The following is a 111,896-nucleotide window of genomic DNA, read 5'->3' on the forward strand; positions in this document are numbered from 1 at the left end:
CGCGTAGTACCGCAGCATCGTGAGGTCGACGTCCACGAGCGGCGCCAGGATCTCGGCGGCGCGCGGCCCCTGGACGGCGATCAGGGCTCGGTGCGGCGTGCGATCGACGACCGCGCACGGCTGCCCCTGGCTGCGCAGGGCGAGCTGGTCGAGGACGCTCACCCGGTTCGCGGCGTTGGCGATCACGAGGTAGTCCTCGGCGCTGAGCCGGTAGACGATCAGGTCGTCGATGATCCCGCCGTCCTCGGCGACGATCACGGTGTAGCGGGCACGGCCGTCGGCGAGCTGGGACGGCACGCTCACCAGTGCGCCGTCGAGCGCTGCTCCGGCACCGGGGCCGCTCACCTCGATCTGCGCCATGTGGGACAGGTCGAAGAGGCCCGCAGCGGTGCGGACCGCGTGGTGCTCGGCGAGATCGCCGGCATACCGCAGCGGCATCTGCCAGCCCGCGAAGCTCGTCAGGGTGGCACCGGCAGCCACGTGCTCGGCGTGCAGCGGGGTGGTCAGCTCCTCGGTCATGCCGTGCGTGCCGGCTTCACAGCCAGGACGGGGCATGTCGCGTCCAGCAGGATGCGCTGGGCGTTGGAGCCCAGGATCAGCTTGCCCACGGGCGAACGCCGTCGGAGCCCGATCACGATCAGCTCGGCGCCGAGGTCCTCGGCGATCTCGACGAGGTCGTCGGCGACGTCCTTGCCGCGCTCGACGTGACGGACCTCGTGGACGACGTCGGTGCTCTCGAGCGTCGACCTCGCCTCTTCGACGGCGGCCTCGATGGCGCCTGCCTCGGACCCTCGGGCGGCGTGCACGACGACGACGAGACGCGTACCCCGTCGGGTGGCCTCCTCGATCGCCGAGTCGAGAGCCGCCCTGCCCTCGGGTGTGGGGACGAACCCAGCAACGACCGGCACCACGCACCTCCATCCACGCTCGATGGGCGTTGCGCCGAGAGTAGCGCGTCAGAACCCTCCCGGCGTGACGCACGAGTGCGGCCGTGCCCAGGCGGGCCGGACCCCACCGGCGAGCGCGTCCTCGAGAAGCTGACCCAGCGTGCAGCCCGGGTGGTCCTCGAGGCACTGGCGCACCAGCACCTCGGCTCGTGCACCCTCGCCGCACCACCAGGCGAGCCAGCCGCGGATCGCGAGAGCGTAGCCCGCACGTCCCGGCGCCGCGTGCCGGACGATCTCGCCGAGCACCACGCGGCACGCCTGCACGTGGGCGGGCCCCGGCGGTTCGAGATCGCCGGTGACCATGTCCTCGAAGGTCCTCATCACCTCCGGTGAGCCGGGCCGCCCGCGTTCGCCGGTGACGGTCCAGGCGAGGATCGCGTCGCGCAGGTGGGGATCGGCCAGCGCGACGCCGAGGCGACCCGGGACGGTGGCATCCGGCCACCAGGGACCGCGGAGCGTGCCCGCCTCGGCGAGCGCCACCCCGTAGAGGTCAAGCATCCTGCGGCGCCATCGGCTCTGGCGCTCCGGTGGCCTGTTGCGCATGGCACGCCGCTCGCGGTCCGCCGCGTGGGTGGCGACGGCCAGCCGGTGCGCATCGACCTCGCGCGAGCAGCCGAGCGCCTCACGGCTGGGCGCCAGGGCCTCCCCTGCCAGCACCATCCGTGCGGCGATCGCGGTCTCGCTCAGCCTGGTGATCGGATGGCCCGCCTCGGGGCAGCACGGTTCGCTCGCGCACTCCAGGCACGCGAAGGCGCCGGTGGACACCACGAACGACTCCGTGCGGTGCGTCAGGGGCATCACCTCCAACCACTCCTGCAGCACCCTCCCGGCGGTGCCGCGGCCGGCGCGCACGTCCTGGAGCGGCTCGTCGGTGTAGAGGACGGTCAGCGCGGCCACCGTGGGGTCCTGCGCCATCTGGGCCGCGATGCCCGACGCCGCGCCGGGAAGGGCACCAGGGGTCGCGAGGTCGGCGATGTCGAGCCGTGCGGCGAGCCCGGGCGCCACGGCTCCCGGTACCGGCTGGAGCACCGTGAGCATAGCGAGCGACTCGGTCGGGACGTACCCGAACCGGTAGGGCAGATAGGCGAGGAGGTCCTCGGGACGGTTGAGCTTGAGGGTGATCGGTTCGATGTCCATCGACAGAGTTCAGCCCCTCTCGGCACCTGCCTGCTGGGCGGTCCTGGGGGTGCTGTGGACAGAGCGGCATCGGGCCGGACCTGTGGACAACCCTCGGGTGGATCGCCGGTACTGTGGCGATGTGCAGGAGGCCGCCGCAGTGCTGCGCCCGGCGGTCACCGCCGAGGTGCTGGGATCCTGGCGTCGGCTCGCCGGGTCGTTCGCCTCGGTCGGCCCCGAGGTGGCTGTCTTCTTCGACGTCGGCGCCGACCTGCTCGCGCACGGCAAGCGGCTGCGGGCATCCTTCGCCTCCGCGGGCTGGCGCAGCCTGGGCGGCGAGGCCCTGGCGGCGGCCGAGGTGCGTCTGGGCAGCGGGCTCGAGCTGTTCCAGGTGGCCGCGCTCGTGCACGACGACCTCATGGACGGGTCGCTGACGCGCCGCGGCCGCCCGTCGGCGCACCGTCAGTTCGCGGCGCACCACGACGAGGTCGGCCTCGTCGGCGGCGCGACCCGGTTCGGTGAGGCCGGTGCGATCCTCCTCGGCGACCTGCTGCTGGTCGCCGCGCAGTCCGAGCTCGACGACGCCCTCGGCCTGGTCGACGCGAACGCCGGCGCACGCGGCCGGCGCCTGGTCGAGGAGATGATGGGCGAGGTCACCGTCGGCCAGTTCCTCGACAGCTATGCCCAGTCCGCCCCGTGGTCGACCAACCCGGCGACCGACCTGGACCGGGCGCGTCGCGTGATCCGGTCCAAGTCCGCCCGCTACTCGGTGGAGCACCCGCTCGTGATCGGTGCGGCGCTCGCCGGGGCCGACGACGCGATGCTCGCCCACCTGCGTGCCGTGGGGCTGCCGATCGGCGAGGCGTTCCAGCTGCGCGACGACGTGCTCGGCGTCTTCGGTGACCCGGCGACCACGGGCAAGCCCGCGGGCGACGACCTGCGCGAGGGCAAGCGCACCGTGCTCGTCACGCTCGCCATGACGCTCGCGAGCGAGCGGGACGTCGCGACGCTGCGCACCCTGGTCGGTCGTTCCGACCTCGGCCCCGACGACATCGCGCGCGTGCGTGCGATCCTCACCGACTCGGGTGCGCTGGCCGCCGTCGAGGAGCTCATCGAGGAGCGCTACCAGGCGGGTCTTGCGGCGCTGGCCGCGACCGGTCTCGGCGAGGAGCAGCGCGACTACATCGCTGCGCTGGCCGGCGCGGCCATCAAGCGCGACGCCTGATCCGCTCCCGGGTCAGAAGGCCAGCACCTGCGCGGCGCGACGGACCGCGTGCGTGCGGAGGCCGACCAGCGCCTCGATGGGCGTGCTGCCGAGCTCCTCGTTGTCCCGGAACAGCCACGCGACGATCTCCTCGTCCGCGTAGCCGGCGTCGCTGAGCTGGATGATGCTGCCGCGCAGACCGCTGACGATGCCCTTGCCCCCGGTCTCCGGGTCGTCGACGACGAAGGCGCTGGGGATCGTGGGCGCGCGTCCGCCACGGCGGACCGCCACCACGGACTTGTCCGAGATCATGCCGCGCACCTCGCGGTCACGGACGCCGAGCGCCTGCGCCACCTCCGGGATGCTCAAGAGCTCGATGTTCTCGAGCGGGTCCTGCTCCTCGGTGCTCGGAACTGCGTCAGTCATGGGGAAAGCGTAGGGCCTGAGCAGCACGCCGCTGTGACCACTCTGTTATGGTCAGATACTGCACATCTATCCCTTTTGTCGCATCAGACACTGGTGTCACACCCCTCCATCGACCCCGGGAGCTGAGATGGCCCTCCGCCGCACCCGTACGCCCACCCAGGTCGCCACCGGCCTCTCCGCGATCGGTGTCGTCACCGCCGTCGGCCTGGCCGGCGCCGTCGCTCCCGCCGCTGCGGAGGCCCCCGCCGCCGCCGGCCACCGCCCCAGCGAGCGCAGCGGGCCGGTGCCGATGCAGCCCGGTGACCAGACCACCTACACCGTGCGCCCCGGCGACACCGTCTCCGCGATCGCCGCACGCTTCGACACCACGATCCCGGCGATCGTCCGGGCGAACAGCCTCAACGGTCGCGCGATGATCTACGCCGGGCAGGTCCTCACCATCCCGGCGGCGGCAGCGACCAGCGCCGCGGGGCCGGCCGCGCCCAGCACGTCGAGCTCGACGCCGGCCGGCGCCACCTCCTACACGGTCGCCTCGGGTGACACCCTCTCGGGCATCGCGGCCGCGCACGGCACCACCGTCGCGCAGGTCAGCTCGCTCAACTCGCTCACCTCGACCGTGATCCACCCCGGCCAGGTGCTGCGTCTGCCCGGCGGCGCAGCGGCGACCACCACCACCACCACGACCGGTGCTGCGACGACGGCTGCGCCCGCGACGGGCGCCCAGTACACGGTGCGTTCCGGCGACACCGTCTCCGGGATCGCCGCGCGGCACGACACCACGGTCGCCGCGATCGTGGCCGCCAACGGTCTCAACGCGCGTGCTCTGATCCGCATCGGCCAGGTGCTGACGATCCCTGGCGCCGCGGCGGCGAGCACGTCCTCGAGCACGTCCAGCTCCGGCACGGCACCCAGCTCGTCCGCCTCCTCGAGCGCGACCAGCTACACGGTGCAGTCCGGTGACACCCTGTCCGGGATCGCGGGCAAGCACGGCACGACGGTCGCGGCGATCACCGCGCTGAACTCGCTGAGCTCGAGCGTGATCTACCCGGGTCAGGTGCTGAAGGTCCAGGGCCAGCTGGTGCCGAGCACGTTCCTGCACTACACCTACCCCGACGCCACCGTGTCGGCCGCCAACCAGAACAAGCACGAGCTGCTGGCGAGCGACCTGCCGAGCAGGTCCCAGATGCAGGACCTCATCCGCACCACGGCGCAGCAGATGGGCGTCGACCCGGCGCTGGCCCTCGCCGTCGCCCAGCAGGAGTCCGGCTTCGACCCCGCGGCGGTCTCCCCCGCCAACGCGATCGGCGCGATGCAGGTCATCCCCACCTCGGGCGAGTGGGCCTCCGACCTCGTCGGGCGCGACCTCGATCTGCTGGACCCGCACGACAACGCGGTCGCCGGTGTGGCGATCCTGCGCTACCTGACCCGCACCGCACCGGACCTGCCTACCGCGATCGCCGGGTACTACCAGGGCCTGCGCTCGGTCACCAACAACGGCATGTACGCGGACACCCGCCGCTACGTCGCCAATGTGCAGACCCTGATGACACGCTATGCCTGAACAGGCCTAGTCCAGCTCCTCGCTCCTACACTGCGAACGTGGCCGCCACCGTGACCGATCCCGTGCTGGGCACGATCGTCGACGGCCGCTACGAGGTCATCTCCCGGATCGCGCGGGGCGGCATGGCGACCGTGTACCTGGCCCAGGACCGGCGTCTGGACCGCAAGGTCGCGCTCAAGATGATGCACCCGCACCTGGCGGACGGCAGCGACGTCGTCGCGCGGTTCCGCCGGGAGGCCAGGGCCGCGGCACGACTCTCGCACCCGGGCGTCGTCGGCGTCTTCGACCAGGGCACCGAGGGTGAGACCTCCTACCTGACGATGGAGTACGTCGACGGCGTCACGCTGCGCCGGCGGCTGGCCTCGCGCGGCGCGCTGTCGCTGGGTGAGGCGCTCTCCGTCATGGAGTCGATGCTGGACGCGCTCGCCGCGGCGCACCGGGCCGGCCTCGTCCACCGCGACGTCAAGCCCGAGAACGTGCTGATCGCGCGCGACGGCACCATCAAGGTCGCCGACTTCGGGTTGGCACGCGCCGTCACCGAGGCGACCATGTCCTCGACCGGCGCGCTGCTCGGGACGGTCGCCTACCTCTCCCCCGAGATCGTCACCTCCGGCGCCGCCGACGCCCGGGCCGACGTCTACGCCGCCGGCGTGATGCTCTACGAGATGCTGACGGGGCACCAGCCTTTCGAGGGCGAGACCCCGATCCAGGTCGCGTACAAGCATGTGCACGAGACGGTCCCGCCGCCGTCGGAGGATGTCGCCTGGCTCCCGTTCGAGGTCGACGAGTACGTGGCCTCGCTGACCGCGCACGACCCGGACGACCGGCCCCGCTCCGCCGACGCCGCGCTCGCCGCGCTGCGCACCATGCGCGCCGGGTTCGACGACCAGGTGCTCGCGGTCCGCGCCGACGTCGACCCCAGCCTCGCCGAGGTGGCCGAGATCGCGAACGAGGCGACCGACGACGTCGATCGCGAGGGCCACACCGCCGCCGTGCCGACGACGCCACCGGGCGGCACCGTCGTGCTGCCGATCGGTGCGGTGCGCGACCGCGACGCACAGGCGGAGCAGCAGTCGTCGGCCGGCAACCGCCGCCGTCGCACGCGCCGCCGCCGCGCGGTCGCGCTGATCCTGGTCGTGCTCTTCCTGCTCGCCAGCGCGGGCGGTGGCGCCTGGTGGTACCTCACGATCGGGCCGGGCGCCTACACGACGATGCCGGACGTCGTCGGGCGGGCCGAATCGACGGCGATGGCGACCCTCGACGAGGCCGGCCTGGACCCGACGACCGCCACGGACTACTCCGACTCGGTCCCGCTGGGGCACGTCATCAGCACCGACCCCGCACCCGGCGACCGGGTGGAGAAGGGTGGTGCCGTGGAGATCCTGGTCTCGCAGGGCGTGCTCCGCGTCAGCATCCCCGACGTGGCGGGAGCCACGGAGGCCGACGCGCAGCAGGAGCTGCAGGAGGCGGGCCTGGACGGCACCATCGGCGTGGAACGCGACTGGCACCCGGAGGTCGAGGCGGGCCTCGTCGTCGGCACCGAGCCCGCGGCCGGGAGCACGGTCGATCACGGCGTCGAGGTGACGCTGCTGGTCTCCCAGGGCCGGGAGCCGATCACGGTTCCCGACGTCGTCGGCAGCCCCGTGGACGAGGCCGTGGAGGTCCTCGAGGACGCCGGTGCGGTGCCCCAGCTCGGCGACGAGCAGTTCTCCGACGAGATCCCCGAGGGCAGCGTCATCACCCAGGACGTGGTCGGCGAGGCGCTCCGGGGCGATCTCGTCACGCTCGTCACCTCCAAGGGGCCGGAGCTGTTCGAGGTGCCGAACGTCGTGGGCCAGCAGTACGAGCAGGCCGAGGCCACGCTGACCGAGCTCGGCTTCGACGTCGATCGCGACAACATCCTCGGTGGCTACTTCGGGACCGTGCGGAGCCAGTCGCTCGAGGCCGGCTCCTGGCACCCACGGGGCACCGTGATCGTGCTGACGGTGGTCTAGACCCGGTCACCGCCGCTTGGCGTAGCGCTCCTCGCTCCAGGCGTCACCGCGGGCGTGATAGCCGCGTTCCTCCCAGAAGCCGCGGTCGGGGTTCTCCGGGAGCAGGTAGTTCCACCCGCGCAGCCACTTGGGGCCCTTCCAGGTGTACAGGTGCGGGATCACGAGCCGCAACGGCGCGCCCCGCTCGGGCGTGAGCGGCTCGCCGTCGCGATGGGTGACCAGCAGCGCGTTGCTCGAGAGCAGGTCAGCCAGCGGCACGTTGGCCGCGTACCCGAACTCGGCGAACACGAGCGCATCGGTGACGTCCTCGGCGGGCGGTGCCAGCTCCACCAGGTCGCGTGCGCGCACGCCTCCCCAGTCGATCCCCTGCGCCGTCCAGCGGGTGGCGCAGTGCATGTCGCAGATCTCCCGCACCGCAGGCAGCGCGGTCACCTCGTCGAGGCTGAAGACGTACTCGTCGCCACTGGCGGTCGCACCACCGACCGTCACGGTCCAGGTGTCGCGCTTGCGCTCAGGGATCCGCCCGTAGTGCATCACCGGCGGCTCCGCCACGTGGTGCTGACCCGGAGGCAGTGCGTGCGCGGGGCGCTCGCCGCTGGGCGGTGGCGAAGACGGGGTGGTCACGGTCAAGCGTCCCGCAACATCTCCGCGACCAGGAACGCCATCTCCAGCGACTGCTGGTGGTTCAGGCGCGGGTCGACCAGCGTGGTGTAGCGCCGGGTGAGCCCGACGTCGTCGATCTCCTCGCTGCCTCCGAGAACCTCGGTGACGTCGTCACCGGTCAGCTCCACGTGCAGCCCGCCCGGTACGGTCCCCAGGCTGCGGTGCACCTCGAAGAAGCCGCGGACCTCGTCGATGACGTCGGTGAAGCGGCGCGTCTTGTAGCCGTTGGCTGAGGTGAACCCGTTGCCGTGCATCGGGTCGCAGACCCAGGTGACCGGGCGGCCGTCGGCGCTGACGCCCTCGACCAGCGCGGGCAGCAGGTCGCGGACCTTGCCGGCACCCATGCGGGTGATGAACGTGAGGCGACCGGGCTCGCCGTCGGGGTTGAGCCTGTCGATGAGCGCGACCGCGTCCTCGACGGTGCTCGTGGGACCGAGCTTGACCCCGAGGGGGTTGCGCACCCGTGAGAAGAAGTCCACGTGGGCGCCGTCGAGCTGGCGGGTTCGCTCCCCGATCCAGAGGAAGTGCGCCGAGCAGTCATACGGGAGCCCGGTGCGGGAGTCGATCCGGGTCAGCGGGCGCTCGTAGTCGAGCAGCAGACCCTCGTGCGAGGAGTAGAAGTCGACGGTCCGCAGCGCGTCGAAGTCGGCGCCGGCCGCGTGCATGAACCGGATGGCGCGGTCGATCTCACCGGCGAACGCGTCGTAGGCGGCGTACGCCGGGTTGTCGAGGAAGCCGCGGTTCCACTCGTGCACCCGCCGCAGGTCGGCGAAACCGCCCTGGGTGAACGCCCGGATCAGGTTGAGCGAGGTCGCCGAGCTCCGGTAGGCCGCCAGCAGCCGCTGCGGGTCCGGGATCCGGGACTCGGGCGAGAACTCGTGTGAGTTGATGATGTCGCCCCGGTACGCGGGGAGCGTGACGCCGTCCCGGGTCTCGACGTCGGAGCTCCGCGGCTTCGCGAACTGCCCCGCCATCCTGCCCATCTTGATGATCGGCATCGACGCGCCGTAGGTCAGCACGACCGCCATCTGCAGGATCGTCTTGATCTTGTCGCGGATGTTGTCGGCCGTGATCTCGGCGAAGGTCTCGGCGCAGTCGCCACCCTGCAGCAGAAACGCCTCGCCACGGGACGCGGCCGCGAGCCGTTCCCGGAGGTTGTCCGCCTCCCCCGCGAACACCAGCGGTGGCTGCGTCGCGAGCTCGCTGGTGACCGCCGTCAACGCCTCGTCGTCGGGCCAGCGCGGCTGCTGCAGAGCAGTGAGCTCACGCCACCGATCGAGCCCGGCGTCGGCCGCGGGATCGGAGATCTGGTCGCTCTGCACGCTCACCCGGCCAGGATAGGGCGACCCGCCGGGCGTGCCTGACCACGCCCGGGGTCCGGACACCTGGCTCAGTGCGCGGCGGGCGGTGCCGCGACCAGCGGCTGTCCGATGCCGTCGAGGAGCTCGCCGAACCAGGGCACCGAGACGTCGAACGCCTTGCCGCCCGCGATCCGCGGGAACTCGATGGCGCGCAGCTGGTCGCCCTGCTCCTCGTCGTGCCCGATGACGCCCGAGACACCGGCCAGCGCCGTCTCGACGGCGAGATCGACCATCTGACCGATCAGCTCCAGGTCCGCCTCGTTCGCACGCGCCGAGCGCGAGAAGTAGCCGCTCTTCTGCACCATCGTCTTCTCGGCACCGATCAGCGCGGCGAACTGCTTGGCGAACCATGCGCCCGGGTTGATCGTGTCCAGCTTGACGTGGCCGAAGGGGTCGCGCTGGACCTCCTCGCCGGAGGCCTCGAGCTCGGCGATGATCTCCGGCACCCCGGCGCCCTCGGACAGGAAGATGTTGACGTTGCCGATCTCGTCCATGATGCCCCGCAGCCGCGTGGCCTCGGCCTGCATGTCGAGCTTGAGCTCGGGCAGGAACACGGCGTGCACGTCCCAGCGCTCGCGCTGCAGCCCGAGGCTGGGGTTCCACTCCTGCTGGTCCAGCCAGCCCCGATAGTCGCGGGCAGCCGCGGCGGTCAGCCAGCCGCAGTGCCGGCCCATCACCTCGTGCACGATCAGCATGCGCGGGTTGGAGCGGTGCTCGCCGATGATGTTCTGGGCGAAGATCGACGCCTGCTCGGCGGCGGTCATCGCACCGAGGGACTGCCGGATCGGGATGATGTCGTTGTCGATCGTCTTCGGCAGGCCGACCACCTCCAGGTGGTAGCCGTTCGACTCCAGGTAGGCGGCGAGATCGGCCGCCGTGGTGTTGGTGTCGTCGCCACCGATCGTGTGCAGCACGTCGACGCCGTCCGCACGGAGCTGCTCCGCAGCCACCTGCAGCGGGTCCTGGCCCTCGGCGACCAGGCCGCGCTCGACGAGGTTCTTCGCGTTGGTGAGCTTGACCCGGCTGTTGCCGATCGGGCTGCCGCCGAAGCGGTCGAGGACCGCTGCGTTCGCCCGCGCCTCGTCGTCGATCGTGATCGAGGTGCCGGTCAGCAGGCCGTGATAGCCATACTGGTAGGCGATGATCTCGGCCTCGGGAAGCACCTCCGAGTAGCGCGTGACCAGCTTGCCGACGGCGGCCGACAAGCACGGCGCGAAACCGCCGGCGGTGAGAAGTGCGACCTTGCGGACCTGTCGTGCCTCGGACATCGGCGACTGCTTCCTCTCGTGGTGCGAACGACGTTCAGCCACCAGCAGAAGGCGGCTCTGGGTCCCACCCTAGGGCCGCGACTAAAGTGGGTCACATGCCGCCGTCAACGGACCTCCCGCACGGTGGCGCGGGTGACGGTCGCGACGGCCCCACGCAGGCCGAGGTCGACCGCCGGTTCGCCGAGCTGATCGGCGGCCTGGGAGCCCCGCCCGCCGCTCCCCCGGCGGCGGAACCCCCACCTGCCGAGGCGCCGCCGTCGAGCCCCGCCCAGGAGGTCGAGCCCCGCCCCACCTTGGGCGGGCCACGTGACTACGCACCGCCGGACGAGCTGGACGAGGCGTTCCAGCCGCCGGAGCCTGCGCCGCTCGGCACCGCCGACCCCATCAGGCTGCTGGCGTGGACGCTCGCGATCGCCGGCCCGATCCTGCTGCTGCTCGTGGTGCTGGCCTGGCCGAGCGCGCCGGCGATCGTGTGGCTGACCCTGCTCGCGGTCACCGTGGTGGGCTGGGGCGTGGCCTTCGCGCGACTGCCCCGTTCGCGCGACGACGGCGACGACGGCGCGGTCGTGTGAGCGCCCCTCGCCGCCGACCGCTAGCCTGACGCCACCCTCATCCTTCCCGTTCTGCCACCGGAGCCAGCAATGGACACGTATGCCGCACCCCCGCTAGTCACCACCCCCGACGAGATGTCCATCGGCGATCTTCTTGCCGACCACGCGAACCGCACGCCCGACAAGGTGCTGGTCGAGCGGCTGGTCGACGGCACCTGGCGCCCCGTGACCGCGGCCGAGATGCACGCGACCGCCACCGCGATCGCCAAGGGCCTGATCGCCTCCGGCATCGAGGCCGGAGACCGGGTCGCGATCATGTCGCGCACCCGCCCCGAGTGGACGTTCCTCGACTTCGGCATCTGGTACGCCGGCGCCGTCCCCGTACCCGTCTACGAGACCTCCTCCTCCTCCCAGACCGCGTGGATCCTCTCCGACTCCGGCGCCGTCGCCGTGGTCGCGGAGAACGCCGGTCACGAGGACGTCATCGCGAAGGCCCGCAAGAAGGCGCCCGAGGTCAAGCACGTGTGGCAGATCGACGGCGGCGCGCTCGAGCAGCTCGCCGCGGCGGGCGTCGACGTCAGCGACGACGCCGTCCGGGAGCGCCGTGACGCCGTCCGGCTCGGCGACCTCGCCACCGTGATCTACACCTCCGGCACCACGGGCAAGCCCAAGGGCGCCGAGCTCACCCACGGCAACTTCGTGGAGCTGACGCGCAACGCGGTCGAGGCGCTGGGCAGCCAGATCCTGCACGCGCAGTCGCGCACGCTGCTGTTCATGCCGCTGGCGCACGTCTTCGCACGCTTCGTCGAGGTGCTCTGCATCACCGCCGGTGTGCCGCAGGGTCACACGCCGGACACCAAGACGCTGATGGCGGACATCGCCACCTTCCGTCCGACCTTCATCCTGTCGGTGCCGCGCGTCTTCGAGAAGGTCTACAACTCCTCGGAGGCCAAGGCCGCGGCCGGCGGCAAGATCAAGATCTTCCACTGGGCGGCGAAGGTCTCGCAGGACTACTCGCGCTCGCTCGACTCCGGTGGTCCCGGCATCGGGCTGCGGCTGCAGCACAAGCTGGCCGACAAGCTCGTGCTCCACAAGATCCGCGACGCGCTCGGCGGCCAGGCCGCGTTCGCGATCTCGGGTGGGGCACCGCTCGGCGAGCGTCTGGGCCACTTCTTCCGCGGTGTCGGCCTCACCGTGCTCGAGGGCTACGGCCTGACCGAGACCACGGCGCCGCTGAGCGTGAGCCTGCCCACGCGGGCGAAGATCGGCACCGTCGGGCCGCCGCTGCCCGGCACCACGATCAAGATCGCCGACGACGGCGAGATCCTCGCCAAGGGTGTCGGCGTGTTCGCCGCCTACCGCGGCAACGAGCAGGCCACGTCGGAGGCGATCGAGGACGGGTGGTTCCACACCGGTGACATCGGGGAGCTCGACAGCGACGGCTACCTCAAGATCACCGGGCGCAAGAAGGAGCTGATCGTCACCGCCGCCGGCAAGAACGTGGTGCCCTCCCAGCTCGAGGACAGGCTGCGCTCGCACCCGCTGATCAGCCAGTGCCTCGTGGTCGGGGACCAGCGCCCGTTCGTCGCCGCGCTGATCACGCTCGACGGCGAGATGCTCCCCTCGTGGTTGTCGAACCACTCGCTGCCGGAGATGAGCGTCGAGGAGGCCGCCAAGAACCCCGACGTCCTCGCCGCCCTGGGCCGCGCGGTCGATCGCACCAACAGCAAGGTCTCCCGGGCCGAGTCGATCCGCAAGTTCGAGGTGCTCACCGACGACTTCACGATCGACAACGACTACCTGACGCCTTCGCTCAAGGTGAAGCGCGCCAAGGTGCTCGCCGACTACGCCAACCTCGTCGACGACCTCTACGCGCGGGCCGCGGCAGATCGCAACGCCGAGAGCGCCTCCTCCTGAACCACCCCGCGACGTGAGTCGCTCCCCATCGATGTCGGACGTGTGTTCTAACGTCCGACATCGATGGGACTCGACCTCGGGCACGTCCGCCCACCAGCTGCTCGGATCCGGCTCGGCGACGAGCCCGGGGCCGGGCCACGCCCTGTTCAGCTCGCTCTCGACGAGATCGGGGTGCCGCTGCACGAGGTGACGTTCGTGGTCGTCGACCTCGAGACCACGGGCGGTTCGCCGTCGAGCAGCGAGATCACCGAGATCGGTGCGGTCAAGGTCCGCGGCGGTGAGGTGCTGGGCGAGTTCGCCACCCTGGTCAACCCGGGCGTCGCGATCCCGCCGACGATCACGGTGCTGACGGGCATCACCACCGCGATGGTGATCTCGGCGCCGCGGATCCAGGAGGTGCTGCCCTCGTTCCTGGAGTTCGCGCACGGTGCCGTGCTGGTGGCGCACAACGCGGCGTTCGACGTCGGCTTCCTCAAGGCGAACGCCGCTCGGATGGACCTCGCGTGGCCCCGGCCCGCGGTCGTGGACACCGTGCGGCTGGCGCGCCGGGTCGTCACCCGCGACGAGGCGCCGAACCACAAGCTCCACACCCTCGCGCGGCTGTTCGCGTCGGCGACCACCCCGAACCACCGGGCGCTGCAGGATGCCCGCGCCACCGTCGACGTGCTGCACGGGCTGCTCAGCCGGATGGCCTCGCTCGGGGTCTCGCACCTGGAGGACCTCGCCACCGCCTCGGACCCGGTCCCGCCTGCGCGCCGCCGCCGGTCCACGCTGGCCGACCACCTCCCCCGCTCCCCCGGCGTGTACCAGTTCATCGGGCCGGGTGCTGAGGTGCTGTACGTGGGCACGGCCACCGATCTGCGGCGCCGGGTGCGGCAGTACTTCACCGCCTCGGAGAAGCGGCAGCGCATCGGGGAGATGGTCGACCTCGCCACCGAGGTGCGCGGCATCCCCTGCGCGACGCGGCTGGAGGCGCAGGTGCGTGAGCTCCGCCTGATCGCCGAGCACGACCCGCCGTACAACCGCCGGTCCCGGCGCCCGGACCGGCTGCCCTGGGTCAGACTCACCGACGAGCCGCACCCGCGGCTGTCGATCGTGCGGGAGGTGCCCGCAGGTGCCGTGGCCGTCGGCCCCTTCGCCAGCCGTGCGGCCGCGCAGCTGGCGGTCGAGGCGGTGCAGCAGGCGATCCCGCTGCGCCAGTGCACGCGCCGGCTGCCGCTCGTCCCCCGCTCCGGCGGCGCCGACTGCATGCTCGCCGGCATCGGGCGGTGCAGCGCGCCGTGCGTAGACCCCGGCGCCGCCGCGGGCTACTCCGAGATCGCCGCGCGCGCAGAAGCAGCGCTGACCGGCCACACCGACGTGGTGGTGGGGACCGCCGTCGAGCACATCGATCGGCTGGTCTCCGAGCAGCGGTACGAGGAGGCGGCAGCCTGCCGCGACCGCGCCGAGGCGTTCTCGCGCACCGTGGGCAGGGGGCTGCGGCTCGCCGAGGTGCAGGGCGCGCGCCAGATCATGGCGGCGCAGGCAACCGACGGTGGCTGGGAGCTCGTGCTGGTACGGCACGGCCGCTTCGCGGGCACCGCGATCAGCCCGCGCGGGACCGACCCGATGGTCGTGGTGTCGCAGCTGTACGCCACCGGCGAGGTGGTCCCCGAGCCCGAGCGCCCCGGTGGGGCGGCCAGCACCGAGGAGACCGAGCTGCTGGCTGGCTGGCTCGGCCGCGCCGGTACCCGGCTCATCGCGTTCGACCACCCGGACACGGCCGGGTGGTCGGTGCCCGTGGCGGCCGCACCGGCCGCCCTGGCAGACCGGGTCCGGGCACGACACACGCCCGTCGTCGGTCAGCTGTCTGCGACCGCGTAGCCGCCGTTGCCGCGCAGCAGGTCCTCGACGTGGGCTGCGATGTCGTCGCGGACGAGGCGCATGCGCTCGATCCCGTCGATGCCGCGGGTCGAGGGTTCGTCGGTCTCCCATCGGATCACGGGCGTCGTGGATGCGGTCTCGAGCTGGGCTTCGGAACCGAGGATGACGATGAGGTCGACGCTCGCAGCCAGGGCGTCGGTCACGGGCAGAGGCTGGTGGCCGCTGATGTCGAGCCCGACCTCGCGCATCACCTCTGCCGAGAGTGCGTTGACAGTGCTACCGGGGTCGGTGCCGGCCGAGCGCACACCGAGCCCGGGCGCCTGGCGGGCCGCCAGCGCGGCGGCCATCACGGACTTGCCGCCGTTGCGTGCGCAGACGAACAGCACCGAGCCGATCGGGGCTTCGCTCACGCGATCGCCCCCTCGTGTGCGGCGGTGACCTGGTCGACGGCCCCTGCCAGCGCTGCTCTGGCGTCGGGTGCCAGCGCGTAGTAGGCCCACTTGCCGCGCTGCTCGCGGGTGACCAGCCCGGCGCGGGCGAGCACGCTCATGTGGTGGGACACCGTGGGCTGGCTCAGGCCGACCGGCTCGGTCATGTCGCAGATGCACGCCTCACCATCGGTGGCAGCGGCGATCATCGACAGCAGCTTGACCCGGGTCGGGTCGCTCAAGGCCTTGAACACCTGCGCCAGCACGTGGGCCCTCTCGTCGGTCAGGTGGCCGTCGGTGGGCGTCGAGCAGCAGGAGACGAGCTGGTCAGGCTCGATCCTGGGTGAAGCAGAAGCAGGCATGAACGCCATGCTGCCAGACGTATTGACATCTGTCGATGCGTGAGGCACTGTGGCGATGTATCGACATTCATGGATGTGAGGTGTGACTGATGGATAAGCTGCCCGTCGTCGTGATCGGAGCCGGACCGCAGGGGCTGGCGAGCGCTGCGCACCTGCGTGAGCGGGGTCTGCGGCCGTTGGTCCTGGAGCGCGGCGCCGGTGCCGGCGCCGCCGTGGCCGAGTGGGGCCACGTGCGGTTGTTCTCGGCGTGGCCCGAGCTGGTCGACCCAGCCTCGGTGCGGCTGCTGGAGAGCACGGGCTGGGAGGCACCGACCACGGGGTACCCGACCGGGCAGCAGTGGGTGGAGCGTTATCTGGCACCGCTCGCACAGGCGCTGGGGCAGCACGTGCGGTTCGGTGTGGAGGTCGTGGGGGTCTCCCGCGCCGGCCGTGACCGGCTGGTGAGCTCCGGCCGAGCCGACCAGCCGTTCACGGTGCACCTGCGAGACGGTGCGGGCGTGGAGAGCCGTATCGCTGCACGTGCTGTCATCGACGCGTCCGGGACATGGGGTCGTCCTGGTCCGGCAGGCGCCGACGGGCTGCCGGCCATCGGTGAGCGCAGCGCACGGCAGATCAGCTACCGCATCCCTGACCACCGCGAGCCCGGTGTGCACGCCGGCAAGCACACCGTGGTGCTCGGTTCGGGCGCCTCCGCCTTCAACGCCCTGCACGAGCTGACCCGTATCGCCGCCCACTCCCCCGGGACGCGCATCACCTGGGCCATCCGCCGGGCTGTCCGGGACGACACCTTCGGCGGCGGGGGTGCCGACGAGCTCCCCGAGCGTGGAGCCCTGGGTCTGCGCGCTCGCGCGGCGGTCGAGTCCGGGGCGGTCGGGCTGGTGACCGGGTTCCGCACGGCCCGGGTGCGCACCATGGGCGATCAGGTGGTTCTGGTGGGCGAGGACGGCGCGGAGCTCGGGCCGGCCGACGCCGTGGTGGCGTTGACCGGGTTCCGGCCCGACCTGTCGTTCCTGGCCGAGGTGCGCCTGGACCTGGACCCGACCCTGGAGGCGCCGCGATCGATCGCCGCCGACATCGACCCCAACCTGCACTCCTGCGGCTCGGTCCGCGCCACGGGAGCCGCCGACCTCGCTCAGCCGGAGCCCGACCTGTACCTGGTGGGCATGAAGTCCTACGGCCGCGCCCCGACGTTCCTGGCGCTGACCGGTTACGAGCAGGTCCGCAGCGTCGCTGCCGCGCTGGCCGGCGACCACGAGGCCGCCGCGCGGGTCGAGCTCGTCCTCCCCGACACCGGTGTCTGCGGTGGAGCCGGCACCTTCGACGAGCCGGAAGCCGCAGATGGAGGATGCTGCGCTCCCGCTACTCCCATCAGCATCAGCCGGCGCACGGTCAACCTGCTCTGAGGAGGCATCCCGGTCGGCTGTGCCTGGGCGCCACTCGTTGCTGCGACGATGACGGGATGGACGTCGGCTTCACCCCGCTGGCACTCGTCGTGCTGGTCGGCCCGCAAGCCTCGGGCAAGAGCGCGCTGGCGTCGAGCCTTGCCGCGCACCTGCGAGGGCAAGGTGAGCGCGTCGCTGTCGTCGAGCTCGATCAGGTCGCGGCCATGGCGCTCCCCACCCTGCCCAGCTGGGAGACGGCGCACCGGATCTTCGAGACGGTGACCGGCATGTGGGCACGAGCCGACCTGACGTGCGTGATCGCTGAGGGGTCGGGTGAGCCCGACGAGGTATCGGGCCTGCTCAGGCAGACCCCTCCGGATGCGGTCGCTATCACGGTAGCCACGACGGCTCCGTTCGAGGTCGCGTTGGCGCGAGCGCAGGCCGACCCCACACGAGGGCGCTCGAAGGACAGAGACTTCCTCAGCAGGATCTACGACGCCTGGCCCGACAAGATGGCCGCGATCGATCCCAGCCTCGTGATCGACACCAGCGCTCACACGCTGGCTGAGTGCGTCGAGCGCGTCCGGTCAGCGGTCGATCGCGCTCGGATGGCGTAGATCGGGCCGGCGCCGGCGTCCGGTCACCCGCAGCCCAGGGTGGAAGTCGAGAGCATCTGCCGGTCAACCGGCATCACCGATGATCTGGCGCCCGTACACCAGCTGTTCCTGGTGCTGCTGATGTTCGTCGGCCGACTGGGGCCAGTGAGCCTGGGCGCCGCCCTCGCCGTGCGCGAACGCCAACGCCTCTTTCGGAGGCCCGAAGGCGCACCCATCGTCGGCTGAAGCACGATCGCACCAGCGCCTCGGAACTCTGGGTGACTCGGTAGCGGAGTCCATCGGCACCAGTTTCTGGCACGCGCTTCGGGTAGCCAGGCAATGGATGAACGACGCGCGATCCTCGTCGACCCGGCATCGCGCCCGTCCCTCGCAGTAGCGGCAGCGACGCACGCCCCCCGATAGCAACCTCTCCACGACTCAGGTGCGGACGGTCCACACGTCGCCGAGGCTCGACGCGTCGCCAAGCTTGTCCTGCGTGATCACGCTGATGCGTCCGTTGCTCTCCAGAACGACCGCGGCAACGGACGAGAGGTCGCCCTCGCCACTTTGTCGCACAGCCTGCTTCACATCGGCGACCGCCACTCGGTGGCGATGCAACGCAGCGTCGATGATCACACCGTCGCGCAACAACAGGGCGGGTGGCGCGGTGACCAGGCGGCGGGCCCTCTGCGAGCGAGAGATCGTGAACGCAACTGCGGCCTGCAAGACGAGCAGCGCGACCAGTGCGAGCACGCCTTCGACATAGGCCACGTCTCCGCTGAGCAGGATCGTGGCCAGGGTGGATCCCAGGGCAACCGTGACGACGAAGTCGAACGCGCTGAGCTGCGCGAGCGTCCGCTTTCCTGAAACCCGAATGAGGAGGATGAGCGCGCCGTACGACGCGATCCCCACGACGAGCACGCGCGTGATGTCACTCCAGCTGTCGAACCACATGCACCCGACGGTACGGCGCTGCTACCGCGCGAACGAGCAACGCGCGACAGCTCGACCCGCCTCAACCTCGAACACGTCACCGATGGGCCGTGTGCTGAGCTGCTGGCTGACGGCAGCGTGCGCCGATGGCGTCAGCCGGTCGGGTAGATGTCGTCGCCCTCGGGGAACAGCGTGAAGCCCCAGCCCGGGGCCATCGCGAGGTACGGCTGGATCTTGGGGTGCCGCTGCTGCGCCGCCTGCAAGGTCAGCACGTCGAAGCCGACGGTCTCGGAGACCTGCTGCAGGTCAGGCGGGCCGGTGAAGAAGACCCATCCGCAGTCACGGCGCGCCGGCTGCGGCTCGAACCTGGCCCCGTACAGCGGCACGGAATCGGGCGTCACGTTCCTCGAGACCAGCACGTTGCTGAACGGCACGGGCGGGTGCGCGGGCACCCCGATGCGGTTGACGACCTCCTGCTGGTCGCGCCGCAGCCGGGGCGGCGACAGCGGGTCCACGGGCGTCGTCGGGTCGATCCTCGGGTTCGCAGGATCGCTCTCCCACGCGGCCAGGAACGCCGTGAGACGTGGGAGGTCGGGCACCGGCTCACCGGTGGCGATCACGAAGGTCGACGGGATCCGCACGCGATCGTGGGGAAGCAACCGCGTGTGCGTGGCGAAGGGGTGGTTGTCGAGCGCCACCTCGAGGGTCTCGGTGTCACGCCCGATCACGATCCCCCACATCCGCTCCACGATCTCCACCAGCACCGGCCGGCCGTGCACGTCGTAGGGGCCGACGCCGTCCCGCGAGGCGTCGGCGATCGTCGCCGTCCGGAACATGGCACGCACCAGGCTGCCCGGCTGCAGCGCCGCCAGCGCGGCCGCGGTCGGCAACTCGAAGGTGCCCCGGTGCTCGGCGGCCAGCGGACGCGGGTCCATCAGCTGCCAGCCGCCATGGCTCAGCAGCGCCTCGATCTCGGTCACGTCTCCCCCATCTCGACCAACCGTGCGGTGTTCATCCTGCCGTTCCCGATCGGCGCTCGTCCACCGCGCCGCCCTCGTGCATGATGAGGGTGAGCAAACGAGGAGGACCGGATGATCACCGCGATCGTGCTGATCGACGTCGAGGCGTCACGCATCCCCGAGGTGGCCCAGGAGGCCGCCGAGATCGACGGCGTCAGCGAGGTGTACTCGGTGACCGGCGACGTCGACCTCATCGCACTGGTGCGCGTGCCCGAGCACCAGGAGCTCGCGGGCGTCATCGCCGACCGCCTGAGCAAGGTCGAGGGCGTGGTCCGTACGCAGACCTACCTCGCGTTCCAGTCCTACTCCCGCCACGACCTCGAGGCAGCGTTCGCCCTCGGGCTGGGCGACTGAGGATGGCCGGTCCGATCTCCTGGATCGAGCTCGACGGCGTCGTCAACCTGCGCGACGTGGGCGGCCTCCCGACCACCGACGGCGGCACCATCCGGCCCGGCCGGCTGCTGCGCTCGGACAACCTGCAGGACCTGACCGCCGACGACATCGACGAGCTCCGCCGTCGGGGCCTGACCGACGTCGTCGACCTGCGCAGCGACGCCGAGGTGAGCTCCACCGGACCGGGTCCGCTGACCCGGGAGGAGTGGGTCCGCATCCACCACCACTCCTTCTTCGACGAGCGCGATCTCGACGGCGACGACATCCCCGAGACCTCCGCTCCCGGTCCCGGACCGGAGCCGGTCGAGACCGAGCAGTCGGACGCGGCCAAGGCGCTGCCCTGGGTGGGGAAGGAGCCGACGACGGCTCACGAGAACCCCGCGACCGCCCACTACCTGTCCTACCTCAGCGACCGGCCGGACTCGATCGTGGCGGGCCTGCGCGTGATCGCCGAGGCCGAGGGCGCCGTCCTGGTGCACTGCGCCGCGGGCAAGGACCGCACCGGGACGCTCGTGGCGATCGCGCTGCTGCTCGCGGGCGCCGACCCGGAGGCCGTGGTCGCCGACTACGCGGCGAGCAGCGAACGGGTCGAGCGCATCCTCCAGCGGCTGGTGGCCACCGAGACCTACGGCCCGGTGCTGGGCGGGCAACCCGCCGAGTGGCACATGACCCGCCCCGAGACGATGGCCGAGCTCATCGAGCACGTGCAGCCCGGTGGCGACCAGACACAGCTGCGCGCGGTGCTGGCGCGCTGCGGCTGGACCGACGAGGACACCGCCAGGCTGCGGGCCGCCCTGCGCGACTGACGCCGGGTCAGGCGGTGGAGGCCGCCACCCAGCGCTGCAGCGTCTCCGCCGCCGCACCGGAGTCCACGGCCGCGGCCGCGATCCTCAGCCCCGCCTGCAGCCTCTCGGTCAGCGTGCCGCTGCCCAGGCCGGGCGCGCTCCCGTCGGCCACGATCGCCGCGGCCGCGTTCAGCAGCACGGTGTCGCGCACCGGCCCCGTCGTACCGTCGAGGACGTCACGCAGAGCCCGGGCGTTCACCACGGCGTCGCCGCCGCGCAGGTCGTCGAGCGTGGCAGGGGACATACCCAGGTCCTCGACGAAGTCGAGGTGGTGCTCGACGACCTCGCCCCCGGTCGCCGCGGTGACCTCCCAGATCCGGCCCGTCGACGTCGGCGCGAGCTCGTCGAGCCCGTCGTCGTTGCGGAACACCAGCACGCTGCGGCCGCGCTCGGCGAACACGCCGGCGACCAGCGGCGCCATGCGCGGGTTCCCGACGCCGACCGCGCCGGCTCGCGGCTGCGCCGGGTTCGTCAGCGGCCCGAGGACGTTGAACGCCGTCGGCACCTTGAGCTCGGCCCGGACCGGGCCGGCGTGACGCATCGCCGGGTGGTAGCTCGCGGCGAACAGGAACGTGATGCCGACCTCCTGCGCGAGCTCGGCCGCGCGGGCGGGCGGAAGGTCGAGCCGGACGCCGAGCGCCTCGAGCACATCGGCGGCGCCGCTGGCCGAGGACGCGGCCCGGTTGCCGTGCTTGACGACCCGCAGACCGGCGCCGGCGACGACGATCGAGGCCGTCGTCGAGATGTTGACCGAGCGGTGCCGGTCACCCCCGGTGCCGACTACGTCGACGGCGTCTCCCGGGATCTCGATCGGCACCGCGTGCGCGAGCATCGCGTCCGCGAGACCTCGGAGCTCGGCCACGGTCTCGCCCTTGGTGCCGAGCGCCAACAGGAACCCGGCGAGGATCGTGGGGCTGGTGGCACCCGACATCACCTGGTTCATCGCCCAGGCGGTCTCGTCGTGCGTGAGGTCGTGGCGGGTGAGCAGCCGGGACAGCAGGTCAGGCCAGCTGCGGTCGGACTGCGCCCACGCCGCTGTCACTGCTCAGGCCTCGCCGCGCAGCTGGGTCGCGACCGTCTCCTGCAGCTCGACGGGGTCCAACGGCGCGGCGACCACGGCGTCCGCCTCCGACCAGGAGGCCAGCCAGGCGTCCTGCTGGCGGGCGATGAGCAGCAGCACCGGCGGGCACTCGTAGACCGAGGTCTTGAGGGTGCGGCACATCCCTATGCCGCCGACCTTCGGCGTCTCGCCGTCGAGGACCAGCAGATCGAACTTCACGCGCTTGACGGTGTCGATCACCGCCTGGGGCGAGGCGACCTCGACCCAGTCGATCAACGGGGTGTCGATCGACGCACGACGCCCGACCAGCGTGCGGATCTCGGCGCGAGTGGCGCGATCGTCGCTGTAGAGCAGCACGGTCGCCCGCTGCTCCGGCGCCTTCGCTGCGCCTACCTCGACGACGTCATGTCCTACGGCCATTCTCGGTCCCTCATCACGTGCTGGTTACGTTCTCCGTGCGCGCGCTCGTCGCGCCTCGCACGCCCTGACCACAGCCTAGTGGTGGCGCCGGACCGGCGGATCCGCCGCGCTTCGGGCGCTGCGCGCCCCCGACAGCGACCCATCGACGTGACGCCTGCGCGGTTCGCGTCACCTCGTCAGCACGAATCTCCGACGCGCCCTCATCGAGGTCCTCCAGGTGACCCGAGGAGTCCTCCGGACCGGCCATAATGGGCTCGTGTCGTCGACCTCTCCTGCGCTGCGTCCGCATGTGACGGTGCACCGCCCTGACCTGACCAAGGTGGGCGTCATCGTCTGGCTCTCGAGCGAGCTGATGTTCTTCGCCGGCCTCTTCGCCATCTACTTCACGCACCGGTCCGTGGCCGGGCCTGAGGTGTGGACGGAGAGCTCCGGGCTGCTGAACATCCCCTTCTCGCTGGGCAACACCGTCATCCTGGTCTCGTCATCGGTGACGTGCCAGCTAGGGGTGAGAGCCGCCGAGCGGTTCCAGTCGGTGCGCACCGGATCGCTGCTCAACCTCGCGGGCTGGGGCATGCGGGAGTGGTTCGCTCTCACCTACCTGCTGGGCTCGATCTTCATCGCCGGCCAGGTGTTCGAGTACGCGGAGCTGGCCCACGAGGGCCTCACGTTCACCAACTCCACCTACGGATCCGTGTTCTACCTCGCGACCGGGTTCCACGGTCTGCACGTGCTGGGCGGCCTGATCGCGTTCCTGTTCGTGCTCGTGCGGTCGTTCACCGCCTACAGGTTCGGGCATCGAGAGGCGACCCAGGCCGTCGTCGTCTCCTACTACTGGCACTTCGTCGACGCCGTCTGGATCTTGTTGTTCGGCGTCATCTACTTCCTGAGGTGATGGCGTGAGCGAGATCAGAGGCAGTCGACGCCCCGCCGGACCACAGGCGACAACGAGAGGAAACCCCCGCGTGAGCTCACAGGCTCGTGGCCGCCGTCACCGGTTCGCGCCGATGCTGCTGCTGGCGTTCGCGCTGGTGCTGGTCGGCGGCGTGTACACCGCGGTGACACCCACCACGGCTCAGGCGGACTCGCTGGCGAGCGCCGACCCGGCCAAGGGCGCCGACCTCTTCCGCACGAACTGCTCCACCTGCCACGGCACGGGCGCCGTCGGGTCGGACCTGGCCCCCTCGCTGATCGGCGTCGGCGCGGCGTCGGTGCACTTCCAGGTCACCACCGGCCGCATGCCGATGCAGGCCAACGCCCCTCAGGCCGAGGAGAAGCCGCCGCAGTTCTCCGAGGCGGAGGCGCTCGACATGGCCGCCTACATCGCCTCGCTGGGCCCCGGCCCCGAGATCCCCACCGCGGAGCAGGTCGACCCCGCGCTCGGTAGCCCCGCCAACGGGATGCTGCTCTTCCGCACCAACTGCGCGATGTGCCACAACGCCGTCGGAGCCGGTGGCGCCCTGAGCGAGGGCAAGTACGCGCCCTCGTTGATGGACTCCACGCCCACCGTGATCTACGAGGCGATGCTCACCGGTCCGCAGTCGATGCCCGGGTTCAACGACGCCATCCTGTCCCCCGAGGAGAAGCGCGACGTGATCGCTTTCCTCATCGAGCAGCGCGAACCGCAGCCCGGCGGGCTCTCGCTCGGCTCGCTCGGCCCCGTCTCCGAGGGCCTGTGGGTGTTCGTCGTCGGGCTCGGAGTGCTGATCGGCTTCTCCGTCTGGATCGGATCGAGGTCCTCATGAGCGACCAGCACCACAGCTCCGAGGTCGGCCGCCCCGATGACGACGGTGGCGCCATGAACCTGCCCGAGCGGTTCGAGAACCCGGGTCTGGAGCCGCACCGTCACCGCCTCGGCGACTCCGACCCGAAGATCGCCAAGCGCTCCGAGCGCCAGATCGTCTTCATCTTCCTGATCTCGGTGCTGGCCAGCATCGGCGGCCTCGTCGGGTACTTCCTGATCCCGGTCGACGAGCCCAACGTGCTCAACGTCCGCCTCTCGACCCTGGTCCTGGGCCTCGGGCTCGGCCTGGGGATGCTCGGCATCGGCGTCGCGGCCGTCCAGTGGGCCCGCGCGCTCATGGACGACACCGAGAAGATCGAGGACCGGCACCCGATGTCGGCCGGATCCGCGGTGCAGCAGCAGGCGTTCGAGATGCTGCGCGACGGCGCGAAGGAGGCGAACGTGGCGCGCCGGCCGGTGCTCAAGGGCGCCGTCGGTGGCGCGCTCGCGCTGGCTCCGCTGGTCTACCTCGTGCCCCTGATCGGCAACCTCGGCGCCGACTGGGACATCAGCAAGTTCGCGCACACCGCGTGGCGGCCCGTCCGTGGTGGTGACCCGGAGATGTACTACCAGGGTCAGTTCCGCTACCTCGCCCTGGACCCCCAGGACACCCGGATCCGCGCGGCCGACGTCACGAACAACAACATCGTGCACGTCATCCCCCGCGGGCTCCCCGAGCAGGAGCACTACCTCGAGGAGAAGGCCAAGGCTGTCGTGCTGCTGGTCCGTGTCGACCCGGCCCTCCTCAAGGAGTCGCCGGAGCGCGCGAGCTGGTCCTACGACGGCATCGTGGCCTACTCCAAGATCTGCACCCACGTCGGGTGCCCCGTGGCCCTGTACGAGCAGCAGACGCACCATCTGCTCTGCCCGTGCCACCAGTCCACCTTCGACATCACGGACGCCGCCAAAGTGGTGTTCGGGCCGGCCAAGCGGGCGCTCCCCCAGCTCCCGATCGCGGTCGACGAGGAGGGTTACCTATACGCGACCGCCGACTTCGACGAGCCGGTCGGTCCGAGCTATTGGCAGCGTGAGCGATGACTGAAACCAGCGCCTCCGGGCGTTCAGCGGCTACGGCCGACCCGATCGTGCCGAAGCCCGTCTCCGGCACGGTCGACTACCTCGACCAGCGTGTCGGCGCGGCCTCGATGATCAAGGGTCTGGCACGCAAGATCTTCCCCGACCACTGGTCCTTCCTGCTCGGCGAGATCGCGCTCTACAGCTTCATCGTGCTGCTGCTCTCGGGCATCTTCCTCACGATGTTCTTCGTGCCCTCCATGGCCGAGGTCCACTACCCCGAGGACGCGCTGCCGGTCACGATGCAGGGCATCGAGATGTCGGAGGCGTTCGCCTCGACCGTCTACATGTCGTTCCACGTGCGCGGCGGTCTGCTGATGCGGCAGATCCACCACTGGGCGGCGCTGCTGTTCGTGGCCTCGATGGTCATCCACATGCTGCGCGTCTTCTTCACCGGGGCGTTCCGCAAGCCGCGCGAGCTCAACTACCTCGTGGGCTTCTCGATGCTCATCCTGAGCCTGCTGGCCGGCCTGACCGGCTACTCGCTGCCGGACGACGTGCTCTCCGGCAACGGGCTGCGTATCACCGACGGCGTGGTCAAGTCGATCCCGATCATCGGCTCGTACATGTCCTACATGGTGTTCGGCGGCGAGTTCCCCGGCACCGACGTGATCCCCCGGATGTTCACGCTGCACATCCTGCTGATCCCGGGCCTGATCCTCGCCCTGGTGGCGCTGCACCTGTTCCTGGTCTTCTGGCAGAAGCACACCCAGTACCCCGGACCGGGGCGCACCGACAAGAACGTCGTCGGCTACCCGCTGTTCCCGGTGTACATGGCCAAGGCCGGTGGCTTCTTCTTCATCGTCTTCGGTGTGCTGGCTCTCATGGGCGGCATCATGAGCATCAACGCGGTCTGGAACTACGGCCCGTTCGACCCGGCCCTGGTCTCGGCCGGTGCGCAACCTGACTGGTACATGCTGTTCCTCGAGGGATCGCTGCGACTGATGCCAGGTCAGCCGGAGTTCGTGATCCTCGGCTGGACGCTGTCGCTGAACGTGCTGATCCCGGCGGTCGTGCTCCCCGGCCTGCTGTTCACCTTCCTCGGCGCCTACCCGTTCATCGAGCGGGCCGTCACCAAGGACATGGGTGAGCACCACGTGCTCGACCGACCCCGCAACACCGCCACCCGGACGTCGCTCGGAGCCGCGTTCCTCAGCGTGTTCATCGTGCTGCTGATCGCCGGCTCCAACGACCTGGTCGCCACGCACTTCGGGCTCTCGCTCAACGCGATCACCTGGGCGCTGCGGGTCCTGATCTTCGTGCTGCCGGTGGTGGTCTTCATCATCACCAAGCGGATCTGCCTCGCGCTGCAGCGCAAGGACCGCGAGGTCGTGCTCCACGGTCACGAGACCGGGCAGGTGCGCCGCACCGCGGACGGCAAGTTCTACGAGGTGCACCAGCCGCTTGACGAGTACGAGCGCTGGATCAAGGTCGGGCACCACGTGTACCGGCCGCTCCAGCTCGCCGCACGGGAGGACGCGAACGGCGTCCGACGCCCCGGCGGCCACCTGGACAACCTGCGCACCTCCTTCTCGCGCTTCTTCTACGAGGACCGCGTGGAGCCTGTGACGCCCACCGAGATCGCAGCCGCGCACGGCAACGGCCACGCGGAGATCACCGAGGGCGAGCCGACCCACGCCGGTGAGCTCACCAGCACCGGCGGAACATCTCGCTGACCCACCTGGTTAGGGTGGAGTGAGAGGCGCGTCGGAGAGCCCGGCACGCCACAGTAGTTTGACGTGGAGGAACATATGCCGCAGTACACCCTGCCCGACCTGCCGTATGACTACGCAGCGCTGGAGCCGCACATCAGCGGCAAGATCATGCAGCTGCACCACGACAAGCACCACCAGACCTACGTCGACGGCGCGAACACCGCCCTCGAGAAGCTGGCCGCCGCACGGGAGTCCGGCGACAACGCCGCGATCAACCTGTTCGAGAAGAACCTCGCGTTCAACCTCGGTGGCCACATCAACCACACCGTGTTCTGGAACAACCTCTCCCCCGACGGCGGCGGAGAGCCCGAGGGCGAGCTGGCCGCGGCGATCACCGAGTTCTTCGGCGACTTCGCGAAGTTCCAGGCCCAGTTCACCGCCAACGCCACGAGCATCCAGGGTTCCGGCTGGTCCGTGCTCGGTTGGGACAGCATCGGCCAGCGCCTCTCGCTGTTCCAGCTCTTCGACCAGCAGGGCAACGTCCCGCTGGCCATCACCCCGGTGCTGATGCTGGACATGTGGGAGCACGCCTTCTACCTCGACTACCTCAACGTCAAGGCGGACTACGTCAAGGCGTTCTGGAACATCGCCAACTGGCAGGACGTCGCGGCTCGCTTCGAGCGCGCCCGCACCCAGACCCAGGGACTCGTCTGATCGTCTCAGACACCCGCGTACGACGGCGGCCCCTCACCCACCAGGGTGAGGGGCCGCCCTCGTCGGTAGGGAGGGGGTGCTGGCGCTGCTGGCGCTCCTGGCGCGGCTGCTGGCCCGGCTGCCGGCGCTGCCGGCGCTGCTGGCGCCGCTGCTCGCGCTGCCCCGCGCCCCTGCTCGCACGCGTGACGGGCGGTGCTGATGCGGTTGGCTCCGATACTGATGCCGGTCGAGAACATCGCATCGCTGGTTGACGTGCAGGGCTGCGTGGCCCGAAGCACCGCTTCCTGGCGGGTGTCGGTGACTTAGCGCCCATCTGCCTGCGACAGCGGTGGGACAGCGCCCACGCGGTCGCCTCCTGTGGGCCCTAACTCACCGCCGCCTCCGAGGCGTGGGCGCTAACTCACCGCCCCAAGCAGGACGTGGGCACTACCTCACGGCCCCTTCCGAGGCCTGGGTGCTCGCCCACCGCCACCTGCGCCCGTGAGCGCTCGCTCACACCCGCGTCGTGCCGAGAGAGGCCTGCGGCGGCGGTCCTGGCTGACGTCAGTGCGCGTGGGGCCCGCGGTTGTACTCGAGGACGTGCCCGGCCACGCCGATGACACCCACGACGACGCCGATACCGGCGATCCACCACTGCATCAGCGCGGGCCCGAGGAAGATCAACGCGACGGCGACGCCGCAGATCAGGGGCCACCAGCTCCACGGCGAGAAATGACCGTACTCACCAGCAGCGACGTGCTGCTCGGCGTGCGGGTCGTCCTCGGGCCGGACCTCGATCTCTCGGCTCAGCTTGAACAGATATCCGCCCGAGAGGACGCAGAGACCGACCAGCAGCGTCAGGGCTGTGGTCCCGATCGGCTCGACGGAGCCGAAGTACAACCAGGACCAGTACGCGTAGAGACCGGTCATGAGCGCGAAGAAGGCCGCGAGCAGGATGAAGAACTTCCACTCTGGGGCGAGGGGCTGGACCTCGACCTGCTTCTTGTTCTTGGCGGACATCCTCAGTCCTCGCTCGTCTTGTTGTCCCGGGACCCGACAGCGACCCCGATCGTGGTGTTCTCCGGCTCGTCCGCGTCGAGCGCAGCCACCTCAGGGTGGTGCAGGTCGAACGCGGGTCGCTCCGAGCGGATGCGCGGGAGCCGGTCGAAGTTGTGGCGCGGCGGCGGGCTGGACGTGGCCCACTCGAGCGAGTTGGCGTAGCCCCACGGGTCGTCGAGCTTGACCAGCGGCCCGGTGCGCCAGGTGCGGTACACGTTCCACAGGAACGGCAGCGTCGAGGACGCGAGCACGAACGCCGAGACCGTCGAGATCTGGTTGAGGATCACGAAGTCGGGCTCGGGCAGGTACACCGGGATGCGGCGCTGCATGCCCAGGACGCCCAGCCAGTGCTGCACCAGGAACGTGCCGTGGAAGCCGAAGAACAGCAGCCAGAAGTGAACCTTGCCCAGACGCTCGTCGAGCATCCGCCCGGTGAACTTCGGCCACCAGAAGTAGAAGCCGGCGAACATCGCGAACACCACGGTGCCGAACACCACGTAGTGGAAGTGCGCCACCACGAAGTAGCTGTCGTGGACGTGGAAGTCGAGCGCCGGGCTCGCCAGGATCACGCCGGTGAGCCCACCGAACAGGAACGTCACCAGGAACCCGACCGACCACAGCATCGGGGTCTCGAAGGTGATCTTCCCCCGCCACATCGTGCCGATCCAGTTGAAGAACTTCACACCGGTGGGCACCGCGATCAGCATCGTCATGACCGCGAAGAACGGCAGCAGCACCGCGCCGGTCGCGTACATGTGGTGCGCCCACACCGTCACCGACAGGCCTGCGATCGCGATCGTCGCGAACACCAGACCCTTGTAGCCGAAGATCGGCTTGCGGGAGAACACCGGGAGGATCTCGCTGACGATGCCGAAGAACGGCAGCGCGATGATGTACACCTCGGGATGCCCGAAGAACCAGAACAGGTGTTGCCAGAGCATGGCGCCGCCGTTCTCTGGCGCCAATATCTGGGTGCCGAGGATCCGGTCGGAGCCCAGGGCGAACAGCGCGGCCGCGAGCACCGGGAACGCGATGAGCGCCAGCACCGAGGTGATCATGACGTTCCAGGTGAAGATCGGCATCCGGAACATCGTCATGCCGGGCGCGCGCATCGTCACGATCGTGGTGATGAAGTTGACCGAGCCGAAGATGGTGCCGAACCCGGTCATCGCCAGGCCCATGACCCAGAGGTTCCCGCCCAGCCCCGGCGAGTACGTGAAGCTCGAGAGCGGCATGTAGGCCGTCCACCCGAAGCTCGCCGCGCCCCTGGGGGTCAGGAAGCCTGCGCAGGCGATGATCCCGCCGAACAGGAACAGCCAGTACGAGAACATGTTCAGCCGCGGGAACGCCACATCGGGCGCCCCGATCTGCAGGGGCACGATGATGTTGCCGAAACCGACGAACAGCGGTGTCGCGAACAGCAGCAGCATGATCGTGCCGTGCATCGTGAAGAACTGGTTGAACTGCTCGGCGCTACGGACGATCTGGATCGCCGGGTCGAACAGCTCCGCGCGGATGGCCAGCGCGAGCAGGCCGCCGATGCAGAAGAACACGAACGACGTGATCAGGTACAGGTAGCCGATCGTCTTGTGGTCGGTCGAGGTGATCCACTTGACGACGGTTCGTCCGAGAGTCTCCCGCTTCCCGACCAGACCCGGGATGCTCTCGTCGCTCGGCAGGGCCGAGTACTCGGCGGTTCCGCTAGCCATTCTGGTCCTCTTCCTCGCCGAACTGCGGGTTCTCAGGCGCGACGTCACGGTTGTAGTCCTCGCCGAGCTCACCGGTCTGGCCTGCCGCCGCGAGGTCGGCCATGTGCTGCTCGAACTCCGCCTGGCTCACCACCTCGACGTTGAACAGCATGTAGGCGTGGTACTCGCCGCACAGCTCGGCGCACCGGCCGTAGTAGGTGCCCTCGACCTGCGGCGTCACCTGGAACGCGTTGGTGCGGCCAGGGATGGTGTCGAGCTTGTACAGGAAGGCCGGGATCCAGAACGAGTGCATCACGTCGCGGGAGTTCAGCGTGAACTCGACGGTCTGCCCGACCGGGAGCACGAGGGTGGGCACCTGGTCCTGGGACCAGTAGTCCGCGAGGCCCTCGTCGGGGTCGGAGGAGATGTCGTTGAGGTCAGCCGGCTGGCCGGTGTCCCAGACCTGGTAGTCGAGGTAGTTGAAGTCCCAGCTCCACTGCCGGCCGTACACCTGGATGTTGAGGTCGGTCTCGTCCCTGTCGATCTCGGTGATCGAGTCCTGTGTACGCACCGTGTAGAAGAACAGCACGCCGACCATGATGATCGGGATGAAGGTGTAGAGCAGCTCCAGCGGCAGGTGGTACCGCAGCTGCACCGGCAGCTGGTGGTCGTCCTTGCGCTTGCGGTAGACGATCACGCACCAGATGATCAGGCCCCACACCAGGACGCCGATGATCAGCGCGGCGAGCCACGAGCCGGTCCAGAGACGGACGATGGCGTCGGTCTCGTCGGTGGTGTTCTCACCGGTGGGCATCCAGCCGCGCCCCACCGCTTCCGGGGAGCAGGAGCTGATCAGCGCGATGGCCGCAGCCGCCACGACGGCAGCCGCTCCGGTACGCAGCCGCCGGGCTGCTGAACGCGTGGGCGATGACACTGTGCGCTGGCCTTCCGACGGCATTTCCTGACGACTTCCGATGACCTGTCTGCACCTTCTGCGGGCAGCCGGCCGTCGGCCTCAACACTAGCGCGAGAGCGCGCCTTCTCGGGACATCGACGCCCCCGGAAGTGGCGCTCTCAGGCGGCGCCGAGCACGTCTGCCACGACCGCGATCGCGGGCCCTGACTCGGAGCTGGGCGCGACCAGCACCACGCGCGAGCCGACCGGGACGCCGTCGAGCAGATCGAAGATCGTGCCCTGGCCCAGCACGGCGACGAGCGGGCCCGACGTCGGGGACACGACCCCCTCGGAGTCGGCCGACTCACCATAGGCGGGCGACCACGAGGTCTCCAGGCTGCTGCCGTCCCAGTAGACGACCGAGAAGGCGACGGCGACGCTCTGGCCCATGGCCACCGGGTCGCCGGAGCCGTCGGCGAGCCGGTAGACGGCAGGCTCGGCCGGTTCCTCGGCGTCGGCGGCCACGGAGACCGTTGCCGCGGACCCGAGCTCGCCCTCGACGACGACAGGCAGGTCGGGGACCTCGAGCGGCGTCGCGTCGGCCTGGCCGGCATCGCTGGCGTTGAAGGTGTCGACGACGTCGACGACGAAGACGATGGTGTCGGTGCCGCCGATGCCGGCGCCGGCGTTGCCCTGCTCGCCGTACCCGAGCTCAGGAGGGATCGAGATCAGCAGCCGCGAGCCCACGGTGGCCTCGGGGATGCCCGTGGCCCAGCCATCGACGACGGAGTTCAGCGAGAACAGCGAGGGCGCGCCCCGCTCGTAGGAGCTGTCGAACTGGGTGTCGCTGCCCCAGACGTGGCCCGCGTAGTTGGCCAGCACGGCGGCGCCGGGGCCGACCTCGACGCCGTCGCCCTCGCTCAGCACCTCGACCTGCAGCCCCTCGGGGGCGCAGCCGTCCGGCCAGGTGAAGCTCGGTGCCTCGCCGAACGCCCCGCCGGCCTCGGGCAGCTCCTCGCCTGCGGGAGTGCAGGCCTCGGCCGCGTCGGTGGGGGCCTCGGAGGACGCGCTCGGGTTCAGGCTCGAGGTGCCGGTGGGGTCACCGCCGCCCGCACCCTCGGAGCCGCATGCGGCGAGGCCGAGGAGGGCGGCCAGAAGCGCCGCCGTGGCGAGTCCGCCACGGCGCGCACGGGCGCCGCTCAGTGGAACGAGTCGCCGCAGGCGCAGGATCCGCCGGCGTTCGGGTTGTCGATCGTGAAGCCCTGCTGGGAGATCGTGTCGGCGTAGTCGATGGTGGCGCCGGCGAGGTACGGGACGCTCATCTTGTCGACCACGAGCTGGACACCTTCGAACTCGCGGACCGCGTCACCATCGAGGTCGCGGTCGTCGAAGACGAGCTGGTAGATCAGGCCTGAACAACCGCCGGGCTGCACACCGAGGCGCAGCCGAAGGTCGTCACGGCCCTCCTGGTCGAGCAGCGCCTTGACCTTGGCGGCGGCGACATCGGTCAGCGCGACGTCGTGAGTCGGGGCGGGAGCCTGGGTCTCCGTCATGGTGCTGTTCCTCCTGTGCGCGTCCGGTGCGGGTGGACCGGCTGTCCGTCCCAACACACGACGTTGCGCCTGTGTTCCTGAGTCCAGCGTACGTCAGCGAGACCAGGTTCTCGCGACCCTGCTCGCGCGCCGGGACAGCGCGGTGGCCAGATCGACCGGCGGCGCGGCTCGCCCGGGTGCGGGCGGGTCGGTCAGCGGGTAGATCGCCTCCAGGCCCGTGCCCGACAGCTCCCGCCGGCTCAGTCGCACGGTGGGCGCCAGCGCGACCGCGGGCACGAGGGCTGCCAGCGCGACGCGCCCGACGGCGCCAGGTACGCCGTCGAGAGCGCCGCCGTCGAGCACTCCCCCGGCGGTCAGCACGAGGTCCGCACGGCCGACGGCGGCAGCGAGATCGGTCTCGACGGCGACGACGTCGGCCCCCGGCAGCACCCGCGCACCCGCGCAGGCGAGCGCGAACGCGACGCCACCGCCGGCGCCCGTGTGCGGGCGCCGGGACGCACGGACCTCCTTGGCGCCCTCGCCCAGCAGCAGCGAGGGTCGGGCCCGGTACGCCGACTCGATCGTGGCGACGAGGCCGGCCAGCTCGAGCTCACGGGCCTGCGCCGCGGCAGCATCGATCCCGGGGCGCCCGGCCAGGGCGGCTCCGGCACCACTCAGACCTACGAGGGGTTCGAGCGTTGCTGCCGCCACGACCACCTCCACGTCCCGGAGCACCTCGGACGCCGTGCGCAGCACCGCCTCGGCGGGCACCTCGGGCGCAGCACCAGCGAGCGCACGCAGCGCACCGAGGCCGGCGTCGTGGGTCCCGCCCGCCCCGACGCCCAGCACGACGCGCCGCACACCCGCACGGATCGCCGCCAGCAGGACGTCCCCGACGCCGGCGCTGCTCCCCTCGGTGGCGAGCCGGGCGGCATCGGGCGCCTGCGGGTCACCCAACCGGGTGGCCGCCTCGACGTACGCGCTGTGCCCCACACGCAACCAGGTGGTGGGCGCCTCGACGCCCCACGGGTCCCGCGCCAGCACGGCTTCGTGCTCACCGCCCAGCGTCGCGGCGAGCGCCTCGAGGAACCCGGCCGCGCCGTCGGTCATCGGGTGCGCGGTGATCTCGTCGTCGGGCCGGGCATGGGTCCAGCCGTGCGCCAGGTGTGCGGCGACGTCGACTGCGCTCGCCATCGCGGCGGTGTCGTCGGGGCCGGCCCCGATGCGGTCGGGGGCCATCAGCAGTCGCACGCGGCGAGTGTGCCAGGTCAGCGCAGATAGGCTCGGTGTCGTGTTCGGACGCAAGAAGAACGACGAAGAGGCACCGGTTGCCTTCAAACCCATGCCCGTCGCCGAGGAGACGCCTGTCGTCGGCAAGGGACGACCCACGCCGAAGCGTCGAGAGGCTGAGGCCGCCAACAAGCGTCCGCTGATCTCGGGTGACCCGAAGGCCGACAAGGCGAAGGCCCGCGCGGCCCAGGCCAAGCAGCGTGCGCTGATGGACCAGGCGATGCAGACCGGCGACGACCGGTACCTGCCGGCCCAGCACAAGGGCCCGGTGCGCCGGTTCGCCCGTGACTGGATCGACTCGCGGTGGACGCTGGGTGAGTTCTTCCTGCCGGTAGCGCTGCTGGTCATCGTCGTGATGTTCGGCGGCAGCATGGTCGGACTGCCCCCGCAGATCATCGTGTACGCGATCCTCGGCCTGTACGCGATCGTGCTGGTCGCGCTGATCGAGGCGATCACGTTGTCCGTCGTGGTGCACCGCCGGGCGGTCGCCACGTTCGGCAAGCCCAGCACGCGCGGCATCCGCCTCTACACCGCCATGCGTTCCATGCAGATGCGCCGCATGCGCCTGCCCAAGCCCCAGGTCAAGCGCGGCGACCGCCCGAGCTGATCGACGTAGCACCACCTCTCTGGGAGACACCGATGCGTTATCGCCACCTCGGCCGTTCCGGCCTCAAGGTCACCGAGATCACCTACGGCAACTGGTTGACCCACGGCTCGCAGGTCGAGGCCGACGTCGCCGCTGCGTGCGTGCGCGCCGCGCTCGACGGCGGGATCACCAGCTTCGACACCGCTGACACCTACGCCAACACCAAGGCCGAGGAGGTGCTGGGCGTGGCGCTGGCCGGCGAGCGCCGCGAGTCGCTGGAGATCTTCACGAAGGTCTACTTCCCGACCGGCCCTCAGGGTGCCAACGACACCGGGCTGTCCCGCAAGCACATCATGGAGTCGATCAACGGCTCGTTGCGTCGCCTCCAGACCGACTACGTCGACCTCTACCAGGCCCACCGCTACGACTACGCGACCCCGCTCGAGGAGACGATGCAGGCGTTCGCCGATGTGGTCCGGACCGGCAAGGCCCTGTACATCGGCGTCAGCGAGTGGACCGCACCGCAGCTGCGTGAGGGTGCCGCACTGGCCAAGGAGCTCGGTTTCCAGCTGATCTCCTCGCAGCCGCAGTACTCGATGCTGTGGCGGGTCATCGAGGAGGAGGTCGTCCCGACCTCCCGCGAGCTGGGCATCTCCCAGATCGTCTGGTCACCGATCGCCCAGGGCGTGCTGACCGGCAAGTACCAGCCCGGCCAGGCGCCGCCGGAGGGGTCGCGCGCCACCGACACCTCGGGTGGGCAGCAGATGATCCGGTCCTGGATGCGCGACGAGGTCCTCGAGCGTGTCCAGCAGCTGCGCCCGATCGCCGACGAGCTCGGCCTGAGCATGGCTCAGCTCGCCGTGGCCTGGGTGCTGCAGAACGACAACGTCGCCGCCGCGCTCGTGGGAGCCTCGCGCCCCGAGCAGGTCGCGGACAACATCAAGGCCTCCGGCGTGGACCTCGAGCCCGAGGTGCTCGCCCGCATCGACGCCGCCCTCGGCGACGTCGTCGAGCGCGACCCGTCCAAGACCTACGACGTGTCCCCCAAGGAGCGCCTCAGCTGAGGTCCCTTCCTCGCACGCGCCCGAGTTTCCACACGGTTCTCGACAACCGACTGGTTCCAGCACGATTCCGTGCGCCGCGAGGTGTACGGAATTGAAAGCTGGGGTCAGCGGAGGGCGCGGTTGATCGTGCCCGCCCAGGACGGTCCGGCGTAGACGAAGGCTGTGTAGGCCTGGACCACGGTGGCGCCGGCGTCGAGCATCGCCTGCGCGTCGCGCGCCTCGGAGATGCCGCCGACGCCGATGACCACGGCGTCCGGGCCGACCACGGCGCGCACCCGTCGCACCACCTCGAGCGCCCGCGGCAGCAGCGGTGCTCCGCTGAGCCCACCGGGACCGTGGTCGTGCGCGATCGTCGTGTTGGTCGCCACCACGCCCGCGAGACCGAGCTCGACGGCGAGGCGAGCCACCGCGTCGACGTCCTCGTTCGCGAGGTCGGGCGCGATCTTGACCAGCACGGGCACGTCCCGGCCGGCCGCGTAGGCGGCCTGCTCCTGCACGGCTGCGAGGATCGGCCGCAGCGACTCCGTGGCCTGCAGGTCGCGCAGCCCGGGCGTGTTGGGCGAGGACACGTTGACGACGAGGTAGTCCACGTGCGGCGCCACCGCGCGGGCGCTGGTGACGTAGTCGGCCACCGCCTGCTCGGGTGGGGTGATCTTGGACTTGCCGATGTTCGCGCCCAGCACCAGCCGCTTGCCGGCCGCGGTGCGGCGCAGCCGGGCGAGCCGGCGGCCAGCGGCGGCCGCGCCCTGGTTGTTGAAACCCATCCGGTTGACGAACGCGCGCTGCTCGAGCAGGCGCATCAGCCGCGGTCGGGCGTTGCCGGGCTGCGCGTGCGCGGTGACGGTGCCGACCTCGATGAAGGCGAACCCCAGCGCGCGCAGCCCGAGGGCCATCGTCGCGTCCTTGTCGAACCCGGCCGCCAGACCCAGCCGACCCGGGAGGTCGCGGCCGAAGACCCAGTGAGCGCCGCCGTCGGGCAGTCGCCCGAACAGGGCGGTGACGATCGCTCGGAGCGGCGGGACCTCGCCGGCGAGTCGGATCAGGCGGCCGGCAAGGTGATGGGCGGTCTCCGGATCCAGGCGCGAGAGCACGCGGCTGAACAGCAGGCGGTAGAGCACGGACCTCAGCTCCGGACCTGGGAGAGCCGGCGGGGGCTCGACCACCACAGCCAGGCGAGCCCGAGGAACGGCAGCACGAGCGGGATGTATCCGTACCCCTGGCCGAAACCGGACCAGACCGAGTCGGCGGCGAACATCTCGGGGTGGGTGAGCGAGAGGACGCCGACGGTGAGGACGCCGACGAGCTCGAACAGCACCGTGACCCAGCCGACCACGCGCAATCGGCGGCCGTTGTGCGCGAGCGCCACCGTGGCGACCACGTAGACGACGGCGGAGAACGCGGACAGCCCGTACGCCAGCGGGGCCTCACCGCCCTTGGCGATCAGCTGGTAGCCCGCGCGCGCCGTGGCGGCGATCGCGAAGACGCCGTAGACCACGATCAGCACCCGACCGGCGCCGAAGGCGGGCCGGCGGGTGTCGGCGGGGCCCTGAGGCTCGTCGGTCATGCTGCTCCCTGTCCCATCGACCAGAGCTGAAGGATGCGGAGCTCCATCACCAGCACGGCGAGGGCGATCACCACGAGCGTCACCGAGCTCCACCGGGTGCGCTCCGCGATCGCGACCACCGCGGCGGCCGGGAGCAGCAGCACGGCCACGATCACATAGCCCCAGAACACCGGGGGCTCCGCCAGCTCCCGGCCACCGGCGAGCTCGATGATCGCCCCGACCGCCTGCACCAGCAGCAGGACGAGCACCACGCCGCCAGCGATCAGCTGCTTGAGGATGACGGCACGGTCGCGCAGCGCCCAGATCCCCGCCCAGAGGGCGAGCAGTCCGCACGCGGCCATCGCGGCGTAACCGCCGCCCGTGACGAGGTCCACCTACGGCACCCGGATCTGGTTCGTCACGGCGACCAAGGCTAGGCCATGCCGCACCCGGTCCGGGTCGCCGGGCCGTTCGCGCGGGCGAGCGGGCGGCCGATCCTCAGTAGGGTGGTTCGGGTGACCACCGTCGAGCTCAACAGCACCCCTCTCGCCAAGATCCGCAGCGACGCCCTCGTGCTCGCGACCAGCGCCGGTGACCAACCGGGCGTGCTCGCCGTCGCAGGGCTGCCCAAGCAGCTGCGCGCCGCCGTCGAGAGCGCCGCGAAGGTCGTGGGTGTGACCGGCGCGCTGGACGAGGTTCTCAAGGTTCCCGCGCCGGCGGGGTTCGCCGCTCCGCTGCTGGTGCTGAGCGGTACCGGTATGGCCTCCGACGCTCCGCTCACGGCCGAGGCGCTGCGACGCGCCGCAGGGTCGGCCGGTCGGCAGCTCGCCGGCACCGGCACCGCGACGTTCGCGTTCCCGGTCCAGACCTCGGGCGACGCCGCTGCGGTCGCGGAGGGCGCGCTGCTCGGTGCCTACTCCTTCACCGGGTACAGCGGTTCGCCCACACCGCTCACCGCCGTCGAGGTGGTCGTGCCGGACGCCAAGGACAAGGTGACGCGCACCGCCGTCGAGCGCGCCGCCGTCCTCGCCGAGGCCGTCCACGGCGTCCGTGACCTGGTCAACACCGCCCCCAACGACCTCTACCCCGCCTCGTTCGCCGACAGGGCGAAGGATCTCGCCAAGGGCAGCAAGGTCAGCGTCACCGTGCTCGACGAGGCGGCGCTGCGCGCGGGCGGTTACGGCGGACTGGTCGGGGTCGGGCAGGGTTCGACGCGCGGTCCGCGCCTGGTCAAGCTCGAGTGGAAGCCCCGCAAGGCGGCTGCGCACTACGCGCTCGTCGGCAAGGGCATCACGTTCGACTCCGGTGGCCTCTCGCTCAAGCCGGCCAAGTCGATGGAGACGATGAAGTGCGACATGGCCGGTGCGGCCGCCGTGCTGCACACGGTTCTCGCCGCCGCGCGGCTGGGGGTCGGCGTCCGAGTCACCGGGTGGCTCGCGCTCGCCGAGAACATGCCCTCGGCGACCGCTCAGCGACCCTCCGACGTCATCACGATCCGCGGCGGTCGCACGGTCGAGGTCCTCAACACCGACGCCGAGGGCCGGCTGGTGCTGGCTGACGCGCTCGTCGCGGCCGGCGAGGAGAGCCCCGATGCGCTCATCGACATCGCCACCCTCACCGGTGCTCAGATGGTCGCCCTCGGCAACCAGGTCAGCGCGGTGATGGGCACCGAGGACACCCGCGCCGAGGTGCTCGCTGCCGCGGAGGCCGCCGGTGAGCAGTTCTGGCCGATGCCGCTGCCCGAGGAGCTGCGTGCGTCGATGAAGAGCCCGGTCGCCGACATCGCCAACATCGGCGACAGGTTCGGCGGCATGCTCGTCGCGGGTCTGTTCCTGCGCGAGTTCACCGACGGCAAGCCGTGGGCGCACCTGGACATCGCAGGCCCGGCCTTCAACGAGGGGTCGGCGCGCCACTACGTGCCCAAGGGCGGCACCGGCGTCGGGGTGCGGACGCTGCTGCAGCTGGTCGAGGCCGCGGCCGGCGGCGGCCGATGAGTGCACCAGCGAGTGAGGACCGGAACGGAGTGAGGACCGGAGCGAGCGTCGGTGCGCGACCACGGGCCATGAGGGTGAGCCGCGCCACATCCCGCCGTCGAGGTCGGGTTCCGTTGCCGCGGGAGGGCCGGTCGGTGCCAAGATGGTACGGACCCGATCCGGAGGTGCGCAGGTGACCGAGCAGGACCACGACGTCGTCGTCCTGGGAGCCGGCAGCGGCGGTTACGCCGCGGCGCTGCGGGCGGCCGAGCTCGGCCTGTCCGTCGCCATGGTCGAGGTCGACAAGGTCGGCGGTACATGCCTGCACCGCGGCTGCATCCCCACCAAGGCGCTGCTGCACGCGGCGGAGGTGGCTGACGCGGTGCGCGAGGCGGGGGCGTTCGGCGTCAGCGCGAGCCTCGACGGCATCGACGTGCCGAAGATCAACGCGTACAAGGACGGCGTCGTCTCGCGCCTGTACCGCGGGCTCGCCGGGCTGGTCAGCTCCCGGAAGATCGAGGTGATCCCCGGCTGGGGCCGGCTCGTCGCCCCCGACACGGTCGAGGTGGAGGGCCGCCGGATCACGGGCAAGAACATCGTGCTCGCCACCGGGTCCTACGCCCGCACCCTCCCCGGTCTGGAGATCGGTGGCCGGGTGATCACCTCCGACCAGGCGCTGGCGATGGATTGGGTCCCGGCCAGCGCCGTGGTGCTCGGCGGCGGCGTGATCGGCGTGGAGTTCGCCAGCGCCTGGCGCAGCCTTGGAGCCGACGTCACCGTGGTCGAGGCGCTCGATCACCTGGTCCCCAACGAGGACGAGGCGCTCAGCAAGGGTCTGGAGCGGGCGTTCCGCAAGCGCGGCATCGGCTACCAGCTCGGCACCAGGTTCGAGAGCGTGACCCAGGACGAGACCGGCGTCGTCGTCACCCTCGAGGGTGGCAAGCAGATCGAGGCCGAGGTCTTGCTGGTCGCCGTCGGTCGCGGCCCGGCGACGGCGGAGCTCGGCTATGCCGAGCAGGGCCTGACCCTGGACCGTGGTTTCGTCGTGGTCGACGAGCGGCTGCGCACCGGCGTCGGACAGATCTACGCGGTCGGTGACATCACCCCCGGGCTGCAGCTCGCGCACCGCGGCTTCGCCCACGGCATCTTCGTGGCCGAGCAGATCGCGGGTCTGGAGCCGGCTCCCGTGGTGGACTCGACGATCCCCCGCGTCACCTACTGCGAGCCTCAGGTCGCCTCGGTCGGGCTGACCGAGGCCGAGGCTCGCGAGCAGCACGGCGAGGTGGAGACGCTCGAGTACAACCTCGGCGGCAACGGCAAGAGCCAGATCCTCGGCACCACCGGGTTCGTCAAGCTGGTCCGCGCCAAGGACGGTCCGATCGTGGGCGTCCACATGCTCGGCGCTCGGATGGGTGAGCAGATCAGCGAGGGCCAGCTCATCGTCAGCTGGGAGGCCTTCCCCGAAGATGTCGCCACCTTGATCCACGCCCACCCCACCCAGAACGAGTCGCTCGGCGAGGCCGCCCTGGCCCTCGCCGGCAAGCCCCTGCACTCTCACGCCTGACCGGCACCACGAAGGAGAACCTCCATGTCACAGAACGTCCAGATGCCTGCGCTCGGCGAGAGCGTGACCGAGGGCACCGTGACCCGGTGGCTCAAGGCCGTGGGCGAGGAAGTGGCGGTCGACGAGCCGCTGCTCGAGGTCTCGACCGACAAGGTCGACACGGAGATCCCCTCTCCGATCGCGGGTGTGCTCGAGAAGATCCTCGTCGAGGAGGACGAGACCGTCGAGATCGGCACCGACCTCGCCGTCATCGGTGACGGCAGCGGGTCCGAGTCCTCCGACGACGGCGACCAGGGCGCGTCCGAGGAGTCGAACGAGGCGGCCGATCAGGCCGGCGAGTCGGAGCAGTCCGGCGAGTCCGAGGAGTCCGGCGAGGAGGCCGCCCCCGCGGTCCCCGAGACGGGCGTCGCCGACACCCCGGCCGAGCAGGCGCAGGAGCTGGCCGCCGAGGACGAGCCTTCGCAGGACCAGCCCGCAGAGGAGCAGCCCGAGCAGGAGGCCGCACCGGCTTCCGGAGGCGGCGGAGGCGGCGGTGGCGACCGGACCGCGGTGACGCTGCCCGCTCTGGGCGAGAGCGTGACCGAGGGCACCGTGACCCGGTGGCTCAAGTCGGTCGGTGACGACGTGACGGTCGACGAGCCGCTGCTCGAGATCTCCACCGACAAGGTGGACACCGAGATCCCCTCCCCCGTGGCCGGCACGCTCCTGGAGATCGTGGCGCAGGAGGACGAGACCGTCGAGGTCGGCGCGAACCTCGCGTTCGTCGGTTCCGACTCCGGTGCCGCACCCGCGCAGGAGAAGGCTCCCGCCCCCGCTCCCGTGGAGGAGCAGAAGCCGGAGCCCGAGCCTGAGCCCGAGAAGGCACCGGAGCCCGAGCCCGAGCCGGCAGCTGAGCCCGAGCCCGAGAAGGCACCCGAGCCGGCTCCCGCGCCGAAGGCCGAGGAGCCTGCTGCGGAGGCGTCGGACCAGCAGGGCGAGACCGTCGACGCGAGCGGCTCGTACGTGACGCCGCTGGTGCGCAAGCTCGCCGCCGACAAGGGCGTGGACCTGGCCGAGCTCAAGGGTTCCGGTGTCGGCGGCCGCATCCGCAAGCAGGATGTTCTCGATGCCGCCGAGGCTGCCGAGAAGGCCAAGGCCGAGGCGGAGGCCGCCAAGCAGGCTGCCGCCCAGCCCGCGGCAGCACCCGCCGCCGCGGCCTCGAAGGCCGAGCTGCCGGTCTCGCCGCTGCGTGGGACCCGCGAGAAGATGTCGCGCCTGCGCAAGATCGTGGCGTCGCGGATGGTCGAGTCGCTGCAGGTCTCTGCCCAGCTGACCACGGTGCTCGAGGTCGACATGACCAGGGTCGCCCGGCTGCGTGGCCGCGCGAAGGAGGAGTTCGCCAAGCGCGAGGGTGCCAAGCTCACGTTCCTGCCGTTCATCACGCTGGCGGCGGCGGAGGCTCTCAAGGCCTACCCGAAGATCAACGCGAGCATCGACGGCGAGGAGATCGTCTACCACGGCTCCGAGAACATCGGGATCGCGGTCGACACCGAGCGCGGCCTGGTGGTGCCGGTGATCAAGGAGGCCGGTGACCTCAACATCGGCGGCATCGCCCGCAAGATCGCCGACCTCGCCTCGCGCACCCGCGCCAACAAGGCGACGCCGGATGAGCTGAGCGGCGGTACCTTCACGATCACCAACACCGGCTCCGGCGGCGCCCTGTTCGACACGCCGATCCTGCTGCAGCCGCAGGTCGCGATGCTCGGGACCGGGACGATCGTGAAGCGCCCGGTGGTCGTGACCGACGCCGACGGCGCCGAGGTCATCGCGGTGCGGTCGATGATGTATCTGGCCCTGTCTTACGACCACCGCCTGATCGACGGCGCCGACGCCGCGCGGTTCCTCACCGCCGTGAAGAACCGCCTCGAGGCGGGCGAGTTCGAGGCGTCGCTGGGGCTGTAGCCGCTAGTCGCAGGAGCTGACGCGCTCGACGGCCCAGTGCGGGCCGTCGAGCCGCAGCGCCAGCACGACACACCTCGGCGGCTGCGCGGGCACCTGCTCGATCGATCCCGCCGTGGTGCGCTCGTGGGCGCCCTGCGTCAGCACCGCCTGCACGAGTGCGGTCCGCTCGGTGGCTTCGAGCACCTCGGCATCGCCGACCGTGGTGCGCAGCCCGCTCAGCCGGGTCTCGCCGAGCGACTCCAGCAGCGCGAGGTCGTCGCTGCGAGCCGGGGAACCGGCGGCCGTGACCGCCGCCAGCGCGGACGCATCGGCCGCCACGAGCGCGTCGTCGCGGGCGCGAACCAGGTCGGTCACCACCTCCGTCAGCGACGTCGAGGACCCGACGACGGCCGAGCCCTCCTGTGCGCTCGTCCGGCCCTGGTCCTCGGGCCAGAGCAGCCATGTCGGTACGGCCACCGCGACGGCCACGAGCATCGCCACCACCGCGCGGCGGACCGAGGTCACGCGGCGGTGGCGAGCACGTCGTCGTCGGGTGGGCCGCAGGACCGTGGGCGCGGCCTGAGCCTTGGCGCGCAGCGCCGCACCGGCGAGCACCGAGGGTGGCGGCACCTGCACCGGTTCCCGGTGCAGGTCGGCGAGCTGGGCCGTGAGAGAGCCGGCCGAGGGCCGCGCGTGCGGATCCTCCGCCGTGGCAGCGGCCAGGGCTCGTGCGACGCGGTCGCGGTCCCCCACGTGCGTGCACCACACGCACACGGTGGCGAGCGCCCACACGTCGGCGGCGGGACCTGCGACCTGCCCGGCCCGCACCTCGGGCGCCACGAACCCGGTGGTGCCGGCCTCGCCGGCCAGATCGGCGAGGAGGTCGACGAGCACGGGCTGAGCTCCGCCGTCGGCCTCTCGGTGGGCGAGCACCACGTTGGTGGGCGCGACGTCGCCGTGCACGAGGCCGTGGCGGTGGAGCTCGGCCAGCGCGCCGGCGAGGTGATGCGCGACGCTGAGGCTCTCGGCGGCGGGCAGACCCATGCGGCTGGTACGGACGGTCGCGAGCGTCGGCCCGGGGACGAGATCGGTGACGACCAGGCGGTCGTCGACGTGCTCGGGCATCGTGCGCACACGGGCCAGGCCGGGGTGGTCGAGCGTGCGCAGCAGCGCGAGCCGCCGCTCCCGCGCCGCCTGTGTGGCGGGGTCGACATCCGGCAGCACGCGGACGGCGACCTGCTCGCCGCTCTCGGTGCTCGCCGCCCATGCCACGCCGCCGGAGCCCGAGCCCAAGGGCGCGCCGAGCCGGAGCCCGGTCAGCGGGACCCCGCGCAACGTCGCCGGTGTGGTCATGCCGCAAGCCAACACCGGATCGTCGCCGGTCTGCAGAAGTTATCCACAGCACCGGCCCCCGGTAGGCTGTGGGTATCATGGCAAGGAAGAACGCGGAAGCCGCCGAGGGCGGCGCCAAGGCGGACAAGCAGCAGAAGCCGCCCAAGGAGAAGAAGCGCCGCTGGTATCACCAGGTGTGGGAGATCTACACCATGGTGCGAGAGCAGCAGCCCTCGATCACGTGGCTGCTGCTCCTCATCGTGCTGGGCGCCGCCGCTCTGGGCGCGCTGGTCGGCATCCTCATCAACTACCCGTGGGGCATCACGGCGTTCATGGGTCTGGCGTTCGGCCTCATGGGCGGCATGCTGCTGCTCGGGCGCCGCGCCGAGTACTTCGCCTACAAGCGCATCGAGGGCCAGCCCGGCGCGGTCTCCGCGGCGCTGGGGACGATCCGGCGCGGCTGGAACATCGAGGACGAGCCGGTCGCCGTCGACCCCCGCCACCAGGACATGATCTTCCGCGCGGTCGGCCGTCCGGGTGTCGTGCTCGTCAGCGAGGGGCCGGCGCACCGCGTCGGCAAGATGCTCGAGGCCGAGAAGAAGCGGGTCAACCGCGTGGTCCCCAACATCCCCGTGATCTTCATCCAGGAGGGCCGTGGCGAGGGCCAGGTGCCGCTGCCGCAGCTCGCGAAGACCGTGCAGAAGCAGAAGAAGCGACTGCCCGCCGCCACGGTTCCCGAGGTGTCGAAGCGGCTGCGCGCGCTGCACCACATGAACCGGCTGCCGGTCCCCAAGGGCATCGACCCGCTGCGCGCCCGGCCGGACCGCAAGGCTTCGCGCGGGCGCTGAGGCTCAGGCCCGCTCGCCCAGCCGCACCAGCTCGGTGCCGGCCCAGATGTCGTGCATGCCGCGGCCGTCCTGCCGCGAGCTGATCCCCACGGGGACGATCAGGCACAGTGCGAGCGTGCGCACGAGCGCCTGGAGAAGGCTCGCCGGCCGACCGTCGACGCGCCGCACACCCATGCCTGCGAGGCGCTGCCCGAAGGACGAGCCGAGGGTCGCCGTCAAGAGCGTGCGCTGCCCGATGAAGATCAGCAGGGTCGCGATCGGGTCGAGCTGGAAGAACCCCGCGCTGATGGCCAGCGCCACACCCCAGTCGAGTGCGAGCCCCAGCGCGCGGCGACCCCATAGGCTGCTCGGGTGCCCAGCAGGTGGGACAGGCGTCTCATCGGTCACGTGGATCACCCTACGGTGATCGATATCGCGGCCGTGTAACACGCACGACACATCAGCGAGACGCACGGGAAACGGCCCGGCCCTAGCGTGGGGACGTCCCGAGCGGGAGCCCGAACGAGTACAGGAGACTGGATGTTCAGCAATGCCGAGGAGGCCATCGCCTTCACCAGGAACGAAGGCGTCGAGTTCGTCGATGTGCGGTTCATCGACCTGCCCGGTGTGCAGCAGCACTTCAACATCCCGGCTGCGGCTTTCAACGACGACGCGTTCTCCGAGGGGCTGATGTTCGACGGTTCGTCGATCCGCGGCTTCCAGGCGATCCACGAGTCCGACATGAAGCTGATCCCGGATGTCACGACGGCGTTCGTCGACCCGTTCCGGACGGCCAAGACGCTGGTCGTGTACTTCTCGATCGTCGACCCCTTCACCGATGAGCCGTACTCGCGCGACCCGCGCACGATCGCCGCCAAGGCCGAGGCGTACCTGACCTCGACCGGCATCGCGGACACCGTGTACTTCGGCGCCGAGGCCGAGTTCTACCTCTTCGACGACGTGCGGTTCCAGACCAACGCCCAGTCCTCCTACTACTACATCGACTCGGTCGAGGCGGCCTGGAACACCGGCCGCGAGGAAGAGGGCGGCAACCTCGGGTACAAGACCCGGTTCAAGGGCGGCTACTTCCCGCTGTCCCCGAGCGACCGGTTCGCGGACCTGCGCGACGAGATGGTCAAGCAGCTGGGTGCGATCGGCCTCGAGGTCGAGCGCGCGCACCACGAGGTGGGCACCGCGGGCCAGCAGGAGATCAACTACCGGTTCAACAGCCTGCGCGCCTCGGCCGACGACCTGATGAAGTTCAAGTACGTCATCAAGAACGTCGCGTTCAACGCCGGCAAGGCCGCCACCTTCATGCCGAAGCCGATCTTCGGCGACAACGGCTCGGGCATGCACTCCCACCAGTCGTTGTGGAAGAACGGCGAGCCGCTGTTCTACGACGAGAAGGGCTACGGCGGCCTGTCCGACATGGCCCGCTGGTACATCGGTGGCCTGCTCAAGCACGCGCCCTCGCTGCTGGCGTTCACGAACCCCTCGGCGAACTCCTACCACCGCCTGGTGCCCGGCTTCGAGGCTCCGGTGAACCTGGTCTACTCGGCTCGTAACCGTTCCGCCTGCATCCGTATCCCGATCACGGGCAACTCCCCCAAGGCCAAGCGCATCGAGTTCCGCGTGCCGGACCCGAGCTCGAACCCCTATCTGGCGTTCTCGGCCATGCTGATGGCGGGCCTGGACGGCATCAAGAACCGCATCGAGCCGCCGGAGCCGGTCGACAAGGACCTGTACGAGCTGCCCCCCGAGGAGCACGCGCAGATCGCTCAGGTGCCGGACAGCCTCACCGGCGTGCTGGACGCCCTCGAGGCCGACCACGACTACCTCACCGAGGGCGACGTGTTCACGCCCGACCTCATCGAGACCTGGGTCGACTACAAGCGCACCACCGAGGTCGACGCGCTGCGGCTGCGCCCGCACCCGCACGAGTTCGAGCTGTACTTCGACGTCTGAGGAGTGAGCGGTCGCCGGACGCGCCAGCGGACGGCGACCGCGAGCCCCGCAAAGACGTCGACACGAGCACGACGTCTGAGGAGTGAGCGGTCGCCGGACGCGCCAGCGTTCGTGCACGCAGAGCTCGAGCGCGACGTTCGGGACGATGAGGGCTCCGGCTTCGCCGGGGCCCTCATCGCATTCACAGCGACCCAACGAGCCGGGTGTGCCGCAGACGTCACTCCCCTGAGCGGACTCACCGTGTGCGCGGCTCGAGCGGATTGGCACACTGGGCACCATGACGTCCGATGACGTCGGGACCGGAGGAGCCATCACCCACGTGCGTCGCCGCCGGTCGCCTCGGCCGGACGGCGAGCAGGACGGCGTCGCGCCGAGGCGTTCCCGGTCGACGACAGCCACTGAGGCGAGGTCGGGAGAGTGCGCGGGTCACGCGACTCAGGCGGGTTGCGGTGTGCGGAAGGCCGTTCGGTAGTCGCGTGGGCTCGCGCCGGCGTGCGCGATGAAGTGCCGTCGCATCGCCTGGGTCGAGCCGAACCCGGCGGTGTAGGCGACGTCGGTGATCGTCAGCTCCGTCTCCTCGAGCAAGGCACGTGCTCGCTCGACGCGCTGGCGCGAGACCCACGCCTGCAGGCTCTCGCCGACCTCGCTGTGGAACCGCCGCTCCAAGGTGCGGGAGCTCATGTGCGCGCGTCGCGCCACGATGTCGACCGTCAGCGGCTCGGCGAGGTTCGCGAGCATCCACTCCATCACCGGTGCGAGCGGACCGGACACCGGTCGGGACCGTGCGGTCGCGTACTGCGCCTGGCCACCGATCCGGTGCGGCGGGCTGATCAGGATGCGGGACACATCGTTGGCGTAGGCCTGTCCGTGGTCGAGGCGGAGGATGTGGAGGCAGAGGTCGGCCGACGCGAGCATGCCGCCGGAGGACAACACCTGGCCGTCGTCGACGTACATCGCGTGCTCGACGAGCTCCGCCGCCGGGAACGCCGCGCGGAACTCCTCGGCGAGCGCCCAGTGCGTGGTCACCCGTCGTCCGTCGAGGATCCCCGCGTGCCCGAGCACGAAGGCACCAGCGCAGAGCGACACCATCCTCGCGCCCCGGGCCGCTGCCGCCGAGAGGGCATCCAGCAGGACCGGGTCCTGGGGCTCCCACGGCGCCTCGAGTCCGGGTACCACGACGGTGTCTGCGTCCGCCACCTCCGTCAGCGAGCCGAGCTCGCTCATCGAGAAGCCGAGCGACGTGCCGAGCCCGACGGCGCCGCAGACACGCACGTCGTACGGAGGTTCGGTCTCGGTCCGGATCTTGGCGAAGACCGACGGGCGGCGCCCGAACGCCTGCGCCGCGACCGCGAGGTCGAGCACGAATGTCCCTGGTAGGGCGACGATCACGACGCGGTGGGCCACCACAACCGCTCCTGTCCCGAATCGTTCGAAGATTGACGCCTGGCGTGCTGCCGGGGCGCACGGATGCTCCGAGACTGATGCCATCGACGCGAAAGGAGCGTCATGGCGTCCCACGCACCATCATCCTCGTTCTGGCGGGCCCCACAACCGTCTTGACGATGACGTCCCCGAGCTGACGACGCCCCGACGCCGGGTGGACAGCTCGCACGCGGCGTTGAGGCCGTCGCCACGCGGCCGGTGGCCGCAGATCGTGGTCGTTGCCGACCGCCCTCCCCTGCCCGAACCGCCGATCTACTCCCCCAGGAGACGAGTCATGCCCTATGTCACCGCTACCGACGGTGCCCGGATCTACTACAAGGACTGGGGCACCGGCCGACCTGTTGTCCTCGCCCACGGCTGGCCGCTGAACGCGGACAGCTGGGAGGCACAGCAGCACTTCCTCGCGGCGAACGGTTTCCGCGCGATCGCACACGACCGCCGGGGGCACGGCCGGTCCACCCAGACGTGGCACGGCAACGACATGGACGCGTACGCCGACGACCTCGCCGTCCTGATCGACACGCTCGACCTGCACGATGCCACCCTGGTGGGCTTCTCCACGGGCGGCGGCGAGGTCGTCCGCTACATCGGCCGGCACGGCACCGACCGCATCGCGCAGCTGGTCCTGGTCTCCGCGGTGCCGCCGTTCATGCTCCGGACCGATGACAACCCCGACGGGGTTCCGATCGAGGTGTTCGACGGCATCCGGGCAGGCTCGCTCGCCGACCGGTCCCAGACCTACCGGGACCTCGCGGACGGGCCGTTCTTCGGGAACAACCGCGAGGGTCAGCATCCCTCCCAAGGCATGCGGGACGCCTTCTGGCTCCAGGGCCTGCAAGCAGGTGCCCGCAACGCCTATGAGTGCATCGCTGCATTCTCCGCGACCGACTTCCGAGCCGACCTCGACAAGGTCGACGTGCCCACGCTGGTGATCCACGGCGACGACGACCAGGTCGTCCCCTTCGAGGTCGGGGGCAGGAAGTCAGCGGAACGCGTGGCCGGCGCCCAGCTCAAGGTCTACCGCGGCGCGCCGCACGGCATCACCGACACGCACAAGAAGCAGCTCAACCACGACCTGCTCGAGTTCCTCACGTCCTGAATCCCCACCGCAGCACATCGAGACCGGAGCACGAACATGCCTGACCAACCCGACACCATCGTCCTCGTGCACGGCTTCTGGGTCACCCCCCGGAGCTGGGAGCACTGGGTCGCGCACTACGAGGGCAAGGGCTACCGGGTGCTCGCCCCCGGCTACCCCGGGTTCGAGATCGAGGTCGAAGGACTGCGCGCGAGTCCCGAGATCATCGTCGCGGTCACGGTCCCGGCGATCATCGCCAAGCTCGAGTCAGTGCTCGCCGAGCTGGACAGCCCACCGATCATCATCGGTCACTCGGCCGGGGGCGCGTTCACCCAGATCCTGCTCGACCACGGCTACGGCGCAGCAGGCGTGGCCATGAGCTCAGCTCCCACCGAGGGGGTGCGAGTGGTGCCGGCGTCACAGGTGCGGTCGACATTCCCGGTCCTCAAGAGCCCGGCGAACCGGCACAAGGCCGTCGGCCTCGACCTCGACCAGTGGCGCTACGCGTTCACCAACACCTTCCCGGAGGATGAGGTCGTGGCGACTCACGAGCGCTATCACATCCCCGCGAACGGCGGCATCCTCTGGGGGAGCGTGCTGGCCAACTTCCAACCCGGTCACCAGGACACCTGGGTCGACTACAAGAACGACAAGCGTGCGCCGTTGCTGTTCGTCAGCGGTTCGGAGGACCACATCATGCCCCCGTCGGTGCAGCGTTCGAACGCCAAGCACTACAAGTCGGACACCGTCACCGAGACGAGAGAGTACGAGGGCTTCGCCCATCTCCTGCCGGCGCAGCAGGGCTGGCAGACCATCGCGGACGAGGTGCTCGAGTGGGCAGTGGCTCACGCGCGATGAACGTCACGCACATCGGCGGGCCGACGACCCTGATCGAGGTCGGTGGATGGCGGGTGCTCACGGACCCGACGTTCGATCCGCCGGGGGGCCACTACGCCTTCGGCTGGGGCACGTCCTCGAACAAGGTTGCCGGACCGGCGGTGCCGGCGACCGAGCTCGGACCGCTCGACCTGGTGCTGCTCACGCACGACCAGCACGCCGACAACCTCGACGCCGCCGGCCGGGCGCTGCTGCCGACCGTGCCGCAGGTTCTGACGACGCGGGCCGCGGCCACGAGGCTGGGAGGCGGCGGTGCACGTGGGTTGCGCCCCGGCGCGACCCACGTGCTCGAGTCGCGCGGCCGGGAGCTGCTGGAGGTCACCGCGACCCCCGCGCGGCACGGTCCGCCGATGTCGCGGCCGATCGTCGGTGAGGTCGTGGGATTTCTGCTGCGCTGCGCCGGGACGACGGTGTGGATCACGGGCGACACCGTGCTGCATCGTCGGTTGCGTCGGGCCATCCGCGACGTGCAGGTCGACGTGATGATCGTCCACGTCGGTGGCGTGCGGTTCCGGCAGACGGGCCCGGTCCGGTACACGCTGACGGGCCGGCGGGCCGTGGACCTGGTCCGGCTGGCTCATCCCCGGATAGCGGTGCCCGTCCACTACGAGGGCTGGACGCACTTCGCCGACGGCCCGGCCGGTCTGAAGCGGGCGCTCGACGCCGCACCCGACGACGTCCGGGCACGGATCCAGAGGTTGCCGTCCGGCGTGCGCACCGCGCTCTGACGGTCCCCGTGGCCCGGTGCGAGGTTGGCGCGGGGCGGCTGCTCAACCGAGGTCGGCACGCACGAACACGGGCGGATCCTGTCGCCACGCCGCGATGATGCTCGGATGCTGGCGATACTTCGCCGCGAAGGCGTCGAGCACCTGCGGGATCTCTTCGGGCGCGGCCAGCGTGGCAGCTCCCTGCCACGAGCCCTTCGCCGATCGAACCTCCAAGGACCCCGCCTCCAGCGCGTTCTGTAGCCAGTCGCCCCGGAGGCCGTGGCGGGAGGCGGCGTAGAACCTGCGCTCGATGATGACGAACCACACGGTCACCACGTGCTCCGCGCCGGTGCGCCTGCCGTGGGTGACGACCCTGCACGTCCGGGTGTGGAGCTCGTCCGGTCTCACCTGCACAGGGTCGCAGATCGTGCTGCCGCTACCTTGGCGCAGCAGCCTTGCCGGGCGTGGTCAGGGGGTCGTCGGGGGGCGCTTGCGTGACCGCGGTCGACGTGGGCTCCGGCTCCGGCAGAGAGGTCGGCTCCGCGGTGGTCGGGGTCTCGGTCGGCCCATCGGTAGGCGTCGGCTCGGGATCGGTCGGGCCATCCGTCGGGTCGGTCGTCGGATCCTCGGTCGCGTCCTCGGTCGGGTCCGGGACCGAAGGATCGTCGGTGGGGTCTGGCGTCGGCTCCTCGGTGGGTGTCGGGTCCGTCGAGGGCTCCGGTGAGGGCTCCGGTTCTGGAGCTGGTGGCGTCTGCTCGACAGGCTCGGGCTCTGGCTCGCCGTAAGGCTCGTCGATGGGAGGTCCGTCGCCCTGCTCCGCGCCGGTCCAGTCCCACTGGTACGGATCGTTCGGATCGCCCTGCGTGGACTCGTCTTCCGACGACGCGCGACCGCCAGGGACGGCGACCCCCCGCTCCTGCAGGTAGTTCACCGGATTGACCGCCGCGCCGTTCACCCATGCCGAGAAGTGAAGGTGCGGGCCGGTGGACCTGCCTTCGCTGCCGACCAGGGCGATCACGTCTCCCGTGATCACGTCATCGCCGACGGCGACCAGGACGCCGGCCTGGCTCATGTGGTTGTAGGCGGTGCTGGTCCCGTCCAGGTGCTGGATGACCACGACCCATCCAGACAGCCCCAGCATCTTGTTGCCGTGACCCACGTACGTCACCACACCCGATCCCGCGGCAAGGATCTGCGCCCCCAGGGGCGCGGCCAGGTCGATGCCGTTGTGGAACGCGCTCGACGTCACTCCGGGGATGATCCCTCGGTTCCCGAACTGGGACAGCAGGCGCGCGCTGGGAAGTGGGTGAGTCCACGACTCCTCGACGGAGATCGGCTTGGGACCCTGCGACCAGACCTGGGCCGTCGTGAACTGCCAGACGGCGTCCGCAGCGACGGTGATGACCGGTGAGACATCCGGCATGTCTTCGGCGGCGATCGTGTCCCAGGCAGCCTCGTCCGGGATCTCGGCGAGCGACGGCGCGACGCCGGCGAGCCACAGGGCACCGCAGGACAGCATCGCTGCTGCATACCTCGCAGTACGACCGGCCTTCATCTCGATGGTCCGATGCTGGTGGGGTTCGACCGCGTCGCTCCGACAAGGCCTGGTGGGGACTCGTTCGTCTCGACGCTCGGCCCGACAGTAGCAGGCTCGATCGCGCCGGAGGAGGTGGATCTGTTTCCCGCATTTGCTAGATCAGCAACCGCAGTTGCCAGCCTGATTCGTGCCGTGCAAGATGACGACATGAGCCACAAGCACACGGACGCGCAGCAGGGCGCGCAAGCGGCAGAGATGTTCGAGCCGGACAGCTGGGACGAGCGTTATTCCGGTGCCGAGACCGTCTGGAGCGGCAAGCCCAACCCGCAGCTGGTCACGATCGTCTCGACGCTCTCACCCGGCACTGCTCTGGACGTCGGCTGCGGCGAGGGCGGCGACGTCATCTGGCTCGCCCAGCAGGGCTGGCAGGTCACCGGTGCCGACTTCTCCCGCACCGGCCTCGACCGCGCAGCACGCCATGCCGCGGCTGCCGGCGTCGCCGACCGCGTGGACTGGTGGCAGGTCGACGCCCGCACGTTCGCGGCGCAGGGCCGCTCCTTCGACCTGGTCACCACCCACTACCTCCACCCGCCCGACGGCGGCATGGTCGCCGTCGCGGGCCGGCTCGCCGAGGCCGTGGCGCCCGGTGGGCACCTCCTGATCGTCGGTCACGCGATCTCGCCGATGTTCGAGCACCTCACGGAGAGTCACCGGAGGGCCATGTTCACCTCCACCGACCTCCTCGACGCTCTGCCTGCCGGTTTCGAGGTCCTCGTGGCCGAGGACCGGCCCCGCAGCGTCGTCCGTGACGGCAAGCAGGTCGACATCGCCGACGCGACACTGCTCGCCACCCGCCGTTAGGACGCGGGCCCACGCGGGGTCCACGCGCAGACGCCGGCTGAGGCTGCTGGGGGGACGCTCGCACGCCGCCTCCTGATCGCCTGCGGTCTCGCCAACCCGTGGCTAGATTCGTGAGCAGTCTCCCTAGGAGGACTGCACCGGTGGACACGGCGAGCGCTCCAGACAGGCCCCGGACCGAGAACGTCGGGCAGGGCAACCGCTGGCTCATGCTCGGTCTGGCCACACTGGGGTTCGCCGTGAACTTCTGGGCCTGGGCGCTGCTCAGCCCGCTCGGCCCGAAGTTCCTGCAGAGCGGGTCGCTCGGTGAGCTGACCCAGAGCGACGTCGCCCTCCTGGTCGCCGTACCCGTGGTGGTGGGCAGTCTGGGCAGGATCGTCGTGGGTGCGCTGACCGACACCTACGGTGGCCGCGTCATGTTCCCGGCCGTCTCGGCCCTCACCGTGGTGCCAATCCTCTTCCTCGCGTTCTTCGCGCTCGACTCCTACGCGATGCTGCTCGTCGGTGGGTTCTTCCTCGGCATCGGCGGGACCGCCTTCGCCGTAGGTGTCCCGTTCGTCAACGCGTGGTTCCCACCTGCGCAGCGCGGCCTCGCGATCGGCATCTTCGGCGCCGGGATGGGCGGCACCGCGATCAGCGCCATCACCACGGTCAAGCTCTACGACGACCTCGGGCAGACCGCGCCCTTCCTCATCACGGCGGCTGTGCTGGCGATCTACGCGGTGGTGTCCTGGCTGCTGCTGCGCGACGCCCCCGGGCGAACCCCGCAACCGCCGGGCTTCCTCAGGCGCGTGCTCAGCAACATGAGGCTTCCGGTCACGTGGCGCGCCTCCTTGCTGTACGCCGTCGCGTTCGGTGGTTACGTCGCCTTCTCCGTGTACCTGCCCACCTACCTGATGACGGCGCACGACCTCGAACCGGCCGATGCCTCCAACCGGATGGCCGGTTTCGTGGTCGTGGCCGTGCTGATGCGGCCCGTGGGAGGGTGGCTGTCCGACAAGCTCGGGTCGATCCCCGTGCTGACGGGCGTGTTCGCGGTCACCGCGGTGTGCGCGGCGATCGCCTCGACGCAGCCACCGCTGCTGCTGCTCGGCACGATCGACTTCCTGCTGATGGCGGCCGCGCTCGGCGCGGGCAGCGGAGCCGTCTTCGCCCTGATCGCCCAGGTCACCGACCCCACGAGAGTCGGGGGCGTCACCGGCGTGGTCGGCGCGGCCGGTGGTCTGGGTGGTTTCGTGCCGCCTCTGATCATGGGCTGGGTCTACGGCCAGACCCAGTCGTACGCCATCGGCCTGTGGCTGCTGGCCGGGACCGCCGCCTTCGTCCTCGCGCTGACGCTGACGTCCGTCAGGCGGCTCGCTCAGCAGAAGGGAGCTCAGGCATGACCAGCAGCATCGACGGTCCCATCACCGCGGCGCTCATGGCGGGTCGGGAGTTCTTCACACGCACCGAGGTTTCCGAGGACCGCCGCAGCCTCTACAAGGAGGGCGGCCGCGAAGGTGACGTCTTCTACCGCGACCGGTGGTCCCACGACAAGGTGGTCCGCTCGACGCACGGCGTCAACTGCACCGGCTCCTGCTCGTGGAAGGTCTACGTCAAGGACGGCATCATCACGTGGGAGTCCCAGCAGACCGACTACCCCACCGCCGGTGCCGACCGGCCGGACTACGAGCCCCGCGGCTGCCCCCGTGGCGCCGCGTTCTCCTGGTACACCTACTCCCCCACCCGGGTCCGGTACCCGTACGTGCGCGGCGTGCTGCTCGAGATGTTCAGGGAGGCCCGCAACCGGCTGGGCGACCCGGTAGCGGCGTGGGCGAGCATCGTCGAGGAGCCCGAGCGCGCCGCCCGTTACAAGAAGGCACGCGGCAAGGGCGGGCTGGTGCGTTGCTCGTGGGAGGAGGCGGCCGAGATGTTCGCAGCCGCCCACGTGCACACGATCCGGCGCTGGGGCCCTGACCGCATCGCCGGTTTCTCCCCGATCCCCGCGATGTCGATGGTCTCCCACGCCTCGGGCGCACGGTGGACCTCGCTCATCGGCGGCGCGATGCTCTCGTTCTACGACTGGTACGCCGATCTCCCGGTCGCCTCCCCGCAGATCTTCGGCGACCAGACCGACGTTCCGGAGTCCGGTGACTGGTGGGACGCGAGCTACCTCATGATGTGGGGCTCGAACGTCCCGGTCACGCGCACACCCGACGCGCACTGGATGGCCGAGGCCCGCTACCGCGGCCAGAAGGTCGTGGTGGTCGCGCCCGACTACGCCGACAACGTCAAGTTCGCCGACGAGTGGTTGCCGGCCGCCCCCGGCACCGACGCCGCGCTCGCCATGGCGATGGGGCACGTGGTGCTCCGCGAGTTCTTCGTCGACCGTCAGGTCGAGTACTTCACCGACTACGTCCGGCGGTACACCGACCTCCCGTACCTCATCCGTCTCGAGCAGATGCCCGACGGCGGAGCTCGTCCGGGCAAGTTCCTCACCGCCGCGGACCTCGGCCACGAGGTGGAGAACGCAGCCTTCATGCCGGTCCTGATGGACCAGGCGGGCAACCCGGTGGTCCCGAACGGTTCGCTGGGGCACCGTTTCGGTGAGGCCGGGCTCGGCCGGTGGAACCTGGACCTGGGTGACGTCACCCCGGCGCTGTCGCTGCTGGGCGGCGAGGACGGCGAGCAACGCCTCCTCGAGCTGCCCCGCTTCGACCACGCCGGTGGTCCTGACGCCGCCGGCGGCACCGTCGCGCGCGGCGTCCCGGTGCGCCGGGTCGGCGACCACCTCGTGACCACGGTGATGGACCTCATGCTCGCCCAGTACGGCGTCGCCCGCCCTGGGCTCGAGGGTGACTACGCCCGCGGCTACGACGATGCCGAGGCGCCGTACACGCCCGCCTGGCAGGAGCCGATCACCGGTGTCCCCGCTGATGCGGTGGCCCGGATCGCGCGGGAGTTCGCGCAGAACGCCGAGGACTCGCGCGGTCGATCGATGATCATCGTGGGAGCCGGTGCGAACCACTGGTTCCACTCCGACCTGATCTACCGCGCCATGCTGCTGCTGACCACGATCACCGGCTGTCAGGGCGTCAACGGTGGCGGCTGGGCCCACTACGTGGGCCAGGAGAAGGCGCGCCCGGTCACCGGATGGGCGCAGGTGGCATCGGCGCTGGACTGGAGCCGGCCCGCCCGGCAGATGATCCAGACCGCGTACTGGTACCTGCACACCGACCAGTTCCGTTACGACAACTACGACATGAGCCGGCTGTCCGCCGCCACCGGCACCGGTCGTTTTGCCGGTATGGGCACAGCCGACGGCCTCGCGATGTCGAGCCGGCTGGGCTGGATGCCGTCCTACCCCACCTTCAACCGGAACTCGCTCGACCTGGTGGACGAGGCCGACGCCGCCGGTGTGGAGCCCGCGGAGTACGTCGTCAGGTCGCTCCAGGACGGGTCGCTGGAGTTCGCGTGCCAGGACCCGGACGCGCGGGAGAACTTCCCGCGCATCCTGACGATGTGGCGCGCGAACCTGTTCGGCAGCTCGGGCAAGGGCAACGAGTACTTCCTCAAGCACCTGCTCGGCACCGACGACTCGGTCTCGGCCCGGGAGACGCCACCCGAGGGCCGGCCGCGGGACATCCGGTGGCACGAGGAGGCACCCGAGGGCAAGCTCGACCTGCTGGTCACGCTCGACTTCAGGATGACGTCCTCGACGCTGCTCTCCGACATCGTCCTCCCCGCGGCCACGTGGTACGAGAAGCACGACATCTCCACCACCGACATGCATCCCTTCATCCACTCCTTCAACCCGGCGATCGACCCGCCGTGGGAGACCCGCACCGACTGGGACATCTTCCGCACCCTCGCCACCCGGTTCTCCGAGCTGGCGAAGGAGCACCTCGGGGTCCGCCGCGACCTCGTGGCGGCACCCCTGATGCACGACAGCCCGGATGCGATGGCGACACCGGGCGGTGTCGTGAAGGACTGGCGCGCGGGCGAGTGCGAGCCGGTTCCGGGAGTGACGATGCCGAGGCTGATCGTCGTCGAGCGCGACTACGGGGCGATCGGTGACAAGCTCACGGCTCTGGGTCCGCTGATGGAGAAGCTGGGCGCCACCACCAAGGCGGTGACGTTCGACGTCGGTCGCGAGGTGGACCAGCTGAAGACACGGCTCGGCACGGTGCACGCGCCCGGCCGCGCGAGCGACGGTCGCCCGAACCTGGAGAAGGCGATCTCCGTGGCCGAGACGATCATGACGCTCTCGGGCACCACGAACGGTCACCTCGCGACCCAGGGCTTCCGCACGCTCGAGAAGCGCACCGGCACCCGGCTGGCCGACCTCGCTGCCGAGCACGAGGGCAAACAGATCACCTTCGCCGACACCCAGGCGGCACCGGTGCCGGTGATCACCTCACCCGAGTGGTCAGGTTCGGAGACGGGCGGCCGCCGGTACAGCCCGTTCACGATCAACACCGAGCGGCTCAAGCCGTGGCACACGCTCACCGGGCGGCAGCACTTCTTCCTCGACCACGACTGGATGCTCGAGCTGGGCGAGGCGTTGCCGACCTACAAGCCACCGCTCGACATGACCGAGATCTTCGGCGAGGCGCCGATCGGCGAGGTGAACGAGCTCGGGGTGTCGGTCCGCTATCTGACCCCGCACAACAAGTGGTCGATCCACTCCGAGTACCAGGACAACCTGTTCATGCTGGCGCTCTCGCGCGGCGGTCCGGTGATCTGGCTCTCCGACAGGGACGCGGCCAAGGTGGGCATCGCCGACAACGACTGGGTCGAGGCGGTCAACCGCAACGGCGTGGTCGCGGCACGCGCGATCGTGTCGCACCGGATGCCTGAGGGCACCGTCTACATGCACCACGCGCAGGACCGGCTGATCGACGTGCCGCGCACCGAGACCACCGGCAAACGGGGCGGCATCCACAACTCGCTGACCCGCATCATGCTCAAGCCCAGCCACCTGATCGGCGGCTACGCACAGCTCGCGTTCGCCTTCAACTACCTCGGGCCGACGGGGAACCAGCGAGACGAGGTGACGATGATCCGGAAGCGTCGCACGGAGGTGCGTTACTGATGCGTGTCATGGCTCAGATGGCGATGGTGATGAACCTCGACAAGTGCATCGGGTGCCACACCTGCTCGGTGACCTGCAAGCAGGCATGGACCAACCGGGCCGGCACCGAGTACGTCTGGTTCAACAACGTCGAGACCAGGCCCGGCCTCGGCTACCCCCGCCGCTACGAGGACCAGGACCAGTGGGAGGGCGGCTGGGTCCGCAAGCGCAACGGACGGCTCGCGCTGCGGGCGGGTGGCCGCTTCAAGAAGCTGCTCTCGATCTTCTCGAACCCCAAGATGCCCTCGATCGAGGACTACTACGAGCCCTGGACCTACGACTACGAGACCCTGGTCCGCGCGCCCGCCTCCGACACGTTTCCGGTGGCGCGTCCGAAGTCGCTGCTCTCGGGCGAGAACATGTCGATCGAGTGGTCGGCCAACTGGGACGACAACCTCGCCGGGTCCGGGGAGCACGCCGCCACGGACGTGATGCTCAAGGACATCGGCGAGAAGGTGAAGCTCGAGTTCGAGCAGACCTTCATGTTCTACCTCCCGCGCATCTGCGAGCACTGCCTCAACCCCTCCTGCGCCGCCTCCTGCCCCTCGGGTGCGATCTACAAGCGCAGCGAGGACGGCATCGTGCTGGTCGACCAGGACCGCTGCCGCGGCTGGCGCATGTGCATCTCGGGCTGCCCGTACAAGAAGGTCTACTTCAACCACAAGACCGGCAAGGCCGAGAAGTGCACGTTCTGCTACCCGCGCATCGAGGTCGGCATCCCCACGGTGTGCTCCGAGACGTGCGTGGGCAGGCTGCGCTACATCGGGCTGATGCTCTACGACGCGGACAAGGTCCTCGAGGCCGCCGCGGTGGAGGACGACCACGACCTCTACGAGTCGCAGCGCTCGGTGTTCCTCGACCCGAACGACCCGCAGGTGCAGCGTGAGGCCGCGGCATCCGGGATCCCCCTCGACTGGGTCGAGGCGGCCAAGCGCTCACCCGTGTGGAAGCTGATCAACACCTACAAGGTCGCGCTGCCGTTGCACCCCGAGTACCGCACGATGCCGATGGTCTGGTACATCCCGCCGCTCTCCCCCGTGGTCGACATCATCCGTGACACCGGCCACGACGCCGAGGACAAGGGCAACCTGTTCGCGGCGATCGAGGCGCTGCGCATCCCGATCGGCTACCTCGCCAACCTGTTCACCGCGGGCGACATCGGCCCCGTCGACGCCGTGCTCCGCAAGCTCGCCGCGATGCGCGCCTACATGCGTGACATCAACCTCGGCGACGAGGGTGACGACGCGATCGCCGAGGCGGTCGGGATGTCGGGTACCGACATGTACGAGATGTTCCGGCTGCTCGCGATCGCCAAGTACGACGAGCGGTACGTCATCCCGACCGCGCACGCCGAGCAGGCGCACGCGCTCGAGGAGCTCGCGACCGACTGCCCGGTCTCGGAGTACGGGGGCGGCCAGCAGGACCTGTTCGGCGAGGGCTCCGGAACCCCCACACCCGTCGCCGTCGAGAACTTCAGGATGCTCCAGGACCGGCAGACGGCCGACCACATGCCCGAGAACCCGATGAAGGGCCGGGTCAACCTCCTCAACTGGGACGGCAAGGGCAGGCCAGGTGGCCTGTTCCCGGCGCGTGAGGAGGAGGACCGACGATGAGACGCCGTCGCGGGACCAGCCGGTCAGCCGCCGTCGAACCGACATGGCTCGCCTGCTCGCTGCTGCTCGACTACCCCACCCAGCGACTGATCGACGGGCTCGAGCAGGTCGCAGCGCTCGCTCCCGGAGATCCTCACCTGCAGGAGCTGGTGACGTACCTGCGGGTCACACCGCTGCCGGACGCGCAGGCCGAGTACGTCGCGACGTTCGACCTCACTCGCAGGTGCGCGCCCTATCTGACCTACTACGCCTACGGCGACACCCGCCGGCGCGGCGTGGCGCTCCTGGAGGTCAAGCAGGCCTACCGACGCGCGGGCGTGGAGTGGACCGCCGACGAGCTGCCCGACCACCTGTGCGCCGTGCTGCGGCTGGGTGCGACCGTGGACGTCGACACCGCCTGGAAGCTGCTCCGGCAGCACCGGGCAGGGGTCGAGATGCTGCGGATCGCGTTGGCGGGGTTCCGGCGGCCGCACGGTGGCACCGGTTCACCCTGGCACAGCGCTCTGCTCAGCCTGTGCGCGACGTTCCCGCCGCTGCACGGAGACGATGCCGACGCCGTCGCGCGCCTCGTGGCGGAGGGGCCACCGGCCGAGGAGGTCGGTCTCGCCCCGTACAGCGCGGAGCCGTTGATCGCGGGCCCGCGCATCCCTGTTCTCGACCGCGCCGAGCCCGCCCGGGCCCGCTGAGAGGAGCACGTCATGGACACCTTTCTCTGGGTCGTGTTCCCGTACCTGTGTCTGGCGACGTTCGTGGTGGGGCACCTGTGGCGGTACCGCTACGACAAGTTCGGCTGGACCACCCGGTCCTCGCAGCTGTACGAGAACCGGTTGCTGCGGTTCGGGTCGCCGCTGTTCCACTTCGGGATGCTCGGTGTGGTCGGCGGGCACGTGATCGGCCTGCTGATCCCGACCGCGTGGACGGACTTCTTGGGGATCGACGACCACGCGTACCACCTGGTCGCCGTGATCGGTGGGCTCGCGGCAGGCATCGCCACGGTCGTGGGCATGGTCATCCTGATCTACCGACGGCGAACGGTCGGCCCGGTGTTCTCCGCCACCACGAACATGGACAAGGTGATGTACGCGTTCCTCGGCGCCGTCATCGTGCTGGGCATGTGGAACACCATCGCCGGGTCGATCCTCAACCTCGGTGGTGAGTACAACTACCGCGAGGGTGTCTCGGTCTGGTACCGCTCGTTCCTGGCGTTCCAGCCGCAGCCCGAGCTGATGGCTACGGCGCCGATCGGGTTCCAGCTGCACGCGTTCGTGGCGTTCGTCCTGTTCGCGCTCTGGCCGTTCACACGGCTCGTTCACGTGTTCTCGGCACCGCTGGGCTACCTGACCCGGCCGTACATCGTGTACCGGTCGCGCAGCACCGACCGGCTGGGGTCCACCCCGCCCAAGCGCGGCTGGGACCGCGTGGGCTGAGACGCCGGATCGGGTCGCCGAGCTCAGTCGAAGAACACCTTCTCCACGACCACGCGCGCCCGGCGTGCGGCCCGCAGCCAGTCCTGCTCGAGGTCGCCGGTGTGCCCGGGCTGGTACCCCATCAGCCGGGCGACACCCGCGAGCACGTCCCGCTCGCTCGGCAGCACGTCCACCTTGTTCCCGGTGGTGCGCCCGGACCACAGCACGTTGGCGTTGCGGAGCCGGCTCGCGAGCGACCACGCCGCGCTCAGCCGCACCACCTCCACCGGGGTCAGCAGCCCAGCCGTGCGGGCGGCGCTCAAGGCCTCCAGCGTCGAGGTGGTCCGTAGCTCGGGGATCGTGCCCGCGTGCTGGAGCTGCAGCAGCTGGGCGGTCCACTCCACGTCCGCCAGCCCGCCGCGCCCCAGCTTGAGGTGGTGCGTGGCCGGGACGCCGCGCGGGAGCCGCTCGGACTCCACGCGCGCCTTGATGCGGCGCAGCTCGCGCACCTCGGAGGTCGGCAGCCCGCCCTCGGGGTAGCGCAGCGGGTCGATGAGCTCGAGGAACCGCGCTCCCAGCTCCTCCGAACCGGCGACGGGCCGTGCCCGCAGCAATGCCTGGCGCTCCCAGCCCAGCGCCCACCGCCGGTAGTACTCGCTGTAGGAGGCGAGCGTGCGCACCAGCGGCCCGTTGCGCCCCTCCGGCCGGAGCTGGGCGTCCACCGCCAGCGGCGGCTCCGGGTTGCTCCCCCCGAGCAGCGACTGCACCTGCTGCGCGACCGAGAGCGCCCATTTCTCGGCGATCTCGGCCACCACGCCGGGGTGCGGGTCGTGGACGAACAGCACGTCGGCGTCGCTCGCGTACCCGAGCTCGGACCCGCCGAGCCGGCCCATCGCGATCACGGCGAAGCTCGACGGCGGCTCGTCCAGCCCTGCCGCGTTCGTCGCCTCGACCGTGGCGATCCTTAGCGCGCCAGCCAGCGCGACGTCAGCCGCGGGGCTGATCACCCGCATCGCCGTCTCGACCGGGACGTCGGCGAGCACGTCGCCGATCGCCCCACGGGTCAGCTCGCGGCGCCGGACGAACCGGACCGCCTGCGCCGCCGGTGCCGGCTCGGACCGCCGGCTGATCATCGCCCGCATGCCGCTCATGACCACCTCGGGGTCGCGCGGACGCAGCTCGTCCTGGTCGCCCAGCCAGGCGACCGACTCCGGCGACCGTGCGAGGTTGTCCGCCACGTACCTGCTCGAGGACAGCAGGTGTGCCAGCCGCTCCCCCGCCGCCGAGGAGTCACGCAGCAGCTTGAGGTACCAGTGGGTGGCGCCCAGCTCGTCCGACAGCTTGCGGAAGGCGAGCAGGCCGCCGTCGGGATCCGCGCCCTCCCCGAACCAGCCGAGCATGACGGGCAGCAGCTGCCGCTGGATCGCCGCCCGCCGCGACAGCCCCTCGGTGAGCGCCGTGATGTGTCGGAGCGCGCCCGCGGGGTCGCGGTAGCCGATGGCGCCCAGCCGGGCCACCGCCGCCTCGGGCTCCAGGGAGACGTCGTCGGCCGAGAGCCGCGCCGTGAACGGCAGCAGCGGCCGGTAGTACAGCTCCTCGTGCAGGCGCCGCACCTCGCGGCGCGTCGCGCGCCACCGGGACTGCAGGCCCGAGGCGCCGTCGATGCCGCCGCCCAACGACCGGGACAGCCTGCGCAGGTCACCGTCGGCCGTGGGCATCAGGTGGGTGCGTCGCATCCGGAACAGCTGGATCCGGTGCTCGAGAAGGCGGAGGAACCGGTAGCAGCCCGCCAGCTCGGCCGCGTGGTCGCGGCCCACGTAGCCGGCGGCGGACAGCGCCGAGAGCGCCGAGAGCGTGTTGGCGGAGCGGATCGAGGGGTCCACCCGGCCGTGCACCAGCTGCAGCAGCTGCACCGTGAACTCGACGTCCCGCAGGCCACCGCGCCCGAGCTTGATCTGGCGGTCCGCCTCCGCCGGCGGCACGTTCTCCTCCACCCGGCGGCGCATCGCCTGGGAGTCCTCCACGAAGTTCTCACGCCCGACGGCGTCCCACACCATCGGGCGGGTGGCGTCCAGGTAGGCCTGGCTCAGGTCCGCGTCGCCGGCCACGTGCCTGGCCTTGAGCAGCGCCTGGAACTCCCACGTCTTGGCCCACCGCTCGTAGTAGGCGATGTGGGAGCGCAGCGTCCGCACCAGCGGGCCGTTGCGGCCCTCGGGTCGCAGGTTCGGGTCGACCTCCCAGAGCGCGGGCTCACGGGAGGTGGTCGAGCACATCTTGGCGAGCCCGCTCGCGAGCCGCGTGCCGATCTTGAGCGCAGCGTCCTCGTCGCCACCCTCGGCGGGCTCGACCACGTAGATCACGTCGACGTCGGAGATGTAGTTGAGCTCCCGGCCACCGGTCTTGCCCATCCCCAGCACCGCGATGCGCGCCTGCCGGCCGCCGTCGGGCAGCTCGGCGCGCGCCAGTGCGAGCGCAGCCTCGAGGGCGGCGGCCGCGAGATTCGCCAACGCGCCGGCGACCTCCGGCAGGAAGCTCTGCGGGTCGGTGGCGGTCAGGTCCTCGGTGGCGATCGCCACCAGGATCCTCCGGTAGGCGAGCCGCATCGCGTCGAGGGTCCCGGTCGCGGCCGGCGCCGCCGCGACCGGCATCGCGGCGGCCGGGTCGGCACCGACCGCCTCGAGCAGCAGCGTCCGCATCGTGTCCGGGTCGGCGGCGACGCCGTTGCGCGGGCGCACGACGACGTCGATCTGGTCCGGATGAGCCACGACCCAGTCCCCGAGGGCGGCAGAACCACCGAGCAGGGCGAGCAGATGGCGACGCGGCGCTCCGCCGTCGGCGATCACACGGACCAGACGCGCCCGCTGCTCGGCATCGAGGACGTCGCCCAGGCGCGACAGGCCGAGCAGGGCGAGGTCGGGGTCGGCGACGCCCTCGAACGCCTGGCTGAGGTCGCGCTGGTCGGGTCCGAGCGCGTCGCGCGCCTCGCCCAGCAGTCCCGAGGACAGCAGCGACGCCGCGCGCGGCACGTCGGCGAAGCCGGCTCGGGCGAGCGCAGCGTCGAGCGTGCCGGATCGGTGGCTGCTCCCGGTGCTCACGCCTGGCTCGACCTCAGATCACGCCGACGCGGGCGACCTCGTACGGGGTGACCTGCGCGCGGTAGTCGCTCCACTCCTGGCGCTTGTTGGCGAGGAAGTGGTTGAACACGTTCTCGCCGAGGGTGTCGGCCACGAGCTCGGAGGCCTCCATCGCGCGGACCGCCTGCTCGAGCGAACCGGGCAGCGGCTCGATCCCGAGGGCGCGGCGCTCGGCGTCCGAGAGCAGCCAGACGTTGTCCTCGGCCTCCTCGGGGAGCTCGTAGCCCTCCTCGATGCCCTTGAGACCGGCGCGCAGGATGAGCGCGTAGGCCAGGTAGGGGTTGGCGGAGGAGTCGAGGCCGCGGTACTCCACCCGGGCGCTCTGGGACTTGCCCGGCTTGTACATCGGCACCCGCACCAGCGCGGACCGGTTGTTGTGACCCCAGCACTTGTAGCTCGGGGCCTCACCGCCGCCCCAGAGCCGCTTGTAGGAGTTGACGAACTGGTTCGTGACCGCGGTGATCTCCGAGCTGTGGCGCAGCAGCCCGGCCATGAACGCCCGGGCCGTGTCGGAGAGCTGGTACTCGCCGCCGGGGGCGTGGAAGGCGTTGGCGTCGCCCTCGAACAGCGACACGTGCGTGTGCATGCCCGAACCGGGTGCGCCGGCCATCGGCTTCGGCATGAAGGTCGCGGTGAAACCCTGCTCCAGCGACACCTCCTTGACCACCGACCGGAACGTCATGATGTTGTCGGCGGTGGTGAGCGCGTCCGCGTAGCGCAGGTCGATCTCGTTCTGACCCGGGCCGGCCTCGTGGTGGGAGAACTCGACGGAGATCCCCATCGACTCCAGCAGCGTGATCGCCGCACGCCGGAAGTCGTGCCCCGAGCCGCGCGCCACGTGGTCGAAGTAGCCCGCGGTGTCGATCGGCACCAGCGGCGCCCCCTCGTGCTCCTGCGGCTGGAACAGGTAGAACTCGATCTCGGGGTGGGTGTAGAAGGTGAAACCGGCGTCACTGGCCTTCGCGAGCGCCCGCTTGAGCACGTTGCGCGGGTCGGCCATGGCGGGCTCGCCGTCGGGGGTGAGGATGTCACAGAACATGCGCGCGGTGCCGAGCTTGCCGCCCCGCCAGGGCAGCACCTGGAAGGTCGAGGGGTCGGGGCGCGCGATCATGTCCGACTCGGAGACCCGGGCCAGGCCCTCGATGGCCGAGCCGTCGAAGCCGATCCCCTCGGAGAAGGCGCCCTCGAGCTCTGCGGGCGCGATGGCCACGGACTTCAGCACGCCGAGCACGTCGGTGAACCAGAGCCGGATGAACCGGATGTCACGCTCTTCGATCGCCCGGAGGACGTACTCCTGCTGTCTGTCCACCCCACCGCTCCGCTCTGTCGGATATCCGCCACGCTCGCGTTCGCGCGGGCGCGGGAGCGAGCGGTTCCATCATGTCAGCCCGCGGGGTCCCGCCGCGCATCCGACTCCTCGTCGGACGGCACCTCATCCGAGCCGCACTAGGCTGGCAGCATGTCTGACCCCGACGGCGTGCCCGGCGTTGCCGAGCGTCCTTCTGCCCTTCCTCCCGTCGGCGTCGAGCCCGCCAAGCGTGTCCGCGTGCAGCACCTGCGTGCCGCGAAGGACAACGGCGAGAAGCTGACGATGCTGACGGCCTACGACCTGCCGACCGCGCGGATCTTCGACGCGGCGGGGGTCGACATGCTGCTCGTGGGCGACTCCTACGGCGACAACATGCTCGGTCACGCGAGCACCATCCCGGTCACCGTGGAGGAGCTGATCCCGGCGGTCCGCGCGGTCACGCGCGGTGCCAGGCGCGCGATGGTGGTGGCCGACCTCCCGTTCGGCAGCTACGAGGCCAGCCCGCAGCAGGCGATGGCGAACGCCACCCGGATGCTGAAGGAGGGCGGCGCGCAGGCGGTGAAGTTCGAGGGCGGCCGCCGGGTGGCGGAGCACGTGCGGCTGCTGACGGCCTCCGGTGTGCCGGTCGTCGGGCATCTGGGGTTCACGCCGCAGTCGGAGAACATCCTGGGCGGCAAGCGCGTGCAGGGCCGCGGCGGCGAGGCGGCCGAGGAGGTCCTCGCCGATGCCGAGGCGCTCGAGGAGGCCGGTGCGGTCGCCGTCGTGCTCGAGATGGTCCCAGCAGCGGTGGCCGAGCGGGTCACCCGGGAGCTGAGCATCCCCACGATCGGGATCGGCGCCGGCGCGGCGTGCGACGGCCAGGTGCTCGTGTGGCTCGACATGGTCGGCATGGGCGGCTGGTCGCCACGGTTCGCGAAGCAGTTCGGCTCGGTCGGCGCCGAGATCGACCGCGCCACCCGCTCCTACGTCGACGAGGTGCGCGCCGGGACCTTCCCCGGGCGCGAGCACACCTACTGGGACTGAGGCCCGCGGAGGTGCGGGCCCCGCATCTACTCCTGAGGCTTGCGGTCCTGGGTCCACTCGAGGATGCCGGCCGCGATCGCGTCGGCGTACTCCTGACGGCCCTCGGCGGTCTCCATGACGGCGGCATCGCCCGGGTTGCGCATCTCGCCGAGCTCCAGCAGCACGGCAGGGCGTCGCGCGAAGTTGAGGGTGGCCAGGTCGGACCGCATGGACAGCGCGTCGTCCACGGCGGTCGACGGGGTGAACCCGCCGCCCGCCAGGGCGTCGATCAGGTCCTCTGCCAGCGCCAGGCTCGGGGCGCCCTGCGAGTCGGAGATCGCCGGGTCGGCGACGATGACGAAGAAGCCCTCGGTCGAGGTGTCCACCGAGCCGTTCGCGTGGATCGAGACCATCAGGTCCGCATCGGTGTCCTCGGCGAACCGGCCACGGACGTCGACGCACGGGCCGACGCCGTCATCGTCCTCGCGCGTGGAGACGACCGTCGCGCCGAGCCGCTCCAGCTGCGCGGTGAGCCGCTGGGCGACGTCGAAGTTGAACTCGTGCTCGGCATAGCCGCTCGTGGTCGAGGTCCCGACGGTGTTGCAGGGCTTGAGGTCGCCGCGGCCGTCGGAGACGAGCTGGTTGATCGCGGCGGGGTCGTCGGCGTTGCCGCCGTTGTGACCGGGGTCGAGCGCGATCCGCCAGCCCAGCAGCGGACGGCCGGAGCGGAGGGCGCGCTGCAGCTCCGCGCTTGAGTCGTCGGAGGGGTCCGTGGTCGGTGCCGCAGCAGCCGGGACCGTGAGTCCGAGGCCGAACGCGCCGGCGCACGCGATCGCAACGATGCCCCGCAGGGCCCTTGACGAGCTCATCTCAGTCCTCGTTGTCCTCGTCGTTCCACTCGCGTTCGGCTCTCTCCCACTCCTTGTTCCGCCTCGCGGCGATGGACAGAGCGTTCTCGGCCTCCTCGCGCGTGCGGTAGGGCCCCATGCGGGAGGTCCAGTCGCTCTTGTACCCCTGCTCCACCTGCGAGGTCTCGGTGTTGAAGTAGTACGCGGTCTGCGGGTCGAGCGGCTCGGTTGACATCGTTTCAACACCTCCAGTCCCTAGATTCCCACACCGACGGCCCATTCGACCAGCCGTCGGTCCTGCTCTGGACGGGATCGGCGCGCGTGCGTGCACCCGGGCGACGGCGGATACGCTCGGCGGCATGACAACGGTCACCTATGAAGCCGGTGCTGTGGGCTTCGGCATCGACATCGGCGGCTCGGGTATCAAGGGCGCCCCGGCCGACCTCCGCGCGGGTGCTCTGGCCGCGAAGCGGTTCCGCGTCCCCACGCCGGAGAAGTCGACGCCGGAGGCGGTCGCGGCGTGCCTCGCCGAGGTGCTGCTGCACTTCGAGGTGCCCACGGCGACGCCGGTCGGCATCACGTTCCCGGGGATCATCCAGCACGGGGTGGTGCTCAGCTCGGCGAACCTCCACAAGTCGTGGATCGGCACCGACCTGGCCGAGCTCGTGCGGCTGACCACGGGTCACCGCGTCACCGTGGTCAACGACGCCGACGCCGCGGGGTACGCCGAGGTTCGTCACGGCGCCGCGCTGGGCCAGGACGGTGTCGTGCTGGTGCTGACGCTGGGCACCGGGATCGGGTCCGCCCTGATCAACGACGGCAGGCTCGTGCCGAACACCGAGCTCGGGCACCTGGAGATCGACGGCTACGACGCGGAGACCCGCGCGTCCTCGGCCGTCAAGGACCGTGAGGGCCTCAGCTACAAGGTGTGGGCCAAGGAGCGGCTGCAGCGGTACTTCGAGGTCGTCGAGTTCCTGTTCTCGCCGGACCTGTTCGTGGTCGGCGGTGGTGTGAGCAAGGACCACGAGAAGTTCGTGCCGCTGATCACCACCCGGGCACCGATCGTCCCCGCAGCGCTGCGCAACCAGGCAGGCATCATCGGTGCAGCTGCCCTGGCCGACCGCGCCGCCCGCGAGCTTCCCACCCCGACTCCGTAGTCCTGTCCGGGAGCCTCAGTCGCCGGGGATCTGCTCCAGCTCGGTCAGCCAGGCGGTGGCCAGCGCGTCGGAGGGCATGCGCCAGTCCCCCCGCGGCGAGAGCGAGCCACCGGAGGAGACCTTCGGCCCGTTCGGCAGCGCGGAGCGCTTGAACTGGTGGGCGAAGAAGCGCTGGTAGAACACCGCCATCCACCGCTTGATCGTGCCCAGGTCATAGGTGACCCGGTCGGCGTCGGGGTACCCACCCGGCCACGCGCCGTCGTCGGCGTCGCGCCAGGTGGCCTCGGCGAGGAACGCGATCTTCGCCGGGCGAGCACCTCGACGCAGCACGTGGAACAACGTGAAGTCCTGCAGCGCGTAGGGGCCGATGATCGCCTGGGTCGACTGCGGCCCCTCCCCCGCCTTGGCGGGCACCAGCTCGGGTGAGATCTCGGTGTCGAGGATCGAGAGCAGGATCTCATCGACCGACTGCTCGAACTGGTGGGTGGAGACCACCCAGCGGATCAGGTGCTGCATGAGCGTCTTGGGGACGCCGGCGTTGACGCCGTAGTGCGACATCTGGTCGCCGACGCCGTAGGTGCACCACCCCAGCGCCAGCTCGCTCAGGTCACCGGTCCCGACGACGATGCCGCCGCGCTGGTTGGCGATGCGGAACAGCACGTCGGTGCGCAGGCCCGCCTGCACGTTCTCGAACGTGACGTCGTAGACCTCCTCGCCGCGGCCGAACGGATGCCCGAGGTCGGCGAGCATCTGGGTGGCCATCGGCCGGATGTCGATCTCCTCGAACGTCACACCGAGCGCGTTCGAGAGCGCGATCGCGTTCTGCTTGGTGTGGTCGCTGGTCGCGAAGCCCGGCATGGTGAACGCCAGGATGTCCGAGCGCGGCCGCCCCAGCCGGTCCATCGCTTTCGCGGCCACGATCAGCGCATGGGTGGAGTCCAGCCCACCGCTGACGCCGATGACCAGGTTCGGCGAACCGATCGAACGCATCCGCTGCTCCAGGCCCGAGACCTGGATGTTGTACGCCTCGTAGCAGTCGAGCGCGAGCCGGGTCTCGTCGTCGGGCACGAACGGGAACCGGTCGAGCGAGCGGCGCACGCCGTGGTCCCCGGCCGGGGGTGCGAGCGTGACGTCGATGGTGCGGTAACCCCTGACACCCAGCGCAGCGGCGTTGTCGTCGAAGCTTCCTTGGCGGAGTCGCTCCTGGCGGAGACGATCGATGTCGACGTCGACGACGGTCACCTGGGCGCTCTCGGGGAACCGGTCGGTCTGGCCGAGCAGGTCCCCCGCCTCGTAGACCATGGTCATGCCGTCCCAGGACAGGTCGGTGCTCGACTCCCCCGCCATCGCGGCGGCGTAGGCGTAGGCGGCGTTGCAACGGGCCGAGGCCGAGCGGGCCATCAGGTGCCGGTCCTCGGCGCGGGCCACCGTGATCGGCGATGCGGAGAGGTTGAGCAGCAGGGTCGCCCCTGCCAGCGCGGCGAGGTGGCTGGGCGGCACCGCCACCCACACGTCCTCGCAGACCTCGACGTGGATGGTCAGACCGGGCACGTCGGTGACACGGACGAGCAGGTCAGCACCGAACGGCACGTCACCGTGCTCGTCGGCACCAGGCCAGCCCGGAACCCTCAGGGTCGTGGCGGTGGCGTCGGACCCGGCCGCGAACCACCGCTTCTCGTAGAACTCGCGGTAGTTCGGCAGGTAGGACTTCGGCGCCACACCGAGGACCCGGCCGCGGTGGATGATCACCGCGCAGTTGTAGAGCCGGTTGCCGTTGCGCAGCGGCGCCCCGACCACGACCACGGGCATCAGGTCGGCTGTCTGCTCGGCGATGGCGACGATCGCGGTGTCGACGGCGTCGAGCAGCGGGTCCTGCAGGAACAGGTCGTCGAGCGCGTACCCGGACACGCTCAGCTCCGGGAACAGCGCCACCGCCACGGCCTGCTCGTGCAGGACGCGCACCTGCTCGACGATCCGTTGCGCGTTGCCGGCGGGGTCTGCCAGTGCGACCGGCACGGTGCAGGCTGCGACGCGCGCGAACCCGTGGCTGTAGATGTTGCGGAAGTCCGTCATAGGCACAGGGCGAGTGTGGCAGCCCTTCGGCGTCGACACGGTGCAGGCCGGCGGGCGCCGCGTCCCCGCGCCGAGCGCACCGCACTCCTACGCTGCTGTCATGCCCTCGACGAGTCGCCGCACACGGGCCGCCAACCGGCGTCGACGTCGGCTGCGACGGGTCGAGAACGACCTCACGGACCAGGAGTGGGCCGCCCTGCTCAGCGCGTGGGGCGGCTGCGCCTACTGCGGTGCGGCGGACCGCCCGCTGCAGCGCGACTGCGTGCTGGCGATCTCCCGCGGAGGCCGGTACACCGTCGACAACGTGGTGCCCGCGTGCGGACCGTGCAACGCCAGCAAGTGCAACGGTGAGGTGACCTCCTGGCTGCGCCGCAAGGGCCTGGGCGAGCGGGAGTTCCTGCTCCGGCACGCCGAGGTGCGATCGAGGGCATGATCCGATGAGCCTGCAGGTGTGGCACGTGGTCGCGCTCGTCGTGTTCCTGGCGGTCGTCGCGGCGGTCTGCGTGCTGATCCGCGCGATGGTCCGTGGCTACCGCCAGGGCCGTGCGGAGGCTGCGGCAGAGCACGACCGGGATGCGCTCAGCTGAAGAGGCGCCCGAAGAACCCCTTCTTCTCCTGCCAGCCGTGCTGCTCGAGGAACCCGAACAGCGGCTTCTTGATCTGGTCGGTGTCGAACGACCAGCTCGCGGCGCTGGTGGCTTGGCCGTGACTGGTGCCGGCCACGCCGGCCTGGAACCCGAACGACTTCTGCGTCGACTTGCCCTTGAACGTCGACTTCTGGAACGAACCACCGCTCGCGCCGATCGATCCCGAGGACTCGTTGCCGACCTCCACGGACTCGATCTCGCCGTCTGCGGTGGGCCGGACGTCGATCCGGTAGTCCTTCGAGAAGGTGCTGGCGCCGCCGAGTCCGAGCATCTGGATCTTCGCGACATCCCAGTACCCCACGATCCCGCCCTCCGGCGTGACGCCGTAGCTGAACGGCGCCTGCGGGTTGTTGAGGTTCGGGACCTGCTGGAGCACCTGCTCCCACGGGGTAGCCATGGGCCCACCGTACGACAGCACGATCAGCCACGCGCGGCGATGTGATATCGAGGTGCCATGGACGAGCCGCTGCTCAGGATGGTCGACGCGGTCACGCTCGCGGTGCCGACCCTCGAGGCGGGGCTCGCCTTCTATGTCGAGCACCTCGGGCACGAGCTCGCGTGGCGCGACGACGAGCTCGGCCAGGCGGGGCTGCGGTGCCCCGACACCGACACCGAGATCGTGCTGACCACGTCGATGGGCGCCGAGCCGAACTGGCTCGTGCGGTCGGCGGACCAGGCCGCCGCCACCATCGCCGCCGCAGGCGGCAGCGTGGTCGCCGCCCCGAGAGACATCCCGGTGGGGCGGGTCGCCGTCGTCGAGGACCCGTTCGGCAACCGCCTGGTGCTCGTCGACCTCAGCAAGGGGCGGTATCGGACCGGTGCGGACGGCTCCGTCGTCGGCGTCGACCCCTCGGGCCCAGACCCCGAAGGCACCACGCCCTGACGACGGCGGTGAGTGGATGAGCCGGCCGATACGCCGGGTTCTGTCCCGCGGATCTTTCGATCTGCGGTGGCGGCCATCCATCTAGGGCGGCTGTTGCCAGCCGTCTCGTGCGGCCTACCCGGAAGCTCGGGCGAGCAGCCCTCGAACGCTTCCTGTCTGACCTTGCTCCGGGCGGGGTTTACCTAGCCACACCGGTCACCCGGTGTGCTGGTGGTCTCTTACACCACCGTTTCACCCTTACCGCGCTCGCGCGCGGCGGTCTGTTCTCTGTGGCACTGTCCCGCGGGTCGCCCCGGGTGGGTGTTACCCACCGCCCTGCTCTGCGGAGCCCGGACGTTCCTCGGCACCTCCCCGGAGGGTGGTGACGCGGCCGCCTGGCCGGCTCATCCGCTGCTCAGTCTAGGGGCCGCACCCTCAGTCGGTGACGCGGACGATGATGTAGCCATCCTCGGAACGCACGATCTCGTCGGCCGGAGCCGCCTCGATGGCGGCCAGCTCGGTGAGGCTGAGCGAGATCTGCAACGGATCGGTGGTCGAGCCTCGGAGCCGCAACACGCCGAGGCCGCCGGACCGCTCCCGCACCCGCTCGTACAGGGTGACCAGACCGGGGTCGAGAGGCTCGACGGCGGAGGCTCGCTGAGTCTCGACGGTCGCCTTCTCGGCGTCGATCTCGGCGAACGCGGCGTCGCGCTCGGCCTCGAGCTGGGCGATCTGCTCACCGAGGGCGGCGCGCTGCGCCGTGATGGCGTCGAGAGCGCTCTGCGCGGTCTCGAGGACCTCCATCGCCTCGAGCTCGACCTCCTCGAGGACGCCCTGCCGCTTGGCGAGCGACTCGAGCTCGTGGCCGAGCGCCTGCAGGTCCTTCGGCGAGCCGGTGCCGCTCTCGAGCCGCTGCCGGTCGCGCGCGGCGCGGTTCGTCACCTGCTCGACGTCGGCCTCGGCCTTGGCCACGGCACGTCGCGCATCACGCACGGCGGTCTCGGCGTCGACGCGGGCGCGATCGAGATCCTCAGCACGCCCGGTGACCTCCTGCAGGGCCGCCAGGCTCGGGTGGCTGCGGCGCTGGTGCGCCAGCTTTGCGAGCCGGGTGTCGAGTGCCTGCACGTCGAGCAGCCTGAGCTGGTCGGCCACGGGGGCTGAAGCCATACGTGTTCTCCGGTCGTCGAGTTGGTCCTGTGACCCTATCCGTCGTGCTCGGCGCTCAGCGTCGTCAGGGGACGGTGTGGCCGGCGGCGCGGGCGAGGCCGTACCACTCGGCGCGGCTGAGCACGACGTCGGAACCCGCCGCCGCTTCCACCACACGGCTCGGCGTCGTGGTCCCCAGGACCACCTGCATCTGCGCCGGGTGCCGGGTGATCCACGCGGTCGAGATCCCGTTCGGGGTGACCCCGTGCCGCTCTGCAATCTCCTCGAGCAGGTCGTTCAGCTCGGGGAAGTTCTCGCGGTCGCCGACGAACGGCCCGGTGAAGAAGCCGCTCTGCGCCGGCGACCAGGCCTGCACGGTGATGCCGTTGAGGCGGCAGTAGTCGAGCAGTCCGACGTCGCGGCTGATCGACTGGTCCAGCGCAGCCATGTTCGCCGCGAGACCCTGCGTCACGAGCGCCGCGTGCGGGATGCTCAGCTGCAGCTGGTTGGCCACGAGCGGCCGGGTGAGCGCGGTCTTGAGCAGCTCGATCTGCCCGGGCGTGTGGTTCGAGACGCCGAAGTGGCGCACCTTGCCGGCGGCGTGCAGCTCGTCGAAGGCGCGGGCGACCTCCTCGGGCTCGACCAGGGCGTCGGGCCGGTGCAGCAGCAGGATGTCGATGTAGTCGGTGCCGAGCGCCTCGAGCGAGCCGTTGACGCTCTCGATCAGGTGCTCGTAGGAGAAGTCGAAGTACGGGCCGTCCTTGACGATGCCGGCCTTCGTCTGGATCGTCAGCTCGGCACGCTCCGACGGCGTCAGCTTCATCGCCTCGGCGAACCGGCGCTCGCACGCGTGCATCTCGGGCCCGTAGACGTCCGCGTGGTCGTGGAAGTCGATGCCGTGGTCGCGGGCGGTGCGGACCAGCTCCTTGACCTCGTCGTCGGTCTTCTCGGCGATGCGCATCAGCCCGAGGACGAGCGCGGGGGCGGTGATGCCTGCGTGGGGGATCTCGATCGTCTTCACAGTTCCATCATCGCGCCTCTCGGGCGTTCGTGTGCCCGCGGCGCGACGTCAGATCCTGGTTCCGCGGGCGCGTCGGTGCAGAGCGGTCTGCCAGCGGTCGGCCTGCGCCCGGGTGGTGCGGGCCACGAAGTCACCCAGGCTCACGCCCGCGGCGAGGGCGATGCCGACGGCCACGGCCTGCAAGGTCAAGGTGGCACCCGAGAGCGTGCTGCCGCTCTCGACGATCGCGTACATCGCGCCGTAGATCGCCAGTCCCGGCAGCATGGGGGTGATCCCACAGACCGTCAGCACCATCGCCGGCGCGGTGCGGCGGCGCGCCAGCACGCCGGCGAGGACGCCGACCACGAGCGCGGCGGCGAAGGCGCGCGCGGCGGGGCCGACACCCACCGCCGCGAGCGTGCCGTTGACGGCGGTGCCGACGCCGCCGATGAGAGCGACCAGCGGGACCGTGCGCATCCGCGTGTAGGAGGCGACCGCGAAGCTGCCGGACACGACAGCTGCGCCGGCGATCTGCACCGCCAGCGGCGGTGCGAAGGCGTCGAGGTCGGAGATGCTCAGCGGCACACCCATCCGGGCGCCGACGTCGAGCACCACCCCGACGCCGATGACGATGCCGAGCGTGAGCAGCGCGACCTCGAACGAGCGTCCGGCGGCTGTCAGCGGAAATCCTGAGATCGCATCCTGCGCCGCGCCGACCAGCGAGAGCCCGGCCAGCAGCACCACGATGCCCGAGGCCACCACCAGCGACGGCGGGAGCACCGCGATGTCCCAGCCCATCCGACCCACGCCCCACAGCAGCACCACCGCGACCGCCGTCGCGATCGCCGAGCCGACCGCCTGCTGGAACAGGTAGGGCAGCCCCCGGTGCCGCAAGAATCGCAGTGCGCGGTCGATGACCCCGGTGGTGAGCGCGGCGAGCCCGGCGACCTGCCAGCCACCGCCCAGGAGCACGGCGACCCCCGCCGCCATCAGGCCGAGCGCGGCCGTGACGACCCAGCGACGGTACGGGTGCGGTGCCGCGACGATCGCGTCGAGCCGCGCGATCGCGTCGGTGAGGGCGACGTGCCCGGCAGCGACGTCGTCGACCAGCTCCAGCACCTCGGCCAGGCGGCTGTAGTCCGAGGTACGGACCTCGAGCACCCGCACGCGGGTGAGGGCGCCGTCCTCGCGGTCGAGGGAGATCGTGATCGAGTTGAAGGTGATGTCGATCTGGCAGCCGCTCATGCCCAGCCCGGCAGCCATGCGCTGCATCGCCACGGTCACGTCGGCGACGCCGGCCCCGGTGCCGAGCAGCGCCTCCCCGGTCCGGAGGACGACGTCGAGCACGTCACGCTCGGCCTGGACCGACATCCCCGAGCCACGACGGCGGGCGCCGAAGGCGTGCGTGGGCGGTCCCGACGCGCTGACGGCGCGGCGCGCGCGAGACCGGAACCCGGCCGCGGCGATCCGGGCGGGCGGTGCGGAGCGCGCGGCTCGCTCTCCCCCGGTCTCGTCAGCCACGGTGACGACGCTACGCCAGCGGGAACCGGTCAGTACAACTCGTCGTGCGCGCCAGCGCTTATCGTCGGTGGGTGCCAACGCGACCGACGATCGTCATCACCGGGGCCTCGGACGGGATCGGGGCGGAGGCCGCCCTCGCGCTCGCCGCGCAGGGGCAGCGGGTGATCGTCGTCGGCCGCTCGCCGGAGAAGACGGCGCGGGTGGCCGAGCGCGCCGGCGCCGAGCACCTGGTCGCGGACTTCGCGCGCCTCGACGACGTCCGCCGGCTGGCTGCCGAGATCCGCGAGCGCGTGGAGGCGATCGACGTGCTCGCCAACAACGCGGGCGGCGTCGCCGGCCCGCGCCGGGTCACCGCCGACGGGTTCGAGGCCACCTTCCAGATCAACCACCTGGCCCCGTTCCTGCTGACCCACCTGCTGATGGAACCCCTGCTCACCGGTGGCGGAGCGGTCGTCAACACCGCCAGCGCCGCGCACCGCACCGGCCGGCTGGACCTCGCGGATCTCGGCAACGAGCGCCGCTACAGCCCTGGCCGGGCGTACGCCGCCTCCAAGCTGGCGAACGTCCTGCACGCCCGCGGTCTGCACGCGCGCTTCCACGAGCAGGGACTGTCGGCCGTCGCGTTCCACCCCGGGGTGGTGGCCACGAGCTTCGCTTCGTCGTCGAACGGGTTCTTCCGGTTCCTCTACTCGTTCCCGCTGACGCGGCGGTTGATGGTCCCGGCCGCGGAGGGCGGAGCCGACCTCGCCTGGTTCCTGGCCGGCGAGCCCGGCAGGACCTGGGCCTCCGGGGCGTACTACGACAAGCGCGTGCTCGCCCGACCGGCGCCCGCAGCCCTCGACGACGAGCTGGCGGACGGGCTCTGGCAGCGCAGCACCGACCTGCTGGGGCTCGCCCACTGAGGAAGCCTCAGCGGGTGCGGACCTCGGGTCCGGTCGACGCGAGCACGATCTGCACCGCTTCCGCAAAGCTGTCCGCGATCGCCGTCGGTGCCGGCTCGGTCGCCGGATAGGAGCGCCCGCGGCGGAGCCACACCTGAGGGATGCCGGCGTTCGCACCACCACGGACGTCGGCCTCGGCCGAGTCCCCGATCATCCACGCACCCTCCAGGCTGTCCCCACCCGCCTCGGCGGCGAGGTGGAAGATCGCTGCGTCGGGCTTGCGGACACCGACCCCCTCGCTGACCACCATGCCGGCGACATGGCCCTCGAGCCCCATCAGGCGGACCTTGCTCTCCTGCTGGGCCACGTTCCCGTTGGTCACGACCAACGGGACATAACCCGCGCTGCGGGCAGCCTCGAGCGCGGGCACCACCGCGGGGTCCGGGCGCAGGTGCTCCAGCACACCGGCCCGCAGCACCGCGATCACCTCGGACTCCTCCTGGGGCGTGAGCCCCAGCAGCGCGGTCAGGTCAGCCGCGACGGCGGGCTTGGGACGCAGGCCGTCACCGTCGAGCCTGATCAGCTCGGCGACCAGCGCCGGGTCCGCCTCACCGTTCCGCTCGGTCAGGTAGGCCTCCGCCCAGCGCGCCAGCGAGGCCGCCCGGTCGATCAGGGTGTTGTCGAGATCGACGAGCAGCAACGGCATGGCTGGCAGGCTAGCGCCCTCGGGTCAGTAGGCCGGCCGGGTCTTGCGGATGTCGTCCGGCCACTGCAGGGTCACGCCCAGCGTCTGCGTGAGGAGCTGGTGGTAGGCCGCGAGCTCGGCCGCGTCCGCGCGCACCTTCCGCGGCGCGATGCCCCGCCCGAGGCTGTAGGCGACCAGTGCACCGACCGCCTCCCCGATCGACCACTCCACCGGGTGCAACCGGTAGGCGCCGTTGGTGATGTGGGTGGTGCCGATGTTCTTGCACGCGGGCAGCAGGTTCTCCACGCGCACCGGCAGCAGCGAACCGAGCGGGATCTGGAACGGGAAGCTCGCGACGTCCACGTAGGTACGGCTGGACGAGGGGTGCAGGTCGATGCGGTAGTGCCCGATCCCGACGGCGTCCTCAAAGACCTCCGAACCGGCGTCGAGGCCGCGTGCCTCGGTGCCGACGTGCTGCTCGAGCACGGTGAACTCCGCCCGGATCCGCCGCGACTCACGGATGTAGGCGGCCTTCGCCAACCCGTCCGCGGTGCCGGCGACGTCGGGGCGCAGCCGCAGCCCCGGGTATCCGGTCCCGCCGTCCTCGCGGGGTGCGTCCGTCTGCATCCAGTGCAGGAACGACAACGACAGCTCGCGGCTGGCGGCGAGCGCGGCGTCGCGAGCGGCGCGGTCGACCCCGAGCAGCGGGTTCTCCCAGTAGTCGATCTGCGGCCAGTTCACCGCGGACACGTCACGGATCCCGGAGTCCGGCCGGAAGACGTCGGCGGACAGGATCCGGCGGTAGGTCCACAGGTCGAACGGCACGCCGGGCGTCGGCGCCGACATGAAGATCGGGCGGTCCCGAAGCCCCAGCTTCACCGGCTCCACGTCGATCCACGACAGCTGTGGCCCGGGCCAGAACGGGGCGGTGTGCGTCGCCCAGTGCTCGTAGGAGGCCGGGCGGTCGATCGTGTGGTCCTCGCCCGGGCGGTGCTCGAGCGCGAAGCACCAGGAGACCGCTTGCTGGTCCAGCGGATCGGCCACGTCCAGGGCGTGCAGCTCACCTGTCTCCTGCGCGGACTCCGCGCCGATGACGTGCTCCACGTCGCCGAGGTCGAGCAGGTCACCGAGCTCGGTGGCGTCGACGACGTAGGGCGCCGTGACCAGCACCTCCTGACCGGAGCGGCAGTCGCGCAGCGTGACCGCCTCCACGACGTCACCGTCGGTGTGGACCGCTGTCGGCACATGCTCGAGCAGCACCTCGATCGCGCCGGACGCGCGCCAGGGTGCCAGCATCGCCTCCAGCACGGCGACGGCGACCCGGGGCTCGTGACACAGCCGCGAGACCACGCCGCGACCCGGGTTGAGCACGGGGTCGGCAGCCGCCTCCGGCGTCAGCGGGTAGTGGCGGCGGTAGTAGTCGCGGATCCCCGCACGGAGCGCGGCGTAGCTGGGTGAGACCACGTCGGTCTCCACCCAGGCGTGCTCGTCGGGAGGGACCAGCTGCGAGGTGAGCTGGCCGCCCAGCCAGTCGGTCTCCTCGGTGAGGACGACGCGCCGCCCGAGCCGTGCGGCCGTCAGGGCAGCCGCCACGCCGCCCAGCCCCCCGCCGACGACCAGGACCTCGGTGCTGCGTTCGATCACGATCTCTCCTTGTTTGATGCCGTTGTCGTTGTCATCGCTGTGGCCCTGTCGGCCCCGGCGGCGCCGCTGCGATGGTCTGTCCCGGCGCCATCGAGCAGGGCACCCAGGTGGTCAACGGCTCCGTCCCCGGCTCGTCGATGAGCTCGATGAGGCGGTCCACGGCGACGCGCCCGACCTCGGTGCGCGGGATCACGAGGCAGTCCCAGGCGATCGGGGAGTCCGAGGCACGCGTCTCGAGCACCGCCACCGACACGTCCAGCGGCACCTGCCGTCCGCGTGCTGCCAGACCCGCGACGAGCCGGTCGGCCAGCCACACGCTCTCGGCGACCACCGCCGTCGTCCCGTTCGCGACCATCTCGTCGATCCACTCCTCCACCAGCCCTGCCCGGCCCAGGGCTCCCGGGGAGGTGTCCCACAGACCGTGCGAGGCCATCGCGGCCGCATACCCGGACCGCCGGTCCTCGTACGGGGGAAGCCCGTGGTGGTCACGGAGGTAGGCGAAGCGCCGGTGCCCGAGGTTGACCAGGTGGGCGACCACCTCAGCGGCCGCGGTCTTGTAGTCGGGCGCGATGCACGAGATCTCCGCCCCGGGGACGTCTCGGCGACCGATGTGGACGAAGGGGTAGCCCTCGCCCGCCAGCCGCGCGAGCTCCATGACGTCGGTCGCGACGCCCAGCAGGATGCTGCCGTCGGCCATGCCGAGCCGGTTCACGCCGGAGCGGTAGACCGAACGTGACCCCTCGCCGCCGGCGGCCGAGGTGAACAGCACGAGGTCGTTGCCGGTCTCCTCGGCGCGGGCCTCGATGCCGAGCAGGAAGTCGACGTAGAAGCCGTCCCGGGCACGGGAGAACACCGGCTCGAACGTGTGCACCCCGAGCAGGGAGTTGCGTCGGCCCCGCAGGCTGCGAGCCGCGGGGTTCGGCACGTAGCCGAGCTCGCGCACAGCCGCCCGGATCCGTTCCTGTGTGGCGATCGGGATCCGCGCCAGGTCGCCGCTGACCACCCGCGACACCGCGGACTGGGACACGCCGGCGAGGCGCGCGACATCGGCCTGGCGGGGTGCCCGCTCTCGCTTCCCGGTCATGCGCGGACCTGCTCGTCACGGCGCGTCAGGGCGGCGGCGAACGTCGACTCACCGATCTCGTGAGCCCTGCCCTCCTGGTGCAGCCAGCAGCGCGCCCAGTGACCGCCACCGACATCAGTCCGCGGCGGCGCCTCGGACCGGCACCGCTCCATCGCGAACGGGCAGCGCGGGTGGAATCGGCACCCCTCCGGTGGTTCGATCAGGCTCGGCGGCTCGCCGAGCGCCTCGGCGTCGTCGAAGAGCTCGTCGCGCGAGACCGTCCCCACCCGGTCGGGGTCCGGTGAGGACTCGACGAGCAGCTTGGTGTACGGGTGCGCGGGTCGGGCGATCACCTCGTCCTTGGGACCGCCCTCGACCATCTCGCCCGCGTACATCACGATGACGTCGTCGCACACGTACCGCGCGCTCGCGATGTCGTGGGTGATGTAGAGCAGGGCGAGCCCGTCCTCGCGCCGGAGCCGATCGAGCAGGTTCAGCATCTCGAGCCGGATCGAGACGTCGAGCATCGAGATCGGCTCGTCACCGAGCAGCACCTTCGGCCCGACGGCCAGCGCTCGTGCGATGACGACGCGCTGCCGCTGCCCGCCCGAGAGCTCGTGCGGGAACTTGTCGAGGAAGTCCTCGCCCGGGGTGAGACTGACCCGCTCGAGGAGCTCGACGGCGCGCCGGCGGCGCTCGGCCGCAGACATCCGCCGGTCGTGGATCCGCAGCGCCCGGTCGAGGTTGTGGCGCACGCGGTGGACCGGGTTCAGCGAGCCGAACGGGTCCTGGAAGATCAGCTGGACGTCCTGGTGGTACGCACGGGTCGGGCGCCCGCTGACCGAGACGCCGTCGAGGCGGATCTCGCCCGCGGTCGGGTCGTAGAACCGCGCCAGCATCCGCGCCAGGGTGGTCTTGCCGCTGCCGCTCTCCCCCACGACCGCCACGATGCGTCCGGCGTGCAGGTCCACCGAGGCGTTCTCGACGGCGCGCACCACGGCGGAGTCCCCCACAGCGCCGCGCACCACGAAGTGCTTGGTGACATCCACGGCGGACAGCACGGGTGCGGTGCTCATGAGGCCTCCTCGTTCGTCAGCAGCAGACACTCGGCGGCCTGCTCGGGCAGGCTCACCAGCGGTGGCGGCGTGGTCGAGCAGGCGTCCACCGCCACCGGGCACCGCGGGTGGAACGGACAGCCGCTCGGCAGCCGCCGCAGGTCCGGAGGCGTGCCCGGGATGCCGTGCAGCGTGGTCAGCGGGGCGTGCAACGGCGGGAAGGAGTCACGCAGCCCCCGCGTGTACGGGTGGGCGGGCGATCGGTACAGGGCGCGCGCCGAGCCGATCTCCACGATCCGCCCCGCGTACATGATCGCGATCCGGTCGGCCACCTCGAGCAGCAGCGACAGGTCGTGCGTGACGATGATGACGGCGAAGCCCAGCTCGCGCCGCAGTCGCAGCACCTGAGCCAGGATCTGGCGTTGCATGACCACGTCGACGGCGGTCGTCGGCTCGTCCATCACCACGAGCTGGGGCGAGCAGGCGAGCGCGAGCGCGATCGTGGCGCGCTGCCGCATGCCGCCGGACATCTCGTGCGGGAAGCTCCGCGCGCGGTCCGCGGAGATCCCGACCATGCCGAGCAGCTCGGTGGTCCTGGTCCTGGCCGCAGCGCGGTCCATGCCGCGGTTGTGCGTGCGCAGCACGTCGGCGAACTGGTCGCCCAGCCGCATCACCGGGTTCAGTGCGTCCATCGCGCTCTGCAGCACGATGGACATCGACGTCCAGCGCAGCTTGCGGAGCGCTCGCGCACCGAGCGGCACCAGATCGATACCGGGGCGGCCGGCGGGGTGGAAGACGATGCTGCCCGCGGTCGTGGTGGCGGGTGGACGTTGCAGCCGGGTGAGCGCCGTGATCAGGGTCGACTTGCCCGAGCCGGACTCCCCCGCGATCCCGAGGACCTCGCCGCGCCCGAGCTGGAACGAGACGTCACGGCACGCGACGGTGCCGCCGTCGGGTCCGATGTAGGAGACGGTCAGATCCCGTACGTCCAGGACGGGGTCAGCCTGCGCCTGCTCGTCCTGGCCGGCTCGTGCGGCAGCCACCAGCCGGTCGGCATCGGCTCTGGTGTCGGCGGTCATGCGGCTCCTCCTTCAGCGGCGGCGACGGCGCGCTCCACGCGACGGGTACGTCGCACGACACGGCGGGTACCGGCCCGGAGCTTGGGGTTGGCCAGCTCGTCGACCCCGAAGTTGATCATGGCGGCAGCGGTCCCGATCAGCGCGATGCACAGGCCGGGTGGCACGAACCACCACCACAGGCCCCGCAGCACGGCGCTCTGGCTCTGGGCCGCCTGGATCATGGAGCCCCAGCTGATCGCACCTGAGTCCGAGATCCCGAGGAAGGCGAGCCCCGCCTCCGCGAGGATCCCGCCGATCAGGGCGCCCAGGAACATCGAGGCGATCCACCCGACCAGGTGCGGCAGCACCTCGACGGCGATGAGCCGCGGGTGCGACTCCCCCAGCATCCGCATGCCGAGCACGAAGTCCCGGTTCCTCACGCTCAGGGTCTGGGCCCGCAGCGTGCGGGCGCCACCGGCCCACCCGAAGACCCCGATGATCACGGCGATCATCCACAGCCCGGTGCCGCGGAGGTAACCCGACACGATGAAGATCAACGGCAGCACCGGCATCACCATGAACAGGTTCGTGACGAAGTTGAGGACGTTGTCGACCGTTCCGCCGAAGTACCCGGCGGTCACGCCGAAGACGATGGCGAGCGCGGTCCCGATCAGCGCCGCGAGCACGCCGACGAACATCGAACCCCTCGCTCCGGCGACCAGCTGCGCGAGCACGTCCTGCCCGAACTGGGTGGTGCCGAGCCAGTGCTCGGCGCTCGGCGGTGAGGCGATGGCGGAGATGTCGTTGGCGCGTGGGTCCAGGCCGAGCACCGAGGCCGTCAGCCAGGGCCCGAGCACCGCGAGGAGGGTGAAGAAGGCCACGACCACGAGCCCGAACCGCACCTTGGGGTTGGACCACAGCGAGGAGGGCATGAGCGACCTCATCCCTGCTCGCGGACCCGCGGGTCCACGAGCACGTAGACGGAGTCCGCGACGAGATTCGCCACCAGGACCGTGAGCGCGATGAGCAGGAACACCCCTTGCATGACGGGGTAGTCCCGTTTGGTGAGGGCGTCGTAGAGCAGATAGCCGATGCCCGGGTAGCTGAAGACGATCTCCGTGAGCAGCGCACCGCCGATGACGCCTCCGAGCGCGAGCGCGAATCCTGTGAAGCTCGGCAGCATCGCGTTGCGCGCGGCGTACCTCAGCACGACGCGGCTGGGCGAGAGCCCTTTCGCCTGCGCCAGCAGCACATAGTCCTCGCGCACCGTCGTCACCGTCATGTTCCGCATGCCGAGCAGCCAGCCGCCGAACGCCGAGAACACGATGGTCGCGGCCGGCAGAAACCCGTACCGGAGCGCGCTCACCCAGAACGCCACGCCCTGGGCGTCAGGGTCGTAGCCGCCCGAGGAGGGGAACCAGTCCAGCTGGAAGCCGAACACCCACAGCGCGAGCAGCGCGACCCAGAAGTACGGGACGGCGGAGATGAACGTCGATGCCGGGGTGAGGATCGCGTCGAGCCGGCCGCCCGCCTTCCACCCGGTGAGCACGCCCAGCGAGGTGCCGAGCACGAACGCGACCACCGTCGTCGACCCGACCAGCATGAGCGTCCATGGCAGCCCCGACGAGACGACGTCCGCCACCGGCGTGGGGAACCTGGAGATCGACGTCCCGAGATCGAAGCGTGCGAGGCGACCCAGATAGGCCAGGTACTGCTCGAAGAGGTTGGCGTCCGGGTTCCCGAACAGAGCCTGGATCGAGACAAGGGTCTCCGGCGGGAGCTGCTGGCCGCTCACCCGCTGCAGCTGCTGGATGATCGCCACCGACGGGTCGCCCGGCATCATCCGCGGGATCAGGAAGTTGAGCGTGATCGCCGCCCACGCCGCCGCGAGGTAGAAGCCGAGCCGACGCAGCATGAACGACCACCGGCTCGGCACCCGCAGCCGGGTGGTCGGGACCACGGTGCCGCCCGGCGCCGCCGGAGGTGGCTGCGCGACCTCGACGTTCGTCGCGGACGTCACGAGCCGACGGGCTCGAGGTCGAGCAGGGTCATGGTGGTCGACGGCCCGAGCACCGGTGAGGGCACGTACTCGAAGTCCTCCGGTGTCGGCCACCCGGTCCAGCTCGAGGCGTTGATGTCGATGAACCAGTAGCTCGCGTAGATCGGGCTGAACGGGACCTCCTCGGCCACGATGCGCTGCAGGGCGTACGAGGCCTCTAGAAGCTCGTCCGGGTCCGCGGTCGCCGCCATCTGGGCGATGGCTGCGTCGGTCTCGGGGTCGCTCCACCGCCCGTAGTTGGCTGCGGCCTGCTCGCCCTCGGGCACCACGTACTGGGAGCTGAGCCCGCTGTAGGCGCCGAAGACGCTCGAGCCTCCGGCCCCCTGGATGGTGATGTCGAAGTCGCCGAGCTGCTGCTGCTCGAGCAGAGCCGCGCCGGGGGCGCCGACCGGCGTGACCTCCAGGCCGAGGTGCTCGCGCCAGCTGTTGATCATGATGTCGGCGTAGGCCTCCCACCCGAAGTCGGTGTTGAAGGACAGCGTCGGGGTGTAGCTCTGGCCGTCTCGCACCAGTGCACCGTTCTCGACCGTGTAGCCGGACTGGGCGAGCTCGTCGAGCGCGGCCTCGACGTCGACCTCGCGCACCATGCCCTGGTACTCCGGGAGCAACCAGTCGTCGTAGATCCCGTCCTGAAGGCCGGTCGGGTTCGCCTCGGTGCCCGGGCGGTTGAGGGTGGCGACGATGTCCGAGCTCGGGATCGTCAGCGCGAACGCGCGGCGGATGTGCACGTCGTCGAAGGGCGTGCGCGCGGTGTTGAAGAACGCGGCGAACGAGCCGCCGGTGGCGTAGCGCTGGTACAGATTGGTCTCGGGGTTCTGGGCGACGAACTCCTCCTCGCCGTTGGCCCACGAGACGGTCCCCCACTCGACGTCGCCGCTGAGCAGCTGGGACTTGACGGTGTCCTGCGTGACCGGCACCACCTTGACGGTGTCCATCGCGAACTCGCCGCCCCAGTAGTCGTCGCGGGCGGCGAAGGTGATCTGCTGGGGCGAGAAGTCACCCAGCGTGAACCCGCCGGTCCCGATGGGCTCGGGATTCGTCCAGGTCGTGAGGTCCTGCTCGCTCCAGATGTGCTCCGGGACGATCACCAGACCGGCGAACTGGTTGAGCAGGCTGAAGGAGGGCACCTCGAAGGTGACGCGCACCTGTGCGTCGCCGACCGCTTCGACCGCCGTGTACGTCGCACCGGTGGCGTTGAGCTCGGGGTTCTCGAGTGGGACCGACAACGAGAAGGCGACGTCCTCGGCCGTCATGGGCTCGCCGTCCGCGAACGTGACGTCCTCCCGCAACGTGAAGGTCAGCTCGGTGCCGGCCTCGTCGAAGCTCCACTCCTGCGCCAGCCAGGGTGCGACGTTGCCGCCGTCGCTGTGGTCGATCCGGACCAACGGCTCGTACACCAGCCCCGAGTTGGGCGACTTGTCGGTGGCCGGCGAGAACACGTTGAAGTTCAGGACGTACGTGGTGCCGCCGTCGGTGTTGCCGTAGACCAGCTCGGTGGCCGTGGAGCCGCCCCCACCGGGGTCGGTCACGTCGTTCGGGGAACAAGCGGCGACGAGCCCGGCCGCGAGGCCGAGTCCGACGGCGGCTCGCAAGAAACGGGTGCTGGTGCGCATGTGCGCTCTCCTCATCGGGATGGGCGGGGTCGGTCGGTCGGTCGTGCCGTGCGGATCCGGCGTCGTGAGCCGGCGAGGCGGCGCGCCGCTGCCCCGCCACGGCGCAGGACGTTCCGCGGTGTGGTGTCGTCCACGTGCGCGCTCACTCTCGTCGTCGAGGGTCGATCAGCGTGACGTTCCGCGCATGCGTATGAACGCCTGATCAGCAGGCATCGCTGCCCGCTAGGTACTACGTATGCGCAACGCTAGAGCAGCACTGTGGCTCCGTCAAGACCCGGTCTCGCGGCGTGGTTGGTAGCCTTGCTGCCGCCCGCGACCGGTGGGCACCAGGGCCTATAGCTCAGCTGGTTAGAGCGCCGCGTTTACACCGCGGGTGTCGGGGGTTCGAGTCCCTCTGGGCCCACCCGATTCACGCGACCTCAGTCGCCGTGCCACTGACCGCGCTGCTCGAGCACCTCGCGCAGCACGTCGGGGCGATCGGTGATCAGCCCGTCGACACCGGCGTCGAGGAGCCGGTTGATGTCGGCGGGTGTGTCGACGGTCCACACGTGCACCTGCATGCCCCGACGGTGCGCCGCCGCGATGAACGCCGGCGTCAGCACGCGCACGCCACGGCGCCGTTCCGGCACCTGCAGGCACACGGCCCCGCCGGCGGTGGCGAACGAGCGCCACAGCCAGGGCCGCACGCGCAGCGACATGACCTCCGGCGGCGAGGCCGAGGTCACCACGCCAGGGAGCAGCCGGCGCGCACGGGTCAGCCTGGCGTGGCTGAAGGAGGCGATCAGCACCCGCTCCTGCGCACCCGCCTCCTCGATGGCGCGCACCGTCGGCTCGATCACCTCGGCCGTCTTGACGTCGATGTTGAACCGCGTGCGCGGGAACGCCTCGAGGAGCTCGGCGATCGTCGCGATCGGCTCACCGCCGCGCAGCCGGACGGAACCGATCTCGGCCGCCGTCAGCGATCCGAAGGGCCGCTCGCCGAAGCCCGAGTCCGGAGCGACGCGCGACAGGTCTCGGTCGTGGAACGCGAAGGCGACGCCGTCCAGGCTTGCGCGCGCGTCGGTCTCGATGTGGCGGTACCCCAGGGCAACGGCGTTGCCCACCGCCCGCAGCGAGTTCTCGATGCCGACGTTCACCGGCAGCCCGTCGCCGCCACGGTGTGCGAGGGCGATCGGGGTCTCGGTCAGGAAGCGGCTCGTCGAGCCGCCGGGCTCGACCACCTCAGCTCGTCTCGGCGAGCAGGCGCTCGACGGCGGCCCGGTGCGTTCCGAGGTCGCGCGCCACCCCCGCGGGGCTTCGTGTCGACCACCGGACCACGCGGCCGGCGTCGACCAGGTAGGAGGTGCGCGTCGCGGTGCCCCGCTCCTCGTCGAGCGCTCCGTACCGGCGGGCGACCTCACCGTGCGGCCAGAAGTCGGACAGCAGCGTCGGAGCCGAACCGCCGGCGACACCGGCGGCCTCGGCCCAGGTCCGCAGCGCGAACATCGAGTCGCAGCTGATGCCAAGGACCCGGACCCCGTGCTCGGCCACGCTCTCGGCGAGCCCGATCATCCCGGCGAGCTCGTTCGAGCACAGCGGCGTGAACGCTGCTGGCAGGAACACCAGCAGCGCGGCGCCGTCGAGATCGACGAGGTCGACCGGGGTTCCGTCGGTGTCCGGGAGCCGGAACGCCGGGACGGACCGCCCGGCCTGGATCACCTGCCGCGGCCGCGGGACGTCAGCCTGAACGCCGACCAGGCGGGCGCCACCGGCAGTATCGAGGTCGTGTGCAGCCCCGCCGTGGTCGCAGCCTCGTCCACCTCGGCGGGTGGCACGTGCCCCTCGCGACCAGCCTTGGGCGCGAGCACCCAGATGAGCCCGCCGTCCTCCAGGGTGGTCAACGCATCGGTGAGGAGGTCGGTGAGGTCCTGCGTGTCGCCGTCGTCATCTCGCCACCAGATCAGCGCGACGTCGATGACGTCGCCGAAGCTCTCGTCCTCGAGCGGGCTGCCCGCGGCAGCCTCGATCTCGGCCCGCAGCGCCTCGTCACAGTCGCTGTCGTACCCGAACTCCTGGATCACCTGCCCGGGTGTCACGCCCAGGCGCCCTGATCCATCGGTCGTCTCCGGCGGTGCTGACACTGGTACGCAGATCCTCTCGTCGGGGTGGGGAACTGAACACGATCCTAGTGTCAGCGACATCACAGCACCCGTGAAGGACATGTGGTGTCGCTGTGGCAGGCTTCGGGGAAGAATGGCATGAGGTAGTACCGGTCCGGAGCCCAGGGCGGCCCGAACCCGCGAGGCGCCGATGCCAGGGCGAGCACGACCTGGCGGCGTCGGCAGCGAACCGAAAGCCCCGGAGAAGAGGAACTCGTGACGTCCCCTGCTGGTCCACTCATCAACGGTCTGCTCAGTCAGGTCCGCGACATCGACGCGGAAGAGACGAGCGAGTGGCTGGAGTCGCTCGACGGCCTGGTCGAGAACCGAGGCGGTCCCCGCGCCCGCTACATCCTGCTGAACATGCTCAAGCGGGCCCGCGAGCGGGGCGTCGTTGTCCCGCAGCCGGTGACCACGCCGTACGTGAACACGATCGGTGTCCACGACGAGCCGTACTTCCCCGGTGACGAGGCGGTCGAGCGCCGCTACCGCGACTACCTGCGGTGGAACTCCGCCGTGATGGTCACGCGCGCGCAGCGTCCCGGCATCTCCGTCGGCGGCCACATCTCCTCCTACGCCTCGGTCGCGACGCTGTACGAGGTCGGCCTCAACCACTTCTTCCGCGGCAAGGACCACCCGGGCGGCGGCGACAGCATCTACTTCCAGGGCCACGCCGCCCCGGGCATGTACGCCCGCGCCTTCCTCGAGGGCCGCCTCACCCAGGCCGACCTCGACGGGTTCCGCCAGGAGCTCTCGCGTACCTCGGGCGGCCGCGGCCTCCCCTCCTACCCGCACCCGCGGAACATGCCCGACTTCTGGGAGTTCCCCACGGTCTCGATGGGTCTGGGCCCCGCCTCGGCGATCTACCAGGCGTGGATCAACCGGTTCATGGAGTTCCGGGGCATCAAGGACACCTCCGACCAGCGCATCTGGGCGTTCCTGGGCGACGGCGAGATGGACGAGCCGGAGTCGCGCGGCATGCTGCAGCTCGCGGCGCAGCAGGGGCTCGACAACCTCACGTTCGTCATCAACTGCAACCTGCAGCGCCTTGACGGCCCGGTCCGCGGCAACGGCAAGATCATCCAGGAGCTCGAGGGCTTCTTCCGGGGTGCCGGCTGGAACGTCATCAAGACGATCTGGGGCCGTGAGTGGGACCCGCTGCTGGAGGCGGACAAGGACCGCGCTCTGGTCAACCTCATGAACAACACGCCCGACGGCGACTTCCAGACCTACCGTGCCGAGTCCGGCGGGTTCATCCGGGACCACTTCTTCGGCCGCGACCCCCGCACGAAGGCGCTGGTCGAGAAGATGTCGGACGACGAGATCTGGGGCTTGAAGCGCGGCGGTCACGACTACCGCAAGCTCTACGCGGCCTACGACGCCGCGGTCAAGCACAGCGGTCAGCCGACCGTGATCCTGGCCCACACGATCAAGGGCTACGGGCTCGGCCCCTCGTTCGCCGGCCGCATGGCGACGCACCAGATGAAGAAGCTCAAGGCGGACGACCTCAAGGGCCTGCGCGACTCGCTGGAGATCCCGTTCACCGACGCCGAGCTCGACGCCGACCCGTACCTGCCGCCGTACTTCCACCCCGGCATGGACGCCCCGGAGATCGAGTACATGATGGAGCGCCGCCGGGCGCTCGGTGGGTTCCTGCCCGAGCGGCGTGAGGTGCACACCGCCGTGACGCTGCCCGAGGACAAGACCTACGAGCGCCTCGCCAAGGGCTCCGGGCAGCAGGAGGTCGCCACCACGATGGCGCTCGTGCAGCTGTTCAAGGACCTGCTGCGCGACAAGGAGTTCGGTCGCCGGATCGTCCCGATCATCCCGGACGAGGCCCGCACCTTCGGGCTGGATGCGATCTTCCCGAGCACGAAGATCTTCAACACCCAGGGTCAGCACTACCTGGCGGCCGACCGCGAGCTGCTGCTCTCCTACAAGGAGTCCGAGCAGGGCGGTCTGCTGCACACCGGCATCAACGAGGCCGGCTCGGCAGCAGCGTTCCAGGCGGTCGGCACCGCCTACGCCACGCACGGCGAGCCGATGGTGCCGTTCTACTTCTACTACTCGATGTTCGGCTTCCAGCGCACGGGCGACCAGTTCTGGGCGGCCGGCGACCAGCTGACCCGTGGCTTCCTCATCGGCGCCACGGCCGGCCGGACCACGCTGACCGGTGAGGGCCTGCAGCACGCCGACGGCCACTCGCCGATCCTCGCCTCGACCAACACCGCGGTCGTCAGCTACGACCCCGCCTACGGCTACGAGATCCGGCACATCGTCAAGGACGGGCTGGAGCGGATGTACGGGGAGGGCGACGACCGGGATCCGAATGTCATCTACTACCTGACGGTCTACAACGAGCCGATGCTGCAGCCGGCCGAGCCGGAGGACGTCGACGTCGAGGGCATCCTCAAGGGCATCTACCGGCTCCGCGCCGGTGAGGGTGACGGCCCGCGCGTGCAGATCCTGGCTTCCGGGGTCGCGGTCCCGTGGGCGCTCCAGGCGCAGCAGCAGCTGCGTGAGGAGTGGGGCGTCGTGGCCGACGTGTGGTCGGTGACGAGCTGGACCGAGCTGCGGCGCGACGGGCTGGCCGCGGACCGCGAGGCCTACGTCAACCCGACGGGCGAGCAGCGCACCCCCTACGTGACCAGCAAGCTCGCCGACGCCCAGGGTCCGTTCGTGGCCGTGTCCGACTACGACCACCTGGTCCCCGACCAGATCCGCGCCTGGGTCCCGGGTGACTACCTGACGCTCGGTGCCGACGGTTTCGGCTTCTCCGACACCCGGCCCGCCGTGCGGCGACACTTCCTGATCGACACGCAGTCGATCGTGACCCGGGCGCTGCAGGCGCTGGCGCGCCGCGGCGAGGTGGACGCCTCGGCTCCCGCGCAGGCGATCGAGCGGTACCGCCTCCTCGACGTCAACGCGGGAACCACCGGCACCGCCGGCGGCGACGCCTGACGATCCCCACCTGAGGGCGCCGCGAAGTCTCTCGCGGCGCCCTCGGTCATGCCCCGGGCGGCCCAGGACGCTGCGAGGCCGCCCATCTCGACCCGGTCTCCGCGACGTCCGGGTCGAACGGGTTGTGCGCGATCTCCCAGCGGAACCCGGCAGGGTCGGCGAAGTAGCCCGTGTAGCCGCCCCACTGCCGGCGCCGCCCGGCGAGCACCTCGGCGGCGCCGGCAGCGCGGGCGGCGTCGAGCACGGCATCCACCGCGGCAGGGCTGTCGACGTTGTGAGCCAGCGTGATCGGCGCCAGGCCCGGTGCCGGGTCACCCACCTCGGCCCGGAAGCTCGCCAGCTCCCACAACGAGAGCACCAGGCCGGGCCCGACCTGCAGGAAGATCACGTCCTCCGAGTCCTGCCGGGCGTGCCACCCGAGGCCATCGATGTAGAACCGGCGCGCGGCGTCCAGATCGGGCACCGCGAGGGTGACGAAGCTCAGGTACTGATCCATGCGGCCATCCTTCCCGACGGCACCGACATGCCGGCGTCGTTGTGGAAGTTCCACAACAGCGGCCTATCCTGACCGCGTGAGCACCGACACCCGGCCCAAGGTCGCCCCTCCCGGCAGCGACGACATGGTCAGGCGCCTGCGGCACGGCACCAGCCAGCTCACGACCGCGGCGCTCGAACGCCTCGATCGCGATCTGTCCTGGTACCGCGCGCTCCACGCCGAGGACCGTTCGTGGATCGGGCTCGTGGTGCAGGCCGGCATCGCGAGCTTCATCTCCTGGTACGAGAACCCGCAGCGTGGCACGTCGAACGCCGCGGAGATCTTCCGTGCCGCTCCCCCGGAGCTGACCCGGTCGATCTCGCTGCAGCACACCCTGCAGCTCGTGCGGATCATCGTCGAGATCGTCGAGGAGCAGACCGACACCCTCGCGACCTCGGCCGACCGCGCGTCGCTGCGCGAGGCGGTGCTGCTCTACTCCCGCGAGGTCGCGTTCTCCGCGGCGGAGGTGTACGCGCGCGCCGCCGAGTCGCGCGGCGCGTGGGACGCCCGACTCGAGGCGCTCGTGGTCGACTCGCTGCTGCGCGGCGAGGCCGACGACACCGCGGGCGCCACCGGGGCCTCGGAGGGACTGCGCTCGCGCGTCGCCGCCCTCGGATGGGCGGGCCGCGGCAACACGATCGTGCTGGTCGGGTCGATCGACGACCATCTCGACGACGTCCGCGCGGCCGAGCTGCGTCGTGCCGCGCGGCGGGCCGCGTCGGACGCGCTGGTCGGGATCCACGGCGACCGGCTCGTCGTCGTGCTGGGCGGCGAGGGCAACCTGCGCACCCAGGCGGAGTCCTTGCTGGACAAGTTCGGGCCGGGTCCGGTCGTGATCGGTCCGCAGGTGCGCGACCTCGCCGACGCCGGTCGGTCGGCTCGTGCAGCCCTGTCGGGCCTGGTGGCCGTGACCGCGTGGCCCTCGGCGCCGCGCCCCGTGCTCGCCGACGAGCTGCTCCCGGAGCGGATGCTGATCGGCGACGCCGATGCCCGCCGCACGCTGCTCACCGAGGTGTACACGCCGCTGCTCGGCGTCGGCGGCCACCTGCTGGAGACCCTGAGCGCCTACCTCAGCGAGGGTCGCTCGCTCGAGGCGACCGCTCGACAGCTGTTCGTGCACCCGAACACCGTGCGCTACCGGCTGCGGCGGATCGCGACGGTCACCGGCTGGGATCCGACCGACGCGCGGGAGGGTTTCGTGCTCCACATCGCCCTGGTGGCGGGTCGACTCGACTCCGCGGGTCCACGTGCCAACGACGTGCGCTTGTAGGGTATCCACAACCGCGCCGGTCGAGCTTGGTCCGATCCGGCGTCCGTGAACCTCGACTCCGAGCGGGAGAGTAGACAGCGTGATCGCCGTACTGTGTCCGGGCCAGGGCTCGCAGACCCCTGGGATGCTGGAGCCGTGGCTCGACGTCGACGGGCTCGAGGCCCGCGACCTGCTCGCACGGCTGGGTGAGGCCGCGCAGGTCGACCTCCTCCACCTGGGCACCGAGGCCGATGCCGACGCCATCAAGGACACCGCGGTCGCGCAGCCGCTGATCGTGGCCACGTCGCTGCTCAGCCTCGCCGCGCTCACCTCACGCATCGGCGCGCACACCGGTTGGGCGTCGGTGACGGCCGGGCACTCGGTCGGCGAGTACGCCGCCGCGGTGGTCGCCGGTGTGCTCACCGAGACCGATGCGCTCGCGCTCGTCGCCACCCGTGGTCGCGCGATGGCAGCGGCAGCAGCCACGAGCCCGACCGGCATGGCCGCCGTCGTCGGCGGCGACCCGGCGGAGGTCGTGGCCGCGATCGAGGCGCTCGGGCTGGTGCCGGCGAACGTGAACGGTGGCGGCCAGGTCGTCGCCGCCGGCTCCCTCGAGGCGCTCGAGCAGCTCAAGGGAGACGCGCCGGCGCGCGCCCGGGTGATCCCGCTCGCCGTCGCGGGTGCGTTCCACACCGACTACATGGCCAGCGCCGTCGCGGCCGTCACCGAGGCCGCCGCCGCGCTCACCCCCGCCGCTCCCCTGCTCTCGCTTCTGACCAACGCCGATGGCTCGGTCGTCCCCGACGGCCCGACGGCGGTGCGCGAGATGGTCGCCCAGATCTCTCGCCCGGTGCGGTGGGACAGGTGCCAGGAGCAGCTGGCCGAGCTCGGTGTCACGGCGGCGATCGAGCTCGCCCCGGCCGGCGTGCTGACCGGGCTCGCCCGCCGTACCCTCAAGGAGGTCGAGGTCGTCGCGCTCAAGAGCCCTGACGACCTGGAGGCCGCCGCCGACCTGGTCGCACGCCACGCCGCAGCGACCCGATGACCACCACCGCACCCGAACCACGTCGCGAGGACTCCGCATGACCACCACGCTGCGCCTGAACGAGCCGATCCCCGGATCGCGCATCATCGCCGTCGGCGGATCCCGGGGCGAGAACCTCGTGCCGAACGACGACATCGTCGGCCCGATCAACTCCTCCGACGAGTGGATCACCCAGCGCACCGGCATCAAGACCCGCGCCCGTGCGGACGAGGGCACCACCATCCTCGACCTGGCGGCCCGGGCAGCCGAGGACGCGCTCGCCAGGTCCGGTGTCAGCGCCGCTGATCTCGACGCCGTCATCGTCGCCACGGTCACGCACTTCGAGCAGACGCCGGCCCTGGCCACGCTGCTGACCGAGCGCCTCGGTGCCACGCCCGCCGCGGCGTTCGACATCTCCGCCGCGTGTGCCGGCTACTGCTACGGGATCGCCCAGGCCGACGCCCTGGTCCGCGCGGGGACCGCGGAGCACGTGCTGGTCGTCGGTGTCGAGCGGATGAGCGACTTCATCGACCCGACCGACCGGACGATCTCGTTCCTGCTGGGCGACGGTGCGGGAGCCGCCGTCGTCGGTCGTTCGGACACCCCGAAGATCGGCCCCACGGTGTGGGGCAGCGACGGCAGCCTCGCCGGTGCGATCTACCAGACGAGGCCGTGGCTGGACTACCGCCGGGAGGAGCTGGGCGAGCCCGCCCCGGAGCGGGCCGAGCTCGCCGAGGAGGTGTCCCAGATGGTCAGCCCCACGCTGCGCCAGCAGGGACCCACGGTGTTCAAGTGGGTCATCACGAACATCCCGAAGCTGGCCAGGCGCACGATCGAGGCCGCCGGGCTCACGCCGCAGGACATCGACGTGTTCGTCCCGCACCAGGCGAACATGCGCATCACCGACCAGCTACTCAAGACCATGGGGCTCCGCGACGACGTCGTGGTCGGGCGCGACATCGCCGACACCGGTAATACGTCGGCCGCGTCCATCCCGCTGGCGACCGAGCGGCTGCTGCGCGAGGGCGCCGCCAAGAGCGGTGACGTGGCGCTGCAGATCGGCTTCGGCGCCGGCATGGCGTTCGCGGGTCAGGTCGTCATCCTGCCGTGATCACCGGCTGGTCCAGCGCGTTGCCGCACACGCGGCAGGCGAGTCCGCAACACTGGGTCCGCGAACGGTCGAGATCGACCAGCAGACCACCACAGAAGGGAAACCACGCATGGCGCACAGCGAATCCGAGATCCTCGAGGGCCTCGCCGAGATCGTCAACGAGGAGACGGGGCTGCCCACCGACGCGGTCACCGCGGACAAGTCGTTCACCGACGACCTCGACATCGACTCGCTGACGATGATGACCGTCGTCTCGGTCGCCGAGGAGAAGTTCGGCGTGACGATCCCGGACGAGGACGTCAAGAACCTCACCACCGTCGGCGACGCCGTCAGCTTCATCGCCCAGGCCCAGGCCTGAGCCCGAACGGGTGCCGCCGCCGCTCGGCGCGGCACCCGTTCGTCCACCACCACCCACCCACACACGAGGGAGCGACGAACCGTGACTGATCAGGTCGTGATCACCGGACTCGGAGTCACCAGCCCGCTGGGCGGAGACGTCGCCAGCACCTGGGAGGCCGCACTCGCGGGCCGCTCGGGTGTCAACGTTCTCGAGCACGACTGGGTCGAGAAGTACGACGCGCCCGTGCGGTTCGCCGGCGAGCTCGCCGTGCCGGCGGCCGAGGTCCTCAGCGTCCCCGAGACGCGCCGCATGGACCCCAGCGCCCAGTACGCGATCGTCGCCGCCCGCGAGGCCTGGGCCCACACCGGCAGCCCGGAGATCGACCCCACCCGGCTCGGCACCGTCGTCGCGTCCGGGATCGGCGGCGTCTGGACGCTGCTGTCCCAGTGGGACAACTACAAGGAGAAGGGTCCCCGCCGGGTCTCACCGCTCACGGTGCCGATGCTGATGCCGAACGCGCCCGCCGCGCAGGTGTCGATGCTCGTCGGCGCCCGCGCCGGTGCCCACACACCGGTGTCCGCGTGCGCCTCGGGCGCCGAGGCCATCGGGTACGGCACCCAGATGATCCTCTCGGGTCGCGCCGACATGGTGCTGGCCGGCGGCACCGAGGCACCGATCCACCCGCTGCCGCTCGCGGCGTTCGCGCGCATGCAGGCGCTGTCGACCCGTAACGACGACCCGCAGGGCGCCTCCCGCCCCTACGACGTCACCCGTGACGGTTTCGTCATGGGTGAGGGCGCCGGCATCGTGGTCCTCGAGCGCGAGTCGCACGCGATCGCGCGAGGCGCCACGATCTACGCCCGGGTCGCCGGGTTCGGGATCACCTCCGACGCCGCTGACATCGCCGCTCCGGCTCCCGAGGGTCAGGAGCGCGCGATGCTCGCAGCCCTGGCGGACTCCGGGCTGAGCCCGCGGGACATCGTGCATGTCAACGCGCACGCCACCTCGACCCCGCTCGGTGACCTGGGCGAGGCCGGCGTCATCGCCAAGGTCCTCGGCGAGGGCGCGGTCGTCTCAGCCACGAAGTCGATGACCGGGCACCTGCTCGGCGGCGCGGGCGCGCTGGAGACGATCTTCACGGTGCTGGCGCTGCGTGACCGCAAGGCCCCGCCGACGATCAACGTCACCCAGCCCGAGCCCGAGCTGCCGATCGACCTCGCTCGCGACGTGCCGCGCGACCTGCCCGCGGGTCAGGTGGCCGCGTTCAACAACGGCTTCGGCTTCGGCGGTCACAACGCGAGCCTCATCATCGCCTCGGTCTGACCGCGGCGGCGGCTGCGGTCAGCCGACGCGGTGCAGCCAGCGCACGGGCACCCCGGCGCCGGCGTAGCGGAAGGGCTCCAGCTCGTCGTCCCAGGCCTGCCCGAGCGCGAGGTCGAGCTCCTGACGCAGCCGGACCGGGTCCGCGGCGTGCTCCATGGCCGCACGGATCCGGTCCTCGGGGACCACGACGTTGCCGTGCACGTCCGTCTGGGCGTAGAAGATGCCGAGGTCGGGCGTGTGGCTCCAGCGGCCGCCGTCGGAGCCGCGGGCGGCCTCCTCGGTCACCTCGTAGCGCAGGTGGGTCCACCCGCGCAGCGCCGAGGCGAGGCGGGCACCGGTCCCGACCTCACCGGTCCAGGAGAGCTCGGTCCGGAACAACCCGGGCGCGGCGGGTTGGGCCACCCAGTCGACGGCCACGCGCGTGCCCAGCACCGACCCGGCCGCCCACTCGACGTGGGGGCACAGCGCACGGGGCGCGGAGTGCACGAAAACAACACCGCGGGTGTTCACACCAGACGCCACAACAGGCATCGCCGCTCCTTCCAGCTCGGTCGAGATTCGTCTTCCCCAACGCATCTCGTCCGCGACTGCTCGGCGCGACTCACGGCTTGCTCATGCACAGTGTGCCCTATCGGGGCGGTTTGCTCCACTCCCCGCGCCCCGACCGGGTCACTGGTCGGCGAGCACCCACCGGTACATCTGGGCTCCGCTGAAGTCGAACATGTCCTCGAACGTCACCGCGGTGACGCTCTCCGGCACATCGAGCACGGCCCATCCGGTGTAGGTCTCACCCGGCGCCATGTCCGACGGCGGGCGCTCGTCGCTGCCCACGCAGAACAGCCCGGTGCTGAACGCGTTGGTCTCGATCGCGACGCCGTCGACCTCGGCCCCGAGCTCCCACCCGATGAAGGTGTAGGTCGGCGTGGACTCGTCCGCGAGCGCCGGCAGCGTGGTGAACTCGAGCTGGAGCCCGAGGTACTGGCCGTTCTCGGCCGGCGAGCACAGCGAGCTCGGCGTGCTGGACTCCCATCCGGCCACGGCCTCGATGAGGCGGATCTCGGCGACGGGCGCGCCGGCGGCGCCGTTGACCACAGCGGGGTCGGTACCGGTGAGGTCAACCACGCCGGCCGTACCGCCGCCGTCGTCCGTGGTGGCCGGGTCGGTGGGCTCGTCGGTCGTGGGGTCATCGGTGGGCTCGTCGGTGGTGGGGTCGTCGGTCGGCTCTTCGCTGGTGGGGTCGTCGGTCACCGTGGTGGACGGCTCACCGGCCGTCGGGTCCTCGTCACCGCCCCCGAGCACCGAGGACAGCCCCCAGGCGATGCCACCGAGCACCAGGACCGCCACCACGACGACGGCGATGATCGCCAGCGGGTTGCGCGACCGCGGAGCCGGTGCCCCCGGTGAGCTGTACTGAGCGCCCTGGTAGCCGCCGCCACCTGGGTACCCGCCGCCCTGCAGCGGCGGTCCCTGCGGTCCGTAGGGCGAGGCGCCCGGCTGCTCCAGGCCGGAGCTCGGACCGTAGCTGTACAGCGTGGGCTGTCCCGACGACGGCGGGATCACCTGGGTGGGCGAGGTCCCCATGGTCTGGGTGGGCGAGGCGGTCGACGGCGTCTCGGTCGGGCCGCTGCCCTGGCCGAGGGCAGCGGTGAACGGGTCCTCGACCCAGAACTGCCACCCCTCGGGCGCCGGCGGCCACGACGGGTCGGGCGACCACCCTGGTGGCGGCGTCCACCCCTCAGGGGGCTTGGGCCATCCCGGAGGTGAGTTGAACGTCTGGGCCATCGGCCATCCCCTGTCTCGTCGACGCCGGCTCCCGCGAGAGGGTCCCGGCAGTCGACCATCCTAGGAGCGCGCTCGGTGCTCCCGCTGCACGCGCGGGCGGATACTTCTGCCCGGCGAGCGGCTCACCCGGCGGTGAGCTGCAGCGACACGGTGGCGAACGAGTGCGGCGGCAACGTGATGCTCACCCGGCCGTCCTCGACCGCGCCGACCTCGAGCTCGTGCGGCTCCACGGTCTGCGCCCGGCCCGCCGCGTTGTGCGCGGCGATGTCCTCGGATGCCAGCAGGCGTCCGGTGATGCCGCTCACCGGGCGTCCGCGCAGGTCCAGCGTGACCTCGGTCGGCTCCGTGAGGTGCAGGTTCGACAACGACACCAGCGCGGTGTCCCCCGAGACCGAGGCCGACGCCGAGAGCCGGCGCAAGGCTGCGCCGTCGACGTCGATCGTGCGGTCGTCGCCGAGCAGGTGCACCGCCAGCGAGGCCGCGTCGTGGTGCCCCTTGTTCATCTCGAAGACGTGATACGTCGGGGTGAGCACCAGCTCGCCGGTGGCCTCGTCGGTGAGGATCATCGCCTGCAGCACGTTGACGGTCTGCGCGATGTTCGCCATGACGAGCCGGTCGGCGTGCCCGTGGAACACGTCGAAGTGCAGGCTCGCGACCAGCGCGTCACGCATCGTGTTCTGCTGGTACAGGAAGCCCGGGTTCGTGCCCGGCTCCACGTCGAACCAGGTGCCCCACTCGTCGAGGATCAGCCCGACCTTCTTGTGCGGGTCGTAGCAGTCCATGACGGCGGAGTGCCCGGCGATCAGTTCGTCGACGCGCTGCGCCTTGACGAGGGTCGTGTAGTACTCGTCGGCATCGAAGTCGGTGGCGCTCCCCTTGTGCTTCCACTCCCCCGGCACCGTGTAGTAGTGGAAGGTGATCGCCTGGAAGATGTTCTTCGGGTCGTGCGTGCAGCCCAGGCAGTTGAGCGCCTTCATCAGCTGCTCGGTCCAGTGGTAGTCGTCGTTCGACGCACCGGCGGCGATCCGGTAGAGCTCGTTGTCGCCGTGGTTGCGGCAGTACGTCGCGTACCGGCGCGCCTCCTCGGCGTAGTGCTCGGCCGACATGCTGCCGCCGCAGCCCCACGGCTCGTTGCCGATGCCCCAGAACGGCACGTTCCACGGCTTGTCACGCCCGTTGGCACGGCGCAGGCGGGCCATCGGGGAGTCGCCGTCGCGGGTGAGGTACTCGACCCAGTCGCTCATCTCCTTGACGGTGCCGGAGCCGACGTTGCCGTTGACGTAGGCGTCCGCGCCGAGCATCTCGCACAAGGCCATGAACTCGTGCGTGCCGAAGTGGTTGTTCTCCTCGATGTCACCCCAGTGGGTGTTGATCATCCTCGGCCGGTCCTCGACCGGTCCGATGCCGTCCATCCAGTGGTACTCGTCGGCGAAGCACCCGCCCGGCCAGCGGAGGTTGGGGATGTTGAGCGCCCGGAGCGCCTCGACGACGTCGAGCCGGATCCCGCCCTCGTTCGGGATCTCGGAGTCCGGACCGACGTAGAAGCCGCCGTAGATGCACCGCCCCAGGTGCTCGGCGAAGTGGCCGTAGAGGTGCTTGCTGATCCGCGGTCCCTCGACATCGAGGTCGATCACCGCACGCAGTGAAGTCATGGATGTGAACGTTAACAGGCTGCGTGCGCTACGTCACCCTCACGGCAGCGGCACGCCGGTGCGCGACCCAGAGCAGGAAGCCGAGCAGCACGAACGAGGCCGCCGCGAGAGCCACCGTGAACAGGCTGGCCGTGACCAGCGGCGCGATCGCACCGGCGAGGAGGGCGTTGAACGTCAGGGAGGCGAAGGTGCCGAGCGAGGCGGCCGCGCCGCGGTGGTCGGGAAAGCTGTCCAGGATCTCGAGCTGGATCACCGGGAACGCGACCGCGATGCAGCACGACAGCAGCGCGGGTCCGACCGTCGCCAGCGGCAGGTGCGGCCAGATCAGCGCCAGCACCACGTTGAGCGCCGCGGCTCCCACGGCGCACGCGAGCGCCACGTCCACCAGCCGCGTACGCCTGACCTTCCCCGCGAGCCGGCCCGACAACCAGGCACCGATGAGCAGCCCGGTGATGATCGGGACGAACAGCATCCAGAAGTCCTGCTCACCGAGGCCGAGGAGGTCGACGACGATGATCGGGGCCGCGGCGATGTAGAGGAACTGCCCACCCATCGCGAAGGCGGTCACGAAGGCCAGCCGGATCATCGCCGGGTGGCGCCCGACCTCCAGGATGGAGCGCAGCACGGCCCCGACCCGCAGCGGTGACCGCGCGGCCGGTGGGTGCGTCTCCGGCAGCAGCACCGTGACGGCCACGACGGCGAGCACGCCGTAGACCGCGGTGGCCCAGAAGATGATCGGCCACTCCCCCGCCTTCAGGAGCCAACCGCCGGCCACCGGCGCGATCGCCGGGGCCAGGCTGAAGATCATCATGATCCGGCTCATCATCTTGTGCGCCTGCGGTCCCGCGAACATGTCGCGGACGACCACGCGGGAGACGATCGTCGCGGCGCCGGCGAACACGCCTTGCAGCGTCCGCATCACCAGCAGCACCGCGAGGTTCGGCGACAGCGCGCACCCGATCGAGGCGAGGACGTAGCCGATCAGGCCGACGATCATGACCGGCTTGCGCCCCATCGCGTCGGAGAGCGGGCCGTGGAAGACGCTCATGACGGCGAACGCGAGCATGTAGAGGCTCGTCACCTGCTGCATCGCCGTGGTGTCGGCGCCGAACTGCTCGCCGATCCGCTCGAAGGCGGGGAACACGGTGTCGATCGTGAACGGGCCGAGCATGCTCAGGCCCGCCAGGATCATGGTGATCACCGCGCCGGCCGGAGGTGCCTCCGGGGTCGGATCGTTTCGACTCCCGGGTGCTCGGCTCACCAAGCAACTCTAGGTGGCTCCTCAGGCCACCTTGTCACCGGCGGCGAGACGGGCGGGCGTCTCGTCGGTGAAGTCGGCGAAGAACCCGCCGACCCGGTCGGTCAGCTCCGACATCCCGCGGCATGCGAACAGCACCGGCTGGTAGTGCGTGATGTCGTAGTCGAAGGTGCCCATCTCGTGGAAGTCGATCGCGCGGATGTCGGCGCCGCGGAACTCCTCGATCTCACCGTAGGAGGACAGCAGCCCGGCGCCGTAACAGCGCAGCTCCCCCTCCTCGTACATGACGCCGAACTCGATCGTGAACCAGAAGACGTCCGCGACGAACTGCAGCCCTTCGGGCGTCTCGCACCGGCGTGCCGCCTCCCCCGCCAGCCGCTTGACGTCCGCCACCTCGGGCGAGGCCAGCAGGTTCCCGTGGCCGACGATCTCGTGGAGGATGTCGGGCTCCGGGGTGTACAGCGGGGTGGACCCGTGACGCAGGTACTGCGTGGAGTGGAACACCCGATCCGCCAGCGAGCCGTAGAAGACGTCCAGCGGGACGAGCCCGGCGGCCGGGTGCAGCCGGAAGCCGGTGAGCGAGGTGAGCCCGGCGCTGACCTCGCTCAGCTGCGGCACGTGGTCCTCGGGCAGCGCGAGCGCCTCCTTGGCGTCGCGGAAGGCCCTGATCGCATAGGTCGCGTGCTTGGCGCGCAGCTCCCGGGACACGGTCGCCCAGATCTCGTGCTCGGCGTCGGTGTACTCCACGTGCGGCAGCGGAGCTCCCGGTTCCCAGGCCAGCGCGCCCGCGGCGATCTCGTTGCGCCGTCGGCGGTAGTCGGGGTCGTTGGCGCCGGGGTGGGCCTCGGCGAGGTGGACGTTGACGCCGTCGGGGCCGTCGGTGACCGGCGCGTACAGCTGTGCCTCTTCGAACATGCCGCCTTGCTACGCGTGATCCAGGCCACAGGCAACGGTCATGTCGATAGCCTCGTCGTTCATGGCAACGAAGCCGACACTGGACAGCCTGGATCGCAAGATCCTTGCAATTCTGCGCCGAGACGGTCGACGTTCTTTCGCCGACGTCGCGCGCGACCTGGACATCTCGATCGCCACGGTGAAGCGGAGGGTGGACCGGCTCGAGGAGAGCGGCGTCGTCCAGGGCTACGCCGCGGTGCTCGACACCGCCAAGCTGGGTCTCGGGTTCGAGGCGATCGTCGAGGTGTACTGCGCGGAGAAGACCACGCCCCGGGACGTGCTGGCGACCATCAGCGGCCTGCAGGAGGTGATCAGTGCCGTCACGGTGAGCGGCGAGCCGGACGCGGTGCTGCGGGTGCAGGTCACCGACGTGCCGCACCTCGAGCGCGTCATCGAGGACCTCCGGCGCCGACCGAGCATCGTCCGGACCCGCACGATGCTGGTGCTCTCGGTGCTGGTCGACCGCCCGGTGGCGCTGCGGACCTGATCAGGCAGGTGTCAGGAGATATCCGTCGTCGTTGCGCTCCATCGTGATCACGCCGGCGGTCTCGGCCGCGCGCGCGAACTGCAGGAACGACCGGTATCCGAAGGTCTTCTCGGTGAAGTCGGCATGGTCGCGCCGGATGTGGTCCTTGAGACCGTTGAGCGGCACCGGCTTCTTGCCCTTGCCGATGTCGGCGACGGCGGCCCGCAGCAGTGCGAACGCCTCTTCCCTGTTGCCGCGCTCGCTGAGGCGGACCACCGGGTCGCCCTGGGCCGGTCCGTCGCTCACGTCGAGGACGCCCTTGTCGGCGAGGTGTCGCACGAGCTCGCCGAAGGCACGGAAGCCGTGGTCGGCCTCGTTGAACGTCGGGTCCTTGCGCAGCAGGGTCCGCTTCAGCACCGACGCCGTGACGTCGGCGGCCGAGGACCGCTCCAGTCCGGCGACCGTCTGGGCGACGAGCACGGCGACGTCCCGGTCGTCGGTCGCCTCGTCGTCCAGCGGCTCGAGGTCGGACTCGTCCGGCTCCTGGACGCGGGTGATCACGGGCTGGGGCGGCGCCACGCGCTCGACCGGAGCGACGCCGTCGGGCTCGGGGGTCGTCTGGGGGGCCGGGGTGGTCTGGGCCGGCTGGGACTTCTTGGACGCGCTCGACCTGCGCGAGGAGGACGGCCGCGACTCGACCCCGGCGAGGTCGTCGTAGTAGAGGAACTCGTCGCACGCGGGCGGCAGCATCTTGGACGTGGAGTCGCGGACCCCGACGCCGATGACGCGCTTGTTGAGCTCGCGGAGCTTGTGCACCAGCGGCGTGAAGTCGCTGTCGCCCGTGCAGATCGCGAACGTGGAGATGTAGTCGCGCGCGAAGGCCATCTCGATCGCGTCCACGGCCATCTTGATGTCCGCGGCGTTCTTGCGGGAGACACCCATGCGCTGCGGCATCTCGATCAGCTCGACGTGCCCGCGCGTGAGCATGCGGCGGTCCTCGTCGAAGTAGGACCAGTCGGCGTAGGCGCGGCGGACCACGACCCGGCCACGCTCGGCGAGGGCGTCGCTGATCGGCAGCAGGTCGAACGGCGTCGCGAGGTGGTCTCGCGCACCGAGGGCGAGGTTCTCGTAGTCGAGGAGCAGGGCGATCCGTTCGTCGTCAATCACGCTGCGAGCCTATGCCCGCCCGGCCGGCCCTCAGGACGCGGTGCGCCGCCTGCGTGCGGTGCCGGCACCGGGTCGGTGCGGGTGCAGCGTCGGCAGCGTGTTCTTCTCCACGACGGCGCGGTTGATGACCACTCGGGCCACGTCGTCACGGGAGGGCACGTCGAACATCACCGACTGCAGCACCTCTTCCAGGATCGCCCGCAACGCCCGCGCACCCGTGCCCCGCAGGACCGCCTGCTCAGCCACGGCCTCGACCGCGTCCGGGGTGAACTCCAGCTCCACGTTGTCCAGCTCGAACATCCGCTGGTACTGCTTGAGCAACGCATTCTTCGGCTCGGTCAGGATCCGCGAGAGCGCCTCCTTGTCCAACGGCGCCACCGTGGCCAGCACCGGCAACCGACCGATGAACTCCGGGATCAACCCGAACTTCAACAGATCCTCCGGCATCACATCAGCGATCCCGTCCACATCATCAGCCGAGTGCAGCGGCGAACCGAAACCGATGCCCTTACGACCCCGCCGCCCGGCGATGATCTCCTCCAAGCCCGCGAACGCACCCGCCACGATGAACAACACCTTCGTGGTGTCGATCGTGATGAACTCCTGATGCGGGTGCTTGCGCCCACCCTGCGGCGGCACCGAAGCGGTCGTGCCCTCGAGGATCTTCAGCAGCGCCTGCTGCACACCCTCACCCGAGACATCACGCGTGATCGAGGGGTTCTCGCTCTTGCGGGCGATCTTGTCGATCTCATCGATGTAGATGATCCCGGTCTCAGCCTTCTTCACATCGAAGTCAGCCGCCTGCAACAGCTTCAGCAGGATGTTCTCCACATCCTCACCGACATAACCCGCCTCGGTCAGCGCCGTCGCATCAGCGATCGCGAACGGCACGTTCAACAACTTCGCCAACGTCTGCGCGAAATACGTCTTCCCACACCCCGTAGGACCGATCAGCAGGATGTTCGACTTCGCCAGCTCCACGTCTCCGACGGCGGCGTTCGTCCGCTTGTGGTGGTTGTAGACCGCGACGGCCAGTGCGCGCTTGGCGCTCTCCTGGCCGACGATGTAGGAGCTCAGGAAATCGACGATCTCGCGCGGCTTCGGTACCGGGAGCGCCTCAGCTGCTGCGGTGTCCGCCTCCATCTCGGCGAGCATCTCGGTGCAGACCGCGATGCACTCGGGGCAGATGTACACCCCCGGCCCGGCGATCAGGCGGCCGGCGCGACCCTGCGGGGTGCCGCAGAAGTCGCACGCGAGGTCGCTCGGGCGGCTCATGCGGCACCGGTCCCGGTGTCGCGTCGGGGTTGCCGGTGCGGGGTGTCCAGCGCACCGGCCCGGACGGCGCGCTGCTGCACCGCCTGCCGGGAGCTGGCGCCCGCGGCGTCGGCGAGCGCCTGCCAGGTGATGCCGCGCTCGCGCGCGTGGGCGAGCAGCGCGGTCTCCGCGTGGTCGATCTCGGCACGCGCGGCTCGGACCAGGGTGAGTGCGGCGAGCAGGTCGCTGCTGTCGACGGCGGCGGGCTTGCGCGCGAGCTCGGCGAGCATCGCCGTCAGACAGGTCGTGGCGTCGGCGGGTTCGCCGTCGCGCCACAACGAGAGCTGCCGCGACAGTCGTCGTCGGGCGTAGATCTCCGGGGAGTCGGTCACGAGGACAGCCTGGGTGCGCGACAGCGTTCTGTCAACACGGCGTTGACACGATCGTCGAGGTATCAGACGGAGCCGTTGCTGCTCCTGTCGATGACGTCCACCACGAGGAGATGAGCATGACGGCGCAGATCCTGTCCGACCCGCCGCGGCGAGGGCTGGCGGTCCCGAGACCGGAGGTGCGGGTCGAGCGAGCCAGGGCCGCGGTCGGCGCAGGTGCGGAGCTCTCGGGGATGTGCGAGAAGTTCGTGCGCACCTGCTTCGGGTTCCCCGCCCGCTACCCGAGTGCGAGGCAGGCGTGGGAGGCGACCACACGCCGTCGGCGGGGCGAGCCGCCTCCCGGGGTCCCGGTCTTCTGGGACATCACCAGCGGCAAGAACAAGGACTTCGACCACGTCGCGATCAGCGTGGGCGGCGGGTCCTGCGTGAGCACCTCGGCCGGCCCGGGACGCACCGTGGCGCTGGTCCGGATCGAGGAGCTGACGGCGCGTTGGGGCATGCAGTACCGAGGGTGGACGGCGGACTACCACGGGGTCGTGGTGCACGAGGGGGATGCGGCGATCATGACCGAAGACGCGTGGCCGACCCGGGACCTGCCAACGACCACGGCCCACACGGCGCAGTCTCTGCGGGCCTGGCGGCAGCTGATGGCCTCGATCGGGCTGACCGACCCGGTGCTGGAGCTCGCGATGCAGCGCTGGCTGCGGCGGCTCGGGCACTACGGGGACTCGTGGTTGCTGGACGGTCAGTTCGGGGTGGAGTCGGTCTCCGCGCTGCAGCGGTTCCTGGTGACGAAGGGGCTGTACCCGCACGAGGTGGACGGCTGGCGCGGACCGCTGACCGTCCGGGCCGAGATCCGCTACCTCAACGACCAGCGCCGCTACCTGTGAGTGCCCCGGGTGGGGCTTGAACCCACGACCGACGGATTATGAGTCCGCTGCTCTGACCGGCTGAGCTACCGGGGCCGACGGCGGCCCAGCCTAGTGCTCACCGCGTAAACCGCTGGCCACGACCGGGGGTCGGCGCTCTACATTGCCGTGCAGCCGGCCGCACGGTCGCGGTGACGGGAGGAGAGGCAGATGGGGCGCACGCAGCTCGACCTCGTCGACCCTGCTCCCGCTCACCCCGAGGATCTGCGTGCCCTCCGACTCTGCTCCTTCCGCCGTGCTGCACCTGGGCGTCCTCGCTCACGTGGACGCCGGTAAGACCACCCTCACCGAACAGCTGCTCCTCCACGCCGGCGTGGTCGATCACGCCGGCCGTGTCGACCACGGCGACACGGTCACCGACGCCGATGACATCGAGCGTCGGCGTGGCATCACCATCCGCGCCGCCGTGGTCTCGTTCGAGCTGCGCCGGGCGGGCGGCGGTGCCGTCGCCGTCAACCTGCTCGACACGCCCGGCCACGCGGATTTCGTCGCGGAGGTGGAGCGCTCGCTCGACGTGCTCGACGCCGCCGTGCTCGTGGTCTCGGCGGTCGAGGGCGTGCAGCCCCAGACCCGCACCCTGATCCGGGCGCTGGAACGGCTGCGGCTGCCCTTCCTCGTCGTCGTCAACAAGATCGACCGCGTCGGCGCGCGTGGGGTCGATCTGCTGACGGAGCTCGACGCCGCGATGACCGGCCGGACGATCGCGCTCACGAGACCAGCGGCGCTCGGGAGCCGTGACGCGCACCCGGCGCCGCGTGCTCCCGGCGAGCTGCGAGCGGACGTCGCGGACGCCGTCGAGGACCATGAACCCGGCATCGTCCGGGCGTTCCTCGACGACCGTGAGGTGGATCCTGCCGCGGTGACGGCGGCGATCGCCCGCCAGTGCGCGGCGGGGCGGCTGCACCCGGTGCTGCACACGGCCGCACTCGCCGGCGTCGGCATCCCGGGCGTCGTCGACGCGATCGCCACGTACCTGCCCGCACTCGTGCCGCGTGCCGACGGCCCGTTGCGCGCACGCGCGTTCAAGGTGGGGCGCGACCAGACCGGGCACCGGCTCGTGCACGTCCGCGTGGACGGTGGCACGGTGCAGGCGCGCGACCGGGTGACCGTGCACCACCACGACCGGTGGGGCGGTCGCGAGCTGATCGAGGAGCAGGTCACCGGGAGCGCCGTCCTGGAGGGCAACCGGCTGCGCGAGGCACCTGTGCTCGCCGGGCGGATCGGTGTCCTGCGAGGGCTGGAGCACGCGGCCGTGGGGGATGGTCTCGGCGTGCTCGAGCCTGGCCGGGGGCCCCGGCACTTCCCGCCGCCGGGTCTGGAGGCGGCGATCCGTCCGGTCGACCCCGCCCGCCGCGCGGATCTGCATCGCGCCCTGCTGGAGCTGGCCGACGCCGACCCGCTCATCGACGTCCGCGTCGACGAGGTCGAGGGCGAGATCGCCGTCAGCCTCTACGGCGAGGTCCAGCGCGAGGTGCTCGGGACGCGGCTGGCGGAGGAGTTCGGGATCGACGTCGAGATCCTGCCGACGAGGGTCGTGCACGTCGAGCGGCTGGCCGGCACCGGCGAGGCGCGGCGTGACTCGGCCACCGGGAACGCCCAGGTGGGGCTGCTGCTGCAGCCCGCCGAACCCGGGACCGGTGCGCGGTACGTGATGGGTGTGGAGCGGGGCTATCTGCTGCCCTCCTTCCACACCGCGATCGAGACGACCGTGCACGAGCAGCTGCAGCGCGGGCTGCAGGGATGGCGCGTGGTCGACTGCGTGGTGACTCTCGTTCACGGCCGCTTCCACGCCGCTACGCCGAGTGCCGGCGAGTTCCGACGACTGACGGCGCTGGCCTTCCGGGCCGCGCTGTGCCAGGCCGGCACGCTCGTGTGCGCGCCGTGGAGCCGGATCGAGGTGCGGATGCCGGAGGCCGCGCTCCCGGCGGCGCTGTCGTTGCTCGTCGAGCTGGGCGGCACTCCCGCGGAGATCACCACCGCCGGCGAGCGGGCCACGCTCGTCGCCGAGCTCGCGACCGCCGAGGTCGACGTGTACGAGCGCCGCGTGCCCGACCTCACGTCCGGTCTCGGCACGTTCGTCGCCGAGCCGGCAGGGTATGCGGCGCCGCGGCGCGGATAGGGCGAAACCTCGCCGGTGTGGCGCCGTCCTTCCGCCGTCAGGGGCGCGTCCCGACCTCCGCGGTGGCGACCGTCCAGGCGTGCGCCTGCTCGCTCAGCGTGATGCCCAGGCCGGGGCGGTCGGAGATCCACATCCGGCCACCACGGATCTCGAGATGTTCCTGGAACAGCGGGTCGAGCCAGTCGAAGTGCTCGACCCACGGCTCCAGCGGGTAGGCCGCGGCGAGGTGGCAGTGGATCTCCATCGCGAAGTGCGGAGCGAGATCGAGGTGCCTGGTCTCGGCGTAGGCGGCGAGCTTGAGGAACTGAGTGATGCCTCCGACGCGCGGGGCGTCGGGCTGCACGATGTCGACGGCGCCGGCGTCGATCATGCGGACGTGCTCGGCCACGCTGGAGAGCATCTCGCCGGTGGCGATCGGGGTGTCGAGCGCGCGGGCGAGCGCGGCGTGACCCTCGGCGTCGTAGGCGTCGAGCGGTTCCTCGATCCAGACCAGACCGAGCTCCTCGAAGATGCGACCCATCCGGATCGCGGTCGAGCGGTCCCACTGCTGGTTGGCGTCGATCATGAGCGGCACGTCGGGGTCGAGGTGCTCGCGGACGGCGCTGACGCGGGCGACGTCGGCGCGCCAGTCCGGCTGGCCGACCTTCAGCTTGATGCCTCCGATACCCCGTTCGAGCGCGGCCGCCGCGTTGTCCTTGACCTCACCGATCGGCGTGTGGAGGAAGCCACCCGAGGTGTTGTAGGTCCGGACGGAGTCGCGGTGGCTGCCGAGCAGCTTGGCCAGCGGGAGGCTCGCGCGCTTGGCCTTGAGGTCCCAGAGCGCGATGTCGAAGGCCGCGATCGCCTGGGTGGCCAGACCGCTGCGGCCCACGGACGCCCCCGCCCAGCAGAGCTTGGTCCAGAGCTTGCCGATGTCGCTCGGGTCCTCGCCGAGCAGCACGTCGGCGACCTCCCGGGCGTGCGCGAACTGACCCGGACCGCCGGCGCGCTTGGAGTAGGTGAACCCCAGACCGCTGTGACCGCCGTCGGTGGTGACCTCGGCGAACAGCAGCGCGACCTCGGTCATGGGGCGCTGGCGCCCGGTCAGGACCTTGGCGTCGCTGATCGCGGTGGCCAGCGGCAGCGTGATCGAGCGCAGCTGCACGTGGGCGATGCGGTCGAGGGTGGCGGCGCCGGGCTGGGCTGCCAGGTGAGCGCGGCTGTCGGTCATCGAACCTTCTCCAGCAGGATGGTGAGCTCGTCGATCTCGGTGTCGGTGAGCTCGGTGAGCGGGGGACGGACCGGACCGGGATCGCGCCCGACCACGCGCATGCCGGCCTTGATGATGCTGACGGCGTAGCCGGCTCCCCGGTTGCGGAGGTCGCAGTACGGGATCACGAAGTCGTTCAGCTGGGTCAGGACGTGCGTGGTGTCGCCGCCGCGGACCGCGCGGTAGAAGTCGATGGCCCAGTCCGGGAGCACGTTGTACAGGGCCGAGGAGTACGTCGTCAGTCCCAAGGAGAGATACGGGAGGGCGTACATCTCCGCCGTCGGCAGTCCCCCGACGTACAGCAGCCGGTCGCCCAGGCGCGCGTGGATCCGCGTCATCTGGTCGATGTCGCCCACGCCGTCCTTGAAGCCGACGAGGTTGGGGCAGTCGGCCGCGAGGCGCTCGACGGTGTCGGCGTGGTAGCGGGCGTTGGCGCGGTTGTAGAGGATCACGGCGAGGTCGGTGGCGTGACAGACCGCCCGTGCGTGGGCCTCCAGCCCCTGCTGGCCGGCCTCGGTGAGATAGGGCGGGAGGAGCAGGATGCCGTCGGCACCTGCGCGCCCGGCGGCCTGAGCGAGCTCGACGGCGATCGCCGTGCCGTACCCGGAGGGCGCGATCACCGGCAGCTCGGGCGGCGTGGCCTCTCGGGCGGCGGCGACGACGCGCTCCACCTCTTCCAGCCGCAGCGAGAAGAACTCACCGGTGCCGCCTGCGGCGAAGAGCCCGGTGGCGCCCGCCGAGGCGAGCCAGGCGACGTGCTCGCGGTAGGCCGGCTCGGCCAGCTCCCCCTCGGGGTCGAAGTGCGTGACGGGGAACGAGAGCAGGCCGGCCCCGAGCCGGGTGGCGACCTCCTCGGGCGAGCTGGACATCTGATCGGTCCCTTCGGGCGACGGCGGCGTTCGAGAGCCTAGGCGGAGGGCCTGATTCGCGTCCAAGACCGAACGGCGATGGATTGATACCCTGCGAGCATCATGTTCACCCTCGATCAGCTGCGTGGGTTCGTCGCGGTGGCGGAGGAGCTGCACTTCGGGCGGGCGGCGCAGCGGTTGCTGATGACGCAGCCGCCGTTGAGCCGTCAGATCCAGAAGCTGGAGCGCGCGGTCGGGGCGCGGCTGCTGGACCGCGACCAGCGTTCGGTGTCGCTGACGGCGGCGGGCCAGGCGTTCCTGGAGGACGCCCGGAGGATGCTCGCCACAGCCGACGCGGCGTTGGCCCGCGCCCGCCGGGTGGAGGCGGGCGCCACCGGGACCGTGCGGCTGGCCTTCACCGCGGGCTCTGCACTCGGCGTGCTGCCCACCATCCTCGACGTGGCGACCAGATCGCTGCCGGACGTGCATCTCGAGCTGGTCGAGATGGTCAGCATCGACCAGGTGAGGCACGTGGCAGAGGGGAGCATCGACGTCGGGCTGGCCCGCCCGCCGTTCCCGGCCGAGCTGCTCGGGTCGGTGCTGGTCCAACGCGAGCGCCTGCTGCTCGCGGTGCCGGCGGTGCATCGGTGGGCCCGCGGGGAGGGGCCGATCGCGCTGACCGAGGCCGTGGGTGAGCCGCTGATCATGTACTCCCCCGCCGAGGCCCGCTATTTCCACGACCTGCTGGTGCGACTGATGCCTGCTCCCGGCCCGCGGGTGGTGCACATGGTGACGCAGGTACTCACCATGCTCTCCCTGGTGGCGGCTGGGCGGGGCGTGGCGCTGGTGCCGGAGTCCTCGAGGCGGATGCGGCTGGAGGGCGTCGCCTACCGCGAGCTCGCCGGGGTGCCGCAGGAGCCGGTGGAGCTGCACCTGATGTGGGCCAAGGAGAGCAGGAACCCGGCGATGCACGCGCTGGTGGAACAGGCGC

General features: G+C 70.8%; 107 protein-coding genes, 2 tRNA genes and 1 other RNA gene (2 of these 110 cut by a window edge). 50 read left to right on the forward strand and 60 right to left on the reverse strand.

Going from position 1 to position 111,896, the window contains the following annotated elements; genetic code table 11:
* The 3 genes in view from gcvT to GPA04_RS03670 are tightly spaced (at most 48 nt apart) and all read right to left on the reverse strand, a layout consistent with a single transcriptional unit that may run on beyond the window.
* Nucleotides 1-519 carry the start of a glycine cleavage system aminomethyltransferase GcvT gene (gene gcvT, locus GPA04_RS03660; protein WP_156222519.1) on the reverse strand. Its footprint begins 588 nt before the window's first position, so the window shows 519 of its 1,107 coding nt (coding positions 1-519); its start codon is at nt 517-519; the stop codon falls past the left edge of the window.
* Nucleotides 516-908 carry a universal stress protein gene (locus GPA04_RS03665; protein ID WP_156222521.1) on the reverse strand — a complete coding sequence of 131 codons (393 nt, stop codon included), beginning with the start codon at nt 906-908 and terminating at the stop codon, nt 516-518. Before GPA04_RS03665 ends, gcvT begins: the two co-directional genes overlap by 4 nt.
* Before the next feature lie 48 nt (nt 909-956).
* Complete coding sequence (locus GPA04_RS03670; protein WP_156222523.1) at nt 957-2,084, reverse strand: DUF4192 domain-containing protein; 1,128 nt, start codon at nt 2,082-2,084, stop codon at nt 957-959.
* A gap of 121 nt (nt 2,085-2,205) precedes the next feature.
* Between GPA04_RS03670 and GPA04_RS03675 the strand changes: the two genes are divergently transcribed.
* Nucleotides 2,206-3,288: a polyprenyl synthetase family protein gene (locus tag GPA04_RS03675; protein ID WP_241680586.1), complete on the forward strand. Its 1,083-nt coding sequence runs from the start codon at nt 2,206-2,208 to the stop codon at nt 3,286-3,288.
* Nucleotides 3,289-3,300: 12 nt separating this feature from the next.
* Here GPA04_RS03675 and GPA04_RS03680 read toward each other — a convergent pair whose 3' ends face one another.
* Nucleotides 3,301-3,693 (reverse strand): Rv2175c family DNA-binding protein, encoded by a 393-nt coding sequence (locus GPA04_RS03680; RefSeq protein WP_156222527.1) that lies wholly within the window; start codon nt 3,691-3,693, stop codon nt 3,301-3,303.
* A 127-nt stretch (nt 3,694-3,820) separates the two neighbouring features.
* Between GPA04_RS03680 and GPA04_RS03685 the strand changes: the two genes are divergently transcribed.
* The gene (locus tag GPA04_RS03685) at nt 3,821-5,254 is read left to right on the forward strand and encodes a LysM peptidoglycan-binding domain-containing protein (protein WP_241680587.1); all 1,434 of its coding nucleotides are present in this window, start codon (nt 3,821-3,823) and stop codon (nt 5,252-5,254) included.
* 38 nt (nt 5,255-5,292) lie between these two features.
* On the forward strand, nt 5,293-7,248 hold the full coding sequence (gene pknB / locus GPA04_RS03690) for a Stk1 family PASTA domain-containing Ser/Thr kinase (protein WP_156222529.1): 1,956 nt from the start codon (nt 5,293-5,295) through the stop codon (nt 7,246-7,248).
* A 6-nt stretch (nt 7,249-7,254) separates the two neighbouring features.
* Here the strand turns inward: pknB and GPA04_RS03695 are convergent, their stop codons facing one another.
* From GPA04_RS03695 to GPA04_RS03705, 3 genes are all read right to left on the reverse strand, one after another.
* A complete protein-coding gene (locus tag GPA04_RS03695) occupies nt 7,255-7,872 on the reverse strand; it encodes a molybdopterin-dependent oxidoreductase (protein ID WP_241680588.1) in 618 nt (205 codons plus the stop codon).
* A 2-nt stretch (nt 7,873-7,874) separates the two neighbouring features.
* Nucleotides 7,875-9,239, reverse strand: coding sequence for a class II 3-deoxy-7-phosphoheptulonate synthase (locus GPA04_RS03700; RefSeq protein ID WP_436277900.1), 1,365 nt, complete (start codon nt 9,237-9,239; stop codon nt 7,875-7,877).
* A 62-nt stretch (nt 9,240-9,301) separates the two neighbouring features.
* The gene (locus GPA04_RS03705) at nt 9,302-10,540 is read right to left on the reverse strand and encodes a pyrophosphate--fructose-6-phosphate 1-phosphotransferase (RefSeq protein ID WP_156222531.1); all 1,239 of its coding nucleotides are present in this window, start codon (nt 10,538-10,540) and stop codon (nt 9,302-9,304) included.
* Nucleotides 10,541-10,635: 95 nt separating this feature from the next.
* On the opposite strand from GPA04_RS03705, the gene GPA04_RS03710 reads away from it, so the two are divergent.
* From GPA04_RS03710 to GPA04_RS03720, 3 genes are all read left to right on the forward strand, one after another.
* Nucleotides 10,636-11,112, forward strand: a complete 477-nt coding sequence (locus GPA04_RS03710) for a hypothetical protein (RefSeq protein ID WP_156222533.1) — start codon at nt 10,636-10,638, stop codon at nt 11,110-11,112.
* A gap of 69 nt (nt 11,113-11,181) precedes the next feature.
* Nucleotides 11,182-13,008, forward strand: coding sequence for an AMP-dependent synthetase/ligase (locus GPA04_RS03715; protein WP_156222535.1), 1,827 nt, complete (start codon nt 11,182-11,184; stop codon nt 13,006-13,008).
* Between the two features lie 63 nt (nt 13,009-13,071).
* Nucleotides 13,072-14,871 (forward strand): DEDD exonuclease domain-containing protein, encoded by a 1,800-nt coding sequence (locus tag GPA04_RS03720; protein ID WP_156222537.1) that lies wholly within the window; start codon nt 13,072-13,074, stop codon nt 14,869-14,871.
* Here the strand turns inward: GPA04_RS03720 and GPA04_RS03725 are convergent.
* Both GPA04_RS03725 and GPA04_RS03730 read right to left on the reverse strand, forming a co-directional pair.
* Nucleotides 14,850-15,281: an arsenate-mycothiol transferase ArsC gene (locus GPA04_RS03725; RefSeq protein ID WP_156222539.1), complete on the reverse strand. Its 432-nt coding sequence runs from the start codon at nt 15,279-15,281 to the stop codon at nt 14,850-14,852. The two genes, GPA04_RS03720 and GPA04_RS03725, sit on opposite strands and share 22 nt — an antisense overlap.
* Nucleotides 15,278-15,661, reverse strand: coding sequence for an ArsR/SmtB family transcription factor (locus GPA04_RS03730; RefSeq protein ID WP_156222541.1), 384 nt, complete (start codon nt 15,659-15,661; stop codon nt 15,278-15,280). The genes GPA04_RS03725 and GPA04_RS03730 overlap by 4 nt, the downstream gene beginning before the upstream one ends.
* An 89-nt stretch (nt 15,662-15,750) precedes the next feature.
* Here GPA04_RS03730 and GPA04_RS03735 point away from each other — a divergent pair, with 89 nt between their 5' ends.
* From GPA04_RS03735 to GPA04_RS03745, 3 genes are read left to right on the forward strand one after another with little or no spacing between them, the layout of a single operon-like run.
* Entirely contained in the window at nt 15,751-17,064 is a 1,314-nt protein-coding gene (locus GPA04_RS03735) for an NAD(P)-binding domain-containing protein (protein WP_156222543.1), read from the forward strand.
* A 56-nt stretch (nt 17,065-17,120) separates the two neighbouring features.
* Entirely contained in the window at nt 17,121-17,660 is a 540-nt protein-coding gene (locus GPA04_RS03740; RefSeq protein WP_156222545.1) for a hypothetical protein, read from the forward strand.
* Nucleotides 17,661-17,699: 39 nt separating this feature from the next.
* Nucleotides 17,700-17,885: a hypothetical protein gene (locus tag GPA04_RS03745; protein ID WP_194238927.1), complete on the forward strand. Its 186-nt coding sequence runs from the start codon at nt 17,700-17,702 to the stop codon at nt 17,883-17,885.
* Between the two features lie 192 nt (nt 17,886-18,077).
* Here GPA04_RS03745 and GPA04_RS03750 read toward each other — a convergent pair whose 3' ends face one another.
* Together GPA04_RS03750 and GPA04_RS03755 are read right to left on the reverse strand one after the other, a co-directional pair.
* Nucleotides 18,078-18,593: a DUF421 domain-containing protein gene (locus GPA04_RS03750; RefSeq protein WP_156222547.1), complete on the reverse strand. Its 516-nt coding sequence runs from the start codon at nt 18,591-18,593 to the stop codon at nt 18,078-18,080.
* A gap of 131 nt (nt 18,594-18,724) precedes the next feature.
* Entirely contained in the window at nt 18,725-19,552 is an 828-nt protein-coding gene (locus GPA04_RS03755; protein WP_156222549.1) for an immunity protein Imm33 domain-containing protein, read from the reverse strand.
* Between the two features lie 111 nt (nt 19,553-19,663).
* Here GPA04_RS03755 and GPA04_RS03760 point away from each other — a divergent pair, with 111 nt between their 5' ends.
* Nucleotides 19,664-19,945, forward strand: a complete 282-nt coding sequence (locus GPA04_RS03760) for an Lrp/AsnC family transcriptional regulator (RefSeq protein ID WP_156222551.1) — start codon at nt 19,664-19,666, stop codon at nt 19,943-19,945.
* A 2-nt stretch (nt 19,946-19,947) separates the two neighbouring features.
* Nucleotides 19,948-20,790: a tyrosine-protein phosphatase gene (locus GPA04_RS03765; RefSeq protein ID WP_156222553.1), complete on the forward strand. Its 843-nt coding sequence runs from the start codon at nt 19,948-19,950 to the stop codon at nt 20,788-20,790.
* A 7-nt stretch (nt 20,791-20,797) separates the two neighbouring features.
* Here GPA04_RS03765 and trpD read toward each other — a convergent pair whose 3' ends face one another.
* Together trpD and GPA04_RS03775 are read right to left on the reverse strand one after the other, a co-directional pair.
* The gene (gene trpD, locus GPA04_RS03770) at nt 20,798-21,871 is read right to left on the reverse strand and encodes an anthranilate phosphoribosyltransferase (RefSeq protein ID WP_156222555.1); all 1,074 of its coding nucleotides are present in this window, start codon (nt 21,869-21,871) and stop codon (nt 20,798-20,800) included.
* A gap of 3 nt (nt 21,872-21,874) precedes the next feature.
* A complete protein-coding gene (locus GPA04_RS03775; RefSeq protein ID WP_156222557.1) occupies nt 21,875-22,309 on the reverse strand; it encodes a response regulator in 435 nt (144 codons plus the stop codon).
* 256 nt (nt 22,310-22,565) lie between these two features.
* Between GPA04_RS03775 and ctaE the strand changes: the two genes are divergently transcribed.
* From ctaE to GPA04_RS21425, 6 genes are all read left to right on the forward strand, one after another.
* Entirely contained in the window at nt 22,566-23,201 is a 636-nt protein-coding gene (ctaE, locus tag GPA04_RS03780) for an aa3-type cytochrome oxidase subunit III (protein WP_156222559.1), read from the forward strand.
* Between the two features lie 70 nt (nt 23,202-23,271).
* Nucleotides 23,272-24,051 (forward strand): cytochrome bc1 complex diheme cytochrome c subunit, encoded by a 780-nt coding sequence (gene qcrC / locus GPA04_RS03785; protein WP_436277901.1) that lies wholly within the window; start codon nt 23,272-23,274, stop codon nt 24,049-24,051.
* Nucleotides 24,048-25,127, forward strand: a complete 1,080-nt coding sequence (gene qcrA, locus GPA04_RS03790; protein WP_156222561.1) for a cytochrome bc1 complex Rieske iron-sulfur subunit — start codon at nt 24,048-24,050, stop codon at nt 25,125-25,127. Before qcrC ends, qcrA begins: the two co-directional genes overlap by 4 nt.
* Nucleotides 25,124-26,839, forward strand: a complete 1,716-nt coding sequence (qcrB, locus tag GPA04_RS03795) for a cytochrome bc1 complex cytochrome b subunit (RefSeq protein ID WP_156222563.1) — start codon at nt 25,124-25,126, stop codon at nt 26,837-26,839. Before qcrA ends, qcrB begins: the two co-directional genes overlap by 4 nt.
* A 75-nt stretch (nt 26,840-26,914) precedes the next feature.
* Nucleotides 26,915-27,532 (forward strand): superoxide dismutase, encoded by a 618-nt coding sequence (locus GPA04_RS03800; RefSeq protein WP_156222565.1) that lies wholly within the window; start codon nt 26,915-26,917, stop codon nt 27,530-27,532.
* A 76-nt stretch (nt 27,533-27,608) separates the two neighbouring features.
* Complete coding sequence (locus GPA04_RS21425; RefSeq protein ID WP_277754271.1) at nt 27,609-27,731, forward strand: hypothetical protein; 123 nt, start codon at nt 27,609-27,611, stop codon at nt 27,729-27,731.
* Nucleotides 27,732-28,075: 344 nt separating this feature from the next.
* On the opposite strand, the gene GPA04_RS03810 is transcribed toward GPA04_RS21425, so the two are convergent.
* From GPA04_RS03810 to GPA04_RS03835, 6 genes are all read right to left on the reverse strand, one after another.
* Nucleotides 28,076-28,531: a cytochrome c oxidase subunit 4 gene (locus GPA04_RS03810; protein ID WP_156222567.1), complete on the reverse strand. Its 456-nt coding sequence runs from the start codon at nt 28,529-28,531 to the stop codon at nt 28,076-28,078.
* A gap of 2 nt (nt 28,532-28,533) precedes the next feature.
* Nucleotides 28,534-30,279 carry an aa3-type cytochrome oxidase subunit I gene (gene ctaD / locus GPA04_RS03815; RefSeq protein WP_156222569.1) on the reverse strand — a complete coding sequence of 582 codons (1,746 nt, stop codon included), beginning with the start codon at nt 30,277-30,279 and terminating at the stop codon, nt 28,534-28,536.
* A complete protein-coding gene (gene ctaC, locus GPA04_RS03820) occupies nt 30,272-31,135 on the reverse strand; it encodes an aa3-type cytochrome oxidase subunit II (RefSeq protein ID WP_241680589.1) in 864 nt (287 codons plus the stop codon). The genes ctaD and ctaC overlap by 8 nt, the downstream gene beginning before the upstream one ends.
* A gap of 197 nt (nt 31,136-31,332) precedes the next feature.
* Nucleotides 31,333-32,079 (reverse strand): FKBP-type peptidyl-prolyl cis-trans isomerase, encoded by a 747-nt coding sequence (locus GPA04_RS03825; RefSeq protein ID WP_162458509.1) that lies wholly within the window; start codon nt 32,077-32,079, stop codon nt 31,333-31,335.
* A 272-nt stretch (nt 32,080-32,351) separates the two neighbouring features.
* Complete coding sequence (locus GPA04_RS03830; RefSeq protein WP_156222575.1) at nt 32,352-32,705, reverse strand: HesB/IscA family protein; 354 nt, start codon at nt 32,703-32,705, stop codon at nt 32,352-32,354.
* Nucleotides 32,706-32,798: 93 nt separating this feature from the next.
* Complete coding sequence (locus GPA04_RS03835; protein ID WP_162458510.1) at nt 32,799-33,935, reverse strand: glycerate kinase; 1,137 nt, start codon at nt 33,933-33,935, stop codon at nt 32,799-32,801.
* Between the two features lie 40 nt (nt 33,936-33,975).
* Between GPA04_RS03835 and GPA04_RS03840 the strand changes: the two genes are divergently transcribed.
* Nucleotides 33,976-34,581, forward strand: coding sequence for a DUF3043 domain-containing protein (locus GPA04_RS03840; RefSeq protein WP_162458511.1), 606 nt, complete (start codon nt 33,976-33,978; stop codon nt 34,579-34,581).
* 32 nt (nt 34,582-34,613) lie between these two features.
* Nucleotides 34,614-35,624 carry an aldo/keto reductase family protein gene (locus tag GPA04_RS03845; protein ID WP_156222581.1) on the forward strand — a complete coding sequence of 337 codons (1,011 nt, stop codon included), beginning with the start codon at nt 34,614-34,616 and terminating at the stop codon, nt 35,622-35,624.
* Between the two features lie 104 nt (nt 35,625-35,728).
* Here GPA04_RS03845 and GPA04_RS03850 read toward each other — a convergent pair whose 3' ends face one another.
* From GPA04_RS03850 to GPA04_RS03860, 3 genes are read right to left on the reverse strand one after another with little or no spacing between them, the layout of a single operon-like run.
* On the reverse strand, nt 35,729-36,742 hold the full coding sequence (locus GPA04_RS03850; RefSeq protein WP_156222583.1) for a quinone-dependent dihydroorotate dehydrogenase: 1,014 nt from the start codon (nt 36,740-36,742) through the stop codon (nt 35,729-35,731).
* Between the two features lie 5 nt (nt 36,743-36,747).
* The gene (locus tag GPA04_RS03855; RefSeq protein WP_156222585.1) at nt 36,748-37,188 is read right to left on the reverse strand and encodes a hypothetical protein; all 441 of its coding nucleotides are present in this window, start codon (nt 37,186-37,188) and stop codon (nt 36,748-36,750) included.
* A complete protein-coding gene (locus GPA04_RS03860) occupies nt 37,185-37,562 on the reverse strand; it encodes a hypothetical protein (RefSeq protein WP_241680590.1) in 378 nt (125 codons plus the stop codon). The genes GPA04_RS03855 and GPA04_RS03860 overlap by 4 nt, the downstream gene beginning before the upstream one ends.
* Nucleotides 37,563-37,682: 120 nt before the next feature.
* Between GPA04_RS03860 and GPA04_RS03865 the strand changes: the two genes are divergently transcribed.
* The 3 genes from GPA04_RS03865 (at nt 37,683) to sucB (ending at nt 42,645) form a co-directional block, all read left to right on the forward strand.
* Nucleotides 37,683-39,161, forward strand: a complete 1,479-nt coding sequence (locus GPA04_RS03865; protein WP_241680591.1) for a leucyl aminopeptidase — start codon at nt 37,683-37,685, stop codon at nt 39,159-39,161.
* Nucleotides 39,162-39,303: 142 nt separating this feature from the next.
* Nucleotides 39,304-40,704, forward strand: a complete 1,401-nt coding sequence (gene lpdA, locus GPA04_RS03870) for a dihydrolipoyl dehydrogenase (protein WP_156222589.1) — start codon at nt 39,304-39,306, stop codon at nt 40,702-40,704.
* Nucleotides 40,705-40,728: 24 nt separating this feature from the next.
* On the forward strand, nt 40,729-42,645 hold the full coding sequence (gene sucB / locus GPA04_RS03875; RefSeq protein WP_156222591.1) for a 2-oxoglutarate dehydrogenase, E2 component, dihydrolipoamide succinyltransferase: 1,917 nt from the start codon (nt 40,729-40,731) through the stop codon (nt 42,643-42,645).
* Nucleotides 42,646-42,648: 3 nt separating this feature from the next.
* Here sucB and GPA04_RS03880 read toward each other — a convergent pair whose 3' ends face one another.
* The gene (locus GPA04_RS03880) at nt 42,649-43,977 is read right to left on the reverse strand and encodes a protein kinase domain-containing protein (protein ID WP_156222593.1); all 1,329 of its coding nucleotides are present in this window, start codon (nt 43,975-43,977) and stop codon (nt 42,649-42,651) included.
* 77 nt (nt 43,978-44,054) lie between these two features.
* On the opposite strand from GPA04_RS03880, the gene GPA04_RS03885 reads away from it, so the two are divergent.
* Nucleotides 44,055-44,804 carry a DUF4191 domain-containing protein gene (locus GPA04_RS03885; protein WP_156222595.1) on the forward strand — a complete coding sequence of 250 codons (750 nt, stop codon included), beginning with the start codon at nt 44,055-44,057 and terminating at the stop codon, nt 44,802-44,804.
* Between the two features lie 3 nt (nt 44,805-44,807).
* On the opposite strand, the gene GPA04_RS20970 is transcribed toward GPA04_RS03885, so the two are convergent.
* Complete coding sequence (locus tag GPA04_RS20970) at nt 44,808-45,191, reverse strand: RDD family protein (RefSeq protein ID WP_162458512.1); 384 nt, start codon at nt 45,189-45,191, stop codon at nt 44,808-44,810.
* A gap of 132 nt (nt 45,192-45,323) precedes the next feature.
* On the opposite strand from GPA04_RS20970, the gene glnA (GPA04_RS03895) reads away from it, so the two are divergent.
* Nucleotides 45,324-46,748, forward strand: a complete 1,425-nt coding sequence (gene glnA / locus GPA04_RS03895; protein WP_156222599.1) for a type I glutamate--ammonia ligase — start codon at nt 45,324-45,326, stop codon at nt 46,746-46,748.
* Between the two features lie 435 nt (nt 46,749-47,183).
* On the opposite strand, the gene GPA04_RS03900 is transcribed toward glnA (GPA04_RS03895), so the two are convergent.
* Nucleotides 47,184-48,110, reverse strand: a complete 927-nt coding sequence (locus GPA04_RS03900) for a GlxA family transcriptional regulator (protein WP_162458513.1) — start codon at nt 48,108-48,110, stop codon at nt 47,184-47,186.
* Nucleotides 48,111-48,465: 355 nt separating this feature from the next.
* Between GPA04_RS03900 and GPA04_RS03905 the strand changes: the two genes are divergently transcribed.
* Genes GPA04_RS03905 through GPA04_RS03915 form a run of 3 tightly spaced genes read left to right on the forward strand, consistent with a single transcriptional unit; the run spans nt 48,466 to nt 50,894 of the window.
* On the forward strand, nt 48,466-49,290 hold the full coding sequence (locus tag GPA04_RS03905) for an alpha/beta fold hydrolase (RefSeq protein ID WP_156222603.1): 825 nt from the start codon (nt 48,466-48,468) through the stop codon (nt 49,288-49,290).
* Between the two features lie 36 nt (nt 49,291-49,326).
* Entirely contained in the window at nt 49,327-50,127 is an 801-nt protein-coding gene (locus GPA04_RS03910) for an alpha/beta hydrolase (RefSeq protein WP_156222605.1), read from the forward strand.
* On the forward strand, nt 50,103-50,894 hold the full coding sequence (locus GPA04_RS03915) for an MBL fold metallo-hydrolase (RefSeq protein ID WP_241680593.1): 792 nt from the start codon (nt 50,103-50,105) through the stop codon (nt 50,892-50,894). Before GPA04_RS03910 ends, GPA04_RS03915 begins: the two co-directional genes overlap by 25 nt.
* 42 nt (nt 50,895-50,936) lie before the next feature.
* On the opposite strand, the gene GPA04_RS03920 is transcribed toward GPA04_RS03915, so the two are convergent.
* Nucleotides 50,937-51,281: a DUF2255 family protein gene (locus GPA04_RS03920; protein ID WP_162458514.1), complete on the reverse strand. Its 345-nt coding sequence runs from the start codon at nt 51,279-51,281 to the stop codon at nt 50,937-50,939.
* Nucleotides 51,282-51,309: 28 nt separating this feature from the next.
* Nucleotides 51,310-52,392, reverse strand: coding sequence for a M23 family metallopeptidase (locus GPA04_RS03925; RefSeq protein WP_162458515.1), 1,083 nt, complete (start codon nt 52,390-52,392; stop codon nt 51,310-51,312).
* 225 nt (nt 52,393-52,617) lie between these two features.
* Between GPA04_RS03925 and GPA04_RS03930 the strand changes: the two genes are divergently transcribed.
* The 6 genes from GPA04_RS03930 (at nt 52,618) to narI (ending at nt 61,421) form a co-directional block, all read left to right on the forward strand.
* Complete coding sequence (locus GPA04_RS03930; RefSeq protein ID WP_156222611.1) at nt 52,618-53,271, forward strand: class I SAM-dependent methyltransferase; 654 nt, start codon at nt 52,618-52,620, stop codon at nt 53,269-53,271.
* A 140-nt stretch (nt 53,272-53,411) separates the two neighbouring features.
* Nucleotides 53,412-54,653, forward strand: coding sequence for an MFS transporter (locus GPA04_RS03935; protein ID WP_241680594.1), 1,242 nt, complete (start codon nt 53,412-53,414; stop codon nt 54,651-54,653).
* Nucleotides 54,650-58,342 carry a nitrate reductase subunit alpha gene (locus GPA04_RS03940; RefSeq protein ID WP_156222613.1) on the forward strand — a complete coding sequence of 1,231 codons (3,693 nt, stop codon included), beginning with the start codon at nt 54,650-54,652 and terminating at the stop codon, nt 58,340-58,342. The genes GPA04_RS03935 and GPA04_RS03940 overlap by 4 nt, the downstream gene beginning before the upstream one ends.
* The gene (narH, locus tag GPA04_RS03945; RefSeq protein ID WP_156222615.1) at nt 58,342-59,994 is read left to right on the forward strand and encodes a nitrate reductase subunit beta; all 1,653 of its coding nucleotides are present in this window, start codon (nt 58,342-58,344) and stop codon (nt 59,992-59,994) included. The genes GPA04_RS03940 and narH overlap by 1 nt, the downstream gene beginning before the upstream one ends.
* Nucleotides 59,991-60,680, forward strand: coding sequence for a nitrate reductase molybdenum cofactor assembly chaperone (gene narJ, locus GPA04_RS03950; RefSeq protein ID WP_156222617.1), 690 nt, complete (start codon nt 59,991-59,993; stop codon nt 60,678-60,680). The genes narH and narJ overlap by 4 nt, the downstream gene beginning before the upstream one ends.
* A 12-nt stretch (nt 60,681-60,692) precedes the next feature.
* On the forward strand, nt 60,693-61,421 hold the full coding sequence (gene narI / locus GPA04_RS03955; RefSeq protein ID WP_156222619.1) for a respiratory nitrate reductase subunit gamma: 729 nt from the start codon (nt 60,693-60,695) through the stop codon (nt 61,419-61,421).
* A 23-nt stretch (nt 61,422-61,444) separates the two neighbouring features.
* Here the strand turns inward: narI and GPA04_RS03960 are convergent, their stop codons facing one another.
* Nucleotides 61,445-64,495, reverse strand: coding sequence for a bifunctional [glutamine synthetase] adenylyltransferase/[glutamine synthetase]-adenylyl-L-tyrosine phosphorylase (locus GPA04_RS03960; protein ID WP_156222620.1), 3,051 nt, complete (start codon nt 64,493-64,495; stop codon nt 61,445-61,447).
* Nucleotides 64,496-64,508: 13 nt separating this feature from the next.
* Nucleotides 64,509-65,843: a type I glutamate--ammonia ligase gene (gene glnA, locus GPA04_RS03965; protein ID WP_156222622.1), complete on the reverse strand. Its 1,335-nt coding sequence runs from the start codon at nt 65,841-65,843 to the stop codon at nt 64,509-64,511.
* Between the two features lie 150 nt (nt 65,844-65,993).
* Here glnA (GPA04_RS03965) and panB point away from each other — a divergent pair, with 150 nt between their 5' ends.
* Complete coding sequence (panB, locus tag GPA04_RS03970; protein WP_156222624.1) at nt 65,994-66,866, forward strand: 3-methyl-2-oxobutanoate hydroxymethyltransferase; 873 nt, start codon at nt 65,994-65,996, stop codon at nt 66,864-66,866.
* Between the two features lie 26 nt (nt 66,867-66,892).
* Here panB and GPA04_RS03975 read toward each other — a convergent pair whose 3' ends face one another.
* A complete protein-coding gene (locus tag GPA04_RS03975) occupies nt 66,893-67,714 on the reverse strand; it encodes an N-acetylmuramoyl-L-alanine amidase family protein (RefSeq protein WP_156222626.1) in 822 nt (273 codons plus the stop codon).
* A gap of 1 nt (nt 67,715) precedes the next feature.
* Complete coding sequence (locus tag GPA04_RS03980) at nt 67,716-67,928, reverse strand: SPOR domain-containing protein (RefSeq protein WP_156222628.1); 213 nt, start codon at nt 67,926-67,928, stop codon at nt 67,716-67,718.
* A 124-nt stretch (nt 67,929-68,052) separates the two neighbouring features.
* Between GPA04_RS03980 and ppgK the strand changes: the two genes are divergently transcribed.
* Entirely contained in the window at nt 68,053-68,850 is a 798-nt protein-coding gene (gene ppgK / locus GPA04_RS03985) for a polyphosphate--glucose phosphotransferase (protein WP_156222630.1), read from the forward strand.
* Between the two features lie 15 nt (nt 68,851-68,865).
* Here the strand turns inward: ppgK and GPA04_RS03990 are convergent, their stop codons facing one another.
* Nucleotides 68,866-70,923, reverse strand: a complete 2,058-nt coding sequence (locus GPA04_RS03990; RefSeq protein WP_156223082.1) for an NAD(+) synthase — start codon at nt 70,921-70,923, stop codon at nt 68,866-68,868.
* 100 nt (nt 70,924-71,023) lie between these two features.
* On the opposite strand from GPA04_RS03990, the gene GPA04_RS03995 reads away from it, so the two are divergent.
* Complete coding sequence (locus GPA04_RS03995; RefSeq protein WP_156222632.1) at nt 71,024-71,356, forward strand: HNH endonuclease; 333 nt, start codon at nt 71,024-71,026, stop codon at nt 71,354-71,356.
* Nucleotides 71,357-71,360: 4 nt separating this feature from the next.
* The gene (locus GPA04_RS04000) at nt 71,361-71,510 is read left to right on the forward strand and encodes a hypothetical protein (protein ID WP_156222634.1); all 150 of its coding nucleotides are present in this window, start codon (nt 71,361-71,363) and stop codon (nt 71,508-71,510) included.
* On the opposite strand, the gene GPA04_RS04005 is transcribed toward GPA04_RS04000, so the two are convergent.
* Entirely contained in the window at nt 71,503-71,967 is a 465-nt protein-coding gene (locus GPA04_RS04005; RefSeq protein WP_156222636.1) for a hypothetical protein, read from the reverse strand. The two genes, GPA04_RS04000 and GPA04_RS04005, sit on opposite strands and share 8 nt — an antisense overlap.
* A 57-nt stretch (nt 71,968-72,024) precedes the next feature.
* Here GPA04_RS04005 and GPA04_RS04010 point away from each other — a divergent pair, with 57 nt between their 5' ends.
* Nucleotides 72,025-72,453, forward strand: coding sequence for a VOC family protein (locus GPA04_RS04010; protein ID WP_156222638.1), 429 nt, complete (start codon nt 72,025-72,027; stop codon nt 72,451-72,453).
* A gap of 13 nt (nt 72,454-72,466) precedes the next feature.
* Here GPA04_RS04010 and rnpB read toward each other — a convergent pair.
* From rnpB to GPA04_RS04030, 4 genes are all read right to left on the reverse strand, one after another.
* Nucleotides 72,467-72,839: RNase P RNA component class A (gene rnpB / locus GPA04_RS04015), an RNA gene on the reverse strand.
* A 28-nt stretch (nt 72,840-72,867) separates the two neighbouring features.
* The gene (locus tag GPA04_RS04020) at nt 72,868-73,599 is read right to left on the reverse strand and encodes a zinc ribbon domain-containing protein (RefSeq protein ID WP_156222640.1); all 732 of its coding nucleotides are present in this window, start codon (nt 73,597-73,599) and stop codon (nt 72,868-72,870) included.
* 64 nt (nt 73,600-73,663) lie between these two features.
* Complete coding sequence (locus tag GPA04_RS04025; RefSeq protein WP_206674111.1) at nt 73,664-74,599, reverse strand: aldo/keto reductase; 936 nt, start codon at nt 74,597-74,599, stop codon at nt 73,664-73,666.
* A 48-nt stretch (nt 74,600-74,647) separates the two neighbouring features.
* Complete coding sequence (locus GPA04_RS04030) at nt 74,648-76,099, reverse strand: threonine/serine exporter family protein (RefSeq protein ID WP_156222642.1); 1,452 nt, start codon at nt 76,097-76,099, stop codon at nt 74,648-74,650.
* Nucleotides 76,100-76,170: 71 nt separating this feature from the next.
* On the opposite strand from GPA04_RS04030, the gene GPA04_RS04035 reads away from it, so the two are divergent.
* Nucleotides 76,171-77,001, forward strand: a complete 831-nt coding sequence (locus GPA04_RS04035; protein WP_156222644.1) for an SDR family NAD(P)-dependent oxidoreductase — start codon at nt 76,171-76,173, stop codon at nt 76,999-77,001.
* Nucleotides 77,002-77,008: 7 nt separating this feature from the next.
* Here the strand turns inward: GPA04_RS04035 and GPA04_RS04040 are convergent, their stop codons facing one another.
* The 8 genes from GPA04_RS04040 to GPA04_RS04075 form a co-directional block, all read right to left on the reverse strand.
* The gene (locus tag GPA04_RS04040) at nt 77,009-77,686 is read right to left on the reverse strand and encodes an HAD family hydrolase (protein WP_156222646.1); all 678 of its coding nucleotides are present in this window, start codon (nt 77,684-77,686) and stop codon (nt 77,009-77,011) included.
* A gap of 24 nt (nt 77,687-77,710) precedes the next feature.
* Nucleotides 77,711-79,309, reverse strand: coding sequence for an FAD-dependent oxidoreductase (locus GPA04_RS04045; protein WP_156222648.1), 1,599 nt, complete (start codon nt 79,307-79,309; stop codon nt 77,711-77,713).
* Between the two features lie 31 nt (nt 79,310-79,340).
* A complete protein-coding gene (locus GPA04_RS04050) occupies nt 79,341-80,393 on the reverse strand; it encodes a LacI family DNA-binding transcriptional regulator (protein WP_156222650.1) in 1,053 nt (350 codons plus the stop codon).
* Nucleotides 80,390-81,448, reverse strand: coding sequence for an ABC transporter ATP-binding protein (locus GPA04_RS04055; RefSeq protein WP_156222652.1), 1,059 nt, complete (start codon nt 81,446-81,448; stop codon nt 80,390-80,392). The genes GPA04_RS04050 and GPA04_RS04055 overlap by 4 nt, the downstream gene beginning before the upstream one ends.
* The gene (locus tag GPA04_RS04060; protein WP_156222654.1) at nt 81,445-82,506 is read right to left on the reverse strand and encodes an ABC transporter ATP-binding protein; all 1,062 of its coding nucleotides are present in this window, start codon (nt 82,504-82,506) and stop codon (nt 81,445-81,447) included. Before GPA04_RS04060 ends, GPA04_RS04055 begins: the two co-directional genes overlap by 4 nt.
* Complete coding sequence (locus GPA04_RS04065; RefSeq protein WP_156222656.1) at nt 82,503-83,417, reverse strand: ABC transporter permease; 915 nt, start codon at nt 83,415-83,417, stop codon at nt 82,503-82,505. Before GPA04_RS04065 ends, GPA04_RS04060 begins: the two co-directional genes overlap by 4 nt.
* Nucleotides 83,418-83,425: 8 nt before the next feature.
* Nucleotides 83,426-84,400 (reverse strand): ABC transporter permease, encoded by a 975-nt coding sequence (locus GPA04_RS04070; RefSeq protein WP_156223084.1) that lies wholly within the window; start codon nt 84,398-84,400, stop codon nt 83,426-83,428.
* A 101-nt stretch (nt 84,401-84,501) separates the two neighbouring features.
* Complete coding sequence (locus tag GPA04_RS04075; protein WP_241680595.1) at nt 84,502-86,157, reverse strand: ABC transporter substrate-binding protein; 1,656 nt, start codon at nt 86,155-86,157, stop codon at nt 84,502-84,504.
* A 329-nt stretch (nt 86,158-86,486) separates the two neighbouring features.
* Between GPA04_RS04075 and GPA04_RS04080 the strand changes: the two genes are divergently transcribed.
* Nucleotides 86,487-86,560: transfer RNA gene (locus tag GPA04_RS04080), tRNA-Val, on the forward strand.
* 16 nt (nt 86,561-86,576) lie between these two features.
* On the opposite strand, the gene GPA04_RS04085 is transcribed toward GPA04_RS04080, so the two are convergent.
* Genes GPA04_RS04085 through GPA04_RS04095 form a run of 3 tightly spaced genes read right to left on the reverse strand, consistent with a single transcriptional unit; the run spans nt 86,577 to nt 88,232 of the window.
* Nucleotides 86,577-87,377 (reverse strand): glycerophosphodiester phosphodiesterase family protein, encoded by an 801-nt coding sequence (locus GPA04_RS04085; RefSeq protein ID WP_156222660.1) that lies wholly within the window; start codon nt 87,375-87,377, stop codon nt 86,577-86,579.
* Nucleotide 87,378: 1 nt separating this feature from the next.
* Nucleotides 87,379-87,855, reverse strand: a complete 477-nt coding sequence (locus GPA04_RS04090) for a redoxin domain-containing protein (RefSeq protein ID WP_156222662.1) — start codon at nt 87,853-87,855, stop codon at nt 87,379-87,381.
* Entirely contained in the window at nt 87,852-88,232 is a 381-nt protein-coding gene (locus tag GPA04_RS04095) for a DUF3052 domain-containing protein (RefSeq protein WP_241680596.1), read from the reverse strand. Before GPA04_RS04095 ends, GPA04_RS04090 begins: the two co-directional genes overlap by 4 nt.
* Nucleotides 88,233-88,511: 279 nt before the next feature.
* Between GPA04_RS04095 and aceE the strand changes: the two genes are divergently transcribed.
* Complete coding sequence (gene aceE / locus GPA04_RS04100; RefSeq protein WP_156222666.1) at nt 88,512-91,256, forward strand: pyruvate dehydrogenase (acetyl-transferring), homodimeric type; 2,745 nt, start codon at nt 88,512-88,514, stop codon at nt 91,254-91,256.
* 46 nt (nt 91,257-91,302) lie between these two features.
* Here the strand turns inward: aceE and GPA04_RS04105 are convergent, their stop codons facing one another.
* Nucleotides 91,303-91,752: a VOC family protein gene (locus GPA04_RS04105; RefSeq protein WP_156222668.1), complete on the reverse strand. Its 450-nt coding sequence runs from the start codon at nt 91,750-91,752 to the stop codon at nt 91,303-91,305.
* A 124-nt stretch (nt 91,753-91,876) separates the two neighbouring features.
* Between GPA04_RS04105 and GPA04_RS04110 the strand changes: the two genes are divergently transcribed.
* The 5 genes from GPA04_RS04110 to GPA04_RS04130 all read left to right on the forward strand — a co-directional run bounded on the left by GPA04_RS04110 (nt 91,877) and on the right by GPA04_RS04130 (nt 96,838).
* A complete protein-coding gene (locus GPA04_RS04110; RefSeq protein WP_241680628.1) occupies nt 91,877-93,061 on the forward strand; it encodes a PucR family transcriptional regulator in 1,185 nt (394 codons plus the stop codon).
* A gap of 79 nt (nt 93,062-93,140) precedes the next feature.
* Nucleotides 93,141-94,085, forward strand: coding sequence for an ACP S-malonyltransferase (locus GPA04_RS04115; protein WP_156222672.1), 945 nt, complete (start codon nt 93,141-93,143; stop codon nt 94,083-94,085).
* 37 nt (nt 94,086-94,122) lie between these two features.
* Complete coding sequence (locus GPA04_RS04120; RefSeq protein WP_156222674.1) at nt 94,123-95,175, forward strand: beta-ketoacyl-ACP synthase 3; 1,053 nt, start codon at nt 94,123-94,125, stop codon at nt 95,173-95,175.
* A 109-nt stretch (nt 95,176-95,284) separates the two neighbouring features.
* Nucleotides 95,285-95,533: an acyl carrier protein gene (locus GPA04_RS04125; RefSeq protein WP_156222676.1), complete on the forward strand. Its 249-nt coding sequence runs from the start codon at nt 95,285-95,287 to the stop codon at nt 95,531-95,533.
* Nucleotides 95,534-95,614: 81 nt separating this feature from the next.
* On the forward strand, nt 95,615-96,838 hold the full coding sequence (locus GPA04_RS04130) for a beta-ketoacyl-[acyl-carrier-protein] synthase family protein (protein ID WP_156222678.1): 1,224 nt from the start codon (nt 95,615-95,617) through the stop codon (nt 96,836-96,838).
* Nucleotides 96,839-96,856: 18 nt separating this feature from the next.
* Here the strand turns inward: GPA04_RS04130 and GPA04_RS04135 are convergent, their stop codons facing one another.
* From GPA04_RS04135 to GPA04_RS04155, 5 genes are all read right to left on the reverse strand, one after another.
* Nucleotides 96,857-97,369: a DUF3145 domain-containing protein gene (locus GPA04_RS04135; protein WP_156222680.1), complete on the reverse strand. Its 513-nt coding sequence runs from the start codon at nt 97,367-97,369 to the stop codon at nt 96,857-96,859.
* A 138-nt stretch (nt 97,370-97,507) separates the two neighbouring features.
* Nucleotides 97,508-98,620 carry a hypothetical protein gene (locus tag GPA04_RS04140; RefSeq protein ID WP_156222682.1) on the reverse strand — a complete coding sequence of 371 codons (1,113 nt, stop codon included), beginning with the start codon at nt 98,618-98,620 and terminating at the stop codon, nt 97,508-97,510.
* A gap of 122 nt (nt 98,621-98,742) precedes the next feature.
* Nucleotides 98,743-100,272, reverse strand: a complete 1,530-nt coding sequence (locus tag GPA04_RS04145; protein WP_156222684.1) for an alpha-N-arabinofuranosidase — start codon at nt 100,270-100,272, stop codon at nt 98,743-98,745.
* Between the two features lie 28 nt (nt 100,273-100,300).
* Nucleotides 100,301-101,533, reverse strand: coding sequence for a multidrug effflux MFS transporter (locus GPA04_RS04150; RefSeq protein WP_241680597.1), 1,233 nt, complete (start codon nt 101,531-101,533; stop codon nt 100,301-100,303).
* Nucleotides 101,534-101,554: 21 nt separating this feature from the next.
* Complete coding sequence (locus tag GPA04_RS04155) at nt 101,555-102,445, reverse strand: phenylalanine 4-monooxygenase (protein ID WP_156222686.1); 891 nt, start codon at nt 102,443-102,445, stop codon at nt 101,555-101,557.
* Between the two features lie 61 nt (nt 102,446-102,506).
* Here GPA04_RS04155 and GPA04_RS04160 point away from each other — a divergent pair, with 61 nt between their 5' ends.
* Nucleotides 102,507-102,971, forward strand: coding sequence for an Lrp/AsnC family transcriptional regulator (locus GPA04_RS04160; RefSeq protein WP_156222688.1), 465 nt, complete (start codon nt 102,507-102,509; stop codon nt 102,969-102,971).
* Here the strand turns inward: GPA04_RS04160 and GPA04_RS04165 are convergent, their stop codons facing one another.
* The 3 genes from GPA04_RS04165 to GPA04_RS04175 are packed head-to-tail and all read right to left on the reverse strand — an operon-like array spanning nt 102,972 to nt 105,763.
* Nucleotides 102,972-104,117: a PIN domain-containing protein gene (locus GPA04_RS04165; RefSeq protein WP_156222690.1), complete on the reverse strand. Its 1,146-nt coding sequence runs from the start codon at nt 104,115-104,117 to the stop codon at nt 102,972-102,974.
* 30 nt (nt 104,118-104,147) lie between these two features.
* Nucleotides 104,148-105,392 (reverse strand): ATP-dependent Clp protease ATP-binding subunit ClpX, encoded by a 1,245-nt coding sequence (clpX, locus tag GPA04_RS04170; protein WP_156222692.1) that lies wholly within the window; start codon nt 105,390-105,392, stop codon nt 104,148-104,150.
* Nucleotides 105,389-105,763: a DNA-binding protein gene (locus GPA04_RS04175; protein WP_156222693.1), complete on the reverse strand. Its 375-nt coding sequence runs from the start codon at nt 105,761-105,763 to the stop codon at nt 105,389-105,391. Before GPA04_RS04175 ends, clpX begins: the two co-directional genes overlap by 4 nt.
* 116 nt (nt 105,764-105,879) lie before the next feature.
* On the opposite strand from GPA04_RS04175, the gene GPA04_RS04180 reads away from it, so the two are divergent.
* Nucleotides 105,880-106,650: a peptidoglycan-binding domain-containing protein gene (locus GPA04_RS04180; RefSeq protein WP_156222695.1), complete on the forward strand. Its 771-nt coding sequence runs from the start codon at nt 105,880-105,882 to the stop codon at nt 106,648-106,650.
* A gap of 1 nt (nt 106,651) precedes the next feature.
* Here GPA04_RS04180 and GPA04_RS04185 read toward each other — a convergent pair.
* Nucleotides 106,652-106,725 (reverse strand) — tRNA-Ile (locus tag GPA04_RS04185).
* Nucleotides 106,726-106,897: 172 nt separating this feature from the next.
* Between GPA04_RS04185 and GPA04_RS04190 the strand changes: the two genes are divergently transcribed.
* Nucleotides 106,898-108,808 carry an elongation factor G gene (locus tag GPA04_RS04190; protein ID WP_156222697.1) on the forward strand — a complete coding sequence of 637 codons (1,911 nt, stop codon included), beginning with the start codon at nt 106,898-106,900 and terminating at the stop codon, nt 108,806-108,808.
* A 37-nt stretch (nt 108,809-108,845) separates the two neighbouring features.
* On the opposite strand, the gene GPA04_RS04195 is transcribed toward GPA04_RS04190, so the two are convergent.
* Nucleotides 108,846-110,018 carry an L-talarate/galactarate dehydratase gene (locus GPA04_RS04195; RefSeq protein ID WP_156222699.1) on the reverse strand — a complete coding sequence of 391 codons (1,173 nt, stop codon included), beginning with the start codon at nt 110,016-110,018 and terminating at the stop codon, nt 108,846-108,848.
* A complete protein-coding gene (gene kdgD, locus GPA04_RS04200) occupies nt 110,015-110,926 on the reverse strand; it encodes a 5-dehydro-4-deoxyglucarate dehydratase (protein ID WP_156222701.1) in 912 nt (303 codons plus the stop codon). Before kdgD ends, GPA04_RS04195 begins: the two co-directional genes overlap by 4 nt.
* A gap of 102 nt (nt 110,927-111,028) precedes the next feature.
* Here kdgD and GPA04_RS04205 point away from each other — a divergent pair, with 102 nt between their 5' ends.
* Nucleotides 111,029-111,896, forward strand: partial view of a LysR substrate-binding domain-containing protein gene (locus GPA04_RS04205; RefSeq protein WP_156222703.1) — the 5' portion only. 32 nt of this gene lie beyond the right edge of the window; only the first 868 of its 900 coding nucleotides appear in the window; it begins with the start codon at nt 111,029-111,031; the stop codon falls past the right edge of the window.

This window comes from Pseudactinotalea suaedae, from assembly GCF_009733815.1.
In the GTDB taxonomy this organism is placed as follows: Bacteria; Actinomycetota; Actinomycetes; order Actinomycetales; family Beutenbergiaceae; genus Pseudactinotalea; species Pseudactinotalea suaedae.

What these genes read in the sequence shown, in the direction of transcription:
- GPA04_RS03710 (WP_156222533.1), top strand. Translation starts at nt 10,636, where the DNA reads ATGCCGCCGTCAACGGACCTCCCGCACGGTGGCGCGGGTGACGGTCGC.
- clpX (WP_156222692.1), bottom strand. Translation starts at nt 105,392, where the DNA reads ATGAGCCGCCCGAGCGACCTCGCGTGCGACTTCTGCGGCACCCCGCAG.
- GPA04_RS04155 (WP_156222686.1), bottom strand. Translation starts at nt 102,445, where the DNA reads ATGTTCGAAGAGGCACAGCTGTACGCGCCGGTCACCGACGGCCCCGAC.
- GPA04_RS04160 (WP_156222688.1), top strand. Translation starts at nt 102,507, where the DNA reads ATGGCAACGAAGCCGACACTGGACAGCCTGGATCGCAAGATCCTTGCA.
- GPA04_RS03980 (WP_156222628.1), bottom strand. Translation starts at nt 67,928, where the DNA reads ATGTCAACCGAGCCGCTCGACCCGCAGACCGCGTACTACTTCAACACC.
- GPA04_RS03880 (WP_156222593.1), bottom strand. Translation starts at nt 43,977, where the DNA reads ATGACCACACCGGCGACGTTGCGCGGGGTCCCGCTGACCGGGCTCCGG.
- GPA04_RS03800 (WP_156222565.1), top strand. Translation starts at nt 26,915, where the DNA reads ATGCCGCAGTACACCCTGCCCGACCTGCCGTATGACTACGCAGCGCTG.
- GPA04_RS03705 (WP_156222531.1), bottom strand. Translation starts at nt 10,540, where the DNA reads ATGTCCGAGGCACGACAGGTCCGCAAGGTCGCACTTCTCACCGCCGGC.
- GPA04_RS03940 (WP_156222613.1), top strand. Translation starts at nt 54,650, where the DNA reads ATGACCAGCAGCATCGACGGTCCCATCACCGCGGCGCTCATGGCGGGT.
- glnA (WP_156222599.1), top strand. Translation starts at nt 45,324, where the DNA reads ATGTTCAGCAATGCCGAGGAGGCCATCGCCTTCACCAGGAACGAAGGC.
- GPA04_RS04110 (WP_241680628.1), top strand. Translation starts at nt 91,877, where the DNA reads ATGGTCAGGCGCCTGCGGCACGGCACCAGCCAGCTCACGACCGCGGCG.
- GPA04_RS03925 (WP_162458515.1), bottom strand. Translation starts at nt 52,392, where the DNA reads ATGCTGTCCTGCGGTGCCCTGTGGCTCGCCGGCGTCGCGCCGTCGCTC.
- GPA04_RS03845 (WP_156222581.1), top strand. Translation starts at nt 34,614, where the DNA reads ATGCGTTATCGCCACCTCGGCCGTTCCGGCCTCAAGGTCACCGAGATC.
- GPA04_RS04075 (WP_241680595.1), bottom strand. Translation starts at nt 86,157, where the DNA reads ATGCGCACCAGCACCCGTTTCTTGCGAGCCGCCGTCGGACTCGGCCTC.
- GPA04_RS04195 (WP_156222699.1), bottom strand. Translation starts at nt 110,018, where the DNA reads ATGACCGACAGCCGCGCTCACCTGGCAGCCCAGCCCGGCGCCGCCACC.
- GPA04_RS03930 (WP_156222611.1), top strand. Translation starts at nt 52,618, where the DNA reads ATGAGCCACAAGCACACGGACGCGCAGCAGGGCGCGCAAGCGGCAGAG.
- GPA04_RS04105 (WP_156222668.1), bottom strand. Translation starts at nt 91,752, where the DNA reads ATGGATCAGTACCTGAGCTTCGTCACCCTCGCGGTGCCCGATCTGGAC.
- GPA04_RS04120 (WP_156222674.1), top strand. Translation starts at nt 94,123, where the DNA reads ATGACCACCACGCTGCGCCTGAACGAGCCGATCCCCGGATCGCGCATC.
- GPA04_RS03735 (WP_156222543.1), top strand. Translation starts at nt 15,751, where the DNA reads ATGGATAAGCTGCCCGTCGTCGTGATCGGAGCCGGACCGCAGGGGCTG.
- qcrA (WP_156222561.1), top strand. Translation starts at nt 24,048, where the DNA reads ATGAGCGACCAGCACCACAGCTCCGAGGTCGGCCGCCCCGATGACGAC.
- narJ (WP_156222617.1), top strand. Translation starts at nt 59,991, where the DNA reads ATGAGACGCCGTCGCGGGACCAGCCGGTCAGCCGCCGTCGAACCGACA.
- qcrB (WP_156222563.1), top strand. Translation starts at nt 25,124, where the DNA reads ATGACTGAAACCAGCGCCTCCGGGCGTTCAGCGGCTACGGCCGACCCG.
- sucB (WP_156222591.1), top strand. Translation starts at nt 40,729, where the DNA reads ATGTCACAGAACGTCCAGATGCCTGCGCTCGGCGAGAGCGTGACCGAG.
- GPA04_RS04040 (WP_156222646.1), bottom strand. Translation starts at nt 77,686, where the DNA reads ATGCCGTTGCTGCTCGTCGATCTCGACAACACCCTGATCGACCGGGCG.
- GPA04_RS03975 (WP_156222626.1), bottom strand. Translation starts at nt 67,714, where the DNA reads ATGAGCTCGTCAAGGGCCCTGCGGGGCATCGTTGCGATCGCGTGCGCC.
- GPA04_RS03885 (WP_156222595.1), top strand. Translation starts at nt 44,055, where the DNA reads ATGGCAAGGAAGAACGCGGAAGCCGCCGAGGGCGGCGCCAAGGCGGAC.
- GPA04_RS03810 (WP_156222567.1), bottom strand. Translation starts at nt 28,531, where the DNA reads ATGTCCGCCAAGAACAAGAAGCAGGTCGAGGTCCAGCCCCTCGCCCCA.
- GPA04_RS03750 (WP_156222547.1), bottom strand. Translation starts at nt 18,593, where the DNA reads ATGTGGTTCGACAGCTGGAGTGACATCACGCGCGTGCTCGTCGTGGGG.
- GPA04_RS03715 (WP_156222535.1), top strand. Translation starts at nt 11,182, where the DNA reads ATGGACACGTATGCCGCACCCCCGCTAGTCACCACCCCCGACGAGATG.
- GPA04_RS04145 (WP_156222684.1), bottom strand. Translation starts at nt 100,272, where the DNA reads ATGACTTCACTGCGTGCGGTGATCGACCTCGATGTCGAGGGACCGCGG.
- panB (WP_156222624.1), top strand. Translation starts at nt 65,994, where the DNA reads ATGTCTGACCCCGACGGCGTGCCCGGCGTTGCCGAGCGTCCTTCTGCC.
- GPA04_RS04000 (WP_156222634.1), top strand. Translation starts at nt 71,361, where the DNA reads ATGAGCCTGCAGGTGTGGCACGTGGTCGCGCTCGTCGTGTTCCTGGCG.
- GPA04_RS04065 (WP_156222656.1), bottom strand. Translation starts at nt 83,417, where the DNA reads ATGCCCTCCTCGCTGTGGTCCAACCCCAAGGTGCGGTTCGGGCTCGTG.
- GPA04_RS03685 (WP_241680587.1), top strand. Translation starts at nt 3,821, where the DNA reads ATGGCCCTCCGCCGCACCCGTACGCCCACCCAGGTCGCCACCGGCCTC.
- GPA04_RS04070 (WP_156223084.1), bottom strand. Translation starts at nt 84,400, where the DNA reads ATGCTGCGTCGGCTCGGCTTCTACCTCGCGGCGGCGTGGGCGGCGATC.
- GPA04_RS03740 (WP_156222545.1), top strand. Translation starts at nt 17,121, where the DNA reads ATGGACGTCGGCTTCACCCCGCTGGCACTCGTCGTGCTGGTCGGCCCG.
- GPA04_RS04050 (WP_156222650.1), bottom strand. Translation starts at nt 80,393, where the DNA reads ATGACCGGGAAGCGAGAGCGGGCACCCCGCCAGGCCGATGTCGCGCGC.
- GPA04_RS03995 (WP_156222632.1), top strand. Translation starts at nt 71,024, where the DNA reads ATGCCCTCGACGAGTCGCCGCACACGGGCCGCCAACCGGCGTCGACGT.
- kdgD (WP_156222701.1), bottom strand. Translation starts at nt 110,926, where the DNA reads ATGTCCAGCTCGCCCGAGGAGGTCGCCACCCGGCTCGGGGCCGGCCTG.
- GPA04_RS04020 (WP_156222640.1), bottom strand. Translation starts at nt 73,599, where the DNA reads ATGGCTTCAGCCCCCGTGGCCGACCAGCTCAGGCTGCTCGACGTGCAG.
- ppgK (WP_156222630.1), top strand. Translation starts at nt 68,053, where the DNA reads ATGACAACGGTCACCTATGAAGCCGGTGCTGTGGGCTTCGGCATCGAC.
- GPA04_RS03910 (WP_156222605.1), top strand. Translation starts at nt 49,327, where the DNA reads ATGCCTGACCAACCCGACACCATCGTCCTCGTGCACGGCTTCTGGGTC.
- GPA04_RS04180 (WP_156222695.1), top strand. Translation starts at nt 105,880, where the DNA reads ATGACGGCGCAGATCCTGTCCGACCCGCCGCGGCGAGGGCTGGCGGTC.
- GPA04_RS03730 (WP_156222541.1), bottom strand. Translation starts at nt 15,661, where the DNA reads ATGCCTGCTTCTGCTTCACCCAGGATCGAGCCTGACCAGCTCGTCTCC.
- GPA04_RS04055 (WP_156222652.1), bottom strand. Translation starts at nt 81,448, where the DNA reads ATGAGCACCGCACCCGTGCTGTCCGCCGTGGATGTCACCAAGCACTTC.
- GPA04_RS03775 (WP_156222557.1), bottom strand. Translation starts at nt 22,309, where the DNA reads ATGGCCGTAGGACATGACGTCGTCGAGGTAGGCGCAGCGAAGGCGCCG.
- GPA04_RS04060 (WP_156222654.1), bottom strand. Translation starts at nt 82,506, where the DNA reads ATGACCGCCGACACCAGAGCCGATGCCGACCGGCTGGTGGCTGCCGCA.
- lpdA (WP_156222589.1), top strand. Translation starts at nt 39,304, where the DNA reads ATGGTACGGACCCGATCCGGAGGTGCGCAGGTGACCGAGCAGGACCAC.
- GPA04_RS03990 (WP_156223082.1), bottom strand. Translation starts at nt 70,923, where the DNA reads ATGACGGACTTCCGCAACATCTACAGCCACGGGTTCGCGCGCGTCGCA.
- ctaD (WP_156222569.1), bottom strand. Translation starts at nt 30,279, where the DNA reads ATGGCTAGCGGAACCGCCGAGTACTCGGCCCTGCCGAGCGACGAGAGC.
- GPA04_RS03830 (WP_156222575.1), bottom strand. Translation starts at nt 32,705, where the DNA reads ATGACGGAGACCCAGGCTCCCGCCCCGACTCACGACGTCGCGCTGACC.
- GPA04_RS03905 (WP_156222603.1), top strand. Translation starts at nt 48,466, where the DNA reads ATGCCCTATGTCACCGCTACCGACGGTGCCCGGATCTACTACAAGGAC.
- narI (WP_156222619.1), top strand. Translation starts at nt 60,693, where the DNA reads ATGGACACCTTTCTCTGGGTCGTGTTCCCGTACCTGTGTCTGGCGACG.
- GPA04_RS04135 (WP_156222680.1), bottom strand. Translation starts at nt 97,369, where the DNA reads ATGCCTGTTGTGGCGTCTGGTGTGAACACCCGCGGTGTTGTTTTCGTG.
- GPA04_RS04140 (WP_156222682.1), bottom strand. Translation starts at nt 98,620, where the DNA reads ATGGCCCAGACGTTCAACTCACCTCCGGGATGGCCCAAGCCCCCTGAG.
- GPA04_RS03670 (WP_156222523.1), bottom strand. Translation starts at nt 2,084, where the DNA reads ATGGACATCGAACCGATCACCCTCAAGCTCAACCGTCCCGAGGACCTC.
- GPA04_RS04010 (WP_156222638.1), top strand. Translation starts at nt 72,025, where the DNA reads ATGGACGAGCCGCTGCTCAGGATGGTCGACGCGGTCACGCTCGCGGTG.
- GPA04_RS03720 (WP_156222537.1), top strand. Translation starts at nt 13,072, where the DNA reads ATGGGACTCGACCTCGGGCACGTCCGCCCACCAGCTGCTCGGATCCGG.
- narH (WP_156222615.1), top strand. Translation starts at nt 58,342, where the DNA reads ATGCGTGTCATGGCTCAGATGGCGATGGTGATGAACCTCGACAAGTGC.
- GPA04_RS03855 (WP_156222585.1), bottom strand. Translation starts at nt 37,188, where the DNA reads ATGACCGACGAGCCTCAGGGCCCCGCCGACACCCGCCGGCCCGCCTTC.
- GPA04_RS04125 (WP_156222676.1), top strand. Translation starts at nt 95,285, where the DNA reads ATGGCGCACAGCGAATCCGAGATCCTCGAGGGCCTCGCCGAGATCGTC.
- GPA04_RS03765 (WP_156222553.1), top strand. Translation starts at nt 19,948, where the DNA reads ATGGCCGGTCCGATCTCCTGGATCGAGCTCGACGGCGTCGTCAACCTG.
- GPA04_RS03680 (WP_156222527.1), bottom strand. Translation starts at nt 3,693, where the DNA reads ATGACTGACGCAGTTCCGAGCACCGAGGAGCAGGACCCGCTCGAGAAC.
- GPA04_RS04005 (WP_156222636.1), bottom strand. Translation starts at nt 71,967, where the DNA reads ATGGCTACCCCGTGGGAGCAGGTGCTCCAGCAGGTCCCGAACCTCAAC.
- GPA04_RS03760 (WP_156222551.1), top strand. Translation starts at nt 19,664, where the DNA reads ATGATCACCGCGATCGTGCTGATCGACGTCGAGGCGTCACGCATCCCC.